Origin of the sequence: Pseudomonas rhizoryzae (genome assembly GCF_005250615.1) — a bacterium.
In the GTDB taxonomy this organism is placed as follows: domain Bacteria; phylum Pseudomonadota; class Gammaproteobacteria; order Pseudomonadales; family Pseudomonadaceae; genus Chryseomonas; species Chryseomonas rhizoryzae.
Window position 1 is genome coordinate 171375 of sequence record NZ_SULM01000006.1, and the last position, 114608, is coordinate 285982.

General features: G+C 65.5%; 95 protein-coding genes and 5 pseudogenes (2 of these 100 cut by a window edge). 51 read left to right on the plus strand and 49 right to left on the minus strand.

Annotated features, from left to right (window positions below; all coding sequences use genetic code 11):
• The 4 genes from pstB to pstS all read right to left on the minus strand — a co-directional run.
• A protein-coding gene (gene pstB, locus FAZ11_RS11425; protein WP_058764843.1) for a phosphate ABC transporter ATP-binding protein PstB crosses the window boundary here: on the minus strand, nt 1-35 show its start. 730 nt of this gene lie to the left of the window's left edge; the window shows 35 of its 765 coding nt (coding positions 1-35); its start codon is at nt 33-35; its stop codon lies beyond the left edge, outside the window.
• 5 nt (nt 36-40) lie between these two features.
• Nucleotides 41-916, minus strand: a complete 876-nt coding sequence (gene pstA / locus FAZ11_RS11430) for a phosphate ABC transporter permease PstA (RefSeq protein WP_058764841.1) — start codon at nt 914-916, stop codon at nt 41-43.
• On the minus strand, nt 916-1890 hold the full coding sequence (gene pstC / locus FAZ11_RS11435; protein ID WP_058764839.1) for a phosphate ABC transporter permease subunit PstC: 975 nt from the start codon (nt 1888-1890) through the stop codon (nt 916-918). Before pstC ends, pstA begins: the two co-directional genes overlap by 1 nt.
• Nucleotides 1891-1969: 79 nt before the next feature.
• The gene (gene pstS, locus FAZ11_RS11440; protein ID WP_074528555.1) at nt 1970-2995 is read right to left on the minus strand and encodes a phosphate ABC transporter substrate-binding protein PstS; all 1026 of its coding nucleotides are present in this window, start codon (nt 2993-2995) and stop codon (nt 1970-1972) included.
• 563 nt (nt 2996-3558) lie between these two features.
• Between pstS and mntP the strand changes: the two genes are divergently transcribed.
• Entirely contained in the window at nt 3559-4131 is a 573-nt protein-coding gene (gene mntP / locus FAZ11_RS11445) for a manganese efflux pump MntP (RefSeq protein WP_058764835.1), read from the plus strand.
• Between the two features lie 185 nt (nt 4132-4316).
• Here the strand turns inward: mntP and FAZ11_RS11450 are convergent, their stop codons facing one another.
• Both FAZ11_RS11450 and FAZ11_RS11455 read right to left on the minus strand, forming a co-directional pair.
• Nucleotides 4317-4859 carry a cytochrome b gene (locus FAZ11_RS11450; protein WP_058772382.1) on the minus strand — a complete coding sequence of 181 codons (543 nt, stop codon included), beginning with the start codon at nt 4857-4859 and terminating at the stop codon, nt 4317-4319.
• 80 nt (nt 4860-4939) lie between these two features.
• Nucleotides 4940-6613, minus strand: coding sequence for a phosphoethanolamine transferase (locus FAZ11_RS11455; RefSeq protein WP_058779463.1), 1674 nt, complete (start codon nt 6611-6613; stop codon nt 4940-4942).
• A 248-nt stretch (nt 6614-6861) separates the two neighbouring features.
• Here FAZ11_RS11455 and FAZ11_RS11460 point away from each other — a divergent pair, with 248 nt between their 5' ends.
• Nucleotides 6862-7830 carry a cation diffusion facilitator family transporter gene (locus FAZ11_RS11460; protein WP_058789146.1) on the plus strand — a complete coding sequence of 323 codons (969 nt, stop codon included), beginning with the start codon at nt 6862-6864 and terminating at the stop codon, nt 7828-7830.
• Here FAZ11_RS11460 and FAZ11_RS11465 read toward each other — a convergent pair.
• A complete protein-coding gene (locus FAZ11_RS11465; RefSeq protein ID WP_058767352.1) occupies nt 7827-8375 on the minus strand; it encodes a cytochrome b/b6 domain-containing protein in 549 nt (182 codons plus the stop codon). The genes FAZ11_RS11460 and FAZ11_RS11465 overlap by 4 nt on opposite strands.
• Complete coding sequence (locus tag FAZ11_RS11470; protein WP_058764827.1) at nt 8375-8641, minus strand: PepSY domain-containing protein; 267 nt, start codon at nt 8639-8641, stop codon at nt 8375-8377. Before FAZ11_RS11470 ends, FAZ11_RS11465 begins: the two co-directional genes overlap by 1 nt.
• Nucleotides 8642-8794: 153 nt before the next feature.
• On the opposite strand from FAZ11_RS11470, the gene FAZ11_RS11475 reads away from it, so the two are divergent.
• Nucleotides 8795-9460, plus strand: a complete 666-nt coding sequence (locus FAZ11_RS11475) for a response regulator (protein ID WP_058767351.1) — start codon at nt 8795-8797, stop codon at nt 9458-9460.
• Nucleotides 9457-10818, plus strand: a complete 1362-nt coding sequence (locus FAZ11_RS11480) for an ATP-binding protein (protein WP_058779465.1) — start codon at nt 9457-9459, stop codon at nt 10816-10818. Before FAZ11_RS11475 ends, FAZ11_RS11480 begins: the two co-directional genes overlap by 4 nt.
• Here the strand turns inward: FAZ11_RS11480 and FAZ11_RS11485 are convergent.
• Nucleotides 10815-12029, minus strand: coding sequence for an MFS transporter (locus FAZ11_RS11485; RefSeq protein WP_240043550.1), 1215 nt, complete (start codon nt 12027-12029; stop codon nt 10815-10817). The two genes, FAZ11_RS11480 and FAZ11_RS11485, sit on opposite strands and share 4 nt — an antisense overlap.
• A gap of 78 nt (nt 12030-12107) precedes the next feature.
• Between FAZ11_RS11485 and FAZ11_RS11490 the strand changes: the two genes are divergently transcribed.
• On the plus strand, nt 12108-12599 hold the full coding sequence (locus FAZ11_RS11490) for a MarR family winged helix-turn-helix transcriptional regulator (protein WP_193557130.1): 492 nt from the start codon (nt 12108-12110) through the stop codon (nt 12597-12599).
• Between the two features lie 49 nt (nt 12600-12648).
• On the opposite strand, the gene FAZ11_RS11495 is transcribed toward FAZ11_RS11490, so the two are convergent.
• Nucleotides 12649-14010: an MFS transporter gene (locus FAZ11_RS11495; RefSeq protein WP_058767348.1), complete on the minus strand. Its 1362-nt coding sequence runs from the start codon at nt 14008-14010 to the stop codon at nt 12649-12651.
• Nucleotides 14011-14295: 285 nt separating this feature from the next.
• Here FAZ11_RS11495 and FAZ11_RS11500 point away from each other — a divergent pair, with 285 nt between their 5' ends.
• On the plus strand, nt 14296-16398 hold the full coding sequence (locus tag FAZ11_RS11500) for a PAS domain-containing protein (protein ID WP_058785984.1): 2103 nt from the start codon (nt 14296-14298) through the stop codon (nt 16396-16398).
• A 353-nt stretch (nt 16399-16751) separates the two neighbouring features.
• Nucleotides 16752-17048, plus strand: a complete 297-nt coding sequence (locus FAZ11_RS11505) for a hypothetical protein (protein ID WP_058779469.1) — start codon at nt 16752-16754, stop codon at nt 17046-17048.
• A 12-nt stretch (nt 17049-17060) separates the two neighbouring features.
• Here the strand turns inward: FAZ11_RS11505 and FAZ11_RS11510 are convergent, their stop codons facing one another.
• Nucleotides 17061-17846, minus strand: coding sequence for an aldolase (locus tag FAZ11_RS11510; protein WP_058779470.1), 786 nt, complete (start codon nt 17844-17846; stop codon nt 17061-17063).
• A gap of 133 nt (nt 17847-17979) precedes the next feature.
• Here FAZ11_RS11510 and FAZ11_RS11515 point away from each other — a divergent pair, with 133 nt between their 5' ends.
• Entirely contained in the window at nt 17980-19797 is a 1818-nt protein-coding gene (locus FAZ11_RS11515; protein ID WP_137279092.1) for an alkaline phosphatase family protein, read from the plus strand.
• A gap of 33 nt (nt 19798-19830) precedes the next feature.
• Here the strand turns inward: FAZ11_RS11515 and FAZ11_RS11520 are convergent, their stop codons facing one another.
• The 3 genes from FAZ11_RS11520 to FAZ11_RS11525 all read right to left on the minus strand — a co-directional run bounded on the left by FAZ11_RS11520 (nt 19831) and on the right by FAZ11_RS11525 (nt 22180).
• Entirely contained in the window at nt 19831-20661 is an 831-nt protein-coding gene (locus FAZ11_RS11520; RefSeq protein ID WP_058789139.1) for a PhzF family phenazine biosynthesis protein, read from the minus strand.
• 757 nt (nt 20662-21418) lie between these two features.
• Nucleotides 21419-21556, minus strand: a complete 138-nt coding sequence (locus FAZ11_RS24765; protein WP_167497012.1) for a hypothetical protein — start codon at nt 21554-21556, stop codon at nt 21419-21421.
• A gap of 60 nt (nt 21557-21616) precedes the next feature.
• Entirely contained in the window at nt 21617-22180 is a 564-nt protein-coding gene (locus FAZ11_RS11525; RefSeq protein WP_137279093.1) for a TetR/AcrR family transcriptional regulator, read from the minus strand.
• Nucleotides 22181-22253: 73 nt separating this feature from the next.
• Between FAZ11_RS11525 and FAZ11_RS11530 the strand changes: the two genes are divergently transcribed.
• From FAZ11_RS11530 to FAZ11_RS11560, 7 genes are all read left to right on the plus strand, one after another.
• Nucleotides 22254-23126 (plus strand): alpha/beta hydrolase family protein, encoded by an 873-nt coding sequence (locus FAZ11_RS11530; RefSeq protein WP_137279094.1) that lies wholly within the window; start codon nt 22254-22256, stop codon nt 23124-23126.
• A 496-nt stretch (nt 23127-23622) separates the two neighbouring features.
• Nucleotides 23623-24144, plus strand: coding sequence for a hypothetical protein (locus tag FAZ11_RS11535; RefSeq protein ID WP_137279095.1), 522 nt, complete (start codon nt 23623-23625; stop codon nt 24142-24144).
• Between the two features lie 135 nt (nt 24145-24279).
• Entirely contained in the window at nt 24280-25800 is a 1521-nt protein-coding gene (locus FAZ11_RS11540) for an SIR2 family protein (RefSeq protein ID WP_137279096.1), read from the plus strand.
• 153 nt (nt 25801-25953) lie between these two features.
• The gene (locus FAZ11_RS11545; RefSeq protein WP_137279097.1) at nt 25954-27276 is read left to right on the plus strand and encodes a hypothetical protein; all 1323 of its coding nucleotides are present in this window, start codon (nt 25954-25956) and stop codon (nt 27274-27276) included.
• A 541-nt stretch (nt 27277-27817) separates the two neighbouring features.
• Nucleotides 27818-28597, plus strand: coding sequence for a hypothetical protein (locus FAZ11_RS11550; RefSeq protein WP_137279098.1), 780 nt, complete (start codon nt 27818-27820; stop codon nt 28595-28597).
• A 199-nt stretch (nt 28598-28796) separates the two neighbouring features.
• Nucleotides 28797-29276, plus strand: coding sequence for a hypothetical protein (locus FAZ11_RS11555; protein WP_137279099.1), 480 nt, complete (start codon nt 28797-28799; stop codon nt 29274-29276).
• A gap of 60 nt (nt 29277-29336) precedes the next feature.
• Nucleotides 29337-30152: an SDR family oxidoreductase gene (locus FAZ11_RS11560; RefSeq protein WP_137279100.1), complete on the plus strand. Its 816-nt coding sequence runs from the start codon at nt 29337-29339 to the stop codon at nt 30150-30152.
• A 4-nt stretch (nt 30153-30156) separates the two neighbouring features.
• Here the strand turns inward: FAZ11_RS11560 and FAZ11_RS11565 are convergent, their stop codons facing one another.
• From FAZ11_RS11565 to FAZ11_RS11590, 6 genes are all read right to left on the minus strand, one after another.
• A complete protein-coding gene (locus FAZ11_RS11565) occupies nt 30157-31317 on the minus strand; it encodes a sensor histidine kinase (RefSeq protein ID WP_058772366.1) in 1161 nt (386 codons plus the stop codon).
• A 109-nt stretch (nt 31318-31426) separates the two neighbouring features.
• On the minus strand, nt 31427-31717 hold the full coding sequence (locus FAZ11_RS11570; RefSeq protein ID WP_058760735.1) for a hypothetical protein: 291 nt from the start codon (nt 31715-31717) through the stop codon (nt 31427-31429).
• A gap of 340 nt (nt 31718-32057) precedes the next feature.
• On the minus strand, nt 32058-33641 hold the full coding sequence (locus FAZ11_RS11575; RefSeq protein WP_137279101.1) for an FAD-dependent oxidoreductase: 1584 nt from the start codon (nt 33639-33641) through the stop codon (nt 32058-32060).
• 333 nt (nt 33642-33974) lie between these two features.
• Nucleotides 33975-34964 carry an SDR family oxidoreductase gene (locus FAZ11_RS11580; protein ID WP_204957078.1) on the minus strand — a complete coding sequence of 330 codons (990 nt, stop codon included), beginning with the start codon at nt 34962-34964 and terminating at the stop codon, nt 33975-33977.
• Nucleotides 34965-35411: 447 nt separating this feature from the next.
• Entirely contained in the window at nt 35412-35912 is a 501-nt protein-coding gene (locus FAZ11_RS11585) for a GNAT family N-acetyltransferase (RefSeq protein WP_058772364.1), read from the minus strand.
• A gap of 111 nt (nt 35913-36023) precedes the next feature.
• A complete protein-coding gene (locus tag FAZ11_RS11590; RefSeq protein ID WP_058772363.1) occupies nt 36024-37193 on the minus strand; it encodes an MFS transporter in 1170 nt (389 codons plus the stop codon).
• 96 nt (nt 37194-37289) lie between these two features.
• On the opposite strand from FAZ11_RS11590, the gene FAZ11_RS11595 reads away from it, so the two are divergent.
• The 4 genes and pseudogenes from FAZ11_RS11595 (at nt 37290) to FAZ11_RS25465 (ending at nt 44365) form a co-directional block, all read left to right on the plus strand.
• Nucleotides 37290-38183: a LysR family transcriptional regulator gene (locus tag FAZ11_RS11595; RefSeq protein ID WP_058772362.1), complete on the plus strand. Its 894-nt coding sequence runs from the start codon at nt 37290-37292 to the stop codon at nt 38181-38183.
• A gap of 132 nt (nt 38184-38315) precedes the next feature.
• Entirely contained in the window at nt 38316-42146 is a 3831-nt protein-coding gene (locus FAZ11_RS11600) for an ATP-binding response regulator (protein ID WP_058772361.1), read from the plus strand.
• Between the two features lie 356 nt (nt 42147-42502).
• Nucleotides 42503-43510: pseudogene (locus FAZ11_RS25460) on the plus strand (cache domain-containing protein); the annotation flags it as partial.
• A gap of 126 nt (nt 43511-43636) precedes the next feature.
• Nucleotides 43637-44365, plus strand: a complete 729-nt coding sequence (locus tag FAZ11_RS25465) for a methyl-accepting chemotaxis protein (protein ID WP_420849623.1) — start codon at nt 43637-43639, stop codon at nt 44363-44365.
• 305 nt (nt 44366-44670) lie between these two features.
• Here the strand turns inward: FAZ11_RS25465 and FAZ11_RS11610 are convergent, their stop codons facing one another.
• Nucleotides 44671-46107 carry a dihydrolipoyl dehydrogenase gene (locus FAZ11_RS11610; RefSeq protein WP_058772360.1) on the minus strand — a complete coding sequence of 479 codons (1437 nt, stop codon included), beginning with the start codon at nt 46105-46107 and terminating at the stop codon, nt 44671-44673.
• A 233-nt stretch (nt 46108-46340) separates the two neighbouring features.
• On the opposite strand from FAZ11_RS11610, the gene FAZ11_RS11615 reads away from it, so the two are divergent.
• Both FAZ11_RS11615 and FAZ11_RS11620 read left to right on the plus strand, forming a co-directional pair.
• Nucleotides 46341-46856, plus strand: a complete 516-nt coding sequence (locus FAZ11_RS11615; protein WP_058760726.1) for a hypothetical protein — start codon at nt 46341-46343, stop codon at nt 46854-46856.
• Between the two features lie 350 nt (nt 46857-47206).
• Complete coding sequence (locus tag FAZ11_RS11620; RefSeq protein ID WP_058766321.1) at nt 47207-48259, plus strand: acyltransferase family protein; 1053 nt, start codon at nt 47207-47209, stop codon at nt 48257-48259.
• Between the two features lie 19 nt (nt 48260-48278).
• On the opposite strand, the gene crcB is transcribed toward FAZ11_RS11620, so the two are convergent.
• Nucleotides 48279-48656 (minus strand): fluoride efflux transporter CrcB, encoded by a 378-nt coding sequence (gene crcB, locus FAZ11_RS11625; RefSeq protein ID WP_058760724.1) that lies wholly within the window; start codon nt 48654-48656, stop codon nt 48279-48281.
• A gap of 1 nt (nt 48657) precedes the next feature.
• Entirely contained in the window at nt 48658-49836 is a 1179-nt protein-coding gene (gene nhaA, locus FAZ11_RS11630; RefSeq protein ID WP_058766320.1) for a Na+/H+ antiporter NhaA, read from the minus strand.
• A gap of 235 nt (nt 49837-50071) precedes the next feature.
• Between nhaA and FAZ11_RS11635 the strand changes: the two genes are divergently transcribed.
• The 5 genes and pseudogenes from FAZ11_RS11635 (at nt 50072) to FAZ11_RS11655 (ending at nt 53749) form a co-directional block, all read left to right on the plus strand.
• The gene (locus FAZ11_RS11635; RefSeq protein ID WP_193557131.1) at nt 50072-51235 is read left to right on the plus strand and encodes an HPP family protein; all 1164 of its coding nucleotides are present in this window, start codon (nt 50072-50074) and stop codon (nt 51233-51235) included.
• A 73-nt stretch (nt 51236-51308) separates the two neighbouring features.
• On the plus strand, nt 51309-51740 hold the full coding sequence (locus FAZ11_RS11640) for a DUF4398 domain-containing protein (protein ID WP_058760722.1): 432 nt from the start codon (nt 51309-51311) through the stop codon (nt 51738-51740).
• Between the two features lie 29 nt (nt 51741-51769).
• Nucleotides 51770-52153 (plus strand): annotated as a pseudogene (locus FAZ11_RS11645) (DUF4398 domain-containing protein); the annotation flags it as partial.
• Between the two features lie 110 nt (nt 52154-52263).
• A complete protein-coding gene (locus FAZ11_RS11650) occupies nt 52264-53271 on the plus strand; it encodes a zinc-dependent alcohol dehydrogenase family protein (protein ID WP_137279102.1) in 1008 nt (335 codons plus the stop codon).
• An 85-nt stretch (nt 53272-53356) separates the two neighbouring features.
• Complete coding sequence (locus tag FAZ11_RS11655; protein WP_058760719.1) at nt 53357-53749, plus strand: response regulator; 393 nt, start codon at nt 53357-53359, stop codon at nt 53747-53749.
• A gap of 139 nt (nt 53750-53888) precedes the next feature.
• Here FAZ11_RS11655 and FAZ11_RS11665 read toward each other — a convergent pair whose 3' ends face one another.
• Nucleotides 53889-54272 (minus strand): response regulator, encoded by a 384-nt coding sequence (locus FAZ11_RS11665; protein WP_058760718.1) that lies wholly within the window; start codon nt 54270-54272, stop codon nt 53889-53891.
• A 243-nt stretch (nt 54273-54515) separates the two neighbouring features.
• Between FAZ11_RS11665 and FAZ11_RS25470 the strand changes: the two are divergent.
• Both FAZ11_RS25470 and FAZ11_RS25475 read left to right on the plus strand, forming a co-directional pair.
• Nucleotides 54516-56261 (plus strand): annotated as a pseudogene (locus FAZ11_RS25470) (PAS domain-containing protein); the annotation flags it as partial.
• 6 nt (nt 56262-56267) lie between these two features.
• Nucleotides 56268-57857 (plus strand): annotated as a pseudogene (locus tag FAZ11_RS25475) (ATP-binding protein); the annotation flags it as partial.
• 290 nt (nt 57858-58147) lie between these two features.
• On the opposite strand, the gene prpF reads toward FAZ11_RS25475, so the two are convergent.
• The 4 genes from prpF to FAZ11_RS11690 all read right to left on the minus strand — a co-directional run bounded on the left by prpF (nt 58148) and on the right by FAZ11_RS11690 (nt 67291).
• Nucleotides 58148-59296 carry a 2-methylaconitate cis-trans isomerase PrpF gene (gene prpF / locus FAZ11_RS11675; RefSeq protein ID WP_058772748.1) on the minus strand — a complete coding sequence of 383 codons (1149 nt, stop codon included), beginning with the start codon at nt 59294-59296 and terminating at the stop codon, nt 58148-58150.
• A gap of 94 nt (nt 59297-59390) precedes the next feature.
• Nucleotides 59391-60281: a YghX family hydrolase gene (yghX, locus tag FAZ11_RS11680; protein WP_058772749.1), complete on the minus strand. Its 891-nt coding sequence runs from the start codon at nt 60279-60281 to the stop codon at nt 59391-59393.
• A gap of 116 nt (nt 60282-60397) precedes the next feature.
• Entirely contained in the window at nt 60398-64516 is a 4119-nt protein-coding gene (locus FAZ11_RS11685; RefSeq protein ID WP_137279104.1) for a CheR family methyltransferase, read from the minus strand.
• Nucleotides 64517-64942: 426 nt separating this feature from the next.
• Nucleotides 64943-67291: a DNA polymerase II gene (locus FAZ11_RS11690; RefSeq protein WP_240043551.1), complete on the minus strand. Its 2349-nt coding sequence runs from the start codon at nt 67289-67291 to the stop codon at nt 64943-64945.
• A gap of 202 nt (nt 67292-67493) precedes the next feature.
• Between FAZ11_RS11690 and FAZ11_RS11695 the strand changes: the two genes are divergently transcribed.
• Nucleotides 67494-68186 carry a 3'-5' exonuclease gene (locus FAZ11_RS11695; protein ID WP_237141944.1) on the plus strand — a complete coding sequence of 231 codons (693 nt, stop codon included), beginning with the start codon at nt 67494-67496 and terminating at the stop codon, nt 68184-68186.
• Between the two features lie 102 nt (nt 68187-68288).
• A complete protein-coding gene (locus tag FAZ11_RS11700; protein ID WP_137279105.1) occupies nt 68289-69332 on the plus strand; it encodes a zinc-dependent alcohol dehydrogenase family protein in 1044 nt (347 codons plus the stop codon).
• A 6-nt stretch (nt 69333-69338) separates the two neighbouring features.
• On the opposite strand, the gene FAZ11_RS11705 is transcribed toward FAZ11_RS11700, so the two are convergent.
• A complete protein-coding gene (locus FAZ11_RS11705) occupies nt 69339-69830 on the minus strand; it encodes a hypothetical protein (RefSeq protein WP_193557132.1) in 492 nt (163 codons plus the stop codon).
• A 245-nt stretch (nt 69831-70075) separates the two neighbouring features.
• Between FAZ11_RS11705 and FAZ11_RS11710 the strand changes: the two genes are divergently transcribed.
• A complete protein-coding gene (locus tag FAZ11_RS11710; protein ID WP_058760711.1) occupies nt 70076-71095 on the plus strand; it encodes a branched-chain amino acid aminotransferase in 1020 nt (339 codons plus the stop codon).
• 933 nt (nt 71096-72028) lie between these two features.
• On the opposite strand, the gene FAZ11_RS11715 is transcribed toward FAZ11_RS11710, so the two are convergent.
• The 3 genes from FAZ11_RS11715 to FAZ11_RS25180 all read right to left on the minus strand — a co-directional run bounded on the left by FAZ11_RS11715 (nt 72029) and on the right by FAZ11_RS25180 (nt 74604).
• A complete protein-coding gene (locus FAZ11_RS11715) occupies nt 72029-72592 on the minus strand; it encodes a DedA family protein (protein ID WP_137279106.1) in 564 nt (187 codons plus the stop codon).
• A gap of 8 nt (nt 72593-72600) precedes the next feature.
• Complete coding sequence (locus FAZ11_RS11720) at nt 72601-73707, minus strand: calcium:cation antiporter (protein WP_058783267.1); 1107 nt, start codon at nt 73705-73707, stop codon at nt 72601-72603.
• Nucleotides 73708-73797: 90 nt separating this feature from the next.
• Nucleotides 73798-74604 carry a helix-turn-helix transcriptional regulator gene (locus FAZ11_RS25180; protein WP_058783266.1) on the minus strand — a complete coding sequence of 269 codons (807 nt, stop codon included), beginning with the start codon at nt 74602-74604 and terminating at the stop codon, nt 73798-73800.
• A 210-nt stretch (nt 74605-74814) separates the two neighbouring features.
• Here FAZ11_RS25180 and FAZ11_RS11730 point away from each other — a divergent pair, with 210 nt between their 5' ends.
• Nucleotides 74815-76203: an MFS transporter gene (locus FAZ11_RS11730; protein WP_058768990.1), complete on the plus strand. Its 1389-nt coding sequence runs from the start codon at nt 74815-74817 to the stop codon at nt 76201-76203.
• 19 nt (nt 76204-76222) lie between these two features.
• Nucleotides 76223-78187, plus strand: a complete 1965-nt coding sequence (locus tag FAZ11_RS11735) for a glycoside hydrolase family 127 protein (RefSeq protein ID WP_058773370.1) — start codon at nt 76223-76225, stop codon at nt 78185-78187.
• Nucleotides 78188-78194: 7 nt separating this feature from the next.
• On the opposite strand, the gene FAZ11_RS11740 is transcribed toward FAZ11_RS11735, so the two are convergent.
• Nucleotides 78195-79298 (minus strand): acyltransferase family protein, encoded by a 1104-nt coding sequence (locus tag FAZ11_RS11740; RefSeq protein ID WP_237141945.1) that lies wholly within the window; start codon nt 79296-79298, stop codon nt 78195-78197.
• 228 nt (nt 79299-79526) lie between these two features.
• Here FAZ11_RS11740 and FAZ11_RS11745 point away from each other — a divergent pair, with 228 nt between their 5' ends.
• Both FAZ11_RS11745 and hisN read left to right on the plus strand, forming a co-directional pair.
• Nucleotides 79527-80477, plus strand: coding sequence for an adenosine deaminase (locus tag FAZ11_RS11745; RefSeq protein ID WP_058760696.1), 951 nt, complete (start codon nt 79527-79529; stop codon nt 80475-80477).
• 2 nt (nt 80478-80479) lie between these two features.
• Nucleotides 80480-81286 carry a histidinol-phosphatase gene (hisN, locus tag FAZ11_RS11750; protein ID WP_137279107.1) on the plus strand — a complete coding sequence of 269 codons (807 nt, stop codon included), beginning with the start codon at nt 80480-80482 and terminating at the stop codon, nt 81284-81286.
• A gap of 824 nt (nt 81287-82110) precedes the next feature.
• On the opposite strand, the gene FAZ11_RS25185 is transcribed toward hisN, so the two are convergent.
• Nucleotides 82111-82239 (minus strand): hypothetical protein, encoded by a 129-nt coding sequence (locus FAZ11_RS25185; protein ID WP_275044760.1) that lies wholly within the window; start codon nt 82237-82239, stop codon nt 82111-82113.
• 149 nt (nt 82240-82388) lie between these two features.
• Between FAZ11_RS25185 and FAZ11_RS11755 the strand changes: the two genes are divergently transcribed.
• Nucleotides 82389-84068, plus strand: a complete 1680-nt coding sequence (locus tag FAZ11_RS11755; protein ID WP_193557133.1) for an ArnT family glycosyltransferase — start codon at nt 82389-82391, stop codon at nt 84066-84068.
• A 91-nt stretch (nt 84069-84159) separates the two neighbouring features.
• Here the strand turns inward: FAZ11_RS11755 and FAZ11_RS11760 are convergent, their stop codons facing one another.
• The 5 genes from FAZ11_RS11760 to rutA all read right to left on the minus strand — a co-directional run bounded on the left by FAZ11_RS11760 (nt 84160) and on the right by rutA (nt 87762).
• A complete protein-coding gene (locus tag FAZ11_RS11760; RefSeq protein ID WP_137279108.1) occupies nt 84160-84684 on the minus strand; it encodes a flavin reductase in 525 nt (174 codons plus the stop codon).
• 3 nt (nt 84685-84687) lie between these two features.
• The gene (gene rutD, locus FAZ11_RS11765) at nt 84688-85473 is read right to left on the minus strand and encodes a pyrimidine utilization protein D (protein ID WP_058783263.1); all 786 of its coding nucleotides are present in this window, start codon (nt 85471-85473) and stop codon (nt 84688-84690) included.
• 83 nt (nt 85474-85556) lie between these two features.
• Nucleotides 85557-85940, minus strand: coding sequence for a pyrimidine utilization protein C (gene rutC, locus FAZ11_RS11770; RefSeq protein WP_058768984.1), 384 nt, complete (start codon nt 85938-85940; stop codon nt 85557-85559).
• Nucleotides 85941-85945: 5 nt separating this feature from the next.
• Nucleotides 85946-86674 carry a pyrimidine utilization protein B gene (gene rutB / locus FAZ11_RS11775; RefSeq protein ID WP_058768983.1) on the minus strand — a complete coding sequence of 243 codons (729 nt, stop codon included), beginning with the start codon at nt 86672-86674 and terminating at the stop codon, nt 85946-85948.
• On the minus strand, nt 86674-87762 hold the full coding sequence (gene rutA / locus FAZ11_RS11780) for a pyrimidine utilization protein A (protein WP_058768982.1): 1089 nt from the start codon (nt 87760-87762) through the stop codon (nt 86674-86676). The genes rutB and rutA overlap by 1 nt, the downstream gene beginning before the upstream one ends.
• A gap of 352 nt (nt 87763-88114) precedes the next feature.
• Here rutA and rutR point away from each other — a divergent pair, with 352 nt between their 5' ends.
• Nucleotides 88115-88798 carry an HTH-type transcriptional regulator RutR gene (gene rutR / locus FAZ11_RS11785; protein ID WP_058768981.1) on the plus strand — a complete coding sequence of 228 codons (684 nt, stop codon included), beginning with the start codon at nt 88115-88117 and terminating at the stop codon, nt 88796-88798.
• Nucleotides 88799-88806: 8 nt separating this feature from the next.
• Here rutR and FAZ11_RS11790 read toward each other — a convergent pair whose 3' ends face one another.
• A complete protein-coding gene (locus FAZ11_RS11790; protein WP_137279109.1) occupies nt 88807-89712 on the minus strand; it encodes an alpha/beta fold hydrolase in 906 nt (301 codons plus the stop codon).
• Between the two features lie 123 nt (nt 89713-89835).
• Between FAZ11_RS11790 and FAZ11_RS11795 the strand changes: the two genes are divergently transcribed.
• Nucleotides 89836-90294: a GNAT family N-acetyltransferase gene (locus FAZ11_RS11795; RefSeq protein WP_058768979.1), complete on the plus strand. Its 459-nt coding sequence runs from the start codon at nt 89836-89838 to the stop codon at nt 90292-90294.
• Here the strand turns inward: FAZ11_RS11795 and FAZ11_RS25480 are convergent.
• From FAZ11_RS25480 to eat, 5 genes and pseudogenes are all read right to left on the minus strand, one after another.
• On the minus strand, nt 90275-91408 hold the full coding sequence (locus tag FAZ11_RS25480) for a methyl-accepting chemotaxis protein (RefSeq protein WP_420849624.1): 1134 nt from the start codon (nt 91406-91408) through the stop codon (nt 90275-90277). The two genes, FAZ11_RS11795 and FAZ11_RS25480, sit on opposite strands and share 20 nt — an antisense overlap.
• Nucleotides 91394-92269: pseudogene (locus FAZ11_RS25485) on the minus strand (cache domain-containing protein); the annotation flags it as partial. The gene FAZ11_RS25480 and the pseudogene FAZ11_RS25485, both read right to left, overlap by 15 nt.
• A gap of 100 nt (nt 92270-92369) precedes the next feature.
• Nucleotides 92370-93185, minus strand: a complete 816-nt coding sequence (eutC, locus tag FAZ11_RS11805) for an ethanolamine ammonia-lyase subunit EutC (protein ID WP_058783261.1) — start codon at nt 93183-93185, stop codon at nt 92370-92372.
• Nucleotides 93186-93297: 112 nt separating this feature from the next.
• Entirely contained in the window at nt 93298-94689 is a 1392-nt protein-coding gene (locus FAZ11_RS11810; protein WP_137279110.1) for an ethanolamine ammonia-lyase subunit EutB, read from the minus strand.
• 67 nt (nt 94690-94756) lie between these two features.
• Nucleotides 94757-96121 (minus strand): ethanolamine permease, encoded by a 1365-nt coding sequence (gene eat, locus FAZ11_RS11815; protein ID WP_137279111.1) that lies wholly within the window; start codon nt 96119-96121, stop codon nt 94757-94759.
• 338 nt (nt 96122-96459) lie between these two features.
• Between eat and qhpR the strand changes: the two genes are divergently transcribed.
• The 6 genes from qhpR (at nt 96460) to ureC (ending at nt 102518) form a co-directional block, all read left to right on the plus strand.
• Nucleotides 96460-97503 carry an AraC-like transcriptional regulator QhpR gene (gene qhpR, locus FAZ11_RS11820; RefSeq protein ID WP_058760710.1) on the plus strand — a complete coding sequence of 348 codons (1044 nt, stop codon included), beginning with the start codon at nt 96460-96462 and terminating at the stop codon, nt 97501-97503.
• 1044 nt (nt 97504-98547) lie between these two features.
• A complete protein-coding gene (locus FAZ11_RS11825) occupies nt 98548-99387 on the plus strand; it encodes an urease accessory protein UreD (RefSeq protein WP_137279112.1) in 840 nt (279 codons plus the stop codon).
• An 82-nt stretch (nt 99388-99469) separates the two neighbouring features.
• Nucleotides 99470-99772, plus strand: a complete 303-nt coding sequence (gene ureA / locus FAZ11_RS11830) for an urease subunit gamma (RefSeq protein WP_007162996.1) — start codon at nt 99470-99472, stop codon at nt 99770-99772.
• Between the two features lie 10 nt (nt 99773-99782).
• The gene (locus tag FAZ11_RS11835) at nt 99783-100292 is read left to right on the plus strand and encodes a GNAT family N-acetyltransferase (protein WP_058768061.1); all 510 of its coding nucleotides are present in this window, start codon (nt 99783-99785) and stop codon (nt 100290-100292) included.
• Entirely contained in the window at nt 100289-100594 is a 306-nt protein-coding gene (locus FAZ11_RS11840) for an urease subunit beta (protein WP_137279113.1), read from the plus strand. Before FAZ11_RS11835 ends, FAZ11_RS11840 begins: the two co-directional genes overlap by 4 nt.
• Nucleotides 100595-100817: 223 nt before the next feature.
• Entirely contained in the window at nt 100818-102518 is a 1701-nt protein-coding gene (ureC, locus tag FAZ11_RS11845; protein WP_137279114.1) for an urease subunit alpha, read from the plus strand.
• A gap of 72 nt (nt 102519-102590) precedes the next feature.
• On the opposite strand, the gene FAZ11_RS11850 is transcribed toward ureC, so the two are convergent.
• Nucleotides 102591-103997 carry an L-cystine transporter gene (locus tag FAZ11_RS11850; RefSeq protein WP_137279115.1) on the minus strand — a complete coding sequence of 469 codons (1407 nt, stop codon included), beginning with the start codon at nt 103995-103997 and terminating at the stop codon, nt 102591-102593.
• Between the two features lie 221 nt (nt 103998-104218).
• Between FAZ11_RS11850 and FAZ11_RS11855 the strand changes: the two genes are divergently transcribed.
• Both FAZ11_RS11855 and FAZ11_RS11860 read left to right on the plus strand, forming a co-directional pair.
• Nucleotides 104219-104548, plus strand: coding sequence for a hypothetical protein (locus FAZ11_RS11855; RefSeq protein WP_058760472.1), 330 nt, complete (start codon nt 104219-104221; stop codon nt 104546-104548).
• An 82-nt stretch (nt 104549-104630) separates the two neighbouring features.
• A complete protein-coding gene (locus FAZ11_RS11860; protein ID WP_058760473.1) occupies nt 104631-105179 on the plus strand; it encodes a glutathione peroxidase in 549 nt (182 codons plus the stop codon).
• A 905-nt stretch (nt 105180-106084) separates the two neighbouring features.
• On the opposite strand, the gene azu is transcribed toward FAZ11_RS11860, so the two are convergent.
• Nucleotides 106085-106534 carry an azurin gene (gene azu, locus FAZ11_RS11865; protein WP_058760474.1) on the minus strand — a complete coding sequence of 150 codons (450 nt, stop codon included), beginning with the start codon at nt 106532-106534 and terminating at the stop codon, nt 106085-106087.
• Nucleotides 106535-106867: 333 nt separating this feature from the next.
• On the opposite strand from azu, the gene FAZ11_RS11870 reads away from it, so the two are divergent.
• The 3 genes from FAZ11_RS11870 (at nt 106868) to FAZ11_RS11880 (ending at nt 109307) form a co-directional block, all read left to right on the plus strand.
• Nucleotides 106868-107455, plus strand: a complete 588-nt coding sequence (locus FAZ11_RS11870) for an LOG family protein (RefSeq protein WP_058779589.1) — start codon at nt 106868-106870, stop codon at nt 107453-107455.
• 88 nt (nt 107456-107543) lie between these two features.
• Nucleotides 107544-108401: an SDR family oxidoreductase gene (locus FAZ11_RS11875; protein WP_137279116.1), complete on the plus strand. Its 858-nt coding sequence runs from the start codon at nt 107544-107546 to the stop codon at nt 108399-108401.
• Nucleotides 108402-108449: 48 nt separating this feature from the next.
• On the plus strand, nt 108450-109307 hold the full coding sequence (locus FAZ11_RS11880; RefSeq protein ID WP_058779591.1) for a glucose 1-dehydrogenase: 858 nt from the start codon (nt 108450-108452) through the stop codon (nt 109305-109307).
• A gap of 359 nt (nt 109308-109666) precedes the next feature.
• Here FAZ11_RS11880 and FAZ11_RS11885 read toward each other — a convergent pair whose 3' ends face one another.
• A complete protein-coding gene (locus tag FAZ11_RS11885) occupies nt 109667-110323 on the minus strand; it encodes a TetR/AcrR family transcriptional regulator (protein WP_058760479.1) in 657 nt (218 codons plus the stop codon).
• A gap of 70 nt (nt 110324-110393) precedes the next feature.
• The gene (quiC, locus tag FAZ11_RS11890; RefSeq protein WP_058787792.1) at nt 110394-112295 is read right to left on the minus strand and encodes a 3-dehydroshikimate dehydratase QuiC; all 1902 of its coding nucleotides are present in this window, start codon (nt 112293-112295) and stop codon (nt 110394-110396) included.
• Between the two features lie 454 nt (nt 112296-112749).
• On the opposite strand from quiC, the gene FAZ11_RS11895 reads away from it, so the two are divergent.
• Both FAZ11_RS11895 and FAZ11_RS11900 read left to right on the plus strand, forming a co-directional pair.
• Nucleotides 112750-114147, plus strand: a complete 1398-nt coding sequence (locus FAZ11_RS11895) for an MFS transporter (RefSeq protein WP_058760481.1) — start codon at nt 112750-112752, stop codon at nt 114145-114147.
• A gap of 255 nt (nt 114148-114402) precedes the next feature.
• Nucleotides 114403-114608, plus strand: the 5' portion of a protein-coding gene (locus tag FAZ11_RS11900; RefSeq protein ID WP_058787791.1) for an OprD family porin. The gene runs 1063 nt beyond the window's last position; the window shows 206 of its 1269 coding nt (coding positions 1-206); it begins with the start codon at nt 114403-114405; its stop codon lies beyond the right edge, outside the window.

Genomic DNA, 114608 nt, shown 5'->3' on the forward strand with positions numbered 1-114608 from the left:
TCGCGCGCCTGCAGTTCCGGTATCTGCGTCTGCATGGTAGTCACTTGGAATCCCGGTTGCGAAAGTAGAAGCGAGAGGAGAGGTTCAGGAACAGCACGAACAACGTCAACAGCAGGGCGCCGGCCCAGGCCAGTTGCTGCCAGTTCTCGAACGGACTCATGGCGAACTGGAAGATGGTCACGGGGACGGTAGCCATGGGCTGCAGCAGGTCGGCGTTCCAGTATTGGTTGCCAAACGCGGTGAACAGCAGCGGCGCGGTCTCGCCGGTGATCCGCGCGATGGCCAGCAGTACCCCGGTGACCACGCCCGCGCGGGAGGCGCGCAGCAGGATCTGCAGGGTCACTTTCCACTGCGGGATGCCCAACGCCAGCGCCGCCTCGCGCATGGCCGAGGGCTGGAGCTGCATCATCTCGTCGGTGGTGCGGGTCACCACCGGCACCACCAGCATGGCCAGCGCCAGGGACCCGGCCAGGCCGGAGAAACCCACGCTGCCGCCGGTGAGCTGGCTCAGCTGCATCACCACCACGGTGTAGATGAACAGGCCGATGACGATGGAGGGCGCCGACAGCAGGATGTCGTTGACGAAGCGCACCACCAGGCCGAGCTTGGAATGGCGGGCATATTCCGCCAGCCAGAGACCGGCCAGGATGCCGATGGGCGCGCCGATGGCAGTGCCCAGCAGGGTGATCAGCACGCTACCGAACAGGGCATTGGCCAGGCCACCACCAGTGGCACCGGGCGGCGGCGTCATTTCCACGAAGATGCTCGGGCTGAGGGCGGTCATGCCCTTGAGCAGGGTGGTGCCGAGGATCCAGGCCAGAAAGCTCAGGCCCAGCACGGCGGCGGCGCTACCGAAGATCAGCGCGATGCCGTTCTTGATCCGGCGCTTGCGGTAGAGATAGGCGTCGATTTGCATCAGTTACCTGCCTTGCGCGACAGCTGGGTCAACATCAGACGGGCCGCCAGCAGCACGATGAAAGTCACCACGAAGAGCAGGAAGCCCAGGGCCAGCAGCGCGGAGCGGTGCAGGTCGGTGTAGGCCTCGTTGAATTCGTTGGCGATCACCGAGGCGATGGAGCTGCTCGGCATCATCAGCGATACCGAGAACTGATGGGCGTTGCCCAACACGAAGGTCACCGCCATGGTCTCGCCGAGGGCGCGGCCCAGGCCGAGGAAGGCACCACCGACCACCGCCGAGCGGGTGTAGGGCAGCACGATGTCCCAGCAGACTTCCCAGGTGGTGGAGCCCAGCGCATAGGCCGATTCCTTGAGCTGGGGCGGCACGCTGCGGAACACCTCGTACATCACCGAGGTGATGAAGGGCAGGATCATGATCGCCAGGATGATACCGGCGGTGAGCATGCCGATCCCCAGTGGCGGTCCCTGGAACAGGGCGCCGATGATCGGGATGGCACCCAGGTAGTCGTTGATGAAGGGCGAGATGTGCGCGGCCATGAAAGGACCGAAGACGAACAGGCCCCACATGCCGTAGATGATCGAGGGGATACCGGCCAGCAGTTCGACTGCGGTGGCCACCGGGCCGCGCAGCCACAGCGGCGCGATCTCAGACAGGAACAGGGCGATGCCGAAGCTGGTGGGCACGGCCAGCACCAGGGCGATCAGCGAGGTCATCAGGGTGCCGTAGATGGGCACCAGGGCGCCGAATTTCTCGGCCCCGACGTCCCACTCGGTGGAGGTCAGGAAACTCAGGCCAAAGGTCATGAAGGCCTGGCGACCGCCCCAGAGGGTGGACAGGGCTGCCCCGACCAGCACCAACAGAACCAGCAGTGCGGCGGAGAACAGCAGGCGCCGGAACCAGGTGTCCGCGCGAGTATCCCGGCGGATACGCTCTTCCTGAGCGGCCGAAAGGGGAAGGGTTTGATCGGTCATGGTGATTTCCGGTCAGCAGATCGGGATGCGCGAAGCCGCCCAGGGCCCCTGAGGGATCCCGGACGGCAGGCGGTCTTGCTTACTTCTTGAAATCGCTAGCCCAGTAGCCTTCGATCTGCTTGACCAGGGTCTCGGGAACCGGCACGTAGTCCAGCGCCTCGGCTTCTTTCTGGCCATGATCCAGCGCCCACTTGAAGAACTCGAAGGCGACCTTGCTGCGCTCTTCGTTCTTCGGATCCTTGTACATCACGATCCAGGTGGTGGCGGTGATCGGCCAGGCATCGGCGCCCGGAGCGTTGGTCATCAGCAGGTTGAAGTCCTTGGCGTTCTTCCAATCGGCGGTGGCGGCAGCGGCCTGGAAGCTCTTCGAGTCGGGCTCGACGAACTTGCCGGCAGCGTTCTTCAGCTCCACGTGGGCCATCTTGTTGGTCAGCGCATAGGCGTACTCGACGTAGCCGATGGAGCCCTTGATCTGCTTCACGTAGGCGGCGATACCCTCGTTACCCTTGCCACCCACACCGACCGGCCAGTTGACGGTGGTGCCGAAGTTGAACTTCTCCTTCCACTCCGGGCTGACCTTGGACAGGTAGTTGGTGAAGTTGTAGGAGGTGCCCGAGCCGTCCGAACGACGGACCACGGTGATGGCAGTGTCGGGCAGCTTCATGCCGGGGTTCAGCGCGGCGATGGCCGGGTCGTTCCAGGTCTTGACCTCACCCATGAAGATCTTGGCCAGCAGCGGGCCGTCCAGCTTCAGCTTGCCGGGTTCGACGCCATCCACGTTCACCACCGGCACGATACCGCCGATGATGGTCGGGAACTGGCCGAGGCCGCCCTTCTGCAGGTCTTCGGTGCTCATGGGGGCGTCGGTGGCGCCGAAGTCCACGGTGGCCGCCTTGATCTGGGCGATGCCGCCGCCGGAACCGATGGACTGGTAGTTGACGCGGTTACCGGTCTTCTCGCTGAAGGTCTGCGACCACTTCGACAGGACCGGGTACACGAAGCTCGACCCTGCGCCCGTGATATCCACGGCGTGAGCGGCGGTGCTCAGGCAAAAGGCCGACAACAACAGGGAGAGGCTGAACGTGCGTTTCATTGGTTGCTCCATTACCTTAGTGAGGGCTGGCGCTAGGCTATTGCCGAAATGTGACAATTAAATGTCAGGCCCATGGCGAAACGAGGACGGCACAGCGCCATCATCGTGACCTGCTCATCACGACCAGGCTCCTGCCCGTCGGCCCTGCCCGTTATTGCCCTCTCCGACGACCGCTCTACGGGCGACTTCCACCGACTCAAGCGCGACATCCCATCCGCCGCCTGCCCGCCCCAGAATGACCGCCGCGACCTCCTTGCCAGCCAGTAAAACGAGGCGCCATGCGGTATGCGCGGCTGGTGTCACTGCCGAGCCGAAGCGTACCGCCGGCAGATTTAGCCAAGGCTATATATATTAGAACTATCTACAAGATAGACTTTCTCTATCCGGCTAGGTAAGGTGGCGGCCTCTTTGGGGAGTAGCCTGCTTCCGCCGCGGCGGAAAGCGTCCTGGTCAACATACTCGGCAACCGCCGTGGTCAGGACAGCCAGTCAGGGTTGGCGAGACCAGAGGCATCACCGTGCCATACCGGGCGTGCGGGGATGTCTTATGGATCGAGCCCGGTTGGCGCTGTCACGATGAATCCCGCTTCCCTGATGTTCCTGGCCTTCGCCATGTCCACCGATGCCTTCGCCGCCGCCGTCGGCAAGGGCGCCAGCCTGCACAAGCCCTGCCTGCGCGAAGCCCTGCGCACCGGCGCCATCTTTGGTGTAATCGAAGCCATCACCCCGGTGATCGGCTGGGCCGTGGGCCTCACCGCTGCCCAGTACGTGCAACCCTGGGATCACTGGATCGCCTTCACCCTGCTCACCGTTCTAGGCCTGCGCATGATCTGGGCCGGCTTCGGCGCGCCCGATGCCGAAGAAGAAAAACCTCGCCAGCACTCCTTCCTGCTGCTCGCCCTCACCGCCGTGGCCACCAGCATCGACGCCCTCGCCGTGGGCGTGGGCCTGGCCTTCATCGACGTCAACATCGTCACCGCCGCCCTAGCCATCGGTCTCGCCACCATGGTCATGGTGACCACCGGCGTGATGCTGGGGCGGGTGATGGGCAATCTGGTCGGCAAGCGCGCGGAAATGCTCGGCGGCGTGGTGCTGATCGTGATCGGCATCGCCATCCTCCACGAGCACCTGGCGGCCGTCGCCTCCTGACGGCGCCGTGGTTGTAGCGGGGCTCACTCGCCCCTCTGCACGCTAGGTTCTGTACGAAAAATGCCTGCGCTCGGTGATGCTTCGTTGAAAAGCGCTTCGGAATGCTCATTTACCGCTCGTAAACTCCGCTTCCTCAGCGCTTTTCGCCTCGCCTGACCGTCGCTCGGCGACTTTTAGTACAGAACCTAGAGCATGCGTTTGAGGGTGTCGTCGCGCCGGATCAGGTGGTGCCACAGCGCGGCCAGCACATGCAGGCCGATCACCCAATAGAAGGCCTGGCCCAGCCAGACGTGCACGCCCTTGAGCGACTTGGCCAGTTCCGGGTTCACGGCGAAGGGCGACGGTAGCGCCCAGGTGCTGGACGGAATCTTCACCGCACCGATGGTCAGCCAGACGGTGAACAGCCCGAGCAGCGGCTGGGCCAGCAGGAAGCCGTAGAGGGCGTAGTGGGTCAGCCGGCCGACCGCCTCCAGGCTCGCGGCCAGCGGCGGGGTGATCGGCGGCACCGGATGCCGGTGGCGCACCCAGAGGCGCGGCAGTACCAGCAGCAGAACCAGCAAGCCCACCCAGAAATGACTGAGCACCACCCACTGGCGTTCCAACGAGCCGCGCTCGAACTGGCCCCGATTGGTGATCAGCACATAGGCCAGGATCACCAGCAGGGCCATGAGCCAATGCAGCAGCCGTGCGCTGCGCGCATAGCGGGAAACGGAAAAAGCGGTGGGCATGGCAAAGTCCTTGCGCGATGAAAGGAAAAGGCGCCGGCAGTGTAGCGGCGCCTGCACTCTAGAAGTATGCCCCGCCGGCGCTAGCCACAGGGGTTCTCCGGGGTATCCAGCAGTAAGGTGCTCAGTTGCTGCGGCGGCTGATGCACCAGGCCGGTGGGCGACTCGCAGACCCGTTGCACGAAGTTGTCGCTGAACAGCAGCTTGCCGTGGACGAAATGCTCGTCCGGACGGCGATTGGGATTGTCGATGCGGGTACCCAGGCGCTCCGCCAGCCAACTACCGGCTTCGTAATGGCTGATCCAGCGCTCGCCCTGCAGACTGGCCAGGGCAGTGGCCGGGGCGTCCCGCGCCACCACGATCACTGGCACGTCGCTGACCTCGGGCACCAGATCGTTGTGGCCCCAGTGGCCGCCCTCCCCCAGCCGCTGGCCATGATCGCCGGTGATGATCAGGTAGCGCTCGCCCTCCAGACGGTCGAAATCGGCGAGGATCTCGGCGAGCAGGCCATCCAGGTAATGCAGCGAATTGTCATAGGCGTTGGCTTGACCTTCCACTCCCTCGTCCGACCAGGGCGGCGGGGTGGTTTCGTGGCGGTAGTTCTGCGCATAGGGCAGGTGCGCGGTGCGCAGGTTGAGCACCACGAAGTTGCGCGCCGCCCAGCGCTGCTCGTCGAGGATCTCCAGCAGGGCGCGATCCTGGCGTTGCAGGAAGCGCAGCGGATGGTCCTCGCGGGTGATGGAGACGTCCAGGTGGCGACTGCCCAGGTGCGCCAGCAGCTTGGACTCCTGGGCCGACAGCCAATGGGTACGAAAACCCGCGGCCTGGGCGAAGCGGAACAGGTTGATGTCACCGGTACGCAGGCGCTGGTCCTGGCCCGGCTCGCGGATCGGATTGAGCAGATAGGGCAGGCTCACGTCGGTGGCCACCCCCGCCGCCACGCCGGGACGGATCAGCGTCTGCGGATTTCCTTGCAGGTAGGCCGATAGCTTAGGGGTGGTATTACGCTCATAGCCAAAGGCCCCCAGGCGGTCGCTGCGTAGCGAATCGGCCACCACCAGCCAGACGTGCCGCGCCGTACTGGGCACCGGGACCAGTCCATAAGGCGCATAGGCCGTCGGCGGCAGGCTGACGTCGTCGCGTCCGGCCAGGCGTACCGCCCAGGCGGAAAAGGCATTCAGGCTGTTGTGCAGGCCACTGCGACTCGGGCTGGGCACGAAGGCATCGAGATTGCGGTAGGTGGCGCGATAGGGCTTGGACAGTAGCACGGCAGCGATCAGCAACAGCGCCCACCGGCTGGCCGGCAAGGGTACCCGTCCCGGCAAGCGGAGATGCAGGGCGATCAGCAGGCCATAGGGCAGCCCGACGCAGAGCAGCACGGGCCAGTGCTGCGGCAGGCTGACAGCCAGCGTCTGGCGGACCTCGGCGGTATCGCCCAGCAAGGCCTGGATGTCGATGGCGCTGAGTGGCTCGCCGAAAAAGCTCAGGTTGCCCAGCTGCAGGAGCTGCATCATGGCGAACAGCAGCAGAATCGACGCAGCCAGCCGCGGCAGGTTGCATAGCCAGAGCGCCAGGCTGAACACCCAGAGCGCCGCGACGTAGCCCACCTCTAGCTCGGCGCGGTTGTTCGGGGTGAAGAGTTGCTGCAGGAAGTCGTCGGTCAGCAGGAGCAGACAGCTCAGGCTGGCCAGCGCCAGCAGGTTGCGCCAGGGTCGCCAGCCCGTGGCGCGCGGACGGGAAAGCTGCGCCAGCAGCATCAGTGGGCTCCGCGCGAAGGGGTGCGGGGGCAAAGGTGAGCGGACATGACCGGACTCCAGCGACGGGAAGCCGCCACCCTGAGCGGTGAACCTTAATGCAGTCTTAGTGGCTAATCTGCAGTTACAGATGACCGTTTGGTCTACGGAGGAAGACAGCCCCTTGACCCTGAAGTAACTACAGACTTCACCCTAATCAGAAGAGCGGCTTACCGCCTGTTTCATTCTTTTCGTCCAGAGAGGCCCTATCGATGAGTGGCTCCGCCCATCACCACGATCACGATCACGATCACGATCACGATCACGATCATCAGCATGGCCACGGACACGACCATGGCCACTCCCATGCCCCACGGGTGACGGCGGCCAACGAACGCAAGCTCAAGCTGGTGTTCGGGCTGACCTTGGTTTACGCCATCGTCCAGGCCCTGGGTGGCTGGTGGGCCGGCTCGCTGGCGCTGATCGCCGATTCCGGCCACATGGTCTCGGATGCGGCGGCGCTGCTGCTGGCGCTGGTGGCCTACCGTGTCGCGGCCAAGGCGGCCAACGCGCGCTTCACCTATGGCTTCCACCGGGTGCGGATTCTGGCGGCGCTGACCAACGGCGTCGCCCTGCTCCTGCTGGTGCTGTGGATCGGCTGGGAGGCGATCACGCGGCTGCGCGAACCGACCGAGGTACTGTCGGGGCCCATGCTGGTAGTGGCGGTGCTCGGCCTGTTGGTCAATATCGTCGGCTTCCTGGTACTCAATGGCGGGCACAAGGACGACAGCAACCTGCGCGGCGCCCTGCTGCACGTGGCCGGCGATCTGCTGGGCTCGGTGGGTGCCATCCTCGCCGCCCTGGGCATCCTCTGGACCGGCTGGAACTGGCTCGATCCGGCGCTATCGCTGCTGGTCGCCTTGCTGATCGTCAAATCGGCCTGGGGCCTGGTACGCGATGCTGCCGCGGTGCTGCTGCAGGCCGCGCCCCGGGAATTCGACACGGCCGGCGCCACGGCGGCGGTCCGCGCCCTGCCCGAGGTAGCCGAGGTCGGCCATCTGCACGTCTGGACGCTGACCGACGAAACCCGCATCGCCACCCTGCACATCACCCCGGCACCGGGCAGCGATCCGCTGCGGCTGCCGACGCTGGTAGGCGATTTGCTGCGCAGCCAGCATGGCCTGCAACACGTGACGGTGCAGGTGGATCCGCCGGGTACCCTCGACGCGCACTGCGCCTAGTCGGGCGTGGACTGGTCGTCGAGCGGGCGGCGGCGACCGGTCAGCATCGACAGGGGCAGGTTGTCGCGCACCCTCAGGCTTTCCACCACGGCCGCCACGGCATGCAGGCAGACCAGCGCCAGCAGGGTGTTGGCGAACAGGGCGTGCAGATCCTCCGGCCAGTCGGCGCCCCAGAGGGCGTCCACTTCACGCATGAGGAATCCGGTCACGCCGAGCGCACCGATGGCGGCCATCATCAACAGCATCACCAGCGCGCCGAGCGGCGAATGACCGAGGCGGTGATAGGGCCGCCGCTGCCAGAGCGCGCTCAGATGGGCCTCGAGCCGAGCGCGGGTCGGCCAGAAATCGCTCCAGCGCGCGCTGCGTGGACCGATGAAGCCCCACAGCAGCCGCACCAGGAGCCAGGCGCTGGCGTAGTAGCCGATCCAGCGGTGCCAGAAGGCGCCCTTCTCGTTGAAGAAGTAGTTGGCGAAGAAGGCAGCGGCGACCGACAGATGGAACAGCCGCACCAGGGGGTCCCAGAGCCGTACGGTCGCCGCGCTCATCAGCCCTCGACCTCGGTCTTGACCGCCTTGCCGCTCACCGGGTCGTGATAGATCTCGACCTTGCGCTTGTCCTTGTCGAAGCCGTAGATCTCGTAGCAGTTGCCCTTGGTGATCTTGAATTTCTTGATCTCGTAACCCTGCTCGCGCAGCTTGGCCTGGAATTGATCGGCGTTCTGCCACGTCGACTTGTCCGCCTTGGTGCATTGGGGTTCGGCCGCGAGGACCAGCGGGCTCACGAACAACAGGGGAATCAGCAGACGGCGCATGTTGGAGCTCCTTGTGTGGGGGAAGCCCAGACTCGGCGCCGAACCTTAATGCAATCTTAGGACGCAACGCCCGGTAACAGTTGTCCCAGAGCACGTCGCTCCCTCTGCGGCGATGATGAGCGGCTAACGCTGTAGCCTGTGGAGGAGCACGCCGTGCGGGTACTGCTGGTGGAAGACGATACCGCCCTCGCCCAGGGCATCCGCATGGCCTTGCGTGGCGAGGGCTACACCCTGGACTGGGTGGCCGACGGCCTGGCCGCCGAGCACGCCCTGGGCTGTGAACGCTTCGACCTGGTGCTGCTGGACCTGGGCCTGCCGCGCCTGGATGGCCTCGCGCTGCTGCAGCAGCTGCGCAGCCAGCCCGAAGGCCAGGTGCCGGTGCTGGTGCTCACCTCCCGCGATGCCAAGGCCGACCGCATCCAGGGCCTGGATGCCGGCGCCGACGACTACCTGGTCAAACCCTGCGACCTGGACGAACTCAAGGCGCGCATCCGCGCCCTGATCCGCCGCAGTTGCGGCCGCGCCCAGCCGCTGCTGGAGCATGCCGGCGTCAGCCTCGACCCGGCCAGCCAGGCGGTGCGCTACCGGGGCGCCGAGGTGGTCATGACCCCCATGGAATATCAGTTGCTGCATCTGTTGCTGTTGCGCCCCGGCGCCGTCATCACCCGCGAACGGTTGAGCAATGCCCTCTACGGCTGGCAGGAAGCGGCCTCGGGCAACACCCTGGAAGTGCTCATCCACAACCTGCGCAAGAAACTCGACAGCAGTCTCATCCGCACCGTACGCGGCGTGGGCTACCTCCTGGAGCGTCAGCCATGATCGCCATACGCACCCGCATCCTCGCCCCTACCCTGGCGCTGGTGATGGCCGGCAGTCTGGCCCTCGCCCTGCTGGCCCTGCGCGACAGTCATCGCGAGATCGAAGACATCTACGATGCCCAACTGGTCCAGGGCGCGCGGCTGCTGGAAAGCCTGCTGCAAGCCGGCAGCCCGGCGGCGGATCGCTGGCCGGAACTGGCCCAGGTGTTCGACCGCGCCATGCAACCCGCCCCCGGCGGCGTGGCGGCGCATCCCTATGAAAACCAGCTGACCTTCCAGATCTGGAGCGCCGACGGTCAGTTACTGGTGCGCTCCGGCAGCGCGCCCCGGCTCAACGAGGTGCCGCCCGAGGGCTTGCACGAGGTGTTCGAGAATGGCCGCGAATGGTGCGGGATGCTGGTCCGCACCGCTGACAGCGGCCTGCGCATCTGGGTCGGCGAACGCGAGGACCTGCGCCAGGACCTGATCCAGCGCATCGTCAGCCACACCCTCTGGCCGACCCTGGTGGGCTTGCCGGTGCTGGTCGGGGTGCTCTGGTTGCTGCTCGGCTGGGGCCTGCGCCCGTTGCGGGACTTCGCCCGTGGCCTGCGCGAGCGCGATCCGCACAGCCTGGCGCCGCTACCGAGCGGCCCCTTGCCACCGGAGCTGCAACCCATGCATGGCGCCCTCGACCATCTGCTCGCCCAGTTACGCGCCCTGCTCGACCGCGAGCGCCGCTTCATCGCCGACGCCGCCCACGAATTGCGCACGCCCCTGGCGATCCTCGACCTACATGCGCAGAACGCCCAGCGCGCCGAGACCGCCGCCGAGCGCGACGAAGCCCTCGGCTACCTGCGCCAGGGCGTGAGTCGGGCGACCCGGCTGGCCAGCCAATTGCTCACCCTGGCGCGCCTGGAGCCGGGCGCCACCCCGCTCCGGCCCCTGGAACTGGAGCCGCTGGTCCGCGAGGAACTGGCGGAATTGACGCCGCTGGCGCTGGATCGTCAGGTGGAATTGGTGCTGGCGGCCCAGCCGGGGCAACCGGTACTGGGCGATGCGGACGCCATCGCCATCGCCCTGCAGAACCTGGTCGCCAACGCCCTGGCGTTCGCGCCGGCGGGCAGCGCGGTGGAGGTGGGCATCGAAGCCGGTCTCGACGACGGAGTGCTGCTGCGGGTGGAAGATCGCGGCCCCGGGGTGGACGAAGCCGAGCTGGCCCGCCTGTGCGACCGTTTCTACAGCGCCGGCAATCCCCAGGGCGCCGGACTGGGTCTGGCCATCGTCGAGACCATCACCCGCCGTCTGGGCGGCGCCCTGAGCTTCAGCAACAGAGCGCGGGGTGGTTTCCGGGTGGAGTTGCGCCTGCCGCGCGCGGTCTAGGCCTGCTGGTAGCCGCTCGCCACCAGCGGTCGAGCGGGCCGGGTCAGGCGCAGCCCCAGGCCCATCAGCAGCACCAAGCCCAGGGCCATCAACAGCCAGGCGTTGGCCAGGCTATCGAGCTGGTCGCGCAGGATACCGGCGGCCAGCGGCGCCAGGCTGGCGATCAGATAGCCGCCGCCCTGGACGAAACCCAGTAACGCGCCGGCCTCGCGCGGATCACGGACCTGATCCATCGCCAGGATCAGCGACAGGGGAAACAGTGCGCCGATGCCCAGGCCGAGCAGGAGGGCGATGGGTAGCGCCAACTGTAGCGGTACCAGCGCCAGGCCCAGCAGCCCCACCAGCACCACGCCGAGCACGCCCAACACCAAAGGACGACGATTGTGCAGTCGGGCGATGGTCGCCGAGAGCAAGAGGCCGGCGCTGACCTCGGCAAGACTCAGGCCGCCCAGCAGCAGGCCGCTGTCGACTGGTGGCCAACCGAGGCCGGTGTAGTACGGCGGCAGCCAGGCCAGCACCAGGGTGTAGGCGGAGGTGCCGATGCCGAAGAAGGCCAGCAGCACCCAGGCCTGCCGTGAACGCCAGGGCTGGGCGCGGGGAACAGCGATGGATACCGGCGCATCGGGTCGAGCCAGGACCAGCCAGGTCACCAGGGCCAGCAACACCGGCAGCGTCCAGAGCGCCAGGCCCTGGGCCCAGCCCAGCTGTTCGGCCAGGGGCGCCGCGGTAGCGGCGGCCACGGCGGCGCCGCCCATGATGCCGGTGGTATAGAGCCCCATCAGGGTGCTGGTGCGCTGTGGATAGCAGCGGCGGATATAGGCCGGGATCAACGCCTGCACCAGGGCGATGCCGACGCCACCGAGGCCGGCGGTGAGGATCAGCCCCAGCCCGCTCGGCTCGTCCCAACGCACGGCATTGGCCAACGCCAGCAGCAGCAGGCCAAGGGCGATGCCACGGCGCTCGCCGAGCCAGGCCTGCAACCGGGCCCCGCCCAGCGCACAGAGGCCCATGGCGGCGATGGGCAGGGTGGTGAGCGCGCCAGCGGCGCTGCCATCCAGTCCGGTCGCTACCTGGATGCCATCCAGCAGTGGGCCAATGGCGGCGAGGATCGGCCTTAGGTTGAGACCGACCAGCAGCACCAGCAACACGCCCAGGAGGGCATCCTGCCGGGGCGAAAGGGTGGTCGGGGATGATGGTGACGCGGAAAGCATGGACAATCTCCGGAATGACGCGATATTTCTCTTGATGAGAAGTATCTTAACATCAAGATATATTACCGAGGTAATCCGATGCCCGATCGCGCCGAATTCGCCGTGGACCAATGGCGCCGTGAGCGCCCCGATCTGGACGCCCTACCCATGCGCCTGGTCGGTCGCCTCGGCGAGATGGCCCAGATCCTCAGCCGCGACGTGCTGCAGCCGTTCTTCGACGAGCACCGGCTGCACTATGGCGAATTCGATGTGCTGGCCACCCTCCGCCGGGCCGGCGAGCCCTATGCGCTGAGTCCGACGGTACTCTACGAATCGGCCATGATTTCCTCGGGCGGCATGACCAATCGCCTCGACCGCCTGGAGCGCGCCGGCCTGATCGAACGCCAGAAGAACCCCGACGACCGCCGCAGCACCCTGGTCGCCCTCACCGCGGCGGGCTTCGCGCTCATCGATGGCCTGATGAGCGCCCACGTCGACAACGAGCGCCGCGCCCTGGCCACCCTCAGCGCGGACGAGCAGCAACAGCTGGATGCCCTGCTGGGCAAGTGGCTGGCCGCGCGTACGGAATGAAAAAAGCCGCGTGGCAGCACCCCGCGGCTTTGTGGTCAGCGGCGGCGACTCAACCCGCCGAGATCCGCTCCAGCGGTACCGGCTTGAGGCGCGGCGTGAGGAAATGGATCACCAGGATGGCCACCAGGTAGGCGCTGCCGGCCACGATGAAGATCGGCTGGTAGGACTTGAAGATCTCCAGGATGTAGCCGTTGTAGGTGGTCATCAGCATGCCGCCGATGGCGCCGGCGGTACCGCCGATGCCGATCACCGAGGCCACGGCTTCCTTGGGGAAGAGATCCGACGGCAGGGTCATCAGGTTGGCCGACCACGCCTGGTGGGCGGCGGCGGCGAGACCGATGATGCCCACCACCAGCCAGAGGCTGGAGACGAACTGGGCGGTGACGATGGGAACGACCGCCAGGGCGCAAAGCAGCATGGTGGTCTTGCGCGCCAGGTTGGCGTTGCGGCCGAGCTTCATCTGCTTGGAGGAACCCCAGCCGCCCAGTACCGAGCCGATGTCGGCGAGGATATAGATGGCGATCAGCGGCGGGCCGAAGGACTTCAGGTTCAGGCCGTAGGTCTTGCCGAGGAAGTCCGGCAGCCAGAACAGGTACAGCCACCAGATCGGATCGGTGAGGAACTTGCCGGCGGCATAGGCCCAGGTCTCGCGGAAGGTGAGCAGCTTGAACCAGGAGATCTTCACCGCGGTAGCCGGCGTGGCCGAGACCGGCGAGCCATCGTCGGACTGGATATAGGCCAGTTCTTCACGGCTGACCTTGGGGTGCTCGTGGGGGCGGCGATAGAGCAGCAGCCAGGCGATCAGCCACAGCGCGGTGACGATGCCGATGGAGATGAAGGCCGCCCGCCAGCCCCAGGCCAGGGTGATGGCCGGCACCAGCAAAGGTGTGATGATAGGCCCCATGGCGGTACCGGCATTGAAGATCCCGGTGGCCTGGGCACGCTCCTTCTGTGGAAACCATTCCGATACCGCCTTGAGGCTGGCCGGAAAGCTGCCGGACTCGCCGAAGCCGAGGGTGAAGCGCACCAGCACGAAATGGGTGACGGTATGGGCGATGCCGTGGCCGATGCTGGCGATGGTCCAGATGGTGAAGGCCAGGGCATAGCCAATGCGCACCCCCACCTTGTCGATGATGCGACCGAAGGTGAGGAAGCCGATGGCATAGGCGCACTGGAACCAGAACACGATCTTGGCGTAATCGGTTTCCGACCAGCCCAGATCCGCCTGCAGCGTGGGCTTCAAGATACCGATCATCTGGCGGTCGATGTAGTTGATGCCGATGGCGATGAACAGCAGCGCGCAAATCAACCAGCGATAGCGAGTGAAGCGTGAGGCCTGTTGGGTGGCGGTGACGGGCGGGACCTGCGACCGCGGGGCGGATTCCGCCCCGGGAGTGACCTGGATAGTCATCGAATAGGCTTCCTGACTTGTTGTTATGGCCGGTGTGAACCGGGGTCGTTGGAAAGCTGTTACCGGATATTCATATGACATCGTATGAGTGGTCTGGATAGCTGTCAATCCACCACAGGCGAAGAGGTTTGACATCTTGCAGCAGCGCGATCAGCTCGCCGGTTTTCAGATGTAAAGCAGTGCAAGGCCGCTTCCGTGACCTGCCTGGCACTTTTTCGTTGCAAGACGTCTAATGCGGTTCCTGAAGCGAAGCCGTCGCCTCACCTTGTCCATCCCGAGCCCCCTGTGTCCTCAGCAGACATCCCCGCCCTGATGGCGCGTATCGCGCAGCTGGAACAGAGCGACAGCCAGCTTCGTCAGCAGCTCGACGCCCGTAATGCGCCGGTGGAAGGCACGGCCATCCTGGCCAGCGAGCGCTACCAGTTCCTGTTCAACGCCATGGACGAGGGCTTTTGCATCATCGAATTCCTCGACGGCCCCCATGGACCGTTGAGCGACTACATTCATGTCGAGGCCAATCCGGCCTATACCGCCCATGCCGGTATTCCCAACATCGTGGGCAAGAAGCTACGCGACGTGGTCGGCGACGAGGCCCAGGCCTGGCTCGACCGCTACGGCCAGGTGCTGCGCACCGGCGAATCCATTCGCTTCGAGCAGGAATTGGTGGCCACCGGGCGCTACCTGGAGCTGACCGCCTTTCGCATCGAGCCGGCCAGCCGACGCCAGGTTGCCGTGTTGTTCCAGGACATCACCGCGCGCAAGCGCGCCGAGGCAGCCCTGCGCCAGCTCAACGAGACCCTTGAGGAGCGGGTGCAGTCCGCGTTGGCCGCCAACCGGATCCTGGCCAACGTGGTGAACGGTGCCACGGCCCTGGTCCAGGTAGTGGACTTCGATTTCCGCTGGCTGGCGATCAACGAGTCCGGGGCCGATATCCTCGAACGCGCGCTGGAGGTCCGCCCCTCTATCGGCGGCTCCCTGCTGGAGAACCTCAAGCGACGACCCGATCTGTACGAGGTCATCGTGCCGTTATGGCGCCGCGCCTTCGCCGGTGAGACCTTGCGCGAGATCATCTCGGTAAGCGAGGCGCCGACGCGACGCCATTACGAGCTGCAACTCACCCCGTTGTACGATGCTGAGGGCCGCTGCATCGGCGCCTATGAGTTCGCCTACGACGTGACCGAGCGCTTCAACGAGCAGGAACGCGTCCGGCTCATGGAAGAGGCCCTGCGGCAATCGCAGAAGATGGAAGCCGTCGGCCAGCTCACCGGTGGCATCGCCCACGACTTCAACAACCTGCTGACCGGCATCCTCGGCTCCCTGGAGATGCTCGAACTGCGTTTGCGCCAGGGCCGCCTGCAGGACCTGGATCGCTATACCGGCACCGCCCGCAGCGCCGCTCAGCGCGCCGCCGCCCTGACCCACCGGCTGCTGGCCTTCTCGCGTCGGCAGACCCTCGATCCGCAACCGGTGGCGCTGGAACAACTGGTGGTCGGGCTCGAAGATCTCATCCAGCGCAGCATAGGTCCGCAGATCGTCCTGGAGCACGAGGCCAATCCGCAGCTCTGGCTGACCCACATCGACGCCTCGCAGCTGGAAAACGCCCTGCTCAACCTCTGCCTCAACGCCCGCGACGCCATGCCCGAGGGCGGGCGTATCCGCATCGTCCTGGCCAACGAGACCCTCGACGAAGCCCGCGCCCGGCAGTACGCCCTGGTCGCAGGCGACTACGTCCGCCTGAGCGTGGGGGATACCGGCAGCGGCATGAGCGAAGAGGTGCTCGCGCGGGTGTTCGATCCCTTCTTCACCACCAAGCCCCTGGGCCAGGGTACCGGCCTGGGCCTGTCCATGGTGCACGGCTTCGTGCTGCAATCCGGCGGCGGGATCCGCATCGAATCGGCGCCCGACCAGGGCACCTGGGTCCACCTCTATCTGCCGCGCCATTACCTCCTGAGCTTGGCCCATCCGCCGGTCCATCCCGAGCTGGAACCCAATCTACCGGGCCAGGGCGAGACCATCCTCGTGGTCGACGACGAACCCACCATCCGCGCCCTGGTGGTCGAGGTCATGACCGCCCAAGGCTATCGGGTGCTGGAGGCGGCCGATGGCACCACGGCCCTGAGCCTGCTGCAGGCCGATACCCCGCTGGACCTGCTGGTCACCGACGTCGGCCTGCCCGGCGCCCTCAACGGTCGCCAACTGGCCGATGCCTTGCGCAGCGGGCGACCGACGCTGCCGGTGCTGTTCATCACCGGTTATGCCGAAAGCAACGTCATCGGTGACGGCGACCTCGACGCGGGCATGGGCGTGCTCATCAAACCCTTCGCCCTGGATACCCTCGAACGTCGCATTCACCTGATGCTCGGAGAGCGCCAGGGCGCGCCCTCCTGAGGCAATCCGAATGATGTCTTTTTGCTATCATCAGGCTCTAACTCTTTCGTCCTGACCGAGCAGCCCATGGACAAGCGTTCCCGGACTCACCTCCTGCTGATCTTCACCGTGATCGCCGGCATGGCCCTGTTGGCGGCCCAGATCCGTTAAGGCGGTCGTAAGCAAAGAGGTGGCACTCTGAGATCCGTGCCGCAAGGCATCGTAGAAGCTGACTCTGCGTTTGAGCCTGGGTAGGACCCGGGCTTTTTTTTGCCGAAATAAAATGCGCAGCAGTCCACGGCTCGCCGTTTTGCCAGTGCGGCCTGGCCGGCAGGCTTTGGCATCATGGTCTTCTCGTCCAGGAGGGACATCCCATGATCACCAGGCTGCCGTCCGCCACCGCCTTGCCGCTCGCCTACGACGTCTGCCCGCTGGGCGCGGATACCCCCTCTCTCTCCATCGACATCCTGCTCCAGGGCTTTCTGGCGCTGGACAATCACGCGCAGCTCACCGTGGGACGCGAGATCAAGCATCAACTGCGCGAGCGCCTGATCGCCGACCTCAACGCCCAGCCGGTCGATACCACGGCCCTGCTCGCCGATGCTGGCGAGACGCCCCGCGCGGCAGCCACACCACGCCGCGAACGTCAGATGCGCCTGAGTGGCGGCTGACGCTTACCGCCCTTAGTCCAGATAATCCGGCTCCAGCCGCAGCAACTGACGCTTCACGCTTTCCAGGTGCAAGCGGGCGCTCTCGGCGTTGCCCTGCAGCATCTGCTGGCAGGCGGCCTGGGCGATGGCCGGCGCCACCGGCTTGAGCGGCCGCCCGCTGGCCATGGCCTTGAGCTGCACCTCGGCGGCGCGCTCCAGGTAGTAGAGATCGTCCCAGGCCTCGGCGATGCTCGGGCCGAGCACCAGCGGACCATGATTCTTCAGCAGCACCACAGCAGCGTCTCCGGCGGCCCGGGCGATGCGCTCGCCTTCGGCGTAGTCCAGCGCCAAGCCGTTGTAGTCCTCGTCCACGCTCAGGCGGTCATGGAACTTCAGCGCGGTCTGCCCGGCCCAGACGAAGGGCTCGCCCTCCAGCAGGCACAGCGCCGTGGCATTGGGCATATGGGTATGAAAGGCCGCCCGCGCCTGGGGATTGAGCCGGTGCAACTGGGCATGGATGTAGAAGGCGGTGGCCTCGGGCGCGCCCGCACCGGCCACCACGCCGCCGGTGAAATCGCAGATCAGCAGTGACGAGGCCGTCACCTCGGCGAAGGCCAGGCCGTAGGGATTGACCAGAAAGAGATCGTCATGCCCCGGCACCACGAAGGAAAAGTGATTGCAGATCCCCTCGCCCAGGCCGAGCCGGGCGGCCATGCGAAAGCAGGCGGCGAGATCGATGCGCGCCTGGCGGATGGCGGGGGTGTCCAGGTCGCGCGGGGTGGCGACGGTGCGGGCAGTGCTGTCGAAGGCGTGGGCCATGGGATGCTCCTTGGAAAGAGGCGCAGGTGCTGCACAAAGGATGCCGGGGCCCTGCAGCCTCCCGTGCATCACAAAAATGCAGCAATCTCTTGTTACATCTCCCCGCTCATCTTTCACTTCCAGGGATCTTTCCATGGCGTTCCGCCTCACACTCCTCGCCCGCGCCTGCTGCCTCTCCCTCCTCGCCAGCTCCGCCGCCATGGCCGCCGCCCCGGCGCGCAACGTCATCCTGTTCATCCCCGACGGCCTACGTGCCGGCATCGTCGATGAGCAGACCGCGCCGAACCTGGCCCAATTGCGCCGCGACGGGGTGAACTTCCAGAACAGCCATTCGCTCTTCCCCACCTTCACCACCCCCAACGCCTCGGCCATGGCCACCGGGCATTACCTGGGCGATACCGGGGATTTCGGTAACACCCTCTACACCGGTTTCCCGGTGCCGGGCGCCAACAACAGCGTCACGCCCTTCCTGGAGAACGACGAGGTGCTGGGCGACGTCGACGAACACTTCGCCGGCAACTACCTGGACGAGGAAACCCTGCTGGCCGCCGCGCGCCAGGCCGGGCTCTCCACCGCCGCCGTGGGTAAGCTCGGCCCAGTCGCCATCCAGGACGTGACCGCCCGCGACGGCGAGAAGACCGTGATCGTCGACGACTCCACCGGCCACCCCACCGGCATTCCCCTGAGCGCCGCGATGCAGGACGCCCTGAAACAGGCCGGGCTGCCCTTGGAAGCCCCGAGCCGGGGCGCCAACGGCAAGGCCGGCAACGCCACCACACCGGGCACCCTGAGCGCCAACGTCGAACAGCAGCGCTACTTCCTCGACGTCACCAACCAGGTGCTGCTGCCGCGCTTCAAGGAGAGCGGCAAACCCTTCGTGCTGGTGTTCTGGTCGCGCGATCCGGACGGCACCCAGCACAACCAGGGCGACAGCCTGGGCAAGGTCACCCCCGGCATCAACGGCCCCACCAGCCTGGCCGCCATCCGCAACGTCGACGCCAACCTCGGCGCCCTGCGCGCGCGCCTCAAGGAACTGGGGCTGGACGGCAACACCGACATCTTCGTCAGCGCCGACCACGGCTTCTCCACCATCTCCAAGGAGAGCAAGACCAGTCCGGCGGCCCAGGCCAGCTACGCCGACGTGCCCAAGGGCCTGCTGCCTCCGGGCTTCCTCGCCCTGGACCTGGCCGACGCCCTGCACCTGCCGCTGCTCGACCCGGACGCCAAGGGCGCCGCGGTGGACAAGAGCCAGGGCCAGCACCCGAGCAAGGCCAATGGCCTGATCGGCCCCGATCCGGCCAAGCCCGAGGTGGTGGTGGCGGCCAATGGCGGCTCGGACCTGGTCTACCTGCCCCAGGCCGATGCCAAGGCGCTGGCGCCCAAGGTAGTCGCGGCGCTGCTCAAGCAGGACTACGTCAGCGGTCTGTTCGTCGACGACGACCTGGGCAAGATACCCGGCACCCTGCCCTTGTCGGCCATCAACCTCAAGGGCTCGGCGCTCACCCCCTACCCGGCCATCGTGGTCAACTTCCGCTCCTATGACACCGGTTGCGCCAAGCCCGACGTCTGCGCCGTGGAAGTGGCCGACACCGGTCTGCAACAGGGCCAGGGCATGCACGGCAGCTTCAGCCGCGGCGATACCCACAACTTCATGGCGGCCATCGGCCCGGACTTCCGCAAGGGCTTCGTCGACCTGAGCCCGGTCAGCAACGCCGACGTCGGCCAGACCCTGGCGCACCTGCTGCACCTGCAGATCCCGACCAAGGGCCAACTGGTCGGCCGGGTGATAGGCGAAAGCCTCGTAGGCGGCAAGCCGGTCAAGGCCAGCCACCAGGAGCAGAGCTCGGCACCCGCAGCCGACGGCCTGGTCACCGAGCTGAAGACCCAGACCGTGGGCGACACCCGCTACTTCGATGCCGCCGGCTTCAAGGGGCGTTCGGTCGGGCTGTGAGGGAGCGGCGGACGCTCAACGGAGCGTCCGCCTTTACAGCTCCAGCGTGCCGCGGATGCAGTCCTGCACCGCGCCACCCACCCAGATGCGGCCATCGATCCGGGCTACCCGCACCCGCCCGCGGCGGCCCAAGACCGTACCCTGGCTCGCCAGGTAGCGCTCGGGCGCCAGACCCGCCGGGATCAGCCACTGCGCCAGGCTGGCGTTGAGGCTGCCGGTGACCGGATCTTCGGCGAATTCTTCGCCCATCAACGCCCGCACCTCGAATTGCGCCTCGGCCTCCGGACCGGTCCAGGGTGCCACCAGGCCCACGTTGAGCCCCTCCAGCGCCTGGTAATCCGGGCGGATCGCCAGCAACTCCTCTCGACGCTCCAGCAGCACCGCCACCCAGCCGGGACCGTTGTCGGCCCACTGGCTAGCCTGGATGCGCTCAGGTGCCAGCCCCGTCCCGCGGGCGATGCGCGCCAGCACCTCGGGCTCCACCGGTCCGCCACGCAGCAAGGGCGGCGCGGCGAAGGCCAATTCCTCACCGGCCGCGCGGATCGGCACCAGCCCGGCGTCGCACTCCTGGATCACCTCGCCTCCGCGCGGCCGCCCGCCTTCGCGCAGCCAGACATGGCAACTGCCCAGGGTCGGATGGCCCGCGAAGGGCAGTTCGCGCTGCGGAGTGAAGATGCGCACCCGGTAATCCGCCGCCGGATCGGTCGGCTCGAGCAGGAAGGTGGTCTCCGACAGATTGGTCCAGCGCGCCAACGCCGCCATCTGCTCGGTGGAAAGATGATCGGCGCCACAGACCACCGCCAGGGCATTGCCCTCCAGGGGGCGCTGGGCGAAGACATCGACCTGATGGAAAGCGAGGGACATGGTTGGGACTCCTGGGGGCAAAGACCCGATTGTCCCCGCCGCCAGGCCTTTACGGCCAGCTACAGCCGATTCGCTATCCAGCCGTACAGAACGCCTGTGCCCGGCTCCTTGGCGCCCTCACCCCAGCCCTCTCCCCCTGGGAGAGGGAGCCGCTCGGCAGGGCGGACGACAGCGCAGCCTCATCCACGCGGCGCAGCCGTGTAGGTAGCACAACCACGAAGCGTTTTCCTCATGAGTACCGATCGAACGCCAAGCACTCATCCGGTACCGATCAACCCCCTCTCCCTCTGGGAGAGGGTTGGGGTGAGGGCTTCCTTCAGAGCCGTCTAGAGTGGAAAACCGCAAAGCGTTTTCTACCTGAATACCCATCAAACACCAGGAACTCCCTCCGGTACGGATCGACCCCCTCTCCCTCTGGGAGAGGATTGGGGTGAGGGCTTCCTTCAGAGCTGTGCAGAGTAGAAAACCGCAAAGCGTTTTCCACCTGAATACCCATCAAACACCAGGAGCCCCCTCCGGTACCGATCAACTCCCTCACCCTCTGGGAGAGGGTTGGGGTGAGGGCTTCCTTCAGAGCCGTCTAGAGTGGAAAACCGCAACGCGTTTTCCACCTGAATACCCATCAAACACCAGGAGCTCCCTCCGGTACGGATCGGCCCCCTCTCCCTTTGGGAGAGGGTTGGGGTGAGGGCTGCGCTCCATCGTCGAGAGGGCGGATGAAGGCGCCCGTATCCAGGCGCCAGGCCCCGGCGGGCCGCTAGCGCTTAGGGCTCAAGGGACTATCGTCCTGATCCTCGCGCTCTTCGGTGGTGGTGGTATCCGCCGAGTCGGGCACATCGCCGTATTCGTCGTAATCCTGAGGGGTCTGGCGGTCATCGGCGGGTTCGCGGCTCATGAAAGACTCCGGTGCAAGGGACGCCCTTGGTGGAGTCCAACGGCCCCGCCGGCGTTCCCCTCAGACCAGCGCCACCAGACGCTCGGCCACCCGGTCGAAGGGTTCGATGCTGCGCTGGGCGCGGCACAGCGGGATCACGCCCTGCACCGCCGCCACCAGCAAGGTCGCCAACCCCGTGGCCGCTTCCACCGAATGGCCGTGCTCCACCAGCGCCCTCTGCAAAAGCCCCTCCCAGCGGCGATAGATGGCCGCTGCCGTATCCAGCTCGCGCTGGGCGATCTCGTCCACCGGTTCTTCCACCGCCACCGCCATCACCGGGCAGCCGACGCGAAAATCCGAATCCAGCAGGATGTCGCGCCACAGCCGCAAAAAGCCCTGGATACCCGCCAGCGCCCCGGCCTGCAACTGCTGCTCCAGGTCACGGCTGACCCGCGCCCCGGCCAGCTCCACCGCCTCCACCACCAACTGGTGCCTGCCGCCGGGAAAGTGGTGATAAGTGGACCCCAGCGGCGCCTCGGCGCGCTTGATGGTCTCGCGGATGCTGGTGGCATTGAGGCCGTGTTGCGCCAGCATGGCCGAGGCCGCCACCACTACCCGTTCCCGCACCTTCGACTGCTCGGTCATCCATTCTCCTTGCTATGACAGCTGTCATAACCTACCGTCCAGGCATTATAACAACTGTCATAGGGACCACCCCATGCCCAGCGACGCGCTCGATCAAGAGCTGATCACCGCCGACGGCTATCGCCTGGGCACCCGGCGCTATCCCGCCCAGGGCCCACTCCAGGGCCGGCTGATCGTCGCCGGTGCCACCGCCGTACCCCAGGGCTTCTATCGCCGCTTCGCCCAGCACGCCGCGGCCCGCGGCTTCGAGACCCTGACCTTCGACTACCGCGGCATCGGCCGCTCGGCGCCGGCCTCGCTCAAGGGCTTTCGCATGGACCTGCTGGACTGGGCGCACCAGGACCTCGCCGCCGCCGTGGACGCCATGGCCCAGGGCGACGTCCCGCTCTACCTGGTCGGCCACTCCTATGGCGGCCATGCCTTCGGCCTCTTGCCCAACCACGCCAAGGTGGCCGGCTTCTATGTCTTTGGCACCAGCGCCGGCTGGTACGGCTACATGCCCCCGCTGGAGCGCCTCAAGGTGCTGGCCATGTGGAAACTGGTGCTGCCGGTGCTCACCTGGTGGAAAGGCTACTGCCCCTGGAGCGCCCTGGGCCTGGGCGAAGACCTGCCGCGCGACGTCTATCGCCAGTGGCGCCACTGGTGCAGCCTGCCCCACTACTTCTTCGACGACCCAGCCATGCGTGGCATCGAAATCGGCTTCGCCGCGGTGCGTACCCCCATCGTCGCGGTCAACGCCCTGGACGACCTCTGGGCCACCCCGCAATCGCGCGATGCCTTCATGCAGGCCTATCGCAACACCGAGCTGCAACGCGAAGACCTCGACCCCCGTCAGCACGGCGGCGCCATCGGCCATATGGGCTATTTCCGCGCCAGCGCGGAGCCGCTGTGGGATAGAGCGTTGGATTGGTTTGTTGGGCTGCCGCGGACGCCCATCCCGAGCTAAGTAGTGAATAAGCATGCTGCGTAGGGCTCATGAAAAGGGTTAGGCGGGACGATACCGCTAGCCCGCACCTCTTAAAGTCAGGGGATCAAGCCCCGCATAACGCGACCGCCTGGATGGTGGTGGTGACAGCTCGTCGACTCCAGCACGCGCCTGATTTGGTGCTATCACCTCTCTCGCCTTGAGCCGAAGCCCCGCCAATTCTGGGTTTCAGCCCTACCTCTCACAAAATTGTCGGACTTAACTGCAAAAACCGGCTCGACTCCGGCACTTCGCCAGCCTTGACGCTCTCCCGCCTGCCACCTAACGTGAAATCCATCACAAGGATGTGGCTGGAACGATCTTTCGCTCCGGCCCGGCCAGGAGGCCGTCATGCCCGCCAAAGACCACCACGGCAAGACCGCGCAAGATTACCGATCTGCGCTTATTGCCGAACTCGACGTAGTTCCCGACTACCGCCGCCGCAAGGCACTCTACCCTGCTGCTCAACTGGCCATGGGTGCAGCGCTGGCTGCATCCGTCCCCTGTTGCCGAGCAGCCGCTCGATGTTTCAGAAGCCCAAGCCCCAACACCGCCCCTAAGCACTGCCCTCCCCGCACCAGCACTCCGCCAAGCCCTAGCCGCCTCGCAATCCCTGGATGCCTGCCTCAAGAAGGGCAACGTGATGGGGGAAGAGGTACTGCGCTGCCGCTATGGCGCTCCGCCTCATGCGCAAGAGCCTGCTACCGCACGCCTGGGAATGGTTTCTGCGGCTTATCTCGCCCAATACAAGGCGGATCGGGAGCTAGCTCCCATGCGTACCTCATCCTCGCCGTCCTTCACCGAAAGCCATATGGTCTCTAAATGGGACGGTAATGGCTCGTACTTGGCTACTTTGGAGGTGCAAGATAACCGGATTGATTACGGCAGCGTCTGTGGGAATCATCGCAAGAGTTCGATTGAGTACCGGAAATATAGGAAGGGGGCGAAACAGCGATTTAACGATGAGTACGTAGAATGGAGAAATGCTGATGAAAAGTAATTATTGCGAGTAGCTTCGAATCACTTTAATACTTAAATTTTGATTAAAAAATTGTCTTGCAAAACCTAAACCTAAACCTAAACCTAAACCTAAACCTAAACCTAAACCTAAACCTAAACCTAAAACTGGACAAAAATGTTAGTAGAAAAGTACTTATCACTAATAGGCGATAACGGCCTTAAAAGCTATTACTCCTTTGAAACCCTGGTTCAGCACTTATTAAGAAACCATGTGGAAAACCAAGGGAAACAGTATGAATACCTTGACAGAAAAAACACAATAAAATTTGGGGATGCCATCGCCCCCCAAGGCTTTGACTGCTTCGATGGCCCAACGCTAATAGAGATAAAACTAAACCTCAACGATGTGCAATTCAAAAAATATATTGACCTCCTATTTAAATTCGCAGAAAAAACCGACGACAAATTTAAAGTAAAGCATCTAATCATAATTACAGCAAAACCTATCCCCCCTATATTTTTTGAAAGATATCGCAAAATATTAGACTCAGAAAGATGGCCATTCAGGGTGCACATTTGGGGACCAATAGAACTGAATGTGATAATAGAAAACAACGCTCAATTAGCTGAAGAAATATCAAGCAACTTGTTTTCGCTAAGACTAGATGATGCATTAAAGAACCAGCCTAACGACTGGAGGCTTGAGCGAGAGGAAATTTTAGAAAAAATATCAACCTTGTATAAGAGAGGTCATTTTTCGCTGATAATAGGCGCAGGGGTCTCCAGTAGCGCCGGGATGCCTAATTGGAATACTCTAATAAATTCTCTATTTGTTAGGTATATGACGCATGAATTTGACGGCGACACTGCAACTTCTGATGACGACATCAAAGCTTTAGTAGAAAGACTAAATAGAGTTAGTGAACCTTCCGCCCTTATGGCTGCAAGATACCTACGCAGGGGGCTTTCTGAGAATGGAAGAGATGCAAAAGGCTTTACTAGTGCAGTTACAGAAAGCCTATACAAACTCAGAAATAAGAACCTCCTCATTGACTCACCTCTAATACAATCATTAGCCAAAATGTGTTCACCTAGACGTACAGGTGCAAAGATAAGATCAATAATAACTTATAATTTCGACGACTTAATCGAAAGACAGCTCCTGAAGTCATCAATTCAGTTTAGATCCATTTACACTGAGGGCTCAAGCTACGACCCAGATGACCTTCCAATTTATCATGCACATGGATTCTTACCTGAAGACCAAGCTAGCTATCAAGACTTGGATGGCTCTACATTAGTTTTTTCAGAGGAAGGTTATCACTATCTTTATTCAGAGCCATATCACTGGTCTAACCTGGTCCAACTCAACACCTTTAGAGAAAATAATTGCCTGATGATTGGACTATCTATGACAGACCCCAATCTAAGAAGACTACTTGATATTTCTTCTAAAAACCTAGAAAACAGTAAACACTTCGCCTTCATGAAACGCCTATCATCGGATGACTTTTGCTTCAGTGAAAAAGACGAAGACCGAGTCCAAGTGGTACAGAATCTAAGGTCAGCTGAAAAATTTTTATACCAGCACCACACACTAAATGAAGAGCTAATGAAAGAACTAGGCGTTACGATTATTTGGTATGAAAGCCATCAGGAAATACCCTCATTAATCCAAAAAATCGCACAAAACTAAAGGCAGCCACTTACGTAGATTCGTGTCTTACCAAGGCCTACCAAACAAGAAAAATCACAAGTGCGCAAAATATACAACTCACGAACCGTTTAAACCTGAACACGTGCCTATTGGTCTTGACCAAAATTACAGTAGCCTTTTTGGAGAACACTAATGACAGACATAGACAATGTTTTTTATGAAGAGGATACTGAAAACACAACTCCTCCTGAAGAGTTTGCTATTGCAAAGAAACTTCTTGCAGAGCGTTGTGCGGCAGCAGGAATCGCACTCGAAGATATCCCCGTCCTTGATGAAGAGCCAAAGCTCAAGATCGGGATGAAATGTGGTAGAAATACTCGTTGGCTAGCTCTTTGGTCAGGCGAAAGCATTTATCAATTACTTGATATTCCATTCGAAAAATTTACATATTTATCAGATTTCGAAGCCATTTGCTCATACACCGAAGGAACTATAGAGGCAGCAATCAGACCAATATCCGCCACCAGCGCACCAATGAGTTACGTATATCGGCGATTGTTTGGTCATTACAATCAAAATAATCAGCTAGATATAGAGTCAGCCAAAATAATTATACCAGCCGAACAAGAAGGACTACCTCATATTGAAATAAGTCGCGCATCATCGACTTTCAATATATTATCAAAAGCGCCGAATCGCTTTCGGCTGACATTAAAACTTAAAAATTGCCATATTTCCACATATGACTCCGCACTCTCGCTACTCAAAAAAATAGCAGGCGCGATCCTTTTTCAAATTGACCTCACTACCGACATCCCAATGGGTATCGAAAAAGAGCGACGCCGCCTACTCAATGCGCGAAGACAAAGAACAAGAAAAAATCAAATAATCGAGTTGCAATACCCAAAAACACAATTCGAAAACGCACCACTTTCTCTATACTGGTATGGAAGAAGCGCTACGGGCATGCCTCTGCTCCAGTTTTTAGCATTCTATCAAGTTATTGAGTTTTATTTTCCAATTTATTCTCAATCCGAAGCTCAACGAAAGTTAAAAACCATATTAAAAGACCCTACATTTCGCGGCGATCGTGACACGGATATTGCACGCCTTTTGGCAGCCATACACGTCAGTCGCAGCGGAGCTTTCGGAGATGAGAGGTCGCAACTAAGGGCAACCCTTATGGAATGTTCAGACTCTGATGGTTTACGATTTTTCATGGAAAGCGATCCTGATAGAAAGGAGTTCTTTTTTAGCAAAGCCAAGTCATCCACCTATCATAAAATCCCCCTTGCAAACCCAAATCTTGATATTAGGAATGACGTAGCCGATAGAATATATGATATCCGCTGCAAAATCGTTCATATGAAATCAGACTCACGAGATGGCAATGTTGAACTGCTATTACCCTTTACGCCTGAAGCTGAGCAGCTTGCTTTTGATATAGATATTGTACAACATCTTGCCCAGCTGGTTTTAATAGCAGGCAGCACATCTTTTAACATTCACGGATAAATGCAACCTATCGAACCTAATAAAACTTATCACAAACCATCCATTGAACACCGGATCGGCTATTAGAAACCATTAACTCAAAAATTAAACCAGCGAAATGATCATCCTTTAGTTGACAGATAATCCCTAATGACGACAGACCAAACCTTCATTCGCGTCAGGGTGAAAACCTTGGAGTGACGGTCTATGTCACAGGTGATGCCTCCCGCATCAGCGTGGCCCAGAGCGGCAGCCAGCACACCGCCGCCCCAACCCAGGACACGGCGGGCAATGTCATCAACTGAGCCAGAGCGGCCTTTTCAACCACGCCGCTATTACCCAATAGGCCGTTCGCGGCGCCTGGTTTCAATCGAAGCGCCGACAATCCCCCGCCACTGCTCGCACGAGTTTCGGGAACAGGCACTAGCCCTTTTGAGCTATTGCGCCGGCCGCTTCAGGCATTAGCTTACTGACGACGAGCTTCTCAACTTCCGCGCACCGCTCGTCACAGCAACGCTGCTGCCCTTACCCCAGTCGTAACCCGCTACCAGGACAGGCCCCCATGCATACCTCCCGCGCCGCCATGATGATGTTGCTGCTGACCAACATCGGGATGGCCTGGGCGGACGCTCAGGCCGACAGCACGGAAGACACCCGCAGTTCGATGCCGCCGATCCATGTTCGCCAGAGCGTGGAACTGACCTACCAGGGCGTCAACGAGGCGCGGGCGAACTATCTGGCGGCCCTGCGCGACTGCCAGGCGGGGGGATTGCAAAGCCGCGCGCTGGCCGACCAGGACGTCGCCTTGCTCGGCACTACCCGCTATGAGCTGTGGTTCGCGCGGGATATCGAGGTGGTTCGCGAGACGAGTTGGAGGGTCGCCAACGACGGCCCTGGCGGTACCTGCCTGTTCCGCCTGGAGACCACCGGCACCCAGGAAACCACCACCGACAGCTCTTACCAGCGGGTGGATCTGGCGACGGGTGAAAAGACCGAAGAGGCCGCAGCGCCGGACGCCTTGAGCCGTATACCGGTGGAAAAGAGTGAGCCGGCCGCACTGGGCGATTTCCAGGGACCGACCCCACGGACGGTGGCCGGGCAGCCATGTGATGAATGGGTCAAGCCGAATGGCCTGCACCAGTGCGTCTGGTCGGCGGGAACGAAATGGGGCTTCACGGCCGAGCCGCTGAACGACCATCGGCCCAATCGGGGTTTCATCGTGCTGGAGCAGCTCCCCGGCGCCGACTCGGAGTACAGGGTCACCACCCAGGCGATGAGTGTGGGCGAGCCGTTCGACCCGGCCGCGCTGGTTGCACCAAGGGTATCGGGGAAGCGCGACTAGGGGCTGGATGAACGGAGCTTGGGCGGCATCGGGACAGCGCTGGCGCGCGAGCCCGGCCTGAGGGTTCCGCTTCATGGCTGGCCTGTGTGCAACGAGGGACAGGGCGGTCGACATCACGCCTGGCAGCCCGAGATGGCAGCCTCAATCTTTCCCCCAAGCCGCCGCTAACCTTGCCTACCCTTTGAAGATGGAGTTCGCCATGTCCGGCCTAGGATCGGTGAAAGGTATCGGCAGCGGCATCCTGCATCCCGTCACCCTCAAGCTGAGTGGCGCGACCAAGCCCAAGGACGAGGACCTAGCGGCTGCCCAGGCCGCGCAAGCCAAGCAGCCCAAGGGCATCGGCAAGCCCAATCCGCTCGATGGGATCAAGGCCAAGGCCGATGCTGCAGCCAGCGGCAACGAGAAAGGCAGCACCGGGAACAGCACCCTGGATACGCTGCAGAAGGCCATCGACATGGCCAAGCGGCAACTGGAGTTGGCGCAGAAGCAGTTGCGTGCCGTGGAAGCCCAGAGCAAGGGCACGAGCAAGGAGGCCCAGGAAGCCAGCCAGGCCGCGCGGGAAGCGGCCCAGGCCAATGTGGCGGCCGCCAGTGAGGCCTTGATGAGTGCCTATGCCGCCTACACCGAGGCGCTGAAAAAGGCCGGCGACAGTAGCAGCGGAGTCAGCGCCAAGGCGTGATCGGCGCCCAGCGGGCGTGGGTTACCCTTGGGGTCCCATCCCCCGCTGGAGGACTCCACCATGGCCAATCGGTTGCTCGGCAAGACCGCGCTCGTCACCGGCGCGGCCCAGGGCTTAGGCGCCGCCATCGCCCAGGCCTTCGTGGCGGAAGGCGCCTTCGTCTATGTCACCGACCTGAACGACGCCTTGGGCCACGCCGTCGCGGCCGACCTGGGCGACAGGGCGCGCTATCTACACCTGGATGTGCGTGACGAAGACCAGTGGCAGCAGGTGACGCAGCAGATCCTCGCCGAGCGGAGTCGGCTGGATGTGCTGGTGAACAATGCCGGGATCACCGGCTTCGAGCAGGGCGTGGTGGCTCACGACCCGGAACACGCCCGCCTGGCCGACTGGCAGGCGGTGCATCACACCAATCTCGATGGCGTCTTCCTTGGCTGCAAGTACGGCATCCGTGCTATGCGTCCCGCGGGGGCCGGGTCCATCATCAATATTTCGTCGCGCTCGGGACTGGTGGGTATCCCCGGCGCGGCAGCCTATGCCGCGTCCAAGGCCGCGGTACGCAACCACAGCAAGACGGTGGCGCTCTATTGCGCGGAGCAGGGCCTGGCCATTCGCTGCAATTCGATCCACCCCGCCGCCGTCCTCACGCCGATGTGGGAGCCCATGCTGGGCGACGGCCCGGATCGCGAGGCACGCATGGCGGCCCTGGTGCGGGATACACCGCTGCGGCGCTTCGGCCGGCCCGAAGAGGTGGCCGCCCTGGCGCTGCTGCTGGCATCCGACGAGGCGACCTACATGACCGGTAGCGAGTTGAATCTGGATGGCGGGCTGCTGGCGGGTTCGGCGGTGACGCCGGCCGTGGCGGAAGAGTCCTAGCCCGCTACTGCTTGACCTTGAAGCTCAGCCGCAACTCGGTGCCGTGCTGGCCGGCGCGTGACCACTGCGCCTGACCACGGATCTGCGCGGCCAGGCCCTCGATCAGCTTCATGCCGGTGCCCGAGCCCGGTCGAGTCGCGGGTGCCTGTAAGGGCAAGCCCTTGCCGTCGTCCCTGATGCGCACGGTCCAGGCGCCCTCGCTAGCGGTTTCGATATCCACCGCCAGCGATCCGCCCTGGCCGTCGAAGGCGTACTTGAGGCTATTGGAGGCGAATTCGGTGAGGATCATGCCCAGGGGCACGGCGGTATCCGGGTCCAGGTCGACGTCGGCGATGGCGATCTGCAGCCGTACCGGGCCGGAGTGCTCCTGATGCAGGTGGCAGAGGTTCTCCAGCAGTTGCATGACGAAGGGTCGCAGGCGCAGTTGCCTGGCGGTATCGGCGACATAAAGCTGCTCATGGACCAGGCGCAGGGCATCGATGCGCGCGCCTATGCCCTGGAGTTCCTGGCGCGCTTCATCTGACTGGGCCGCCCGGGATCTCAGCCAGACCAGGCCGGCGATGATGGCGATATGGTTCTTGATGCGGTGCTGCATTTCCTGCATCAGCCGGTTATTGGCCTGCAAGGCGTCATTGAGATCACTGGTCTTGAGCAGCCGGTCGATGACCGGGCCGAGGATGGTGGCGTAGGTCCGCAGGAATTCCACGTCCTCCTCGCCGAAGTCCCGTGGCTCGCGGGCATCGACCTGCAGCAGGCCGTAGGCCTGGCCGCCGGGCAGGAAGATGGGCACGTTGACCAGGGCGACGACGCCATGCTCGCGGAGAAACTCGGGCAGGTCGAAGCGCTCCTCCTGGCGGATGTCCGGGGTGATGACGGGCCGGCTGACCTTGATCGAATAGGCCTCGGAGGAGCGCTCACCGAGAGAGATCTTGGCCTCGCCGACCACGCCGGGCCTCCAGCCGACGCCGGCGCGCACCAGCGCCTGATGCGCGCCGCGCTCGATCTCCAGCACCTTGGACAGATCGGTACCGAGGGCATCGCCCACCAGTTGGCAGGCGCGGGTGAGGATCTCGTCCAGGTCTTCGCAGCGCAGGGCGAAGTCGCCGAAGTCGGCCAGCAGTTTCTGTCGGTGAATCAGGGTTTGGATTTGCTGATGAGCGTTCATCGCGCTGTGGCTCTTGTTCGTTGAGACTCGGAATGATCCGTGGCCGCCAAGCGGTGGGGAGCTGAGCATTGCTGGAGCGTCCTCCCGTCCATGCGGACCGCTGCGCCCTTCAGGTTTTGCCAGGGTCCGCACCACCGCTCGGCCGCGGGCGATCATCCGGATAGATGTCCTGATCGGTAACGGCGGGATGGCAGCCCAGAGCACGCAATTGGTTGATGGCATCGCGGATCACCTCGTAGAGCAGCGAGGTGTTGCGCACCAGGCTCTGGCTGAGGGTGCGGGTGACCCGGGCCGGGCGCGCTGGATCGATCAAGGTGATCACCAGGTTGTCACCCTGGGATTCGAGTTCGTGCTTGATGGGCGGGTCCAGGGCCGCCAGCTGGCTTCGAAGGGCTTGCATACGGCTGGAGGCTCCCCAATGGCTATTTTTCAGTCGGACTCGATGACTGACCGAAGCGTTCCGACGCTGCGCTGATCCGCCGCCATGCCGCGGTGGGCGCGGGATTGGGGCTGGCGACGGGCCTACGCGGGGCCGAGCGCTCTAACGCCTGGGTCACCCCGCGCTCACCTGTGGGATTCGTCCTGAGCGATCTGGCCGTAGGTTTTTTAACGTTTCCTGGCCGCCGCTGGGGCTGATCGCCCAGGACGGCTGGAACCACTCGGCCGGGCCTTGGCCGCGAAGGGTACGGCTGCGGAAACGCCGAAGCGGCGCTCTTCACCCCGGCTGACGCCTGAGCCCGCTAGCCCAGGCGCGCGATGATCGCATCGGCCACCCGCAGTGAGTTGGCGATGATGGTCAGGGTGGGGTTCACCGCGCCTACCGAGGGAAAGAAGCTGGCGTCCGTCACGTACAGGTTGTCGACCTCATGGGTGCGGCAATCGAGATCGAGCACCGTGGCCCTGGGGTCTTCGCCGAATTTCAGGGTTCCCGCCTGGTGCGCCGTGCCGCTGATCGGCGTGTCCTTGCCCAGATAGAGCCGCCGATCCATGAGATGCGGATGGATATCGGCCTTGTCGCAAATCTGGCGCAGCATGTCACGCAGCGCCAGATGGGCATCTGTATGGGCCGTCTGCACATCCAGATGGACCTGGCCATCGCGATAGAAAATCCGGTTCTCCGGGCGTGGCAGGTCTTCCGAGGTCAGCCAGAAATCGATGGAGTGCCGGGCGATCCATTCGAACGGCTGATCCGGCAGCCAGTGCAGAAAACTGGGCAGGCCCTCGGTCTGGATTTGTCGGCCATCGGACTTGCCGACCATCTGGATGTGCCCCAGCGGAAAGTCATGGGGATTGCGCGGGGACTTCGCGTGCCCATGGTAGAAATCGTTGAGCCCTAGGGTCTTTTGGAATTCGGTCGGGTTGGGGCTGCGCGAGATGGCCAGCACCGTCGAATTATGGTGGCGCATGTAGTTGCGCCCCACCTGCCCGGACCCATTGGCCAGCCCGTTGGGATGCCGCTCATTGGCTGAGCGCAGGAACAGCAGGGCCGACGACAGCGCGCCACAGGCGACCACGACGAGGTCGCCGCGGATGATATGGGTGCGCCCTTCGATCAGGGTCTCGACACCGGCGATTGAGTTGCCGGCGGCGTTGGTCAGCAACCGGCTGACATAGGCGTTTCTCAGCAGTTGGAGATTGGGCCACTGCTGCAGCGCGGGATCGAGGCAGATGATCTGGGCGTCGGCCTTGCCATTGGTGAGGCTGGGGTAGCCGTCGAAGGGATCGCAGCGCAAGAGCCTGGAGTGCGGGGTCGCCGCGCCGGCTTCGTCCTGATCGATCAGCCCGCCGATGGGCAGATGGAACGGCTGGAGCCCTTCGCGCGCCCAATCGTCCGCCAGTTGCTGAATGCGCGGCTCGTGCTTAATCGGCCGGTGCTTGTAGGGACCGGACGCGGTGGGTTCGGTGGGGTCTTCGCCGCGCTGGCCCCTGACCTCGTACAGCTCCTCGGCGGCCTGGTAGTAGGGCTCGAAGACGTCGTACTTGAGCGGCCATTCCGGCGAGAGGCCGTCGGCATGCTGCACCGCGAAGAAGTCTTCTTCGCGCAGCCGAAACAAGGCGGCGCCATAGACCTTGGAATTGCCACCGACGAAATAATGCAGGCCGGGCCGGAAGGTGTCGCCCGCCGAAGAGGTCCAGGTTTCCTCCGCCTGATAGCGGCCCTTGGCGAACACCTCGTCGGTGTCCCAGTTTTCCCGTTCGCGCTTGAGGTAATCGCCACGCTCGATCACCAGCACGCTTTTTCCGGTTTGCGCCAGCTTCCAGGCCAGGCTGCTACCGCCGGGGCCGGAGCCGATCACGACGACGTCGTAGTGTTCTTTGATCATCGGGGCCACCTGCATGACTAAAGTCGAGGATCGCATCGCTACCTGCTCGCCGGCCGGTAGCACCACCTGAATACGAGATCAGAGCCTGTTCATAATCTGCTGCGCGTCGGCCAAACTGCGTTGAAAACGCCCTGGAAGGCCAGCCCCGTCGGAATGCTCATTTACCACTCGTAAACTCGAGCGCGAGTCCGATCCGCTTCCTCAGGCGTTTTCGCCTTGTTTGGCTCTAGCTCGCGAGATTTTGAACAGGCTCTCAGCTAACCCCTATCTCTACGCCCCTATCCTTTTCATCTCCTTATGCCCCGTCTCGATAGCCATCTATCCGACTGGACGTTAGCGCCGCTTCAGCAGCTGACGCACACCGAGCAGCGCCACCGCACCCGCAAGGGCCCAGCAGGTGGAGCGGTGGCGATCGGTGAAGAGTTGCAGACTCCTGGGCTTGGCCTCCTGGTCGAAACGGCCATGGGCGGTAAACTCACCGGGAACGGGCTCGAACAGGTTGCCGGAGGCTTCCGTGGTGAGGGGCTCAGCGGTCAGTTGCCCCGAATAGCCCGTGCGCGCCAGATAACGGTCGATGAGACCCGGCACGAGGCGATTTCCCAGAATCGCCTTGATGGTCGGAAAGCCGAGCCAGACATTGCGTCTTCTATGCTCGGCGGCGAAGCGTATCGCCCGGGCCGCCACTTCCGGCTGAAACACCGGGGCGACGGGGCGGGCCTTGTGCCCCATCTTGTTCCGTGCCCAATCGAATTGCGGCGTATTGACCGCCGGCAAGTCGATCATGGTGAGGTGGACGTTCAACTTGTCATGCAGGATTTCCGAACGCAAGGAGTCGGTGAATCCCCGGATGGCGGCCTTCGCCCCACAATAGACGGCTTGCAAGGGGACCGATCTATAGGCCAGGGCCGAGCCCACGTTGACGATCACCCCGCGATTACGGCTCCGCATGCGCTTGAGCGCCGTCATCATGCCGTTGACCTGGCCCAGATAGGTCACCTGCGTCCCCCGCTCGACCTCTTGCGCGGTCAGGGCGGATACCGGCGCGAAGACCGTCGCCATGGCGACGTTCACCCAGACGTCGATAGGGCCGAGCTGAGTTTCGATCAGCTCGGCGGCCGCCTCTACCGCTTCGGCGTCCGCCACGTCGGTCGGTACCGGCAGCGCGGCAACGCCCAGGGCCCGGGCAGCTTGCGCAGCCTGCTCGAGGCGCTGCGGATCCCGGGACAGCAGCCCCACGTCGTAGCCCGCCCTGGCGAACTCCTCCACCGTGGCCCGTCCCACGCCCGCGCCCGCTCCGGTAATCACGACTAAAGGCATACTCAACACCTCGCAAGACGATGGATGCCTGCTTTCAATGCCAGGCAGGCTAGTGAAGTCTTATCGAGATCGAGTGGCGACCAGAAGTTCCCAGGCCAAGTGTCTGCCTTGCTTAGGGATTAATTAATATTATCTTGGCAACCAAAAACTCAAGCGCCCGCTCTGGCGTGCCGCATCCGCAGATCAGGAACTCATCCAGGGCATTTTGAATAATTCGACGGGCCTATATAAAGAGGCTTATCGAAGTTGTCATTAGATATTCAAAAGCCATCCCAAAGCCCATCAACTAAAGACTAGATGACTTGATGGAGTGGTCATCAACGAACAGCCAAAAGATGAATCATCCAAACCGCGTGAAAGATTGGCAGCGCTTGAACCTACTCGACCAGCGACCCATGAAGTGAACGCCGGTGGCTCCTGGGGTTGGTCACGGCTGAGCACGCTGGGATCGGCTCAGAGCGTGCTTTCTTCCTGCTGGTACACCCGCAACCCGCGCGCGTGGTAGTTGGCCAGGGCAGCCGGGTGGTCGAGGGTGCAGGTGTGCACCCAGACGCGCTCGGTGCCCGGCCAGTCCCAGGCGGAGCGGAGGGCGTGGCTCAGCAGCGGGCCGCCGAAGCCAAGGCCCATGAAGGCGCCGGCCAGGCCGAAGTAGCGAATCTCGACGTTGCGGCCATCCGGGCGGTACAGCTCGTAATAGCCGGCAATGGCGCCGCGATGATAGGCGACCCAGGTGCGGTGGCCCTCCTGTTCCACCAGCGCGCGCCATTCATCGTCGCTCCAGCGGTTCAGGTCGGTCCAGTCCCAGGCCTTACCGACCAGGCCATAGAGGAAGCGATTGAGTTCGGGCTGCGGCACCTCGCACTCGATGATCTGCAGGTCGGACCGCTGCGGCTTTTCCCGCAAGGCACTCGGCGAAGTCATCTCGAGGTAGAAGGTGGTGTAGCGCTGCGCCATCGTCGGAATCCTGGGAAAGACCAGGCCTGATTGTGGCTAAAGCGGCGGTGCCGATGCCAGCCCGACGTGCACCAGACTCGGGGCCCGCGGCAGACGTCCGCGGGCCTCGCCCTAGCCTGCCACCGCCGCACCGGTCGCCCGGCCACGCCGGGCCAAGGCCAGCACCATCAGCAGGCCGAGGGTGGCCATGCCGGCGCCGGCCAGGGAGATGGCGGGATAGCCCAGGCCGGCCTTGATCACCGCACCGCCGAGGGCCGCGCCTATGGCATTGCCCAGGTTGAAGGCGCCGATGTTGACCGCCGAGGCCAGGTTGGGGGCGTCCTGGGCGGCCTCCATCACGCGCATCTGCAGCGGCGGCACCAGGGCGAAGCTGGCGATGCCCCAGACGAGGATGGCCACGGCGGCCGGCAGCGGCCAGCGCATCAGCACGCTGAAGGCCAGCAGCACGACGATCAGCACACCCAGGGAAGCGATCAGGGTACGGTCGATGGACTTGTCCGCCGCCTTGCCACCCCAGAGATTGCCCAGGGTCAGGCCGACGCCGAACAGCACCAGCATGGCGGTGATGAAGGCGGTGGAGCCATGGGTCTCGCGGGCGAGGATCGGCGCGATGTAGGTGAAGACGGTGAACATGGCGCCGGAGCCGACCACGGTCAGCGCCAGGGCGGCCAGCACCGGTGGCCGCCCAAGCACGCGGATCTCGGCCAGCACCCCGTCACTCGGCGGCAGGGCGACGTTGGGCAGGGCGAACCAGAGCGCAGCCATGGTCAGCAGGCCGAGGCCGGCAATGCCCCAGAAGGCCTGGCGCCAGCCGAGCACCTCACCGAACCAGGTGGCCAGGGGCACCCCGCCGATGGTGGCCAGGGTCAGGCCCATGAACATGGCCGCCACCGCCCCGGCGCGCTTGTCCGGGGCGACCACGCTGGCCGCCACCAGGGCACCGACGCCAAAGAAGGCGCCATGGTTGAGCGACGTCACCACCCGGGCGATCAGCAGGCTGGTGTAATCGGTGGCCAGGGCCGACAGCAGGTTGCCGAGGGTGAAGATGGCCATCAGGCCGATCAGCAGGTGCCGACGCGGGATGCGGCCGGTGGTGAGGGTCATCAGCGGCGCACCGATCAGCACGCCGAGGGCGTAGGCGCTAACCAGCAGGCCGGCCGCCGGGATGGACACACCAAGGTCGGCGGCGATACCCGGCAGCATGCCCATGGGCGCGAATTCGGTGACGCCGATGCCGAAGGCACCGGTGGCCAGGGCCAGCAAGGGGGGATTGATACGCATGGGGAAGACTCCTTATCTATGCGGCGAATGCTAAGCTCCCGCTCCAGAGGCCGGTAGACGCCGGCTGCGACATGCACCTTTGCTTGGGAGTCACAGATGGACTTGGCCGGCCGCTCCGGGGAGATGCAGGTATTCATGCAGGCGGTGGAAGCCGGTAGCCTCTCGGCCGCCGCCAGAGCCCTGGGCCTGACGCCTTCGGCGGTGAGTCGCTCCCTCGCCCGCACCGAGCAGCGCCTCGGTGCGCGGCTGCTGCTGCGTACCACCCGGGCCATCACCCTGACGGCCGAGGGCGAGGCCTATCTGCGCGCGGCGCGGCGCATCCTGGCGGACCTGGCCGAGGTGGAAGAGGCCATCGCCGACCAGGGCGTGCCCCGTGGGCGCCTTAGGGTCAGCGCCGCCCTCGGCCATGGCCGCATGACGATGGTGCCGCTGGTGACCGCCTTCAGTGCCCGCTATCCCGATATCGTGGTGGACCTGGCGCTGGGCGACGAGGTGGTGGACATCCTCGCCGGCCAGGCCGATGTGGCGATCCGCTTCGGCCAATTGGCCGACAGCCCGCTGACCGCCCGCCCCCTCGGCGTCACCGGGCAGGTGGTGGTCGCCTCGCCCGCCTATCTCGCCCGCCACGGCACGCCCCAGGTGCCGGAAGACCTGCTCGGCCACAACTGCCTGAGATTCAACTTTCGCCGCGCCCTGCCCGACTGGCCCTTCGTCCGCGATGGCCGGGAATTCGCCCTGAAGATCGCCGGCAACATCGAGTGCAACAGCGGCGAGGCCCTGGCGCAACTGGCCCGGGAAGGCGCCGGCATCGCCCGCATCGGTGAATTCAGCGTGGCCGACGACCTGCGTAGCGGCGCCCTGGTGCCCCTGCTGGAGGCCTGGAATCCGCGCGACCAAGAGCCCATCCACGCGGTATTCGTCGGCGGCGCCACCATGCCGGCGCGGGTGCGGCTGTTCGTGGATTTCCTGGTGGAGCGGCTGGGACGCTAGACGCGCCCGAACCGCGCCTCGATCCACTTGAACGACTGCTCGTATCGCTTTTCGTAAAAAGTATGGTTAATGCCACCTGCATTGAGTGGCACCTCTGCTTCCTCAGCTCTTCTCCAGCCGATAGGTAACGCCTTGCCCAATACTCCGTCTCATCTGGCCTTTCTCGACGTACCCGGTGAAATGGCCGCCCTGATGCGGCAGAAGGACTGGTCGCAAACGCCTTTCGGGCCGCTGGAGACCTGGTCCACCGCCCTGCGTTCGGCGGTCAGCATCTGCCTGGGTTCGCGCTTTCCCATCGTGCTCTACTGGGGTGAGACCCGTGCGTTGATCTACAACGACGCCTGGAGTCCGGTACCCGGACGCAAGCACCCCTGGGCCCTGGGCAGACCCGGCTGGGAGGTCTGGGCGGAAATCTGGGACATCATCGGACCGATGTTCGACCACGTGATGCAGACCGGCGAAGCCACCTGGTCGGAGGACCAGTTGCTGCCGCTCAATCGATTCGGTTACGTGGAGGAATGCTACTTCTACTACAGCTACAGCCCGGTACGGGGTGACCGTGGCGAGGTCGAGGGCATCTTCACCGCCGTCACCGAGACCACCTACCGAGTGCTGGCGGAACGCCGCGAGCGGCTGCTGCGCAGTGTGTCCGAGGCCACCTCGGCCACCCGCGCGGCGGCGGACGCCTGTCGTGAAGGGGTGCAGCGCCTGCACGGAGTGCCGGAGGAATCGCCCTTCTGCCTCGCCTACCTGCGCGACCCGGCGACCGGCACCCTGCAGCGGGTAGCCGTCGCCGGCCTGGCGGCGGACGATGAACTCGCGCCAGCCGAGATTTCCGCCGCGCAGGCGTCGCCCTGGGATTTCGCCGCGGCGCGCACCTCGCCGGCCCTCGTCAGCGGCCTCAACGAACGCCACGCCGGGCGCCTGGCCGGCCTTCCCTGGCCCGAGCCGGTGGAAGAGGCCCTGGTGGTGCCCATCCCCGGGCCGCTGGGCGAGGAGCCCTATGGCTATCTGATCTCCGGGCTCAGTCCACGGCGGCGGGTGGACGCCGACTACGAGAATCTCTTCATCCGGGCGGCGGGGCACCTGAGCACGGCCATCGCCAACGCCAAGCGTTACGAAGAAGAGCGCCGGCGCGCCGAGCAGTTGGCCGAACTGGATCGCGCCAAGACGGCCTTCTTCTCCAACGCCAGCCACGAATTCCGCACGCCCCTGACGCTGATGCTGGGCCCCCTGGAAGACCTGCTGGCGCGACCCGACGATCGCTCGGGCCGGCCCGCGGTAAGTCGCCACGAACTCGAACTCATCCAGCGCAACGGCCAGCGCCTGTTGCGCCTGGTGAACTCCCTGCTGGATTTCTCGCGCATGGAAGCCGGCCGGATGCGTGCCCGCTTCGCGCCCCTGGATCTGGCGGTCTATACCGCCGAGTTGGCCAGCAGCTTCCGCTCGGCCATGGCGCGCGCGGGCCTGGCCTTCGAGATCAGCTGTGCGAGCCTGGACGAGCCGGTGTGGGTGGACCGGGAGCTGTGGGAAAAAATCGTGCTGAATCTGATCTCCAACGCCTTCAAGTACACCCTCGAAGGCCAGGTGAAGGTAACGCTGCAGCGCCAGGACGGGCGTGCGGTCCTGAGTGTGATCGATAGCGGCGTCGGCATTCCCGAGAGCGAACTGGGCAAGGTGTTCGAGCGCTTTCATCGCATCGAGGGGCAGATCGGCCGTACCCATGAAGGCACCGGGATCGGCCTGGCCCTGGTCAAGGACCTCACCGAATTGCATGGCGGCGAGGTACGGGTCTCCAGCCAGATCGGCGTGGGCACCACCTTCGCGGTCCTCTTGCCCTTCGGCCACGCCCATCTGCCGGAAGCCAATCGGGCGCCCTCGCACCCCCAGGTCTCGACCGCCACCCGCGCCGACACCTTCGTCGCCGAAGCGCTGCGCTGGCTTCCCGAGGAGCAGAGCGACGCCCCGCCTGCCCCCTTGCTCGGCGACGTACCGGGCAGCGGCCAGGGGCACGGCGAGCGTATCGTGCTGGCGGACGACAACGCCGACATGCGCGCCTACGTGGAACGCCTGCTGCGCGAAGCCGGCTACGAGGTCGCAGCGGTGGCCGACGGCAGCGCGGCGGTGGCCGCGGTGCAGGCGCAGGTGCCCGAGCTGGTGCTGTCCGACGTGATGATGCCGGTGCTCGACGGCTTCGGCGTGATTCGCGCCCTGCGCAACGACGAGCGGACCAGCGAGGTGCCGATCATCCTGCTATCGGCGCGGGCCGGTGAAGAGGCCTCCATCGAGGGGATCGCCGCCGGTGCCGACGACTACCTGGTCAAGCCGTTCAGCGCCCGGGAATTGATCGCCCGGGTGGAAGGCGCCATGCGCCTGGCGCGGCTGCGGCGGGAAACCGCCAAGGCGCTGCGCCAGGCCAACGAGGTGCTGGAGATCCGGGTACGTGAACGCACCCGCGAGCGCGACCAGCTCTGGGCCTACAGTCACGACCTCATTGGCATCGCCGACGACCAGGGGGTCTGGATCAGCATCAACCCGGCCTGGACGCGCACCCTGGGCTGGAGGGTGGACGAGATCATCGGCAGGAGCTCGCAATGGCTGGAGCATCCCGAGGACCAGCAGCGCACCCGCGCCGAGATCGCCCGCTTGGCCACCGGCGCGCCCACCTTCAACTTCGAGAACCGCTTTCGCACCCGGGCCGGTGGCTATCGCACCCTATCCTGGACGGCAGCGCCCGAGGGTGGCCTGCTCTATTGCGTGGCCCGGGATGTCACCGTCGAGCGAGAGCGGGCGCTGGAACTCGAACAGGCCAAGGACGCCTTGCGCCAGAGTCAGAAGATGGAGGCGATCGGCCAACTCACCGGCGGCATCGCGCACGACTTCAACAACCTGCTCACCGGTATCACCGGCTCGCTGGAGCTGCTGCAGCGCCATCTGGCGGGCGAACGTCCCCGGGCGGACCGCTACATCGGCATCGCCATCGCCTCGGCACAACGGGCGGCCGCCCTCACCCAGCGGTTGTTGAGCTTCGGCCGGCGCCAGGCGCTGGACCTGCAGCCGCTGGACGTGAATCGGCTGGTCACCGGCATGGAATACCTGATCCAGCGCACCCTCAACGAGAACATCCAGTTGCAGCTCCAGTTGCAGGCCGACGTCTGGCCTACCTGCAGCGATGCCAACCAGCTGGAGAATGCCCTGCTCAATCTCTGCATCAATGCCCGCGATGCCATGGTCCAGGCGGGTCAGCTGGAGGTCACCACCCGCAACCGGCGCGATCCCCCGTTGCTGATGCTGGCCGAGCAACTGAGCGGCGACTTCGTCGAACTGGCCGTCACCGATACCGGCAGCGGCATTCCCGCCGACGTGCTGGACAAGGTCTTCGAGCCCTTCTTCACCACCAAGCCGCAGGGCAAGGGCACGGGGCTGGGCCTGTCGATGGTCTATGGCTTCGTCAAGCAGAGTGGCGGCTATATCGATATCCACAGCGCGGAAGGCCGCGGGACCCGGGTCAGCCTGCTGCTGCCGCGCCACCTGGGCCTGGCGAGCGAGGCGGTGGCCGAGAGCGTCCAGCTCCAGCAGGGACGCGGCGAGCGGGTACTGGTGGTGGAAGACGAACCCGGCGTGCGCCTGCTGATCGTCGAGGTGCTCAGGGACCTGGGCTACACCGCGCTGGAAGCCGAGGACGCACCCACGGCCCTGGCGCTGCTGGAACGCGAGCCCCAATTGGACCTGGTGGTATCCGACGTGGGCCTGCCGGGCGTCACGGGACGCGAACTGGTGGAGGAGATCCGCCGCCAACGGCCTGGCATCGCCGTCCTGCTGGTCACCGGTTACGCCGAAGAAGCCATGGACGTGCAGCGCTTCCTGGGGCGGGACATGCAACTCCTGCAGAAGCCCTTTACCATCGAGGTGCTCAGCGAGCGGATCGAGCAACTGTTGCTCGCCCGGCGCACGCAGCCGTGAGTGCGGGTCCGGCGCCGAGACTCACCGCCGCGCCGGGGACGTCGGCCAATGCCGCCGCGCTGCGTCCGCCGCAGAAACGCGGCGAGAGCACTCGGTGGCAAACCGGAGAACCTGCCTCGATAGGTCGTTTTCAGCCTCATTTGACGACCATTCGAATCAATTCGGACCAAATGGAATAATTTCTCGCGACGTATCAAGTCGGACCTATCTGGGCCGATGCAGAGTGAAGGCATATCGCTGTCACTCTTCGCGCCAGTGCGCGGCCAGGGCTTTCGATGAATATCAAGGAGAAACTCACTTCGCTCTTCGCGGTAACCGCCTGCCTCCCAGTCATCCTGGTGGCGGGCGTGGTCATCATGAACATTCGCAGCCAGGCCACCGATGATTTCCTCGACGGTAGCGGGCGTGAGATCCGCCAGATCGATCGCAACATTCAGCAGTTCTTCGCGGGCATCCAGCAGAACGTCGACTATCTGGCCAAGGAGCCCAACATCGTCGGCCTCGACGGCTTGAAGCACTACATGGGCGCCGATGCCGCTCAGCTGCCACAGCCGGAGGCCGGCAAGCAAACCCTGGAGTTCTTCACCCGCTTCGCCAAGACCCATCCCACCACCGCCTACCTGTCGGTCGGCCTGACCGATGGCGGCTACGTGAGCTGGCCGGACGACCCCAAGCTGGCCAATTACGATCCGCGCGCACGCCCCTGGTATCAGGCGGCCATCGCCAATCCGGGCAAGGTGGTGCGCACCCCGGCCTATTATTGGGCGACCGACGACGTGTCCCTGATGGGCGTGGTGCGCACCATCGAAGACGCCAACGGCAAGGTACGCGGCGTGTTCGGCCTGGACATCTCCCTCAAGCAGCTCACCGATCTGGTGAAGAGCATCACCCTCGGCCAAAGCGGCTACCTGATGCTGGTGGAAGACAGCGGCAACGTGCTGGTCGACCCCCGCGAGCCCAAGCACAACTTCAAGCAACTCAAGGACCTGGGCGAGGCTTACCAGAAGCTGAGTGGCATCCAGAGTGGCCTGGGTGAAGTGACCCTCAATGGCACCGACTACATGGTCAACGTCTATCAGGCCAAGGACCTGGGCTGGAAATTCATCGGTCTGATCGAACGCAGCGAGGTGATGGGCAAGGCCACCCAACTGACCTGGCAGATCGCGGGTATCACCGCGGTCTTGGCGCTGGTGTTCGCCCTGCTCGGCGCGGCCTTCGCCGGCATGATCGTGCGGCCGATCCGTAGCGTGTCCGCGGGTCTGGAATCCATCGCCGAGGGCGAGGGCGACCTGACCAAGAGCCTGACCGTGCAGGGCAAGGACGAAACCGCCACCCTCGCGGGCTGGTTCAACCAATTCCTCGCCAGCATCCGCCAACTGGTCCAGCGTATCGGCCAGGCTTCGAACGATCTGCAGCAGGCCTCGCAGACCACCACCGCCGCGGCGACCAGCATGAACGAGGTGGCCGGTCGCCAACGCGAAGCCGTGGAGATGGTGTCCACCGCCTTCAACGAGATGGTCGCCACCTCCAACGAGGTCGCCCGCTCCTGCAGCCAGGCCGCGGCCTCCGCCGACGTCGGCCACCACAAGGTGCAGGAAGGCTACGGCCAGATCGAAAAGGCCACCGGCAACGTCAACCAGCTCAGCGGCAGTCTCACCCAATCGGCCCAGGCCATGGCGGTGCTGGAGCAGGACAGCCAGAACATCAACACCATCCTCGACACCATTCGTGGCATCGCCGAGCAGACCAACTTGCTGGCGCTCAACGCCGCCATCGAAGCCGCCCGGGCCGGTGAACAGGGCCGCGGCTTCGCCGTGGTAGCCGACGAAGTACGGGCCCTGGCCAAGCGCACCGCCGACTCCACCGGCGAGATCGACGGCCTGCTCGGCAGCCTGGCGAAACGCACCCAGGAGGTCACCCGCCAGATCGAGACCAGCCTGGAGCTGTCGCAGACCAGCGTGGCCTCCATCAGCGAAGCGCGGGGCAGTTTCGAAGGCATCCGCAAGTCGGTGGACGAGATCCGCGACCAGGCGCTGCAGATCGCCGCCGCGGCTGAGGAGCAGCACCAGGTGGCCGAGGACATCAATCGCCACATATCCCAGATCCACAACGACGCCCAACAGGTGGAAGGCCTGGCCCAGTCCACCACGCGGGACTCCGCGCGCCTGGCGCAACTCTCCGGCGAACTGGACGGCCTGGTCCGGCGCTTCAAGACCTGATCGTCGACCGCGCTGAACGAAGCCTCGCCGGTGCTCCCGGCGGGGCTTTTTGTTGGGCGGCTTTTTTTGGGGGGTGGATGAGGCTACGCCGTCATCCACCCTACGGTTAACTCCGCCTGAACCCGCCCCCGCTAGGGACAAGCCCCTCTCCCGCTGGCGGGAGAGGGCTGGGGTGAGGGCACAACAGGCCCAGCGCAAACGTAGCGTGGAAAACGGCGCAGCCTTTTCCACTCCTCACACCAGGCACCGGGCGAACCTACCCCGCTGGGCTGCGCGGCGCCGAGCGCCAACCTACCAACAGCACGTCAGGCACCGGACGGCGAACCCTGGTCGCGATCATCGCGCAGACTGCTGTGGGCTGCCTTGCAGATCTCGCGCAGACCGCTCTTGAGGCCCTCTTCCAGGGTGGGGTGGTAGAAGGGCATATCCAGCAGGGAGCTGGCGGTCTCGCCATGGATCAGCGCCAGCACCAACAAATGCCCGAGGTGATCCATGCCCGGACCGACCATGGCGGCGCCGGTGAGCTTGCCGGTGCCCGGTTCGGCATAGAAGCGGGCGATACCCTCGTTGCGGGCTTCCACCCGGGCGCGGCCCTGGTCGTGGTAGGAGGAGGTGCCGATCAGACTCCCCGCGTCCGGCGGGCTGCCCAGCACGGCCACCGGCGGATCGGTGAAGATCAGCGAAAACCGCGGCGACCGCCGGGTGGCCCGCACCTCGGGATAGCAGGCCGCATTGTGTCCGGCGATGGCGCCCTCGTCGGACGCCTCGTGGAGGATGGGTCGATCGTGATCGGCATCGCCCGCGATGAAGATCGACGAGGAACCGCATTGCATCGTCTGGGGATCGTAGACCGGGGTGCCATGGTCATCCAGCTCGATGCCGGTGGTTTCCAGCCCCAACCCTTTCAGCCGTGGCGGGCGGCCAGCCGCGACCAGTACGTAGTCGAAATCGCCCGCGCCGCTGGCGGCGCCGGACCAGGACAACCGCACCCCGTCGCCCTGGCGTCGGGCATCCACCTCGACATTCAGGTACAGGGTGAGATCGCGCTCCAGGATCTGCCGCAACTCGGCTTTCACCTCGGCATCCTCGAGCGCGCCCAGGCTGTCATCCTGGCCAAATAATGTGACTAATACACCCAGCCGTGCCATCGCCTGAGCCAATTCCAGCCCGACTGGACCGGTACCTATCACCGCCAGCGAGCGCGGCAGGTCGTCCAACTCGAAGATCGTCTCGTTGGTCAGGGCGCGCTCGCCCAGGGCATCGAAGGGCGCGGGGACCAGCGGATAGGAGCCGGTGGCAATGACCACGGTGCGAGCCCGTACCGTCCGACCATCGCTCAATTGCAGGCGATCCGGCGCCACGAAGCGCGCGGTGGCCTGCTGGGCAACGCCCTCGGGCAGCTTCTCGAAACCCTGCTGGGTAGCCGCGACGAAGTGATCACGCTCACGCCGAACCCGCGCCATGACGGCCGCGCCATCGACCCGCACGTTGCCCACTTCGATACCGAAGGTGCCGGCACGCTGGACCTCGTGATGGGCTTCCCCGGCGACAATCAATAACTTGGAGGGCATGCAGCCCACGGAGGCGCAGGTGGTACCGGCCCAGCGGTCATCGATCAGCAAGGTCCGGGCGCCGTGCCGGCGAGCCGCGCGCTCGGCGGCGAGTCCCGCGGTTCCGGCACCGATCACGGCCACGTCACACTCGAGCTCTACTGCGGTGGAACGTTCATCTGCGGTACTCATGGGGTCACCTGACGTTGCAAAGAAGTCATCCGGCTCACGCGGAGCCTCTAGCGTGGGACCCAGAGCGCAGCGTTGAGGTTGCATTGTCAGCTTGTGACCCACTTCGACAAAAATCCGACACTTTTTGTCAGCACCGTCAAATTACATGCCATTCATCATCTTATACTGGCGCTATGGAACCATTGAGGCGCCATATTCTCAATTAGCCACACTTAATGAACGCAGGCCTTCACATGGAACGTGACCTTAGCAAGATCCCGCTCATCACCGATTGGTCCTACTTGATCGCCCTGGAGACCGGCCTGTTCACCCGTGGTGAACTCAGCGGCGCGGTGCTCAAGGCGCTGAAGGACCAGGCTCGCCTGCTTTCCCGTCGCTATCTGGTGCAGAAGTCCAAGCTGGACGTGCGCAAACTGTCGCCTGCCGAGACCGAGATCCTCGATACGCTCAGCGACACCGCCGCCAACCTGCGCCGGCGCCAGCGCCTGCCGCATAACATCGTCAAGAGCCTGCGGGCCGGTGGCCTGATCGCCGCCGTCGAACGCAGTGTCTGCGCCGCGGGCATCCTGCAGTGCCACAATGGCTTCCATGAAGACGGCCTGGAGCCGGGCGCCTTCGAACGCATCGTCGCGCGTTATCCACAGGAGTTCGGCGATCACGCCCGGCAGAGCGCCGCGCTCTACCTGGCCCAGGAAACCTCGCCCGCCCTAGCCACCGCAGCCGATCAAAACCTGCAGGCCAGCGCCTGATGCGCAGGATGCTCGCAACCGACGTGGCGGCCGGGAGGCCCCAGCCCACGTCAGCGCGCGAGCGTCCTGCGTTTCCGGTCGCCACCGCAGTACCCTTGCTCCAGAGTTCCCAGCGCATGACGCTCGCTCGCGCGCCGCTCAGCCCCCCATAGCGCCCCGCCCTCGCCCGGCCGCGTGGTCAGCCTGATCGCGCCGGCTGCCGCCCAGCCGTTGTCGGTACCGCCGACAGCGACCTTTGCCGGTGCCCGTCCAGCCGACGGGCGCCCCCGCCGCTGCCCTAGGCGGCGCCGTACGCCGGGTTTTCCTGGCGGGCGGTGCCGATGGCAGCGGCCACGCTGCGAGGAGCAGACATGACTACCGCCAACGCCCCCCACGGGCGCAACAACTTCGATTTCCTCCGATTCGCCGCGGCCTCCACCGTGGTCATCGGCCACGGCTTCTGGCTCTCGGGCCATATCTCTGCCGAGCCGATTCTCAACTTCACCGGGTTCACCGACGCGGCCAACATCGCCGTCTACGTGTTCTTCGTGATCAGCGGCTTCTTGATCACGGCGTCCTACCAGCGCAGCCGCAACCCCTTGGATTTCCTCGCCAAGCGCGCCCTGCGCATCTTTCCGGCGTTGATCGTCTCGGTGCTCTTCTCGGTACTGGTGGTGGGTTGGCTGGCCACCAGCCGCGAGACCAGCGCCTATTTCAGCGATCGCCAGACCCTGGGGTTCTTCAAGAACATCCTCTTGCTGACGCGCTTCGAGCTGCCCGGTGTCTTTACCGACAATCCGTTCCCCGACACGGTGAACGGCAGCTACTGGACCCTGCCCTACGAGGTGTTCATGTACCTGTCGGTGCTGATCATCGGGGTGCTGGGCCTGTTGACCCGCTCGGTGGTCATGGCCACCCTGGTGGTGCTGGTGCTGGGCAACTTCCTGCTGCTGCCGCAACTGGGCATCGCCAGCTTCATGCTGCACAAGGTCTTCAGCCTGGGGATGTTCTTCTTCGCCGGCGCCCTGCTGCACTTGGCGGGACCGCGCCTCCCCTGGCGCCTGGACATCGCCCTGGCGCTCTGCCTGCTGTCGCTGGCGGCCATCGTCTGGCAGACGCTGCCGGTGATCCACCTGGTATCGCTGTCCTACGTCATCATCTACCTGGCGCAGGTCCGCATACCGCTGGTGCATGGCTTCGGCCGCTTCGGCGACTATTCCTACGGCCTCTACCTGTTCAACTTTCCGGTGCAGCAACTGCTCATGCACGGGTTTCCCGAGCGTTTCTCGTTGCCTGGTTTCCTGGCGGTGAGCTATGCCCTCACCCTGGGCTGCGCCGTGCTCTCCTGGCACCTGATCGAGGCGCCGGCCTTGCGCCTCAAGCCGCGGCGCAAGGCTCCGGCCGTGCCCACCGCACCGGCCTGAACCCAGGTGGCCGGTCGGCTCAGCCGAGGCGACCGGCCAGGGCGAAGCCAGCCAGGGTCAGCAGCAGCGACCCCAGCACATGCACGGTGACGGTGAGCGCCGCCCAGCCCAGGCGGCCACTCTGCAACAGCGTGACCACCTCGGCGGAAAAGGTCGAGAAGGTGGTGAAGCCGCCGCAGAAACCGGTCACCAGCAGCAGCTTCCAGTAGGGATCCAGCCCCGGATAGCGGGTGAACAGTCCCAGGGCCAGACCGATCACGAAACCGCCGACCAGATTCACCAGCAGCGTGCCCATGGGCAACAGGGGGAACAGCGCATTCAGGCGCAGCCCGACCCACCAGCGGCAGGCGCTCCCCAAGGCACCGCCAAACATCACCGCGAACAGGGCATAGGGCATCTCAAACTCCTTTTCGGCGACGGTCGGCGACCAGCAGCACGGCGACTCCCGCCAGGGCCGACAACAGCGACCCCAGCAGCACCCCGATCTTCACTTCGTCGACCAGCAGGGGCGCTCCGGGGAAGGCCAGGGCGCCAATGAATAGACTCATGGTGAAACCTATCCCACAGAGCAGCGCCACACCATAGAGCTGCAGCCAGTTGGCGCCTTCCGGCAGGCGTGCCAGACCGCTGCGGATGGCCAGCACCGCCAGCAGCGAGATGCCGATCTGCTTACCGAGGAACAACCCCAGGGCCACGCCCAGCGGTACCGGGTCCAGCAGGTTGGCCAGGGAGATATTGCCCAGGGCCACCCCGGCATTGGCGAAGCCGAATACGGGCACGATGAGAAAGGCCACCCAGGGGTGCAGCGCGGATTCCAACTTGAGCAGCGGCGAGGCCGCCTCGGTCTCGGTATCGCCCAAGGGAATGAACAGCGCCAGGATCACCCCGGCCAGGGTCGCATGGATCCCCGAGCGCAGCATGCAGAACCACAGCAGCGCGCCGAGCAGCAGGTAGGGCAGCAGCGCCCTGACCTTGAGGCGATTGAGCGCGAAGAGCACGGCCACCAGCCCCACCGCGGCGAGCAGCATGGTGGTGGACAAGTCGCTGGTATAGAACAGCGCGATGATCAGCACGGCGCCGAGGTCGTCGAGAATCGCCAGGGCCGAGAGGAAGACCTTGAGCGACGCCGGCACCCGCGAGCCCAGCAGCGACAGCACCCCGAGGGCGAAGGCGATGTCGGTGGCAGCGGGAATCGCCCAGCCGGACAGCGTCTGGGGATCGTGGCGATTGACCAGTGCATAGAGCAGCGCCGGCACCGCCATGCCGCCCAGGGCTGCCAGCCCCGGCAGGGCACGATCGCCCCAATTGGCGAGTTGGCCGACCGCCATCTCGCGCTTGATTTCCAGGCCCACCAGCAGGAAGAAGAGCGCCATCAGGCCGTCGTTGATCCAGTGGCTGACGGACAGGCCGCCGACATACAGGTGCAAGGTGGCGAAATAGCCAGTGGCCAAGGGCGAGTTGGCGACGATGAGGGCGAGGGCCGCGGCGACCATCAGCACGATGCCGCCCGCCGCCTCGGCGGCGCAGAATCGATTGAGAAAGGCCAGGGCCTTGGCAGGGGAAACCGGGGATGACATGGGCAGCCGAACTCCGCGCGGCGGCCCGACCTGCGCTGACGTTAAACCTGTCCTACCGCACGATTGCGGCGACACCCAGCGGCCAAGGGTACAACGGCCAGGGGGTTGAACGCAGCAGCAAATCCCGCATCCGCTCTGGCCCGCCTCCCGCCGGGCAGGACGGCTTAGGTGGTCTTGCCAGAGGTCATCTGACAAGGGACCATCAGCGCCCGTTTTGCCTGCCAGTCCTTGTCCCATGTCCCAGGAACCGGTCACGCCGCCCCCCTCCCTCATCAACCGCTTCGGCCAAGGCCTGCGCGCCTTCTGGCCGGCGCCACTGCCCATCGACGCCCGCGAAAGGCTGCGCGCCAGCCTTGGCGCCGGGCTCGGCATCCTGCTCGCCGCGCTGCTGGCGGCCTGGTGGCTGGAAGGCCAACCGGTGCATCAGCACGGCGCCCTGGCCATGGCGCTGGTGGCGCCCCTGGGCGCCAGCGCCGTGCTGGTGTTCGCCCTGCCCTCCAGCCCACTGGCGCAGCCCTGGTCGGTGGTGGGGGGCAATACCCTGTCGGCGCTGATCGGCATCGCCTGCGCCCGGTGGCTGCCCGAGGCCAACCTGGCCGCCGCCATGGCGGTCGCCCTGGCCATCGCCGCCATGTTCGCCCTGCGCTGCCTGCATCCACCGGGCGGTGCCTCGGCGCTGTTGATGGTGCTCATCGGCGCTCATGACTTCAGCTATGCCTGGAGCCCGGTGGCGCTGGATTCGCTGCTGCTGGTGATCGCCGGCCTGGTCTACAACAACCTCACCCGGCGCCCCTGGCCCCATGTCCCGCGCCCGGCCGAACCGAGCGCCGAGACGCGCCTGCAACGCGCCGACCTGGACGCGGTGCTGGCGCGCTACAACCAGGTACTGGACATCAGTCGCGACGATCTCGCCGAGCTGCTGGAACAGGTGGAAGCCCGCGCCTACCAGCGCAAGATGGGCGAATTGCGCTGCGCCGAGGTGATGAGTCGCGAGCCGGTGGTGGCCCGCGCCGAGATGCCCCTGCAGGAAGCCTGGGCGCTGATGCGCGCCCGCCGCATCAAGGCGCTGCCGGTCACCGATCGCCAGGGCCATCTGCTGGGCATCGTCACCGTCGCCGACTTCATGCGGCAGATCGACCTGGACGTGCACGAGGGCCTCGGCTGGCGACTGCGCTCCCTGGTCCGCCCGCGGGCGCGCCAGGGCGAGCGCACGGTCGGCCGGATCATGACCCGCACCGTGCGCGTGGCCAGCGCCGACCGCCTGTTGATCGACCTGGTACCGGTATTCTCCGAGAACGGCCATCGGCACATTCCCATCATCGACGGCTCGCGCCGCCTGGTGGGCATCATCACCCAGTCGGACCTGATCCGCGCGCTGTACCAGGCGGTACGCGCCTGAGCGAACCTCGCCGCGTTTTCGCCGTCTCAAAGGCACTGTCGCCCATTCCGGGCGACCTGACAGGAATGTTCGGATGAAAACCGGTCCCTCTCGCGCCTTTCCGTTCTCCGCGCCGCGCGCGCTGCTCGCCAGCCTGGTCCTGGGCGGCGGCCTGCTGCTGGCGGGCTGCGCCGGCAACCCGCCGACCGCGCAGATGGCCGTGACCCAAGCGGCGGTCAACGAAGCCGTCAGCTCCGGTGGCAACCAGTACGCCCCCATCGAGACCAAGTCGGCCCAGGACAAGTGGACCCAGGCCCAGACCGCCCTTTCCAACGAGAAGTACGCCGACGCCAAGCAACTGGCCGAGCAGGCCGAGTGGGATGCCCGCCTGGCCACCCGCAAGACCCAGGCGGCCAAGGCCGAGGCGGCGCTCAAGGATGCGCAGAACAGCATCCAGCAGATTCGCGAGGAAGGTCAGATCAACCTCCAGCTGCAACAGAACCTCCAGAAAAAAGTGCAGCAGTAAGCTGCCCGCTCTCTTGAAGGACGAATCCCATGCGTAAACGTTTTCTGCTTCCGCTGCTGTCGGCACTGACCCTCACCCTCGCCGCCTGCGCCACGCCGCCCAACCCCAATCTGGAAAAGGCGCGCAACGACTACGCCGCCCTGGAATCCCAGCCCCAGGCCAACCAGTTGGCGGCCCTGGAGACCAAGGATGCCGGCACCTGGCTGGCCAAGGCCGACAAGGCCTATAAGGACGGCGAGAGCGAACAGACCGTCGACCAGTTGGCCTACCTGACCCAGCAGCGCATCCAGACCGCCATGCAGACCATCAAGCTGCGCCTGGCCGAGGCCGAGCTGAAGAAGACCGACGCCGAGCGCGGCGAAGCCCGCCTCAACACCCGCACCCAGCAGCTGCAGCAACTGCAGAAGGCCATCAAGTAAGGCCGACGGGCGCGGGTTCCGTCAGGGAATCCTGCGCCCTTCACCGTGGTCCTCTACAGACTCGCGCGTCCCAGCGCTCAGCCCTGTCTTGGAGGATTTCACCCATGAATGCCATCCGCCTGCGCAAACCCGGTGGTCTCGATCACCTGGAGTGGACCGACCTGCCCGATCCCGGCGAGCCGGGGCCCGGGGAGATCCGTGTTCGTATCCATGCCAGCTCGCTGAACTTCCATGACCTCGGCGTGGTGCTCGGCAAGATGCCGGCCGCCGATGGCCGCATTCCCATGTCCGATGGTGCCGGGGTGGTCGAGGCCGTCGGGGCGGGCGTCAGTGAATTCGCCGTGGGTGACGCCGTGGTCTCCACCTTCTTCCCGCACTGGCTGGACGGCGAGCCGCCCATCGATGACTTCTCCACCACCCCCGGCGATGGCGTCGACGGCTTCGCCTGTGAGCTGGTGGTGCGACCGGCCACGGCCTTCACCCGGGCGCCCAAGGACTACAGCCACGCCGAGGCGGCCACCCTCACCACCGCCGGTCTCACCGCCTGGCGGGCCCTGGTGGTGGATGGCGGCCTCAAGGCTGGGGACACGGTGCTGGTGCTGGGGACCGGTGGCGTTTCCATCTTTGCCCTGCAGATCGCCAAGGCCATGGGCGCCACGGTGATCGCCACCTCCTCTTCGGACGAGAAGCTGCAACGCGCCTACGCCCTGGGCGCCGACCACCTGATCAACTACCGCAGCGAGCCGGAATGGGGTGCCAAGGTCCAGGCCATCACCGGCGGGCGCGGGGCGGACATCGTGGTGGAGGTCGGTGGACCGGCGACCCTGGCGCAATCGATCCAGGCTGCGCGCATCCATGGCCATCTGGCACTGATCGGCGTCCTCACCGGTATCGAAGGCCAGATTCCCACCGCGAACCTGATGCGCCGTCATCAGCGTTTGCAGGGTCTGATCGTCGGCAGCCGGCGCCACCAGCAGGACATGGTCCGGGCGCTGGAGAGCACGGGAATTAAGCCTATCATCGACCGCCGCTACCCCCTGCGCGAGATCGCCCAGGCCTTCGCCTTCCAGAAGGACGGCAGCCACTTCGGCAAGATCGTGCTGGATATCTGAAAATCATCAGACTAAACAAGAGTTACACGAAAGACAGCTCTGCTAGACTTTCCGGATAGTCCTTACAGGCGTTCCGGAAAGTCTGATGACCTCGCCCACCGCTCCACCCTATGCCGTCGTCATCGAGGACAACGCCCTGCTGGCCGAGCTGCTCGGCCAGCATCTCGAAGAGCGGCTGGGCTGGACCTGCGTCCGTTTCGACAATGCCGACGATGCCCTGGTAGAGCTGCTGCAAAAAAAGGAAGCGCCTGCCCTGGTGATCACCGATCACCTGATGCCCGGGCAACTACGCGGCGGTGAATTGGCGCAGATGCTGCTCCAGCGCTGGCCCCAGCTGCCCATGGTGATCACCTCGGGCTACGGCTACGAGATCACCACGGCATTGCCGCCCCAGGTGATCTACCTGCAGAAACCCTGGTCGCTGGACGAAGTGGATGCCGCGGTGCGCCTGGCCCAGGCGCGGCAAGGGCAGGGCTAGGTTCTGTACGAAAAGTCGCCGAGCGAAGGTCAGGCAAGGCAAAAATCCGTGAGGAAGCGGAGTTTACGAGTGGTAAATGAGCATTCCGAACGGATTTTTAACGCAGCATGACCGAGCGCAGGCATTTTTCGTACAGAACCTAGAGGCCGAGCTTGCTGCAGGCCGCTAGTAACTGATCGATGCTCCAGGGCTTGGGCAGGAACAGCGCCCGTTCCTCGCGCTCGGCGTACTGTTGCCCGGTATAGCCGGACGACACCAGGATGGGCAATTGCGCGAAACGCTGGCGTACCTGTTTGGCCAGGGCCAGACCATCCAGTCGACCGGGCATGCGCACGTCGGTGAAGAGCAGATCGGGCGGGGGTGGACCCTGCTCGAGCCAGGCCCAGGCGGCGTCGGCGGAGTCGAAGGAATGGACGGCATAACCTTCCATCTCGAATACCTCCGTCGCCAAGGAACGCAGCACGGCATCGTCCTCGACGACCAGCACGGTAGTAACGGTGGCGGGAGAAACTACATCGGTCATGGCAACGCTGCTTAATTAGTACGACTATTAGGACCGAATTTACTCGACTTGGATCATAGAACTCGGACGAACGGCTGATCATAGGTTTCCTGCACCTGTCTGATGCTTCAATGGCTACTTAATTCCCGCTCTGTCGGAAAATCTTGCCGATGGCGCCTTGATGTCACCTAGCCTCTTTCCACTCAAGGTCCTTTGCCGACATCCTGGCAAGGTACTCCGCTGCCAATTCCCTCGAACGACCTCATGGCCGACTCCGATCTTTCCTATGCTGAACTCCAGGCGGAAGTGCTTCGCCTCCGTGCTGCCCTCGACCAGTGCGCCGACCTGCCTCCCCAGGATGCCCAGCGGCGCCTGGCGATCTTTGACGGTGCCATCGATTTCGCCATGGTCGTCCTCGACCCGGCGGGCGTGATAACCGACTGGAACAGCGGCGCCGAGCGCTTGCTGGGCTGGACTGCCGATGAAGTACGGGGCGAATCCGCCGAGTGCTTCTTCACCCCCGAAGACAATCTCAGCGGCCGAGCGGCGCTGGAAATGGAACTGGCCCTGCGCGATGGCCGCGCCGAGGACGAGCGCTGGCACCTGCACCGCGACGGCTCGCGCTTCTGGGCCAGTGGCGAGATGCACCCGCTGCACGACGAGGCCGGTCGCCATACCGGCTATGTGAAGATCCTGCGCGACCGTACCGCCCAGCACCTGGCCGGCGAAGCCCTGCGCGACAGCGAACGGCATCTCAACGAGGTCCAGCAGCGCCTGGTGGAAAGCGAGCGCTACTGGCGTGGCCTGTTCGAACAGCTCGAAGAGGGCTTCATCCTCGGCACCATCCTGCGTGACGACCAGGGTCGCGGGCGGGACTGGCGCTACGAGCAGGTCAATCGCGCCTGGCTGCAGAACTTCGGCTTCACGGCGGAACAAACGATAGGCCGTACCGCCCGCGAACTCTTTCCCGCACTCGAAGACAGCTGGGTCGAGGACTTCACCCGGGTGGTCGATACCGGCCAGTCGTTCAGCTACGTACGGCAATTCCAGCACGATGGCTGCTGGTACGAAGGCCACGCCCACAAGGCCGGGCCGGACAGTTTCCTGGTGCTGTTCCTGGAGGTCACCGAACGGGAGCTGGCCGCCCAGGCCAAGCGCAGCGAAGAACTCTATCGCCTGGCCCTGCTCGAACTCAGCGAGCGCTTCAGCCACCTGAACGACATCGATGCCGTCATCGAGGTCGCCTGCGCCACCCTGGGTACCACCCTGGATGCCCATCTGGTGGGCTACGGCCTGGTGGACGCCGAGGCCGAGACCATCAGCGTGGCGCGCGACTGGACGGTCCCCGGCGCCCGCAGCCTGGTCGGCACCCTGAACTTCCGCGACTACGGCAGCTACATCGAAGACTTCAAGCGCGGCGAGACGGTGGTGAGCGCCGAGGTACGCGAAGATCCGCGCACCCGGGACAATCTCCCCGCGCTGGAGACGCTGGATACCCGCGCCTTCGTCAACACCCCACTGTTCGAGCACGGTCGCTTCATCGCCCTGCTCTATGTCAGCTCCCGTACGCCCCGCCAGTGGACGCCGCGGGAGTTGCAGTTCATCCGCGAGGTCGCCAACCGTACCCGTTCGGCTACCGCGCGGCTGGCCGCCGAGCAGGCCCTGCGCGATAGCGAGATGAATCTGCGGCTGGTCGCCGATACCCTGCCCTGCCTGATCGCCTTCGTCGATCGCGAGCTGGTCTATCGATTCGCCAATGCCGAGGCGCCGAAGTGGTTCAGGGACGCCCCTGCCAGCATCCTCGGCCGCCGCATGGACGAGGTCTTCTCGACCTCCCTGTTCGCCGCCCGCCGCCACGCCATCGAAGCCGCCTTGGAGGGCGTCCCGGCACGCCTCGACCTGCCCTGGGCCTGGCCGGACGGCCGGCGGCGCATCGCCGATATCCACTACCGTCCACGCCGGGACGCCCGCGGCCTGGTGGACGGCTTCTACGTCTTCGCCCAGGACGTCACGGCCCAGCGCGACGCCCAGGCGCTGATCCAGGCGCAGAACTTCAGCCTCAGCCAGGAGGTGCAGGCCCGCACCGCCGAGCGCGACCGCCTCTGGGCGCTCAGCGAGGACCTGCTGATGATCGCCGACTTCGAAGGGCAACTGGTGCGGGTGAGTCCGTCCTGGTCCCGTCATCTCGGATATTCCGAAGCCGAGTTGCTCAGCCGGCCCTACCGTGAACTCATCCATCCCGACGACCTGCCCAAGGTCATGGTGGCGCTGGACGAACTGCGCCGCAGCGGCCTGCCGACACGGCTGGAGAATCGTGCGCTGGCGGCGAACGGTAGCTGTCGCTGGCTCTCCTGGACACTATCGCTGGACAACGATCAGGAGCGGCTCACCGGCGCCGGTCGCGACGTGACCCGCGAGAAGGAAGCCATGGAAACCCAGGCGCTGCTGGAAGAGCAGCTCCGCCAGTCGCAGAAGATGGAGGCGGTCGGCCAGCTCACCGGTGGCCTCGCCCACGACTTCAACAACCTGCTCGCCGGCATCGTCGGCAGCCTCGACCTGCTCACCGTGCGCATCGGCCAGGGCCGCTTGAACAACCTGGAGCGCTATACCACCGCCGCCCAGGGCGCCGCCATCCGCGCCGCCGCCCTCACCCACCGGCTGCTGGCCTTCTCCCGGCGGCAGACGCTGGACCCCAAGCCCACCGACGTCAATCGCCTGGTGGCCGGCATGGAAGACCTGATCCGCCGCACCGTGGGGCCGGCGATCCAGATCGAGGTGGTGGCCGCCAGCGATCTCTGGTCGACCCTGGTGGACCCGCCCCAGCTGGAAAATGCCCTGCTCAACCTCTGCATCAACGCCCGCGACGCCATGCCCGAGGGCGGACGCATCTTCATCGAAACCGCCAATCGTGTCCTGGACACCCGCATGGCGCGGGTGCGCGACCTGGAGCCGGGCGAATACATCTCCCTCTCCGTGACCGACAACGGCTGTGGCATGCCGCCCGAGGTGATCGCCAAGGCCTTCGATCCCTTCTTCACCACCAAGCCCATCGGCGTTGGCACCGGCCTAGGCCTGTCGATGATCTACGGCTTCGTCCGCCAGTCCGGCGGCCAGGCGCGCATCCACTCGCAGCTCGACGAGGGCACCAGCGTGACCCTGTTCCTGCCCCGCCATAGCGAGGCAGCGACCAGCCTCGAGGCCACCATCACCCAGGCGGCGCTGCCCCGCGTCGGCCACGGCGAGACCGTGCTGGTGGTGGACGACGAGCCGACCGTGCGCATGCTGGTCGTCGAGGTGCTGGAAGAACTGGGCTATGCGGCCCTGGAAGCGGCCGACGCCAGCTCCGGACTGCGCCTGCTAGAATCCGACGTGCGCATCGACCTGCTGGTCAGCGACGTCGGCCTACCCGGCGGCATGAACGGCCGGCAGATGGCCGACGCCGCCCGCCAGCGCCGCCCAGGCCTCAAGGTGCTGTTCATCACCGGCTATGCCGAGAACGCCGTGATCGGCAACGGCCACCTGGAGCCGGGCATGCACGTGATGACCAAGCCCTTCGCCATGGACGCCCTGGCGATCCGCATCCGCGACCTGATCGAAGGGACCTAGAACCGTAGGTTGGCGCTGAGCGCAGCGAAGCCCAACGAGGCAGATCGCCCTCTCCCCAACCCTTTCCCCGAGGGAGAGGGGGCGGTTATGTCTCGTAGCGTGGATAACGGCGCAGCCTTATCCACCGTTTGCAACGGGGCCTACCCAGTGGAAAACGCTGCGCGGTTTTCCACGCTACGAGGATCGCGGCCTGGTAAAGGCATCGGACTCGACCACCCCCTCTCCCCTTGGGAGAGGGCTGGGGTGAGGGGACTCAGTATTGCGGGGCTACGCTTAATCCAACCTAGGTACTAACCCTCCGCCGGCACCCGCACCCAGCCTTCCATCAGCCGGCGCGCGCTGCGGCTCATGATGGCCTTTTCCACCTGCCAGCTACCGTCGACCTCCCGCGCCTGGGCGCCGACCGTCACGGTGCCGGCGGTATGGCCCAGGCGTACCTGGCGACCGGCCAGCTCGCCAGTCAGTTGATTGACCAGGGTGCCAGGCAGCGTGGCGGCCACCGCCACGGCGACCGCGCCGGTGCCGGGAATGGCGTGGTGCAGCTTGCCCATGGAGATCATCCGAGCGATGAGGTCGAGTTCCGCGGCCTGCACCTGTTTGCCGCCGGCCACCCGATAGGTCTGCGGCGGCGCGATCAGGCACAGCTTGGGCGTATGGGGGCGCTCCGCGGTGGCCTGGGCGGCGCTGGTCGCCAGGCCCATGGCCACGGCACCGGCGGCGCGCAGTTGCTCCAGGCGCTCCAGCAACGCCGCATCGCCGTTGACCTGCGCCTGGGTCTCGGTACCGCAGAGGCCAAGCGCCTCGGCGCGCACGAAGATGGTCGGATTACCCGCATTGAGCAGGGTCACCGGCAGCCGGCCCAAACCGGGCACCTCCAACTCATCGACAGGCCGGCCGGTGGGCAGCACGCTGCCATCGGTCCCGGTGGGATCGAGGAATTCGAGCACGACTTCAGCGGCGGGAAAGGCCACGCCGTCGAAACGGAAATCGCCCTCCTCCTGCACCTCGCCGGCCACCATGGGTACCTGGGCGTGGATGCGCTTGCCGAGATTGGCCTGCCAGATACGCACCGTGGCCAGGCCGTCGCGGGGCGCCTCCACCAGGCCCTCGCTGATGGCGAAGGGGCCGACGGCGGCGCTGAGATTGCCGCAATTGCCCGACCAGTCGATCACCGGCAGTTCGATGGCCGGCGCGCCGAATAGGTAGTCGATGTCGCAGTCCGGGCGACAGGACGGGGCGATCACCACCACCTTGCTGGTGCTGGAGGTAGCGCCGCCCAGGCCGTCGATCTGCTTGCCATAGGGGTCGGGGCTGCCGATCACCCGCAGCAGCAGGGCATCGCGCGCGGGACCGGCGGGTGGCAGGTCGCGGGCATGGAAGAACACGCCCTTGCTGGAGCCACCGCGCATATAGACGGCGGGGATACGGTGTTGCGGCATGACGGGTCTCCTCGGCCCAGGGATGAAAGCAGACGTTCGGACGGCCCCGCTGCACGGCGCCCGCCACCGGGGCGACAGGACGGCGCCGGTCCCCTCAGCTCAGATAGCGCCCGAACCAGCCCAGGGTGCGCTCCCAGGCCAGGCGGGCGGCGGCTTCGTCGTAGCGCGGGGTGGAATCGTTATGGAAGCCATGGGTGGTGCCCGGATAGCGGTGCACCGCGAAGGTCTTGCCCTGGGCCGTGAGCGCCGCCTCGTAGGCGGCGGCGCCCTCGTTGATACGCGGATCGTTCTCGGCGTAGTGGATCAGCAGCGGCGCCTTGATCCGCGCCACCTCCTCCACCCGCGGCTGGCGACCGTAGAAAGGCACGGCCGCCGCCAGCTCGGGATAAGCCACGGCCGCCGCATTGGCCACCCCGCCGCCATAGCAGAAGCCGGTGATGCCGACCTTGCCGGTACTGAATTCGTGGCTCATCAGGGTTTCCACGGCGGCGAAGAAGTCGTTCATCAACTTCTGCGGATCGACCTGCTGCTGCAGCTCGCGGCCCTTGTCGTCGTTGCCGGGATAGCCGCCCACCGAGGTCAGGCCATCCGGCGCCAGGGCCAGGTAACCGGCCTTGGCCAGGCGCCGGGCCACGTCTTCGATATAGGGATTGAGGCCGCGATTCTCGTGCACCACCACCACCGCCGGCACCTTGCCGCTGGCCTTGGCCGGACGCACCAGGTAGCCGCGCACCCGACCATGGCCCTGGGGCGAGAGGTAGTAGACGTATTCGGCGACGATGTCCGGATCAGTGAATTCCACCTGGGTGGCCAGGGCGTAATTGGGACTCAGGGCCGCCAGTACCCCGGTGGCGGAGAGCCCCAGCACCGCGGCGCAGGCACCGGCGCGGTCGAGGAAATCGCGCCGGCTGATGCGACCATGGACGTAGAAGTCATAGAGTTCGAGCAGTTCGGGCGAGAAATCCTTGGCGGTGAGACGGGTCATCGCGGCGCTCCTCTGGCAGGAAACGAGGCGCCCCGCCCGGATGGGCGGGCGCCCCGGCTGGTCCCGAGTGTGCCGCGAATCGTCTGACTATGCCACCGCCCCGGACGGCCCCGGACTCAGACCGAGGGACGTAACTCACGCAGCACGGCGAGCAAGGCCTCGAAGCTGACGGGTTTGTTCAGGTGCTGGACGAAACCGGCGGCCCGCGCCTTGTCGACGTCCAGCCGCGTGCCATAACCGGACAACGCCACGGCCGGGGTGCCGACATTGCGATCCCCTGCCCGCACCCGGTGCAGGAATTCATGGCCGTCCATCTCCGGCATGCCGATGTCGGAGAGGATGACGTCGAAATCCTGCGCCTGGGCCAGGGCCAGGCCGGTAAGAGGTTCAGTCGCCGCGGTGACCACCACGCCCTCTTCTTCGAGCAGCAGCTGCAGGGTCTCGACGATGTCGGCAGAGTCGTCCACCAGCAGCGCTCGCAACCCGGCGAGGGATTGCTCATCCGCCTGCACCGTGGGAGCGAGTTGCTGCTCGGCGTGGCACAGCGGCAGCCAGACACTGAAGCGTGCGCCCTGGCCGAGCCCGGTGGAGTGAGCCTCGATCCGCCCGCCGTGGGCTTCCACCAGTTGCTTGACCAGCGCCAGGCCGATGCCGAGGCCATGCTGGGCGCGGGCGGTGTACTTCATTTCCGCCTGGCCGAACATCTCGAATACGCGCGGCAGAAAGTCGGGGGCGATCCCCTGCCCGGTATCGCTGACATCCAGGCGTGCCTCTTCGCCCTCCACTCCCAACGTGATCTCCACCTGGCCACCGGCCGGGGTGAACTTGATGGCGTTGTTGAGCAGATTCCAGACGATCTGACCGATACGGGTGGCATCCGCCTGGACATACAGGGGCGTCTCCGGCAGTCGGGTGCAGTGGACCTGGACCTCGCCCGCCAGGGGCCGGACCACCGCGGCGATTTCGTGCAACTGCTGCGCCAGATCCAGACTCTGCCGCTCCAGCTTGAGCTTGCCGGTACGGATGCGCGACAGGTCGAGCAGGTCATCGATGATCTGCGCCTGGCTGCGCACCGCACGCTGGATGGCTTCGGTCGCCCGGCGCGCCAGGGCCACATCGCGCAGCACAGGCGAACGCGCCAGCAACTCGCTGTTGAGCTGGATGAGATTGAGCGGATGCTTGAGTTCGTGGGACATCACCGCGAAGAACTCGTCCTTGAGTTGGACCAGGGCGCGCTGCTGCGCCTGCTGGTTGGCCGCCTCGCTGGTCCGCATATGGTCGGCGGTGGCGTCGCGGGCGATCTTGGCGTAGCCCTGGCCACCGGAGGCATTGTTCATCCGGCTGAGCACGCCAGCGCAGTAGAGCCGGCTGCCGTCCTTGCGTCTGAGCCAACGCTCGTTGTGGGACACCCCCTGGGCGTCGGCGGTGCGCAGCTCCGTTTCCGGCACCTGCGAGGCGATGTCTTCCGGGGTGAAGATCAGGTCCAGCGGCTGGCCCAGGGCTTCGCGCTCGCTGTAGCCGAACAACTTGGTAGCACCACCGTTCCAGCTGTTGATGACGCCGCTGGCATCCAGGGTGACGATGGCGTAGTCCTGGATGTTCTGCGCCACCAGGCGCATGTTCTCCTCGCCGGCGCGGGCGCGATCCTGCGCCAGGCGCCGCTCGGTGATGTCGATGAAGGTCAGCACCGCGCCCTCGATGCGATCCTCCGCGGTACGGTAGGGCAACAGCCGCGCCAGATACCAACGGTCATCGTGACTGCGCACCTCGCGCTCGATCAGCCCGAGGGACTCGAACACCTGGTTGGCATCGGAGGCCAACTCCGGGTAGTCCAGCCGATGGGTGATGTCGAGCAGCGAGCGTCCGGTATCGCTGACGATGATATTGAAGATGCTGGCGGCGCGCGGGGTGAATCTCTTGATGCGCATGCCGCGGTCAACGAACACCGTGGCGATGTCGGTGGAGGTGATGAGGTTCTGCAGATCGTCGTTGATCTTGCCGGTTTCCTCGATCTTGGCCTTGAGTTCGTAGTTGACGGTGATCAGTTCTTCGTTGATCGACTGCAACTCCTCCTTGCTGGTCTCCAGCTCCTCGGTGGCCGAGCGCAGCTCCTCGTTGATCGCCTGCAATTCCTCGTTGGAAGCCTTGAGTTCCTCGGTCGAGGTCTCGGATTGCTCGATGGTCAGCTGCAGCTGTTCCTTGGTGCGCTGCAGCTCGGCTTCCAGCTGGGTGAGGACGCTGTCCTTGGCCTCGGTATGGTCGTTGGTAGAATCGGTACTCATGATGTCTTCGACTTCGTCGAAGAGCACCAGCATGTAGTCGGTGCTGGTATCGCTGTCGCGGAAGGGCCGCACCACCATGTTGATGTAGTAGCTGCGATCGTCGCGCTGGATGTGCACGCGCCGCGCTTCGACACTCTTGTTGCTCTGCAGCGCCTGGAACAGCGCGGTGCGCAGCTCCAGGCGCAATTCCTCGAGCACCAGCGCCGGCAGGTTGTAGCTGGGCTCGCCGCCGACGTAGCGGAGGAAACGCCCGGCCCGTTCGGACAGGTGCACGATGTTGGATTCGCGGTCGACGATGATGCTCGGCGGCGCGTACTGCTCCAGCACCCGCTGGTGCACCTCGGCGAAGGACACCTTCTTGCGCCGCCCGACCTGGTGCGGCGGCAGGCGCACGCTGTGGATGCCCGGGTTGAGATTGAGCAGCGGCGTGGGACGTATCACGCTGGTGGTGTGCTTGGCGCGATAGATGCGGTTCTTCTTGTCGACCGTGGCGAACAGATTGCTCTGCACATCGGCCGACTCGGAACTGCCGAGGAACAGATAGCCACCCGGCTTGAGCGCGAAATGGAAGGTGTGCAGGATCTCCGCCTGCACCTCGCGATCCAGGTAGATCAACAGGTTGCGGCAGCTGATCAGATCGAGCCGGGAGAACGGCGGATCGCTGAGCAGGTTGTGCTGGGCGAACAGCACCTTCTCGCGCAACTCCTTCTTCACCCGGTACTGGTTCTGTTCCTTGAGCAGGTGTTGGCGCAGGCGGCTGGGCGGGACGTCGGTGACGATGGAGCCGGGATAGACGCCATGCCGGGCTACCGCCAGGGCGTGCTCGTCGAGATCGGTGGCGAAGATCTGCAAGCGCGCCGCGGACTGGCGCAACTCGGCCTGTTCGGTGAGCAGCATAGCCAGCGAATAGGCCTCTTCGCCGCTGGAACAGGCCGCGCTCCAGACCCGCAATTCCTGGTCTTCCTCCAGGCCCTGCACCTGTTCGAACAACTCGGGGATGATGTCGCGCTCCAGGGCCTCGAAGGCCTCGCGATCGCGGAAGAAATTGGTCACGCCGATCAGCATGTCCTTGAGCAGCGCCGGCGTCTCCTCGGGATGCTCGTGCAGGAAGCAGGCATAGGCCGGCATGTCGGGGATGGTGTTCACCTGCATGCGCCGTTCCACGCGGCGCAGCACCGTGGCGGTCTTGTACTGCTTGAAGTTGTGCCCGGTACGGGTGCGCAGCAAGGTGAGGATGTCGCGCAGGGCCAGTTGCATGGCCTTGTTCGAAGCCCCCGGAATACGCGCCTCGAAGTCGATCTGGCGTAGCTCTCCCTGGCTCAGGGAATGGATGGTGGTGGCCAGCTCCAGGAGCTTCTGTGGCATGTCCACCACTGGCATGACGAAATCCACCGCGCCGGCGGCGATGGCGCTGCTGGGCATGGAATCGAACTCGGCATCCTCCGGTGCCTGGGCCAGGGTCACCCCGCCCTGCTCCTTGATCCGCCCGAGCCCGACGGAGCCGTCCGCACCGTTGCCCGACAGGACGATGGCGATGGCCCGGGTCTTGTGCACATCGGCCAGGGCGCGAAAGAACAGGTCGACGGCTACATGGTCGCCCGACAGCCGCTCCGCCGGATTGAGGCGCAGGTAGCCATCGTTCATGGTCAGATCGAAGCCGGGGGGTATCACATAGACGTGATCGGCCTCGATGGGCACCGGCTGGGTGACCTGCTGCACCGGTAGCCGGGTGGCGCGCTGCAGGATCTGGTCGAGACTGCTCTGGTGCTCCCGCGATAGGTGCATCACCACCACGAAGGCCATGCCGCAATCCGTCGGCAGGGCGTCGAAAAAGCGCAGCAGGGCCTGGATCCCGCCCGCCGAAGCCCCGATGCCCACCACCGGGAACGGCAGGTCACTGGGGGTCAGGTGTTTGGAATTGTTGGGTCGGGCCACATCCGCCTGTTTGCTCATCTATCCGCCGTCTGAAAATCCATGAAAAATCGTGGTTGCCGCTGGTACAGCGGTCAGGTCGTCCATCCCTTTCGCGCGGAAACGACGCCAAGCCCCTCAGTATAACGAGGGCTCGCCGAGAGGGCGGCCATCATCCTGCAGAGAGGCGACCTGGCCGACGTTTGCCCCTTGTGAATCGGACTGATGGAGCGGAAGCGAGTGCGAGCGAAGCCGCGTGTTGGGGGGCTGGGTCCTCATTCTGTATGGGTCGCTCCTACGGGCCGCCGTAGGTTGGGTTGAGCGCAGCGAAGCCCAACAGTGGCTCGGGACGTAGGCAATGTTGGGCTTCGACGATAGAGCTGTCTCAACCCAACCTACGATCTATCGCGGCCATGGCTGCGATAGATCCTACGCGAGACCCTCCACCCGCACCGGACCGCCCGCCCATCAAAACAGCCCCAGCTGCCGATCCAGCAGCCGCTCGAAGCGGTCGCCGACGAAGGGCAGGATGGCATCGGCCACCGGCGCCAGCTGGCGCTGCACATAGTGGTCGTAGTCCGGCGCTGCATGGGGCAGCTCGACCGGTTCGGGGCCGGCGGTGGTGATGAGGTAGCTGATCCAGCCGCCGCGGCGGAATTGGCTGCGCCGCCCGCGGCGGGCGTTTTCCGCCTCGACCAGCCGGGCGGCGCGCACCTGGGGCGGGACATTGCTCTGATACTCGTCCAGCGGCCGGCGCAGGCGCTTGCGATAGACCAGCAGGTCGTCGAATTCGCCGGCGCGGGTGCGGGCGACGAAGTCGCGCAGGTACTCCACATGGGGCTCGCCGGTGAAGATGCGCAGGTACAGCTCGCGCTGGAAGCGCTGGGCCAGCGGTGACCAGTCGCTACGTACCGTTTCCAGTCCCTTGAACACCAGTTCGGGCGCGCCGTCCACACCGGGCCTGAGCCCGGCGTATCTCTTCTTGCTGCCCTCCTCCGCGCCACGGATGGTGGGCATGAGAAAGCGGGCGAAGTGGGTTTCGTATTGCAGCTCCAGATGGCTTTCCAGCCCCAGCTCGGCCTGTAGCTGCTCGCGCCAGTGGGCATTGACCGCCGCCACCAGCTCGCGACCGATGCGCTCGGCGTCGACTTCTTCATGGGCGCGGCCCAGCCAGACGAAGGTGGAATCGGTGTCGCCATAGATCACCCGATGGCCGCGCGCCTCGATCAATTCGCGGGTCCGGTGCATCACCGCATGGCCGCGCAGGGTGATGGACGAGGCCAGCCGATGATCGAAGAAGCGGCAGTGCGGCGTGCCCAACACGCCATAGAAGCTGTTCATGATGATCTTCAGCGCCTGGGCCAGGGGTGCGTTGCCGGCACGCTTGGCCGAATCGCGCCCTTCCCAGACCCGCGCCACCATCGCCGGCAGGCAGTGCCGGGTGCGATGGAAGCGCGCGCCGCGAAAGCCCGGCACCGTCTCCTGCTCGGGCAGCGCCAGGCCCTCCACCAGCCCCACCGGGTCGATGAGAAAGGTACGGATCAGCGAGGGATAGAGGCTCTTGTAGTCCAGCACCAGCACCGAGTCGTAGAGCCCGGGCTGTGAATCCATGACGAAGCCGCCTGGGCTGGCCTCGGGCGGCTGAGCCCCCAGATTGGGCGCAACGAAACCCTGACGGTGCATCAACGGCAGATAGAGGTGGTAGAAGGCGGCGATGGAGGCGCCATGGCGCTCCAGCGGCAAGCCGGTGACGCTGGCCCGCTCCAGCAGGAAGCGCAGCAGCTCGGTCTTGTCGAAGATGCGGGTGACCAGCTCGCAGTCCACCAGGTTGTAGCGCGCCAGGGCGCTCTTCTCGCTGGCGAACATGCGATTGATGGAGGCCATGCGGTCGTGAGGATTGTCGATGGCCTTGCCTTCGCCCAGCAGGGTGCGCGAGACGTTCTCCAGGCTGTAGGAAGGGAACACCCAGGTGGCCGACTTGAGCGCTTCCACCCCATCGATGATCGGCCGCCCGGCCAACAGGGCGGAGAATGGGCGCCCCTGGCCGCCCGGTTCGTAGCGATCATCCTCGGGCGCCCCGCGCCCCAGGTGCAGGGGCACGCCCAGTTTGCGCGCGTGTTCGTGGAGCACGCGGATGTCGAACTGCAGTACGCTCCAGCCGATGATGACGTCGGGATCGTGGCGCGCCAGCCAAGCGTTGAGGCGTTCGAGCAGGGTGGCGCGATCGGCGACGTATTCCAGGTCGAAGTCCACCGCCCCCTCTTCACCGGTGGGCGGACCGAGCATGTACACCTGGCGCTGGCCGCAGCCGTGCAGGCCGATGCTGTAGAGCTCGCCACGCTCGCTGGTCTCGATGTCCAGCGACAGGGTGCGTAGATTCGGGCGGTAGTCGGGCGCGGGTCGCAACGGGGTCGCTGCGCTCGCTCCTGCCTGTGGCAGACACACCGGCGCGGTGATGAAGCGCTCCATGAGAAAGCGATCCGCCGGGGCGATATCCGCCTCGTAGACGTCGATACCGAGCGCGGTGAGGCGCTGCTCCAGGTCACGCAGGGTGCGATAGCGCGGCGCATAGAGCCCCAGGACGGGGCGCCGTTGGAAGTCCTGCAACGCCAGTTCGCGTAGCTCCACCTCTGGCGGCAACAGCCGTTCGATGTCCGCTCGTCGCTCGGCGAGCACGAAGGCTACCGCCTGTTGTGCCGCTATCCGCAGCTCTCGCGGACCGGCATCGGTGGCGAACCAGAACACCAGCTCCAGCCCGTCGGCCGTCTCGCGCCACCGGCGTGTCAGCAGAAAACCCTGGGCGGCAGCCACAGCCATCGCGCTCCTTTCATCACTCAGGGGGCCATTCTCGCAAGGCCGCTCGCCCGCGGCGACCCCAGGGCGCCCAATACCCCACTCGTCGGCCCGACCGAAAGGTCTGTGTCCTGTGGCGATGATCTTGCATCGAATGGCCACACCCGTCGTAGAGCCGACCCCTCGGCTACTGGGCGCCTCCTTGGTTACCGTTTCAGGCAGTGTCATGAATTCGTTGTCGTCGTCCTTCCCGCTCGCGGCCACCCCCCGCTACAACGCCCAGCAAGCCCTCGTGCGCGAGCAGGCCCGGCGCTGGGTGGAGCAGGATGTCCTGGTGCTCGATACCGAGGCCACCGGTCTTGGCGAAGATGCCCAACTGATCGAGGTGGCGGTGATGACCCTGGGCGGCCGGGTGCTGCTCGACACCCTGGTGCGACCCGCCATCGCCGTCCCACGCGAAGCCACCCTCATCCACGGCCTGACCGATGCCCACCTGGTCCAGGCGCCGACCTTCCCCGAGGTCTTCGCCCGGCTCTGGCCCTTGCTGCAAGGCCGTACCGTGCTGGCCTACGGCATGGCCTTCGACTACCGCCTGCTGGCGCACAACGCCCATCTGCACGGCCTGGCGCTGCCGCCGGAACTGGAACGGGAGACGCCACCGGTGCAACTGGTGGACGGCACCCGCCTGCACTGCCTGATGCAGCTCTATGCCCAGTTCTGGCAGGAACCGAGCCTGGACAGCCGCAGCCAGGACGGCTGGCGGCGCAAATCCCTGGCCATGGCCGCCCGCAACCAGGGCATCCCGGTGCAGGACACCCACCGCGCCCTGCCCGACTGCCGCCTCAAGGCTGCGCTGGTCCAGGCCGTGGCGGGCGAGGCGCCCGCCACCTGGAATGGGCTGCAGGCGCTGGCCGGCTAGTCCAACCGGTAGCCGCTTTCCAGCCCGCAGAACACTATTCAGGCAGCCTCGGGCAAGGCGCTTTGCCATACTGGCGGTAGTCACCCCTACCGAGGCCAGCCCATGAAAGCCGTCGTCTACGAAGCCTTTTCCGCACCGCCACGCCTGATCACGGTGCCGGACCCCACGCCCGTCGCCCATGGCGTGGTGCTCAAGGTCATGGCGACCGGCGTCTGCCGCAGCGACTGGCACGGCTGGGTCGGCCACGACCCCGACATCGAACTGCCCCACGTGCCCGGTCACGAACTGGCGGGGATCGTCGAGGCGGTGGGCAAGGACGTGACCCGCTGGCAGGTCGGCGACCGGGTGACGGTGCCCTTCGTCGGCGGTTGCGGCGCCTGCCCCCAGTGCCACGCCGGCCACCAGCAGGTCTGCGATCACCAGTTCCAGCCGGGCTTCACCCACTGGGGCTCCTTCGCCCAGTACGTCGGCATCCACCAGGCCGACCTCAACCTGGTCGCCCTGCCCGAGACGCTGGGCTTCGCCACCGCGGCGAGCCTGGGCTGTCGCTTCGTCACCTCCTTTCGCGCCGTGGTCGACCAGGGCAAGGTCAGCGCCGGCCAGTGGGTGGCGGTGCACGGCTGCGGCGGGGTTGGGCTGTCGGCCATCATGATCGCCAGTAGCCTGGGCGCCCAGGTAGTGGCCATCGACATCGCCGCGGACAAGCTGGAGCTGGCCCGCCGCCTCGGCGCCGTGGCGACGCTCGACGCCACCCAGGTGGCCAGCGTGCCCGAGGCGGTACGGGAGATCACCGGCGGCGGCGCCCATGTCTCCCTCGACGCCCTCGGCCATCCCACCACCTGCTTTAATTCCATCGCCAGCCTGCGCAAGCGCGGCAAGCACGTCCAGGTCGGCCTGTTGCTGGGCGACCAGGCGACACCGGCGCTGCCGATGGATCGGGTGATCGCCCACGAATTGGAGATCCTCGGCAGCCACGGCATGCAGGCCCATCGCTACGATGTCCTGATGGCCATGCTGCGCAACGGCACCCTGGCCCCGGAAAAACTGATCGGCCGGGAGATCAGCCTGGCCGAGTCCATCGCGGCGCTGATGCAGATGGATAGCTTCCAGGGGACCGGGGTGACCGTCATCACCCGCTTCGATTAGCGCGCTTCAATCGGGCTCCGCGGCCTGCAGCACCCAGCGCAGGCCCTGCAGGTCCTCGGCACTCAGGGACTCGCGCAGGCGGCAGAGGCGATAGGCGACCCGGGTGTTCATCGCCACCCATTCCAGGTCCTGGCGGGTGGGCTGGGCGACGAAGTACTCGCCGTAGCGCTCGTCCAGTCCGGCCATGCGGTATTGCCCCTTGAGCGGCAGATAGAGCTGACCGTTCATTTCCCAGCGACTGGCGCTGCAGCCATGGAAGCGCACCTTGTCGCCGAAGGTGGACAATTGGGTACGGAAATCGGTGGTGGCGTGGCCAGCGCTGGTCTTGAACTGGCTGGCGATCACGCTGAAGACGATGCCCTGGGGCGAGGGCGCGCCGCGCCACTCGATGACCCGGCGATTGAGCGCCGTATCGAAGGCATCGGTGAAGATTCCGGCGGCCTGCACCGGGAGCGTTGGCAGGGTGAGCGCACCCAGCAACGCCATCGTTGTTTTCAAAACGGGCTCCTGATGGCGACCCCATCTCCCCAGCCTGACGCAACGGCCAGAGGCGGCAAAGGGCCAGCGTCACGCTTTGGAGACCCGATTGGCTGAAAGGTGCCCCCGCCGGTCCGGATAAGCGGTATCTTTCACAGTCTGCGGACGAGTTCACCTTCGTCCACCCCTTGAACCGTCGCCGGCGAGGCGCACGGCCACTCCCCTGAAACGACCGGCCGAGGCGCCGGAGAGCACTGCGAGGATCTATGAGCGCTGCGGATATCGATTGGAAGACCCTCGGTTTCGACTACATCAAGACCGACTTCCGCTTCATCGCCACCTATCGCAACGGCAGCTGGCAACCCGGCGAGCTGACTCGCGACAACCAACTGCACATCAGCGAAGGCTCCACGGCCATCCACTACGGCCAGCAGTGCTTCGAAGGCCTCAAGGCCTACCGCTGCCAGGACGGCTCCATCAACCTGTTCCGCCCCGATCGCAACGCCGCGCGCATGCACAAGAGCTGCGCCCGCCTGCTGATGCCGCCGGTCCCCACCGAGCTGTTCATCGACGCCTGCCAGCAGGTGGTCAAGGCCAACGAAGCCTGGATTCCGCCCTATGGCACCGGCGGCGCCTTCTATCTGCGTCCCTTCGTCATCGGCGTGGGTGACAACATCGGCGTGCGCACCGCCCCCGAGTTCCACTTCGTGGTGTTCGGCATCCCGGTCGGCGCCTACTTCAAGGGCGGCATGACCCCGCACAACTTCGTCATCTCCAGCTACGACCGCGCCGCGCCCCAGGGCACCGGCGCCGCCAAGGTCGGCGGCAACTACGCCGCGAGCCTGATGCCCGGCGCCCAGGCCAAGGCCGAAGGCTTCGCCGACTGCATCTACCTGGACCCCCTGACCCATCGCAAGATCGAGGAAGTCGGCTCGGCCAACTTCTTCGCCATCACCGGCGACGGCAAATTCGTCACCCCACGCTCGGAATCGGTACTGCCGGGCGTGACCCGCATGTCGCTGATGGACCTGGCCCGTGAGCGGCTGAACCTGGAAGTGGTCGAGGGCGACGTCTTCATCGACCAGCTCGACCAATTCGTCGAAGCCGGCGCCTGCGGCACCGCGGCAGTGATCACCCCTATCGGCGGCATCCAGTACGGCGAGAAGCTGCACGTCTTCCACAGCCTGACCGAGGTCGGCCCGGTGACGCGCAAGCTGTACGAGGAATTGACCGGTATCCAGACCGGCGACAAGCCGGCTCCGGAAGGTTGGATCGTCAAGGTCTGAGTCGGGATTGGGTTTGATTTGGAGAAGGCGCCTTGGGGCGCCTTTTTCATTTGGCGGCAGGGTTGGTAGGTTGGGTTGAGCGCCAGCGAAGCCCAACATTGCGGATCTAGTGCCAGTGCCAGTGCCAGTGCCAGTGCCAGTGCCAGTGCTTGTTGGTGCCTTGGCTGTTTATCGAGTGCATTGATGGTTTTGGTTTCGCCCACCCGGGCGACTCACTTTTTTCAGTCGCGAAAAAAGTAAGCAAAAACGCTCGCCCCGACCATCCGGCCCTCCGCTGCGCTCCGGGTCCGCTCACGCCAGCGCCGTTCCGGGGTCGGCCTACACGGGCCGTCCATGGCCCGTTAGGCCTCTCGCCGCATCCATGCGGCTCGACCCACTCCACGACACTGGCGTTCGCCCTCCTGAACGGGGCGATTCACAAGCCTGAAAGTTTCGATTAAAGAGCCGAACGGCCCGTAGCGTGGACAACGGCGCAGCCTTGTCCACCGGGAATCGCGACACTCATCAATGGAAAACGCTGCGCGGTTTTCCATGCTACGAATCACTATGAATCTCTCATTTAGACAACCGAAGCATCAGGCTGGCGCCCCGCCCCCGTCAGTGAGGCCGAGTGCAGGTGTCGCGGAGGGGGATGCGAGGCAGGACGCCGAGCAAGGCGCGAGGGGCAGGAGGCCCCTTCGTGCCGTGCCCCCGAAGCGGCGCCGGAGCGAGGGGACCCGGAGCGCAGCGGAGGGCCGAAACGTGGGGTGTGCTTTCTTTTGCTTACTTTTCTTTGCACAAGCAAAGAAAAGTGAGTCGCCGGCCAGGCGAAATAAGGAGCATCAGCAGAGCGCGATAAACAGCTTGGGCAACAGTAAACCAAGGTATCTCGGCCAGCTTCTGAGTCGTTGGGCTTCGCTTGCGGTCAACCCAACCTACGCTACCACCCTCCCCCTACACCCCCTCCCGCCGCCGCAAAACGGCGCGAACCCCCACGAACAACACCACCACACAAATCGCCGCCGCAAAGAACCACCGCTTCGATACATGATGCTCGGCGAAGAAATCGCGCAGGATCTCGCCCACCAGGTAGCCGACGCCGGTCATGAGAAACCCCCAGAGCAGCGCCCCTATCACGTTGTAGAACAGAAAACGTCGTGGCCTCACCCCACTGGCGCCGATCAGCAGCGGGCCGATCAGGCGAAAGCCATAGGCGAAGCGGATGCCGATGATCCACAGTGCCTCGTGGCGATGGATGCGGCGGCGCAGCCAGTCGATGCGCTGCTGCTGATGCTTGAAGCGGCGCAGGATGCCATCGCCATAGCGGCGCCCCAGAAAGAACAGCGTCTGGTCACCGATGAAGCCGCCCAGGGCCACGCACAGCGCCGTGAGCGGAAACAGCAGATAGCCATGGCGCGCCGCGATACCGGCCAGGATGGCGACGCCGTCGCCTTCCACCAACGCACCGAGCACGGCGGCGCCATAGCCGTAATTGCTGATCATCTCGCTGTCGATCATGGAGCGTCCTAGAGGCCGAGAATGGTCAGCATGATGAAGGTACCGAACAGCACGAAGTGGGTCATGCCCTCGATGGCATTGGTCTCGCCGTCGTTGAGGTTGATGGCGGCGACGATCAGGGTCACGGCCATCATCACCGTCTGCACCGGGGTCATGGCCATCTGGATCTGTTGGCCGTTGTACAGGGCGATGGCCTCCACCACCGGCACGGTGAGGATCACGGTGGACAGGCTGGCGCCCAGGGCGATGTTGATCACCGACTGCATGCGATTGGCCATGGCCGCGCGCAGGGCGGTGAGGATCTCCGGGCTGGCGGAGATCACCGCCACCACCAGGGCCGGCACCAGGGCCGGCACGGCCAGGCCTTCCAGGCCGGTATCCAGGGACTTGGACATCACCTCGGCCAGGGCACCGGTGGCGACGATGCCGACGATCAACAGCCCGATGGACAGCGCCGCGCTGCTCTCGCCATGACCGTTCGCCTCGCCCTGCCCCTCGGCCGCCGGGCGCTTGCGCTTCTTCTCCGGGTAGTTGTAGCTGAAGAAGTAGCTGTGCGGACCGGTCTGCATGCGCAGGAACAGCGCATAGAGCAGCGCCATGGCGCCGATGGTGAAGAAGGAATAGACGTGCCACTGGGCCGAGGGAATGAACTCCGGCACCAGCATGGAGATGCTCACCGCGGTCATGATCATCACGCCGTAGCTGCGGCTGGAATCGTCGTTATAGGGCTGCTCGCCGTGCTTGATACCACCGAGCAAGGCGGCCAGGCCGATGATGCCGTTCATGTCCAGCATCACCGCGGCGTAGATGGTATCGCGGGCCAGGGTCGGCGAATGGTCGTGGCTCATCATGATCGCCAGGATGATCACCTCCACCAGCACGGCGGAGAGGGTCAGGATCATGGTGCCGTAGGGATCGCCGACCTTTTCCGCCAGCAATTCGGCGTGGTGGGCCACGCGCATGGCGGCGCAGATGATGGCGGCGATCAGGCCCCCGGCGGCGATCAGCGCCAGGGTCTGGCCACCGCCGAGCAGGGCGTGCTCGAACACATAGGCCAGCACCGTGGCACCAATGGCGACCAGCAGCAGGGTTTCGTCTTTGAGGGCGGCGAGCATGGAAAAAGCGTCCTTGAATGAGCAATGCCTTGTTACGACCGCCGACGATAGCAAAACGCTCGCAGCCCCAGGCCAGGCAGTCGTGATCGCTCACGCCGAGTTGATGTGTTCCTTGCAGTACAGCCGGCGGTAGGCGGCCGGGGTCATGCCGCGCTGGCGGCGGAACAGCCGGCGGAAATAGGCGCTGTCGCCAAAGCCGCAACGCTCGGCGATGCGCGCCAGCGGCAATTCGGCATTGAGCAGCAGGCGCTCGGCCGCGGTGATGCGCTGGCGATGAATGGCCTCGGTCAGGGTGATGCCGAAGGTCTGGCGGAACACCCGGCCGAGGTAGTCAGGATTGCAGCGCAGGGCGCTGGCCAAGGTCGCGGCGCCGAGGGCCTCGCCGAAACGGGTGCCGATCAATTGACGGGCACGATAGGCCAGGGCCACCCCGGCGCCCTGGGCGGCGCTGGCCAGGGGGCTACGCGCCAGGCGTTCCAGCAACGCCAGCAACAGCAGCTCCAGGGCCACCGCCGGGGCGCCGTCCTCCTGTTCGGCGAGAAACAGCCGCAGCAGGGCGACGAAACGCTCCGGCGCCTGCACCTGGGAACGCTGCGGCACCGCCAGGGGCTCTCCCGTAGTAGGCGCAGCGGCCAACTCGAAATGCAGCCAGTAGAAACTCAGCTCGGGATCGAAATCGCCCAGGCCCTCGTGCAAGTGTCCCGGCTGTAGCAGCAGCGCCTCGCCGGCGCCCAGGACGAATTCCGTGTCCTCCTCGCGCAAGCCGAGCATCCCCCGATCGACGTAGATCAGCTCGTAGGACTCGAGGATGCGCCGCGGATGGCGCCCGACCCCACGGGAGATGAAGTGGCCGCCGTTCTGCACCCGCAACGGACTGGTGAAATTCAATTGCAGCATGGTCGCGCCCCTCGGCATTCGTCGCTTCGCCTAGTCCAGCAGGATAAGTCGGAATCGTCCCGTTTTTATACGTCCCGGCTCCCTTGTCGGCCTTCGACCGGCGATGCCAACCTACTGTCCAGGCCAACCGCCCTCGCGGCGGCAGGAACCGGCCCTGACCGTCAGCCTCGACGGCCACCTCCAATAATGACAAGAAAGGGAGAAGCCACCATGACCACCTCGGTCCTCAGCCCCGCCCTGCTCGCGCCTGCCGCGTCGGCGGCGGAATTGTCTCGCGCGGAAAAGTTCGGCTATGGCCTCGGCGATGCCGGGGGCACCATCATCACCTGCCTCATCGCCAATTTCCTCACCTTCTTCTATACCGACATCTTCGGCCTCACCCCGGCCGTGGTCGGCACCCTGTTCCTGGTGCTGCGGGTGGTGGATGCCCTCGCCGATCCCCTGATGGGCACCCTCGCCGACCGCACCAATAGCCGCTTCGGGCGCTTCCGTCCCTGGCAGCTCTGGGCCGCCCTGCCCATCGGCCTGGCCGGTATCCTGACCTTCAGCACCCCGGACCTGGGCCCGGACGCCAAGCTGGTCTACGCCTTTCTCACCTACCTGGCGCTATCGCTGAGCTACAGCGCCATCAACGTGCCCTACTGCGCGCTGATCAACGCCATGACCACCCGCCAGCAGGAAGTGGTGTCCTGCCAGACCTGGCGCTTCATGCTCTGCGGCCTCGCCGGGCTGCTGGTGTCGGTGGGCCTGCCCTGGATGGTCGCCGTGTTCGGCCATGGCGACCAGGCACAGGGCTATCGCTGGGGCGTCACCCTGCTCTGCGGGGTGGCGGTGGCCATGTTCCTCTGGTGCTTCTTCAGCGTGCGCGAGCGAGTGCCGTTGGCCACCCTGGGTCACTTCGGGCTGCGCCAGCACCTGGCGGCGATGAAACGCAACGACCAGTTGCTGCTGATGCTGGCGCTGTCCTTCCTGCTGATCAACGTGTTCAACGTACGCGGCGGCGGCTACCTCTACTTCATCACCTACGTGCTGCACGGCGACACGGCCTATACCTCGCTGTTCTTCGCCATGGTGGCCCTGGCCACCACAGGCGGCGCCCTGCTGGTACCGCCACTGTCGCGCCGCATCGATCCGCTCCGGCTGTACCTGGGCGTCAACCTGCTGCTGGCAGTCTGGAGCCTGGGGCTGTACCTGGTGCCCACCGGCGCCGAACACGCCCGGCTCTGGCTCGGCCTGATCTTCGCCACCTGCCTGGTCCAGGGCATGACGCTGCCGCTGCACTTCTCCTTCATGGCCTTCGCCGACGACTACGGCCGCTGGAAGACCGGGGTGCGCTCCTCGGGACTGAACTTCGCCGCCAACCTGTTCTGCATCAAGCTGGCCTGGGCTTCCAGCGCCCTGATCATCAGCGTCCTCTTCACCCTGGTGGCCTACCATCCCGGTCAGGCCGCCCAGACCTCGGCCTCGCTGTCCGCCATCACCCTGCTGCAGACCCTGATCCCCGCCCTGCTGCACCTGGCGCTGGCCGGCGTCCTGATGTTCTGCAAGCTGAATCGACCCTTCATGCAACGCCTGGCCGACGACCTGCAGGCCGCCTGACTTCCCTCTGGAGGATTCCATGTCAACGCCCCCTCTCGAAACGCCCCGCGTCCGGCTCGACGACCCCTTCTGGAACGCCTATCGGCAACTGGTCCGTGAGGTGGTCATCCCCTACCAATGGGAGGCGCTCAACGACCGCGTCGACGCCGCCGAGCCCAGCCATGCCCTCGACAACTTCCGCATCGCCGCCGGCCAGCGTCAGGGCGAGCATCACGGCATGGTGTTCCAGGACAGCGACGTGACCAAATGGCTGGAGGCAGTGGCCTACCAACTCGCCCAGGCACCCGACCCGGCCCTGGAGGCCACCGCCGACGAGGTGATCGCCCTCATCGGCGCCGCCCAGCAGCCGGACGGCTACCTCAACACCTACTTCACCGTGAAGGCCCCCGCGGCCCGCTGGACCAACCTCGCCGAGTGCCACGAGCTGTACTGCGCCGGCCACCTGATCGAAGCCGCCGTGGCCTACTACCAGGCCACCGGCAAGACCGCGCTGCTGAACATCGCGCGACGCCTGACCGACCACATCGACCAGGTGTTCGGTCCGCGCCCCGGGCAGTTGCCCGGCTATCCGGGCCACCCGGAGATCGAACTGGCGCTGATGCGTCTCTATGAGGTCACCGACGAGCCGCGCTACCTGGCCCTGGGGCGCTACTTCGTCGAGCAGCGCGGCCAGCAGCCGCACTACTACGACGCCGAGTACGAGCGCCGCGGCCGCACCTTCCACTGGCCCAGCCACGGTCCGGCCTGGATGATCAAGGACAAGGCCTACAGCCAGGCCCACGCCCCCATCCTCCAGCAGGACAAGGCGGTCGGCCATGCGGTGCGCCTGCTCTATCTCTACACCGGGGTCGCCCACCTCGCCCGGCTCACCGGTGACGCCGAGCAGGCCGCCGCCTGCCGGCGCATCTGGGACAACCTGACCCAGCGCCAGCTCTATGTCACCGGCGGGGTGGGTGCCCAGAGCCATGGCGAATCCTTGACCTGCGACTTCGACCTGCCCAGCGACACCGCCTACGCCGAGACCTGCGCCTCGGTGGCCCTGGTGATGTTCGCCCGGCGCCTGCTCGAACTCAGCCCGGAAGGCCGCTACGCCGACGTCCTGGAGCGGGCGCTGTACAACACCGTGCTGGCCGGCATGGCGCTGGATGGCCGGCACTTCTTCTACGTCAATCCGCTGGAGGTGCATCCCGCGACCCTGGCCGGCAGCCACCGCTACGACCACGTCCATGCCGTGCGCCAGCGCTGGTTCGGCTGCGCCTGCTGTCCGCCGAACATCGCCCGCCTGCTGGGCTCGCTGGAGGACTATGTCTATCTGCAGCGCGAGGACAGCCTCTATGTGCACCTCTACGTGGGCAGCGATCTCGACTTCCGCCTCGCCGGCCAGCACTGGCAACTGCGCCAGCGCAGCGACTATCCCTGGCAGGGCCGCATCGGCTTCGAGCTGGCCGGGGCGGCCCAGGGCGGCACCTTCACCCTGGCCCTGCGCCTGCCCGACTGGTGCCCGGCGCCGGCGCTACGGATCAACGACGAGCCGGTCGACCTGGCGCCCCTGACCCGCGACGGCTATTGCCACCTGCGCCGCGAGTGGCGGACCGGCGACCGGGTGGAGCTGGACCTGCCCATGCCGCCGCAACGCCTGCGCGCCCATCCCCAGGTCCGCCAACTGGCCGGCAAGGTGGCGCTGCAGCGCGGGCCGCTGGTCTATTGCCTGGAACAGGCGGACAACGGCGCCGACCTGCACAACCTGTCGCTGCCGCCAACGGCGGAGTTCCATGAGATCCACGGCCGTGCGCCGTTGCAGCAGGTCGTGCAGCTGGACGCCGAGGGACTGCGCTGGAATGCGGCGGCCAGCGCCGCCCAGCCGCTCTATCGCCAGGCGTCGGCGCCGCCCCAGGCCCGTCCGCAGCGACTCACCTTCATCCCCTACTACGCCTGGGCCAATCGCGGCGAAGGCGAGATGCGGGTCTGGGTCGACGAGCGCTGACCGCGCCTCAGTTCGTCTCTGACCCACGCGGCACCAGGCGGCTCCACACCGCCCTGGTGCCCAGGGCGCAGGCCTGGCGATAGCCCAGCGCATGGCGTTCCACCAGGTACCAGGACACCACCGCCAGCGGCAGGGTGATGCCGATGGAGAGGATCACCATGGTCCAGGCCTCGATGCCGGGGATCACCGCGGCCAGGGTCTGCTGCACCGGGAAGGAATAGATGTAGAGTCCGTAGGAATAGTCGCCCACCTCGTTGAAGGCACGGATGCGCCCGGCCGGGATGAAGGCGAGGTAGAGCAGCACGTAGCCCAGGACGAGGTTGTACACCAGGAAGAAGCTATCGCGGTCGGGCATGGCCACCGCCAGCAAGGCCACGGCGGCGACAAAGGCGGCGCGTGACAGCGGGATGTAGGCGCGCAACACATAGAAGGCGCCCCCCAGGAAGAACATCTGGAACAGCCGCAGCAGGTGCGATTCGCTGGCGAAGAAGTAGTGGGCGAACAGCTTGAACAGCGCGGCGCCCGCGGCGAACAGCAGGATGGCGCGCTGAAAGTGACGGCTGTCCAGGCGCAGCCAGAGTACCGCCAGCCACAGCAGCGCCAGGGCGCCGTACATGCCCACCTCGAAGGGCAGCGTCCACAAGGAGCCATTGACGACGGCCTGCAACGGATTGCCCTCGAACAGCCCGGGCAGGTCGAATTCGGCGCCGGCGATCAGGCCGGTGTTCTTCAGCAGGTAGACCCAGGTCTGGCCGTCGCTCAGGTAGTCCTGCAGCGGCGCCCGGGTCAGCCAGGCGCCCAGGCCGAGCACCGTCAGCATGAGCATCACCAAGAGGCCCGGCACCACTCGCAGGGCGCGGCCCCAGACGAAATCGATGATGTCGGCGCGACTCAGCAGGCTCTTGGTGACCAGGAAACCGCTGGTGATGAAGAAGATGTCGACCGCGATGTCGCCCAGCGTCATGCCCAGGCTCTCGCGTCCCGGTTCCGCCGTGGCGGTGCCGCTGGAGATGGCGAAGCTGTGGCTGAAGACCACGGCGAGGGCCGCGATCATACGAATCAGATTGAGATTGTTGTTCTTGCCGCCAACATGATCCTGAACGGTCTGCACGGATACCTCACGCCTGGTGTTTGGAGCCATGCGTCCCGATTGTAGTCAGATCCAGACCCATTGCAGGGGTTGTGGCCATTTGCTGGCCCAAAGCGTGGAATGCTGGGAAATTCTGACGCTCAGGGCCACCGTACATCGGTCAACGGGAACCCGCAGACCTGCAGGTGACCGGGCAAAGCGTGCGACAATCCTTAACTGATTCAGCTTGACGACGAATAGGACACCTCCATGTACGACTGGCTCAATGCCCTACCCAAGGCCGAACTCCACCTGCACCTGGAAGGCACCCTGGAGCCCGAGCTGCTGTTCACGCTGGCCGAGCGTCATGGCGTCGCCCTGCCCTGGCCGGATGTGGAGGCCCTGCGCGCCGCCTACAACTTCGGCAACCTGCAGGAATTCCTCGATCTCTACTATGCCGGCGCCGACGTCCTGCGCACCGAGCAGGACTTCTACGACCTGACCTGGGCCTACCTGCAGAAGTGCAAGGCGCAGAACGTCATCCACACCGAGCCCTTCTTCGATCCCCAGACCCACACCGACCGTGGCATTCCCTTCGAGGTGGTGGTGCGCGGCATCACCCAGGCGCTGGCCGACGGGGAAAAACAGCTGGGCGTGACCAGCGGGCTGATCTTGAGCTTCCTGCGCCATCTCTCCGAAGACGCCGCCCAGGCCACCCTGGATCAGGCCCTGCCATTCCGTGACCACTTCATCGCCGTCGGCCTGGACAGCTCCGAGCAGGGCCATCCGCCGAGCAAGTTCAAGCGCGTCTTCGCCCGCGCTCGCGCCGAAGGCTTTCCGGCCGTGGCCCACGCCGGCGAGGAAGGTCCGCCGGAGTACATCTGGGAAGCCCTCGATCAACTCGGCGTGGTGCGCATCGACCACGGCGTGCGCGCCTTCGAGGACGAGCGCCTGATGGCCCGGCTGATCGACCAGCAAATCCCATTGACCGTCTGCCCGCTGTCCAACACCAAGCTCTGCGTGTTCGACGACATGAGCCAGCACACCATCCTCAAGATGCTCGACCGGGGCCTCAAGGTCACGGTCAATTCCGACGATCCGGCCTATTTCGGCGGCTACGTCACCGAGAACTTCATGGCCCTGTACGAAGGCCTGAACATGACCCGCGACCAGGCCCAGCGCCTGGCGCAGAACAGCCTAGACGCCCGCCTGGTAAAATAAGCATGAGCCTGACCGCTGCCGAAATCTCCTACTACGAACGCTTCGCCGAACGCCTGACCGATGCCGCCGCCGTGGCCATCCAGCCCTACTTCCGAGCCCAGCTGGCGGTAGACGACAAAGGCGACGCGGCCAGCGCCGGGCGGCGCTACGACCCGGTGACCATCGCCGACAAGGCCGCCGAACGGGCCATGCGCGAACTCATCCAGGCCGAACACCCGGACCATGGCATCCTCGGCGAGGAAGAGGAAAACGTCGCCGGTGAAAGCCCCCTGACCTGGGTGCTGGACCCCATCGACGGCACCCGCGCCTTCATCACCGGCCTGCCGCTGTGGGGCACCCTGGTGGCCCTCAACGACGGCACCCGCCCGGTGGTGGGGGTGATGAACCAGCCCTTCACCGGCGAACGCTACCTGGGCACCCCGGCCGGCGCCTGGCGCAACGGCGTGCCGCTGCACACCCGCCCCTGCGCCAGCCTGGCCCAGGCGCGGCTGATGTGCACCAGTCGCGACATCTTCGATACCCCCGAGCGCCTGGCGGCCTTCGACGCCGTGGCGGCCGAGGTGCAACTGGCCCGCTTCGGCGGTGACTGCTACGCCTACTGCATGCTGGCCTCGGGCTTCGTCGACGTCATCATCGAAGCCAGCCTGCAGCCCTACGACGTCCAGGCGTTGATCCCCATCATCGAAGGCGCCGGTGGCCGCATGACCGCCTGGGACGGCAGTGACGCCCAGCAGGGTGGGGCCATCCTCGCCTGTGGGGATCCGGCGCTACACGCGCAGTTGGTGGAGCGGTTGAAGCATCTGGCGTAAGGATGGCTGCTTTCGTAGGTTGGGTTGAGCGGAGCGAAGCCCAACACTACTCCGGCTCAAACCAGGCACGTTGGGCTTCAACGACGTAGCCGTCTCGATCCAAGCTAGGCGATTGCAACGTCTTAGGTTGGGCTAAGCACAGCGTCAGGTCTGGCTTATCGATGTTCTGGCTGCCTATCGAGTGCGTTGATGGTTTTTGTTTCGCCCACCCGGGCGAGTCACTTTTGCCAGTCGCGGCTACGCGCCCCGGACAAAAGTAACCAAAAACGCTTGCCCCACCATCCGGCCTTCCGCTTCGCTCCAGGTGACTCGCATTGCTCGCCCTTCGGGCCAGCCTGCGGCTGTTACTTCGCTTCGCTACGTTTCGCTCACGCCAGCGCCGTTCCGGGGTCGGTCCAGATGGGCCGTCCATGGCCCACTGGACCTCTCGCCGCATCCCTGCGGCTCGACCCACTCCACGACACTGGCGTGCGCCCTCCTGAACGGGGCAATTCGCCAGATTGAAAGTTTTGGTTGAAGAACCGTAAGCGGTCGTAGCGTGGACAACGGCGCAGCCTTGTCCACTGATGGCTTAGGTGCCCAACAGTGGAAAACGCTGCGCGGTTTTCCACGCTACGCACTCCACTGAACACCGAATTCCCAGGCTGGCGCCCCGTCCCCGTCAGTGAGGCCGAGTGCAGGTGTTGCGTAGGGGGATGCGAGGCAGGACGCCGAGCAAGGCGCGAGGGGCAGGAGGCCCCTTCGTGCCGTGCCCCGGAGCAGCACCGGAGCGAGGGGACCCGGAGCGTAGCGGAGGGCCGAAACGTGGGGACAAGCGTTTTTGGTTACTTTTTTGGCGACTGCAAAAAGTAACTCGCCCGGGTGGGCGAAACAGGAACCCCCAACAGACCTCGATAAGCAGCCAAGGCACCAATAGCCAAACCAAAGGCCAAACCCTCAGCAATCGCGGCCATGGGCCGCTCCTACAAGCCCAATCCAACCTCCGTAGGAGCGGCCGGGCCACGACCGGCCCTGCCCCCTGCCAGTCATCACCCAGTAACATCTTAAGCCCCCTCTAAGCCAACTCCCGTATACCGGCAGGATTCCGCCACGAGTCGCTGCCTTGTCCACCTCCTCCTCCCCTGCCTCGCCAGGCACTGTACGCCTGGAGCGAGGGCTATTGCTCTGCTGCCTGGCCGCCTACCTGCTCGCCGGGCTGTTCGGCCGTGGGCTGTGGAAGGCCGATGAGCCCTACTCCTTCGGCATGGTGTGGAATTTCCTCACCACCCCGGACTGGCTGATCCCCCGGGTGGGCGATGCGCCCTTCATGGAAAAGCCGCCGCTGATGTACTGGAGCGCTGCCCTCACCGCCTGGCTGTTCTCGCCCTGGCTCAGCGCACCGGACGGTGCGCGGCTGGCGGTGCTGGGCTGGATGCTGGTGACCCTCGCCGCCCTGGCCTGGCTCACCCAACTGCTGCTGCCCGGTCGAGCGCGGCTGGCGTTGCTCGCCCTGCTGGGCATGCTCGGCGTAGTGCAGCACAGCCACCTGCTGATCGCCGACGTGCCGCAACTCGCCGGCGCCACCCTGGGCCTGACGGGGCTCGCCGCCTATCTGCACGATGGCGAACAATCCTGGCAGCGCGGGCTGCTGTTCGGTAGCGGCCTGGGCATCGCCTTCATGAGCAAGGGTCTGCTGGTGCCGGGGGTGCTGGGGCTCTGCGGGGGGCTCTGCGCCGTCTGCTGGCCACAGCGCCTGGCCGAGCCGGCCACGCGTCGCTGGCTGCTCGCCGCCCTCACCGCCGCCCTGCCCTGGCTGGTGGTCTGGCCGACGCTGCTCTGGCACCAGGCGCCCGAGCTCTTCCATACCTGGCTGTGGACCAACAACATCGGCCGCTTCTTCGGCCTGGAAGCACGCAACAGCGATACCGATGGCCTGGTCTCCAGCTTGGAAGACCTGCTGGCGCTGTCCTTTCCCACCGGGCTGATCCTGCTCGGCGCCACGCTCTGGCAGCTGTATCGCCGCGGCGGCAGCCCGCTGAAGCGGCTGGGTCGGCATCCGGGGCTGGCCACGGTGGTGCTTTACGCCCTCGTCTGCCTGGGGGTGCTGCTCAAGTCGGCGGTCTTCCGCAGCCTCTATCTGCTGCCGCTGTTTCCCGCCCTGGCGCTGCTGGCGGCGCGGTTGGAGCCACCGCCGGCCATCGCCCGCCTCGGCCGCGATGCCAGCCTGGCGCTCTGGACACCGGTCATCGCCCTGCTGGCTCTGGGCGGTATCGGCCTGGCCATGGGCTGGCCGCTGCCCTGGCCGCGCCTCGTCACCGACCACCTGCCGATCACGGAACGCCTGCCACTGAGCCCCCTCGCCTGGGCGGTCGCCCTGCTGGCCTTGCTCGGCTGGGGCGTAGCGCTTGGGCTGCGCGCACAGTTGGGCGCCGCCAGCACCTGGTTCGTCGGCCTGACCGTCAGTTGGACCCTGGCCAATACCCTGTGGCTCCCCTGGGTCGACCTCGGCAACAGCTACGCGCGGCCTTTCACCGAACTGCAGCGGGTACTCCCGGCGGCGGATTGCCTGGCCAGCTACGGCCTGGGCGAATCGGAGCGCTCCATGCTGCACGTCTACAGCGGTTATCCACCGCAGGAACAGGCCAGCCTGCGGCAGGTGCCCTGCCAACTGCTGGTGGTGCAGGACGAATGGCACGAACCGGTGGCGGTGCCTGCGACCTGGCATGAAATCTGGCGAGGCGCACGCCCCGGAAACCTCAAGGAGCGCTTCCGTGCCTTCAGCTTCATGCAACCGGGACCTTGAGGCGTTGGGCTTCGCTACGCTCAACCCAACCTACCGGAGCCCGCGTCGCCTGGTTGAGACAGCTCCACCGTCGAGACCCAACAGGCCCAGGCTAAGGCAGCTCGTGATAGGCGCGGCTGAAATACAGTAGCCCTCCGCGACCGCCCGGCTCGGCCACACCCAGCACCTCGCACAGCAGCAGATCGTGGCTGCCTACCGACTTCACCTCGGCGATGTGGCAATCACAGGCCACCAGGGCACCATCCAGCACCGGTGCGCCACTGGCCAGCCGCGTCCAGCTCGCCGCGGCGAAGCGCTCGGCCATGGCGGTCTTGCCGCCGAACAGATTCGCCAGCGCCTGCTGGCCGGCGGCCAGGACGTTGACGCAGAGCACCCCATTGGCGCTGAACGCCGGATGCACCGAGGCACCGCGATTGAGGCAGACCAGCAGGGTCGGTGGGGTATCGCTGACGCTGCACACGGCGGTGGCGGTGAAGCCGGCTGGCCCGGCCGGGCCGTCGGTGGTGACGATGTTGACCGCGGCCCCCAGGCGCGCCATGGCACCGCGGAAGAGGTCGCGCTCGACCGGGACGGCGGGCGTCGCGGTGGGCAGCGGCAAGGCATGGGCAACGGACATGGGCTACTCCTCGGAAGCTTGGCAGAGATAGTCGAGGACCACCCGGTCGAAGGTGGCAGGATCGGTGACGCTGGAGGCATGGCCGCCCCACTCCAGTAAGTGAAAGGTGGCCTGGGGCAGGCCCGCGGCCAGGCGCTGGGAAGAGGTCCAGGGCACCAGGACATCGTCACGATTGGCCAGCACCAGGGTCGGCACCTGGATCCGCGCCAGCTCGGCGTCCACGTCGAAGGCCAGCAGGGCGCCGATGCGCCGCAGGACATTAGCCTCACCGGGGAAGTGCGCCAGGGCATGGGCTTCGTCGGCGGCCAGGCGTTCGCTGTGTTCGGCGATCCAGGTGGCCGGATAGAGAAAGATCGCCTGGGCCTGGACATAGGCCGCGGCGCCGCTGTCGCGCAGCAAGCGCTGACGCAGGGCGAAGCAGCGCCCGGTGTGGGGATTGGGTCGGCTCCAGGCGTTGACCAGCACCTGGCGGCGGATCAGGCCTGGGCGCAACAGATTGGCCTGCAGCCCCACCAGGCCACCGAGAGCATGGCCCATGAACAGGCTGTCGCGCAGTTCCAGGCGGTCGGCCAGGGCCAGCAGATCCTCGGCCATATGCTGGATGCGATAGTCCGCCGGCAACTCGGCCGGGCTCTTGCCGGTACCACTCTGGTCGTAGACCACCACCCGGAAGCGTTCGCCCAGGGCTGCCAACTGCGGCGTCCAGAAGGCGCCGGCGCCACCCAGGCCGGAGCTGAGCAACAGGGTCGCGGCCGCCGGGTCCTGGCGGCCATGGAGTTCGAAGTGCATGGGCGGTCCTCGGTGGGTTGGTGGTTGGGGCGGCCCTCACCCCAGCCCTCTCCCAAGGGGAGAGGGGGCAAGACGGAGTAGCCCTAGCCGATATGGGCGATGCTGGCGATCTCGATCAGGGCGTCGGGTTTCACCAGGCCGCACTGGATGCAGTAGCGCGCCGGCTTCTCGCCGGGAAAGAACTCGGCGTACACCGCATTGATGGCGGCGTAGTTCGCCCAGTCGGTGAGCATGATCATGTTGAAGGTGACGTCGGCCATGCTGCCGCCCGCCGCCTCCACCACGCCCTGGATGGTGGTGAGCACGTGGCGCGCCTGGGCGGCGGCGTCGCCGACGTGGACCACGTTGTTCTGCGCATCGAACGGCAGGGTGCCGGAGACGTAGAGCACCCCGTCGGCCAGGCTGCCGGGCACGAAGGGGGCGATGGGGGTACCGGTACCGGCGGGAATCACGGCTTGCTTGGGCATGGCTACTAGTCCTTAGCGAAGGTAGTGTGGAAATCGGCGCAGCTGGCGACCCAGCCGAAGAAGGTCTCGATGTTGAACAGCGCGGCGTCGTGGGCCGAACGGGGCCCGGCCTGATGACAGGCGTCGTGCAGGCAGACGCCGAAGTATTCGAGGAAGAAGCCATCCCTCAGGGTCGACTCCACGCAGACGTTGGTGGCCACGCCGACGAACACCAGGTTGCGGATGCCACGGGCGCGCAACAGGCTGTCCAGGTTGGTGTTGTAGAAGCCGCTGTAGCGGGTCTTGGGCACCACCAGGTCTGCCGCCGCCGGTTGCAACTGGTCCACCAGGGCGTAGTCCCAGCCGCCCTTGGCCAGCAGTTGGCCCTGCAGCTCGGGTCGCTTGCGCATGGTCTTGAGCGCGTTGGACTTGTGCCAGTTGGGCGAACCGGGGCCGCCGGCCTCGCGGTATTCCTGGTCCCAGCCGTTCTGGAACCAGACCACCTGCATACCCGCGCCTCGGGCGGTCTCCACCACCCCGGCGATGTTCTCGATCACCGGTCCGGTGGCCGAGACGTCGAAGCCGGCCAGGTCCAGGTAGCCGCCCGGACTGGCATAGGCGTTCTGCATGTCCACCACGATCAGCGCCGTTTCGCTGGCCTTGAGCCGCAGCGGTTCGGGTCGTGCCGGCAGGGTCAGGGCCTCGGCGTCGCTCGCGGGCAGGGCATAGCCCGCCAAGGTTTCCACAGCGTTCATCAGGCACTCTCCTTGAACAGGTCGACATGGCGGCGGCTGTGCATCAGCGGCTGGATGCGCTCGCCGAAATCGGTGACGCCCTGGACGAAGTCGTCGAAGGTCAGCAGCACCCCACTGGTACCGGGCACCTCGGCAATCTCGTCGAGCAGCCGCGCCACGGTGGCGAAGGAACCCACCAGGGTGCCCATGTTGATGTTCACCGCCGAGGTCGGATCGGCCATCTGGCGCACGTTGGTATCGCTGCCGGACTTGGTATCGGCGGCGGCCTGGGCGCCCAGCCAGGCGATGGCCTCCTCGTCGGCGCCGGCCTTGTAGTGTTCCCACTTGGCACGGGCCGCCTCGTCGGACTCGGCGGCGATGATCATGAACAGGGCGATGGAGCTGACGTCACGACCGGTCTTGGCGGTGGCCGCCTGCAGCCGCTCCACCGCCGGGGCGAAGGCCTTGGGCGTGTTCACCCCCTTGCCGAAGACGAAGCTGTAGTCGGCGTGCTCGGCGGCGAAGGCCAGGCCGGCGTCGCTGGAACCAGCGCAGACGATTTCCATGGGCGCCTGGGGCTGGGGGCTCACCCGGCAGTCCTCCATGCGGAAATGCGCGCCCTGGAAATTCGAATGGCCGGTGCCCCAGAGATCGCGCAGCACCTGGGCATATTCGCCGAGATATTGGTAACGGTTGGCGAAGAATTCATCGCCCGGCCAGAGGCCCATCTGGCTGTACTCGGGCTTTTGCCAGCCGGTGACCAGGTTGACGCCGAAGCGCCCCCCGGAGATGGAGTCGATGGTCGAGGCCATGCGCGCGACGATGGCCGGCGGCAAGGTCAGGGTCGCGGCGGTGGCGAACAGCTTGATGCGCGAGGTCACTGCCGCGAGGCCCGCCATGAGGGTGAAGGATTCCAGGTTGTGGTCCCAGAACTCGGTTTTCCCGCCGAAGCCGCGCAGCTTGATCATCGACAGGGCGAAGTCGAAACCGTAGTGCTCGGCGCGCTGCACGATCTCGCGATTCAGCTCGAAGGTGGGATGGTACTGGGGCGCGTTTTCCGAGAGCAGCCAGCCGTTGTTGCCGATGGGAATGAAGACACCGATGTTCATCGTTCAAGCTCTCCCGCAGTCAAGAATCGGAACGCACCCTGAGGCGCTGTTACTGCAGGATCGGAGCAGAAAGCTTGCCAAGTCTTGAAAGTTAAGCCCAATCAATCACTTGGGCTTAGTCATGAAGATAAAATGGACCACTTGGTCTGAATTAGAGCACCTAGCTTGTGCAAGCCGCCCGAATCTGGGGCATGGACAGCCCCTGTGACATGCTAAAGTTCGATAACTGACGGTGCCTTCGGGCCCGCCAATGGTTCGTCGCCAGGATGGTGCGAATCCGCACGGCCGTGCCTGAACCCGCGCACCAGCGGTCAGCACGAGTCAGACGTTGATAAGGCCCAAGGAGCAATTCGTGAGTCAGGCCAGTGACCCTTCCGCGCCACGCAAACCCCGTACGCCCAGCCCCGCCGCCCAGCAGCGGCGGCTACGCCAGATCGAAGCCAAGCGGGCACAGATCCTCGGTGCAGCGCTCGACATCTTTTCCCGCCTCGGTTTGCACGGCGCCAGCCTGGATCAGGTCGCCGTGCAGGCGGACGTGTCCAAGACCAACCTGCTCTACTACTTCAGCAACAAGGAAGAGTTGTACCTGGCCGTCTTGCGCCAGTTGCTCGCCACCTGGCTGAGTCCCTTGCGCACCTTCAGCGAAGACCAGGAACCGCTCGACGCCCTGCGTGGCTACCTGCGCCAGAAGCTGGAGATGTCTCGCGATCGCCCGGCCGAGTCGCGGCTGTTCTGCCTGGAGATGATCCAGGGCGCACCGCTGTTGCTGCCGGAGTTGCAGGGCACCCTGCACGAGCTGATGGACGAGAAGACCCGGGTGATCCGCGCCTGGATCGCCGCCGGCAAGCTGGCACCGGTAGATCCGCACCACCTGATCTTCAGCATCTGGGCCACTACCCAGCATTACGCCGACTTCCGGGTACAGGTGCAGGCCCTCTGCGGGCGCAACCTGACCGATCCGGACTTCTTCGACGAGGTGTTGCAAGGCCTCGAGACCCTGCTCATCGAAGGCCTGAGACCGCGTCCTGGCGTCTGAGACGTCAATCAGGGGAAAAGGAAGAAGTCGGCGAACAACTCACTCAGGTGCGGCCACAGCGGCGCCGGCAGGTCGTGCGCCATCTCGGGGATGAGTTCGAAGCGCGCCCCGGGAATAGCGCGCGCCACGGCGCGACCGCAGGCCGGCTTGAGCAGCGGATCGCAGGCCCCGTGCACCACCAGGGTCGGCGCCTGGATGCGACGGGCGAAGGGGCGCAGGTCGCCACTGCCGAGCAGGGCGAACAGTTGGCGCTGCACCCCCTCCACATCCACACCCCGCGCCAGGATGCGCTGCACCAGGCGTTCGAGATCGGCCTCGCTCTGCCGGTAGCGGGGGCTCTCGATGCCACGCAACAGTGCCTTTTGCCGAGCGATGGCGGCGTCCAGCGGTAGATCGGCCGGCGGACGTAACAGCAGGCTGCCGAGCAACTTGAGCGAAGGCGGTGGCAACAGCGGCTGATTGGTGGACGAGAACAGGATACCGAGCCGCTTGACTCGCTGCGGCCAGTCGGCGGCGAGGATCTGGGCGATCATGCCGCCCATGGAGCCACCCAGGACGAAGGCACGTTCGAGGCCCAGGTGGTCGAGCAGGCCCACGGCATCCGCGGCCATGGCGTCCAGGCGATAGGGCACCGCGCTGGTCTTGCCCAGTTGCGCTCGCCCCAGTACCGGCCATAGCGCCGGCGATCGTCCACCCGGCCAACTCAGCCGGGAAGACTGGCCGATATCGCGGTTGTCGAAGCGGATCACCCGCAGCCCCCGGCTTACCAGGGCTTCGCAGAATCCCTCCGGCCATAGCAGCAACTGGGCACCGAAGCCCATGATGAGTAGCAGCGGCGGATGGGCGGGATCGCCCCAGTCCTCGTAGGCCAGCTCCAGCGCGCCGACCCGGGCACGACCTTCACGTCTATCCATGCGTCACCACGACCGGGCAAAAGCTCATGCTACTCCAAGCACGCGTCGGTGAAAGAAGCAGAACCCGGCGGTCACACACCGATAGGTTAGGCTGTCGTCGACAGCCTCGCGGAGAACAGTGGCATGCCCCTAGCGCCTTTGGAATTCCATCTCACCGACGAGGCGCGGGAAGACCTACGCCAGGTCATCGCCGCACCCCTGAAGCTCTACAATGAAGCCCAGGTCGGTCCTAGCGGCTATCGCGCCCTGGTCGTCACCCTGACCCGCGCCGGCACGCCTTTGGGTGGCCTCTGGGGCTATACCAGCTATGGCTGGCTCTATGTGCAGTTGCTGGCGCTGGACGAGGCCGTGCGTGGCCAGGGCGCCGGCCGGGAGTTGCTGCTGCGTGCCGAGGCCGAAGCGATCAGCCGCGGCTGCCACGGTGCCTGGCTCGATACCCACGAATTCCAGGCTCGCGGCTTCTACGAACGCCTGGGCTATGAGCTATTCGGCGAGCTGGCGGACTATCCGCCGGGTTTCGCGCGGTATTTCCTGCGCAAGGCGCTCACCACCGGGCCTGCGTCTAACGCCCGCCCTGGCTGAGGGCATTCAGGCGGGTCGACAACCCCTGCATCTCCTGGCCCAGTTGCCGCAGGGTACCGGCATCGCGGGCGCTCTCCTCGCTCGCGGCGTGGATGCGTACCGCGAGTTCGTTGATTTCCTGGGTCACATGGCTCTGCTCCTGGGCGGCCACGGCGATCTGCTGGGCGCGCTGGACGATGCCGTCGAAGCTGCCCTCGGTGCCCTTGAGGGTCTCGGCCACGGTCGCGGCCTCGTGCACGACGACCTCGGTGCGCCGCACGCCGGCCTGCATGGTCGCCACCGCCGCAGCGGAAGCCTGACGCAGACCGGCGATCATCTCCTGGATCTCGTTGGCGGACGCCTGGGTGCGGCCGGCCAGGGTACGTACCTCGTCGGCGACCACCGCGAAGCCACGCCCCTGCTCACCGGCGCGGGCGGCCTCGATGGCGGCATTGAGCGCCAACAGGTTGGTCTGTTGGGAGATCGACTTGATCACGTCCAGCACGCCCCCCACGCGCTCGATGTCCTCGCCCAACCGAGTGATGGCCAGGGCAGCACTGCCAATCTCGTCCGCCAGGCCCTGCATGGAATGGGTATTGCGCTCCATCTGGCGCTGCCCGCTCTGTACCGTGGCGAGGGAATCCCGGGCCACGTCGGAGCAGTCGGTGGTGTTGTGCGCGACCTCGCCGGCGCTGGCCGACATCTCGGTGATGGCGGTGGCCAGCAGGGTATTGTCTTCGCGCTGCTTCTCCGCGCGATCGGCCAGGCCATGGGACAGCTGCGCCAACTCGGTCGCCTGCCCCTGCAACAGCGAGGCATCGGCAGCGATCCGGCGCAACATCTCGCGCAGCGAACCGGCATAGCGATTGACCGCTACGCGTAACTGGCCGATCTCATCGGCGCGGCTGATCTCCAGCTCGGCGGCATTGGCACCGTCCTGGCCCAGGCGTTCGATCTGCAGCGTGGTCTCCCCCAGTTGCGCCAGCAGCCGGCGACCTGCGAGCCAGGCCACGCCGAGCAAGACCGCCAGCAGCGGGAGCAGCAACAGCAGCATCTGGCTGGTCAGGCGCGTCGCGAGCCCGGTGACCTGGGCCGCGGGAGTGACCAGGCCGACCTGCCAGCCGGTAGCCTCCATCGGTACCAGGGTAACGTAGACGGCGCCGTCCAGGCGGCGGTCGTGAGCGAGATACAGGGTGTGCTTGCCGGGCTGGTCGAGCGCCTGGGCCACCGCCTTGAAGGGTGCATCGCTGGCGACCACGTCGGCAAGGGTCGGCAGGCCCTTGGCTCCCTTGGCGTCGGGGAAATACAGCAGGTTGCCAGCCCGGTCGACGGCGAAGGCGTAGCCACCGGTCACGCCGCCCTGTTTCTGGAGAAAGGCGGCCAGGCCGTCGAGCTTGAGGTCGATGGTCGCCACGCCGGCGAAGGCGCCCTGCTGGCGATAGGGCACACTGCAGGTGGTCATGGCGACCTTGCTGACAGGGTCCTGGTAGGCATCGGACCAGACGCAACGCCCCGCGGGCGCCGCCCGCGCGTCGCGATACCAGGATTCATCACGATAGGCCGAGGTCTGGGGAGTGTTGTAGTCGTCGGAATAGTCGAGGGCGTTGCTGGCGTTGCGCGCCCAGAAGAAGCTGCGCCGCTCCACTCCAGGCGTGAAGGCATTGGGCTCGGGCCAGATGCCGCCGCCGGCGATAGCCGGTTCGCCATGGCTGTCGATCAGTCGCGGCAGGGTGGCCTTCACCAGGGCTTCATCGTGCGGCAGGGTTTCGGCCAGGTCGGCCAGCGCCACGCCGGTGCCCTCGATACGCGCCAGCTGCAGCGCGAGCTGCCGGGCGATGGCCGTCGCCGACTGTTCGGCAGACGCCGTACCAGCGGCCACCAGCTGCGGCTTGCCGCCAAGCGCCATCACGGCGTAGACGGCCAGGGCGGTCAGGCCCAATAGGCACAGCACGCCAAGGGTCATGCGCCCGGCGACACGGGTAGGTAACAGCGTCATACTACGGCTCCAGAACGGCGGGGACGAGGCTAGTATCAGGGCGGGATCGATCGCCGATCAAGCCGAGATAGACGTATCGCCAGGTCGCGGCAGCGAGCGGTCAACTGGGCGTCAGGAAGTTACCGATCCTGGCATTTTCTTGCGCGCCTTCCAGCAGCGGCACCTCGGCCTCGTCCTTGAGTTGCACGCCGGAGAGCTTGCGGCGATCCGCCTCGCGCATCAGGTAGAGCAGCTTGTGCGCTGCCAGGCCATAGGCGAGGCCTTCCAGGCGCACGTTGGAGATGCAGTTGCGATAGGCGTCGTTGAGGCCGGGCCGCGGGCCGTAGGTGAAGTAGAGGCCGAGGCTGTCGGGCGAACTCAGGCCCGGGCGTTCACCGATCAGCATCACCAGCAGGCGCGCCTTGAGCAGGCCGCCGATCTCGTCGCCCACCGCTACCCGGCCCTGCTCCACCAGGGTCACCGGCGCCCAGCGCCATCCCTCCGCCTGGGCCTGGTCGGCCAGGCGCTCGAGGAACGGCAGCGCATGGCGATGGACCGCCAGGGCGGAAAGACCATCGGCGATGACCACGGCGACGTCGAAGCCCTCGGGGTGTTCGGCGGCGTAGGCCTGCAGCTCGCGGGCGGATTCCTCGGACAGCTTGCGGCCCAGGTCCGGTCGTTGCAGATAGGTATGGCGATCCGGCGCAGCGCTCTTGAGTACCAGGGTCTCGCGACCCTGGGCGGTCAGGCCTTCACGCAATGCCTCATCGTCGAAGGCCAGGTGCACGGCATCGCGGGCCTGGGCGTGGGCGGCCTGGAAGTCCAGCTGAGCCGCAGTGGGCAGGCTGGTACCGGCGCGACCGAGGGCGATGCGCGCCGGGGTCAGGCGCCGCAGTTCGGCCCAGGGATCGGGGCGGGCGGTGTCATTGGGGTTCATGGGGAGACTCCTGAGCTATTAGGTTCATCGCGGCCATGGCGGTCCGCCGATGCGGTCGCTCCTACGCGGTACGAAGTAGGCCTGTAGGAGCGGCCCATGGCCGCGATCCTTCCTACAACTGCGCCAACACCCGCTGGAACGGTCCCGGCAGGCCTTCGCCGAGACGGAAGCGACCGTCCTCCAGGCGCAGGATGCCGAGGCGGTCGAGCCAGGCGGCGAATTCCGGTGCCGGTTGCAGGCCCAGCACCTGGCGGGCGTAGAGGGCGTCGTGGAAGGAGGTGGTCTGATAGTTGAGCATCACGTCGTCCGACCCCGGGATGCCCATGATGAAGTTGATGCCCGCCGCGCCCAGTAGGGTCAGCAGCATGTCCATGTCGTCCTGGTCGGCTTCGGCATGGTTGGTGTAGCAGATGTCGCAACCCATGGGTACGCCGAGCAGCTTGCCGCAGAAGTGATCCTCGATGCCCGCGCGGATGATCTGCTTGCCGTTGTAGAGGTACTCCGGGCCGATGAAGCCGACCACGGTGTTCACCAGCAGCGGCTTGAATTTACGCGCCACCGCGTAGGCGCGCACTTCGCAGGTCTGCTGGTCGACGCCATGGTGCGCCCCGGCGGAAAGCGCACTGCCCTGCCCCGTCTCGAAATACATGAGGTTGTCGCCCAGGGTGCCACGCCGCTGCGACAGTCCGGCCTCGTAGCCTTCCTGCAACAGCGCCAGGCTGATGCCGAAGCTTTCGTTGGCGCCCTGGGTACCGGCGATGGACTGGAACACCAGGTCCACCGGCGCGCCGCGTTCGATGGCAGCGATGCTAGTGGTGACATGGGTCAGCACGCAGGACTGAGTAGGGATCTCGTAGCGCTGGATCACGGCGTCGAGCATCTTCAGCAATTCGCAGATGCCGCTGGTGCTGTCGGTAGCCGGATTGATGCCAATCACCGCATCACCATTGCCATAGAGCAGTCCGTCGAGGACGCTGGCAGCGATGCCGGCCGGATCGTCGGTGGGGTGATTGGGTTGCAAGCGGGTCGACAGCCGCCCGCGCAGGCCGATGGTGTTGCGGAAGCGGGTCACCACCCGGACCTTTTGCGCCACCAGGATCAGGTCCTGGATACGCATGATCTTGGACACCGCGGCGACCATCTCCGGGGTCAGCCCCGGCGCCAGGGCGGCGAGGCTGACCTCGTCCGCCGCCGCGCCCAGCAGCCAGTCGCGAAAGCCACCCACGGTGAGATGGGCGACCGGGGCGAAGGCCTGGGCGTCATGGCTATCCAGGATCAGCCGGGTGACCTCGTCGGTCTCGTAGGGAATCACCGCCTCGCTGAGGAAGTGCTTGAGCGGCACCTCGGCCAGCGCCATCTGCGCCGCCACCCGCTCCACGTCGCTGCCGGCGGCGACCCCGGCCAGGACGTCCCCGGACCGTGCCGGGGTCGCCTTGGCCAACAGCTCCTTGAGATCGGCGAAGCGCCAGGTCTGACCGCCCACGCTGTGCTGGAAACCGCTCATGCTACCTCCTCGGGTTACGCTGCTCAGAGCCTGTTCAAAGGCTCACGAGCAGACTTTGAACAGGCTCTCACGCCTCGCCGAAGGCGGCGTCTGGGGCGATGTTGCCCTGTCTACGGCTGAGACCGCAGACCAGCGCGCCTATCACCATCAGCACCACGAAGACGCTGGCGATCACCGTGTTGTACCAGACCATGGCGATCAGGCAGACCACCGCCAGTACCAGGGCGATGGCCGGCACCAGCGGATAGCCAGGGGCGCGGAAGGTGCGCTCCAGATGCGGCTCGCTGCGACGCAGCTTGAACAGGCTGAGCATGCTCATGATGTACATGACGATGGCGCCGAAGACGCTCATGGTGATCATGGCGGCGGTCAGGGTCATGCCCTGCAGGCTGATCACGCCGTCGCTGAAGATGGCGGCGATACCCACCACGCCCCCGGCCAGCACCGCGCGGTGCGGCGTCTGGAAGCGCGACAGCTTGGCCAGCCCATGGGGCAGGAAGCCGGCACGGGCCAGGGCGAAGAACTGCCGCGAGTAGCCGAGGATGATGCCGTGGAAGCTGGCCACCAGACCGAACAGGCCGATGCCCACCAGCAGGTGCAGCCATATCGAGCTGTTGCCCACCACGCCCTTCATGGCCTGGGGCAGCGGATCGTTAATGTTGGACAGGGCGCGCCAGTCACCCACGCCGCCAGCGAAGATCATCACGCCGATGGCCAGGGTCACCAGGGTGAGGATGCCGGCGATATAGGCCTTGGGAATGGTGCGCTTGGGGTCCTTGGCTTCCTCGGCGGCCATGGCCGCGCCCTCGATGGCGAGGAAGAACCAGATGGCAAAGGGGATGGCGGCGAACATGCCACTCACCGCGGCCAGGGAGAACTGGTCCTGTCCGGCCCAGCCACCGCTGGTGAAGTTGACCAGGCTGAAGCCCGGCGCCACCACCCCCATGAAGATCAGCAGCTCGATCACCGCCAGCACCGTGACCACCAGCTCGAAGGTGGCGGCGATGCTCACCCCGACGATGTTCAGGGTCATGAAGATGAAGTAGGCCGCCACCGCGCACAGCTTGGGATCCAGGGTGGGGAATTGCACGTTGAGGTAGGCGCCGATGGCCATGGCGATGGCTGGCGGGGCGAAGACGAATTCGATCAGCGTGGCGATACCGGCAATGGTGCCCCCAACGGGGCCGAAGGCGCGCCGGCTATAGGCGAAGGGTCCACCGGCGTGGGGGATGGCGGTGGTCAACTCGGTGAAGCTGAAGATGAAGCAGGTGTACATCACCGCCACTAGCAGGGTGGTGATCAGAAAGCCCAGGGTACCCGCGACGCCCCAGCCGTAGCTCCAGCCGAAGTATTCCCCGGAGATCACCAGACCCACGGCAATGCCCCAGAGGTGCAGGGTGCCGAGGGTCGGTTTGAGTTTCTCGTTGCTCATGACAGGCCACTCCCCTTGTAGCGACAAGATCCGAATGGGCGACCGCGATCCCGCGATGCCCGGCTTTTTCGAGCTTAAAGGGCACTAGGCCATGCCGACTTGACCGGTCAGGGCGCCCGGTGCGCCTTCGGGTCAAGTCGGCGTTACCGCACTTCCCAGGGTGCTACCCGAGACCGCACCACCAAGGTGCAGCCACGAGCGCCACGCCCCAGATCGAGGCAGCCGAACGACCGCAATACCGTGAAACCTCTGGCGTCTCGCCCTTCGCTGGCCGTTGTTACGCCCCCGGGGCACAGCCTTTGCTTCATCCGTGCCTAACCTCTATTCGGACCTCTACCATGTCCCTGGCCGCCTCCGGCTTCGCCGCCCTGACCTCGCCGTCGCGCAACCTCGGCGTACTCTCCGCCGCCGCCAGCGGACTGGATGCCGTCATCGCCAGCCACGGCGGCGACGTGGATCGCATCTTCGGCACCGCCGGCATCGATCCCGAGCAGTTGCAGCACCCCACCCTCAGCCTGGGGCTGGGTAATTACTGCCGGGTGCTGGAAGAGGCCGCCGCCCAGTCCGGCTGCGACAATTTCGGCCTGCATTACGGCCAGCAATTCAAACCGCAGATGCTCGGCCTGCTGGGCTACGTGGGGCTGTGCTCGCCCACTGCCGAGGCGGCGCTGCAGAACTTCGCCGCCGCCTTTCCCTTCCACCAGCACAGCACCCTGATCCAGCTGGTGGACGCCGGGGACTGCTGGCGCTTCGACTACCAGGTACGCCACGGCGCCATCGTCGCCCGCCGCCAGGACGCCGAGCTGACCCTGGGCATGCTGCTCAACCTCCTGCGCCACGTACTCGGCCCGACCTGGGCGCCCCGCGCGGTGCAGTTCGAACACCCCCGCCCCGAAGGCTGGCACGAACACCGGCGGCTGTTCGACGCCCCGGTCAGCTTCGGCCACCCCTGCAACGCCATGCTGGTCCCCAAGGCCGATCTGCGCGGCCGCGCCATGCCCGACCACGATCCGCTGCTCCTGCTGGTGGTGCAGGACGCAATTCGCCAACTCGGCCAACGCCTGCCGCAGGTGGAACTGCTCGAAGAGGTCCGCGCCTCGGTGCGCCTGGCGCTACCCCTGGGCGAACCCAGCCTGGAGACCATCGCCCAGCGCCTGGACCTGTCCAGCAGCCAACTGCAACGCCGCCTGCGCGACCAGGGCGCGAGCTTCTCGGCCCTGGTCGAGGGCGTCCGCCGCGACCTGGCCCAGCACTACCTGCGGCAGCGGCTGCCGGTCACCGATCTGGCACCGCTGCTGGGGTACTCGGAGACGAGCGCCTTCTCGCGAGCGTTTCGGCGGTGGTTTCAGGTGAGTCCGAGGCAGTGGCGGCAGCTTTCTTAAAAGGGGGTGGGGAGACGAGCCACGAACGCCGGCTGACGTAGGTTGGCGCTGAGCGTAGCGAAGCCCAACGAGCAGAGGTTGGCCTATACGCCTTGATTTATAAGTGCTCCAGCTGCTTATCGAGGTCTGTTGATGGTTTTGTTTCGCCCACCCGGGCGAGTCACTTTTGCCAATCGCGGCTGCGCGCCCCGGACAAAAGTAACCAAAAACGCTGTCCCCACGTTTCGGCCCTCCGCTGCGCTTCGGGTCCCCTCGCTCCGGCGCCGCTCCAGGGGCGCGGCACGAAGGGGCATCCTGCCCCTCGCGCCTTGCTCGGCGTCCTGCCTCGCATCCCCCTCCGCAACACCTGCACTCGGCCTCACTGACGGGGACGGGACGCCAGCCTGAGACTACGGTGTTTACAGGCAAAGCCAGAGCGATTCGTAGCGTGGAAAACCGCGCAGCGTTTTCCACAGGCGGGCACCGAAGCCATCGGTGGACAAGGCTTCGCCGTTGTCCACGCTACAAGTCGCTTCCAGCTCTTCAACCAAAACTTTCAGGCTAGCGAATCGCCCCGTTCAGGAGGGCGAGCGCCAGTGTCGTGGAGGGGTCGAGCCGCAGGGATGCGGCGAGAGGCCTACACGGGCCATGGACGGCCCGTGTAGGCCGACCCCGGAACGGCACTGGTGTGAGCGGACCCGGAGCGCAGCGGAGGGCCGGATGGTGGGGCAAGCGTTTTTGGTTACTTTTTTGGCGACTGAAAAAAGTGACTCGCCCGGGTGGGCGAAACAAGGGGTATCAGCAAAGCTCGGTAAGCAGCTGAGGCACCAATAAAAGCAATCCTGTGCCATCGCAACGTTGGGCTTCACTCCGCTCGCTGCCAACCTACCGAAGCGGTAAAAACGATGCGCCCGGGTGTACAAAACAAAAACCATCAAAGCACTCGGTAATCAGCCAAACACCCCCACAATACCCAGCCGAACGGCAACCTCTGTCCAACCGGTCAGATTCTTGCAAGGCACTCCCCCAAACCGCCCCAACCAGAACAACGAACCCACCCAAACGATGACCTCCGCCCTGCCCCCTGCCCTCTTCACTCCGGCCTGGCCGGCGCGCCTGGAGCTGGCCTATGCCCGCCAGGGCGACTGGACCCGCCCCACCACCCGCCGCCACCTCGGCCCCTTGCGCGTGCAGAAGCACCTCCACGCCGAAGGCCCCGAGGTCTGCCAGCACATCCTGGTGCATCCCCCAGGCGGCATTGCCGGTGGTGATCGGCTGGATATCGAGGTCAGCGTCGGCGAAACCGCCTGGGCCCAACTCACCAGCCCCGGCGCGGCCAAGTGGTACCGCGCCGACAGCGCGGCGCACCAGCAGATCGACCTGCGCGTCGCCGCCGGCGCCACCCTGGAGTGGCTACCCCAGGAGACCATCGTCTTCTCCGGCGCCCAGGCCCATCTCGCCACCCGCATCGAGCTGGGGGGCGACGCCCGCCTCTGCTATTGGGACATCGTCGCCCTAGGTCGCCCGGCCAGTGCCGAGCGCTTCACCGACGGCCTGTTCCAAGCGCACCTGGACATCCGCCGCGACAGCATCCCGCTGTGGCACGAACGCCAGCGTCTGGTCGGCGCGGATCGCCTGCTGGACTCGCCCATCGGCCTCGCCGGCCAACCGGTGTTCGCCACCCTGCTGATCACCGGCACCCTGGACGCCGACACCCTGGAACGCTGCCGCGAGATCAACCTGCCGGTGCGGGGAGACCTCACCCAACTGCCCGGCCTGGTGGTCGCCCGCTGTCTGGCCGCCGAAACTCTGCAGGCCCGCGCCTGGCTGATCGAGGTCTGGCGCCTGCTACGCCCGGCCCTGCTCGGCCGCGCCGCCGTGCCACCCCGCATCTGGAGCACCTGAGGCCGCCGCGCTCTTGTAGGAGCGGCCCGCGGCCGCGATGATCGACCCATTCCTTTGACCGAACCTGCCAACCGGAACACCCATGGACCTGACACCCCGCGAAAAAGACAAGCTGCTCATCTTCACCGCCGGCCTGGTGGCCGAGCGCCGCCTGGCGCGCGGTGTGAAGCTCAACTACCCGGAAGCCATGGCGCTGATCTCCGCCGCCCTGCTCGAAGGCGCGCGCGACGGTCGCACCGTGGCCGAGTTGATGCACTACGGCACCACCCTGCTGACCCGCGACCAGGTCATGGAAGGCGTCCCGGAGATGATCCCGGAGATCCAGGTGGAAGCCACCTTCCCCGACGGCACCAAGCTGGTCACCGTCCACCAACCCATCGCCTAGGGAAGCCCGCATGAGCCTGATCGTCCGCGACGCCACCCCCGCCGACCTGCCGGCGGTGCTGGCCATCTACAACGATGCCGTGGCCAACACCACGGCGATCTGGAACGACAACCTCGTCGACCTGGCCAACCGCCAGGCCTGGTTCGACCTGCGCGCCGACCAGGGCTACCCCATCCTGGTGGCCGAGGACGCCAACGGCGAGGTGGTGGGCTACTCCTCCTTCGGCGACTGGCGGCCCTTCGACGGCTTCCGCCACACCGTCGAACACTCGGTCTATGTGCGCAACGACCAGCGCGGCCAGGGTATCGGCCCGCGCCTGATGACGATGCTCATCGAACGCGCCCGCGCCTGCGACAAGCACGTGATGGTGGCCGCCATCGAGAGCGGCAACCTGGCGTCCATCCGCCTGCACGAACGCCTGGGCTTCCTCACCACCGGGCAGATGCCCCAGGTCGGCACCAAGTTCGGTCGCTGGCTGGACCTCACCTTCATGCAACTCATGCTGGAGCAACGCCCATGATCCCCGGCGAATACCAGATCCAGGACGGCGAGATCGAACTCAACGCCGGCCGCCGTACCTTGAGCCTCACCGTCGCCAACAGCGGTGACCGACCGATCCAGGTGGGCTCCCACTACCACTTCCATGAGACCAACGACGCCCTGGTGTTCGACCGCGCCCTGGCCCGCGGCATGCGCCTGAACATCGCCGCCGGCACCGCCGTGCGCTTCGAGCCGGGCCAGAGCCGCGAGGTTGAGCTGGTCGAGCTGGCCGGGGCGCGCACCGTCTACGGCTTCGCCGGGCGGGTGATGGGCAAGTTGTAGGGTCGCTCGGGCTTCTCGCCTTTTACGCGCCCCCTCACCCCAACCCTTTCCCCAGGGGAGAGGGGGCTCAAAAACAGACACCGTGCCTTTCGCTCTTTCCTCTTTCGCTGCAAGAAAGGAGCGAAGCGAAAAGCCAAACCGGAACACCGCTCTTCCCCCTCTCCCTCCGGGAGAGGGCCGGGGTGAGGGCAAACCGGACCACCTTTATTCGGGATTCACGCCTATGAAAATCTCCCGCCAAGCCTATGCCGACATGTTCGGCCCCACCACCGGCGACCGGGTGCGCCTGGCCGATACCGATCTCTGGATCGAGGTCGAAGAAGACCACACTGTCTACGGCGAAGAAGTGAAGTTCGGCGGTGGCAAGGTCATCCGCGACGGCATGGGCCAGAGCCAGTTGCCCGCCGCCGAGGTGGTCGATACCGTCATCACCAACGCCCTGATCGTCGACCACTGGGGCATCGTCAAGGCCGACGTCGGCCTCAAGCATGGCCGCATCCATGCCATCGGCAAGGCCGGCAATCCGGACATCCAGCCCAACGTCACCGTCCCCATCGGTGCCGCCACCGAGGTCATCGCTGGCGAGGGCATGATCCTCACCGCGGGCGGTATCGACTCCCACATCCACTTCATCTGCCCGCAGCAGATCGAAGAGGCGCTCATGAGCGGCACCACCACCATGATCGGCGGCGGCACCGGCCCGGCCACCGGCACCTATGCCACCACCGTGACGCCCGGTCCCTGGCACATGGCGCAGATGCTCAAGGCGGCCGACGCCTTCCCGATGAACATCGGCTTCACCGGCAAGGGCAACGCCAGCCTGCCCGGGCCGCTGGAGGAGCAGGTGCGCGCCGGCGCCATCGGCCTCAAGCTGCACGAGGACTGGGGCACCACTCCCGCCGCCATCGACAACTGCCTGGCGGTGGCCGATCGCTTCGACATCCAGGTAGCCATCCACACCGATACCCTCAACGAATCCGGCTTCGTCGAGACCACCCTGGGCGCCTTCAAGGGTCGCACCATCCACACCTACCACACCGAGGGCGCGGGGGGCGGCCATGCGCCGGACATCATCAAGGCCTGCGGCTTTCCCAACGTGCTGCCCAGTTCCACCAACCCGACGCGGCCCTTCACCAAGAACACCATCGACGAGCACCTGGACATGCTCATGGTCTGCCACCACCTGGACCCAAGCATCGCCGAGGACGTGGCCTTCGCCGAGAGCCGCATCCGCCGCGAGACCATCGCCGCCGAGGATATCCTCCACGACCTCGGTGCCTTCGCCATGATCAGCTCCGACAGCCAGGCCATGGGCCGCGTCGGCGAGGTCATCACCCGCACCTGGCAGACCGCCGACAAGATGAAGAAGCAGCGCGGCCCGTTGCCCGAGGACAGCGCCGGCAACGACAACTTCCGGGTCAAGCGCTACATCGCCAAGTACACCATCAACCCGGCCATCACCCACGGCATCAGCCACGAGGTGGGCTCCATCGAAGTGGGCAAGTTCGCCGACCTGGTGCTTTGGCGCCCGGCGTTCTTCGGCGTCAAACCGACCCTGATCCTCAAGGGCGGTGCCATCGCCGCGAGCCTGATGGGCGACGCCAACGCCTCCATCCCCACCCCGCAACCGGTGCACTACCGCCCCATGTTCGGCAGCTACGCCGGCATGCTCCACGACACAAGCCTGACCTTCATCAGCCAGGCCGCCTTCGAGGCCGGGGTGCCCGAGCAACTGGGGCTGAAGAAGCGCATCGGCGTGGTCAAGGGCTGCCGCACCGCGCAGAAAAGCGACCTCATCCACAACGGCTACCTGCCGACCATCGAAGTCGATCCGCAGAACTACCAGGTCAAGGCCGACGGCCAGCTGCTCTGGTGCGAACCGGCCGAGGTGCTGCCGATGGCGCAGCGCTACTTTCTGTTCTAAAGGGGCCTGTCCTAGCGACGGCACCGGCAACGTTGGGCTTCGCTACGCTCAACCCAACCTACACAAAACCTCTCAACCGCGCCCCACCGGCGCGGCCGGCGCTTCCGCCCGGTCGTCGCGGTCGTAGGCGGCCTTGTCCAGCTGGCCCATCCAGCGGGCGGTCAGGGTGCCGGCGGTCATGGCACCGTTGACGTTGAGGGCGGTGCGGCCCATGTCGATCAGCGGCTCGATGGACACCAGCAGCGCCACCAGGGTCACCGGCAGGCCCAGGGCCGGCAGCACGATCAGGGCAGCGAAGGTGGCGCCGCCACCCACACCGGCCACGCCCGCCGAACTCAGGGTTACGATGCCCACCAGGGTGGCGATCCACAACGGATCGAAGGGGTTGATGCCCAGCGTCGGGGCGACCATCACCGCCAGCATGGCCGGATAAAGGCCGGCGCAGCCGTTCTGGCCGATGGTGGCGCCAAAGGAGGCGGCGAAGCTGGCGATGGCCGGCGGCACGCCCAGGCGTTCGGTCTGGGCCTCGATGTTCAGCGGGATGGTCGCAGCGCTGGAGCGGCTGGTGAAGGCGAAGCTCAGTACCGGCCAGACCTTGGGAAAGAAGCGCGCCGGCGACAGGCCGCTCAGGGTCAGCAGCAGCGCATGCACGCCGAAGAGGATCGCAAGGCCCAGGTAGGAGGCGATCAGGAAGGTGCCCAGCTTGAGCACGTCCTGGGGACTCGCCGTGGCGACCATCTTGGTCATCAGCGCCAGCACGCCATAGGGAGTGAGTTGCAGCAGCAGCCGCACCAGCTTCATCACCCAGGCCTGGAGCACGTCGATGCCGGCCAGTACCTTCTCGCCACGCACCGGATCGTCACGCTGCAGGCGCAGGGCGGCGACGCCGAGGAAGGCGGCGAAGATCACCACGCTGATGATGGAGGTGGGATTGGCGCCGGACAGATCAGCGAAGGGATTCTTCGGAATGAAGGACAGCAGCAGCTGCGGCACCGACAGGTCCGCCACCTTGCCGACATAGCTGTTCTGCAGCGCGGTCAGGCGCGCGGTCTCCTGGGCGCCCTGCACCAGCCCCTCGGCGCTCAGGCCGAACAGCCAGGTCACCAGCACCCCGACCAGGGCGGCGATGGCGGTGGTGAACAGCAGGGTGCCCAGGGTCAGCAGGCTGATGCGCCCCATGGAGGAGGCTTCGCGCAACCGCGCCACGGCGGCCAGGATGGAGGCGAACACCAGCGGCATGATGCTCATCTGCAGCAGTTGCACGTAGCCGTTACCGACCAGGTTGAACCAGCCGATGGAGGTCTTGAGCACGGGGGCATCGTGCCCGTAGAGAAGTTGCAGCACCAGGCCGAAGGCCACGCCCAGGACGAGGCCGATGAAGACGCGCACCGCCAGGCTCCAGCCGGTGTTACGGGTACGCGCCAACAGGCCGAGCAGCACGGCGAAGGCGACGAGGTTGAGGACGAGAGGCAGATTCACAGTGGTTCTCCAAAGCGGCGCCCGGCGCGGCCGCCGGACGAAAAGGCGGCGATGGTAGCAGCTCCGACCGCCCGGGCTTAGATCAAGGTGCTATCACCTGATAACGAGAGGAACGGCCCTATCGCCGGGGTGAACGGCAGTCCGGGGCGGTCCTGCGCTGTTAGAGTGCGGGCTATCGGGAAACGATGCCCGACGCTGCCAACTAGAAAAGGAGTGACTCCATGCAACGTTTCGCCAAGCTCGCCGCGTCCTTCGCCCTCGCCGCTGCCGTCGCCGGCTGCACCGGTACCGCGATGAAGACGCAGAACCTGGACCCGTCGCAGTACACCGTCGTCGGTCACGGCGAAGGCAAGGCCACCGGCCTCATGATCCTGGGCTTCATCCCCGTCCAGCAGAACGACCGCTTCGTGCGCGCCCAGAACGCGGCCATCAAGTCCCGCGGCGGCGATGCCCTGATCAACACCCAGGTGCAGGAAAACTGGTTCTGGGCCTATGTCCTGAGCGGTTTCACCACCACCGTTTCCGGCGACGTGGTCAAGCTCAAGCGCTGATCCCCCGCCCGAGCGACAGGCGCCGCCCACTTGGGCGGCGCTTTTGCGCTAGGCTGGTCGCTTCTCCCCGAGGAAGCCGACCATGACCGCGACCCTGATGAAACTGCCGCTGCAATCCATCGACGGCGAAACCCTGACCTTGGAACGCTACCTGGGCAAGGTGCTGCTGGTGGTGAACGTGGCCTCCAAGTGCGGCCTCACCAGCCAGTACGAAGGCCTGGAACGCCTCTACGAGGCCCAACGCGAACGCGGCCTGGAAGTGCTCGGCTTTCCCGCCAACGACTTCAAGCAACAGGAACCCGGCAGCGACGCCGAGATCAAGGAATTCTGCACCCTCACCTATGGCGTGCAATTCCCGCTATTCGCCAAGCTCAGCGTGGTGGGCGAAGACAAGCATCCGCTCTACGACGAACTGACCCGCGCCCAGCCCGACGCCACCGGCGACGGCCCGTTCCGCGAGCGCATGCTGAGCCGCGGCGGCAGCCCCAATCCCAAGCCCGAGGTGCTGTGGAATTTCGAGAAATTCTTGATTGGGCGCAATGGTGAGGTGGTGGGTCGGTTTGCACCTGATGTGACGGCGGATGATCCGCGGTTGGTGGAGGCGATTGAGGTGGAGTTGGCGAAGGGTTGAGGACTGGCTTGGGTAGGTTGGGTTGAGCGGGAGCGAAGCCCAACGATGCGGAGTTTACCGTGATGCCTGGATCATCAGGGTCCCTAGCTGCTTATCGAGTGCCTTGATGGTTTTTGTTTCGCCCACCCGGGCGACTCACTTTTGCCAGTCGCGGCAAAAGTAAGCAAAAACGCTTGCCCCACCATCCGGCCCTGCGCTTCGCTCCGGGTCCGCTCACGCCAGCGCCGTTCCGGGGTCGGTCCAGATGGGCCATCCATGGCCCACTGGACCTCTCGCCGCATCCCTGCGGCTCGACCCACTCCACGACACTGGCGTTCGCCCTCCTGAACGGGGCGGTTCGCCAGCCTGAAAGTATTGGTTGAAGAGCCCGTAGCGTGGACAACGGCGCAGCCTTGTCCACTGATGGCTTAGGTGCCCAACAGTGGAAAACGCTGCGCGGTTTTCCACGCTACGCACTCCACTGAACACCGAATTCCCAGGCTGGCGCCCCGTCCCCGTCAGTGAGGCCGAGTGTAGGTGTCGTGGAGGGGGATGCGAGGCAGGACGCCGAGCAAGGCGCGAGGGGCAGGAGGCCCCTTCGTGCCGTGCCTCCGGAGCGGCGCCGGAGCGAGGGGACCCGGAGCGCAGCGGAGGGCCGAAGCGTGGGGACAAGCGTTTTGGGTTACTTTTTTGGCGTTTGAAAAAAGTGACTCGCCCGGGTGGGCGAAACAAAAGCCATCAGCAAACCTCGCTAAGCAGCTATGGCACCAATATGAATCAACTCTAGCCTCGTTGGGCTTCGCTTGCGCTCAACCCAACCTACGGTAAGTCGCCAGATACGAACTAGGTGCACAAACCACTTGAATGCCGACAAGCCAGACGCCTTGAGGCCGTTGAGCTTCGAAGATAAACCGGCTCGTCTCCCCCTACCCCCTCTGCAACACCCCCCGCATGGACCCAAAGTGCCCCGGGAACGAGCAGAAGAAGGTGTACTCCTTACCCGCCTCCAAGGCGCTGGTATCGAAGGTCACCGAATCCTTCTCGCCACCACCCAACATCTTGGTATGGGCAATGATGCGTTCGTCGCCCTCGGGCAGGTAGCCCTTGGCCTCACCCGCGTTCATACCGGCGGCGTCCACCGCGGCGGCGTCGGTGGAACGGGTCAGCACCCAGTTATGGCCCATCACGTTCTTGGGCAGGCTGCCGGTGTGGATCAGCTCGACGGTAAAGGTCTTGCACGACGCCGGGACCTGGATGGAGGCGCGGCTGTAGGTCATCTGGTCGCCGGCTTCGATCTGCGTCGAGCAGACATCGGCGGCCCAGGCGCCGGTACTTCCCAGTGCGAACAGCGCCGCAGCGAACAACTTAGATTTCATGAACCCTCCGGATGCGTGAAAGTCGCCAGTCAGACCGATGCGAGGGTGGCGGGTTCCGGCAGACCTGGCAAGCGCGTGGCACGCTTCGCTCTATCGGCTCCATCGAAACCTTTGCCGGGCGTTCACACCAGGTGCCTGCGACCATGGCTGCACCTTTCGCCAGTCAAGGATGCCCGCCATGACCCTCACCGCCCTGCTGCACGAGCTGTTCGCCAGCTACGCCCAGGCCGCCAGCGGCAATGCGCCGGAAGAGGCTTTCCTCGCGCGATGACGGTGCTTTGATCCGGCGGATCGGGCGGCTAGGCTAGGCGTTTTGCCTGCCGAGGATTCCCCATGTCGCTGAAAGCCGTCTGTGTCTTCTGTGGTGCCAAGTCCGGTGCCTCTCCCGTCTTTCAGGAAGCCGCCGCGCAACTCGGTCGCACCCTGGCCGAGCGCGGCCTCACCCTGGTCTATGGCGGGGGCAAGGTCGGCCTGATGGGGGTGGTCGCCGATGCCGCCCTGGCCGCCGGTGGCGAGGTGATCGGCATCATTCCCCAAAGTCTCAAGACCGCCGAACTGGGCCACACCGGCTGCACCCGCCTGGAGGTGGTCGACGGCATGCACGCGCGCAAGGCGCGGATGGCGGAGCTGGCCGATGCCTTCATCGCCCTCCCCGGCGGCCTGGGCACCCTGGAAGAACTCTTCGAGGTCTGGACCTGGGGCCAGCTCGGCTACCACGCCAAGCCCATGGGCTTGCTGGAAGTCGACGGCTTCTATGCCCAGCTGGAAGGCTTCCTCGATCATCTGGTGGCCCAGGGCTTCGTCGCCGCGCCGCACCGCGCCATGCTGCAGGTAGAAGACTCGCCCAATGCCCTGCTAGACGCCCTCGTTGCCTGGCAGCCCACCGTGCCGCCGCGCTGGGCAGAACCGGCGCCGCGCTAGCGCCGCTGCACCGCCCGTCCCGGATCTCGAACCCTCGCCGCTTGTGGCCTGTCGGTACTGACAGGCACCTAGTTAAGAGGATTCTTTCATGACCGACTTCCCCAAAGCCCCCATGCCCGAACAGCAGCAGGAGGTTCCCGGCCTGCAGTCGCGCATGAATCCGCTGCCGGATTGCGGAGAGCAGAGTTACAAAGGCTCCGGCCGCCTGACCGGCAAGAAGGCGCTGATCACCGGTGGCGATAGCGGTATCGGCCGCGCCGTGGCCATCGCCTTCGCCCGTGAAGGCGCCGACGTGGCCATCAGCTACCTGGACGAACACGAAGACGCCGAGGACACCGCCCGCCTGGTGCGCGAGGCCGGGCGTCAAGCCCTGCTGCTTCCGGGCTGCCTGTCCAAGCGCGAGCAGTGCCTGGCGGTGGTGGACAAGACCGTGGCCGCCTTCGGCCGCCTCGATGTGCTGGTCAACAATGCCGCTTTCCAGATGACCCACGAGACCCTCGACGAGATTCCCGACGACGAGTGGCTCTACACCTTCGATGTGAACATCACCGCCATGTTTCGTATCACCCAGGCGGCGGTGAAGCACATGGGCAAGGGCGGCTCCATCATCAACACCACCTCGGTGAACTCGGACATGCCGCGGCCGACCCTGCTGGCCTATGCCACCACCAAGGGCGCCATCGCCAACTTCACCGCGGGTCTGGCCCAGTTGCTCGGCGAGAAGGGCATCCGTGCCAACAGCGTAGCCCCCGGCCCCATCTGGACCCCGCTGATCCCGTCCACCATGCCGCCCGAGCAGGTCAAGGAGTTCGGTGGCAACACCCCGCTTGGCCGCCCGGGCCAGCCGGTGGAACTGGCGCCGATCTACGTGATGCTCGCCTCGGATGAATCCAGCTACACCTCGGGCGCGCGCATCGCCGTCACCGGCGGCAAGCCGATTCTCTGATCGTCTACCCCGGTACGCACCGGGGTCTCTTCTTCTGCCGGAGTTGCCATGACCGACCATCCCAAGCCCCCGCTGAAACCCCAACCCCAGACGTTTCCCGGTTCGGAAGCTCATATGGACCCACGCCCCGACAGCGGCGCCGAGACCTATCGCGGTTCGGGTCGCCTCAAGGGCAAGGCGGCATTGATCACCGGCGCCGACAGCGGCATCGGTCGCGCCGTGGCCATCGCCTTCGCCCGTGAGGGCGCCGATGTCGCCATCGCCTACCTGGATGAGCACGAGGATGCCCAGGAGACCGCCCGCCTGGTCACCGAAGCTGGGCGCAAGGCGGTGCTGCTGCCCGGCGATCTGGCCCAGCGCCAGACCTGTCTGGACGTAGTGCAGAAGACCGTCGAGGCCTTCGGCCGTATCGATGTGCTGGTCAACAACGCCGCCTTCCAGCAGGTGCGCGACAGCCTCGACGAGATCTCCGACGAGGAATGGGTGCATACCTTCAACGTGAACATCCATGCCATGTTCCGCATCACCCAGGCAGCGGTGAAGCACATGCCGCGCGGCGGCTCCATCATCAATACCGCTTCGATCAACGCCGACATCGCCCCGCCGACCCTGCTGGCCTATTCGGCCACCAAGGGCGCCATCGCCAACTTCACCGCGGGCCTCGCGCAACTGCTCGGCGACCAGGGCATCCGCGCCAACAGCGTAGCCCCCGGGCCGATCTGGACGCCGCTGATCGTCAGCACCATGAAGCCCGATGAGCCTGAGCAATTCGGTGGCAGCACCCCACTGGGTCGCCCTGGCCAACCGGTGGAACTGGCTCCAGCCTACGTGCTGCTGGCCTCGGACGAGGCGAGCTACATCTCCGGCGCGATGCTGCCGGTGACGGGCGGGATGCCGGTGCTTTAAGGGTTTGGCTGGGGTGCCAGGGTTTGCCCTCAGGTTGGGTGCATACCGCCGTCTGTAGGTTGGGTTGAGCGTAGCGAAGCCCAACGTAGGATCAGCATCGTTGGGCTTCGACGATGAAGCCGTCTCAACCCAACCTACGGCGCTGCGCTCGATACGCCCCCAATCACAAAGGTTTAACCGGGCGTCCCCTCTCCCTATGGGAGAGGGCCGGGGTGAGGGCGGCTCAGAAGCCTGGAGGCTCTTTCCTTCGAGCTTTAGAATGGCTTTAAGGAAAGCCCCATACGGTATTGTCTGCGCAAGGTGACGACGTCCTGTTGGGCTTCGCTGCGCTCAACCCAACCTACACAGCGAGCCCCACCTCAGGGCTTCAAATACCCCACCACCGCATCGCCGATCATCGCCTTGTGTCGGCGTACCGAGTCCTCGTCATCCAGATCCACCCGATGGATGAGCCCGAAGGTGTGGCGGTTGGAAACGCGGAAGAAGCAGAAGGCGCTGATCAGCAGGTGGACGTCCACGGCATCCAGGCCGGCACGGACTTCGCCACTGGCCTCACCGCGCTCGAGGATGCGGCGGATGGATTCCAGCGCCGACAGATTCAGGCTGTTGATGGTCGCCGAACTGGCCAGATGATGGCCGCGGTGGATGTTTTCGATGCTCACCAGCCGGATGAAATCGTCGTGGCTGCGATGATGCTCGAAGGTGAATTCGGTCAGGCGGCGGATGGCTTCCAGCGGTGCCAGGCTGTCCAGTGGCAATTGCGCCTCGGTGGCGCGGACATCGCTGTAGAGCTTTTCCAGCACGGCGAGATACAGCCCCTCCTTGCTGCCGAAGTAGTAGTAGATCATCCGCTTGGAGGTGTGGGTACGCTCGGCGATGGCGTCCACGCGCGCGCCACTCAGGCCCTGGTCGGCGAACTCCGCCACGGCCGCGGCAAGGATGGTCTGGCGGGTTTTCTCGGGATTGTTCTTGCGCGGCGTACGGAGCGTGGGCGCAAGCGCCGGGGTGTCCTGCATCGGCTGTGACTCTTGTTATGGGAGCGGCGCCCAACCGACGTCGCTCCTGATGTGCGGGTACCCGCCTCGCTCAAAACTCCGCGGGGGCGGGCCGACCCTGGCGCGCCTGCAGCATGGCAGCCAGGCGTACCGGGCTGTTGGCCGCGCCATAACCACTGTAGTCCTTGCGCTGCAGGATTTCGAAGAAGAACCGATCGGCGAAGGATTCGGTGTAGACGTGGAACAGCTCGCCGCCCTGGGCGTCGCGGTCGTAGAGTACGTTGTAATAGGCCAGGCGACTGAGGAAGTCGTCATCGAAATCGAAACGCGCCCCCAGGTCGTCATAGTAGTTCATCGGGATCTCCAGCAAGGGCACCCCGGCGGCCTTGGCCTGCTCCACCGCCTGGAAGATGTCCTGGCAGGCGAAGGCGATGTGATGCACCCCGGAGCCGCGATAGCTGGACAGCGCCCGGGCGATGGCGGTGTTGCGGCTCTCGGAGATGTTCAGTGCCAGGCGCACGTTGCCCTCGCGATTCTTCAGGGCGCGGCTCTTGACCAGGCCATAGGGGTCCGGGACCACCACCTCGTCGTCGGCGCTGAAGTCGAAGAGACTCTTGTAGAACAGCACCCAGCTGTCCAGGGCATCGGCCGGCAGGGCGATGGCCACGTGATCGACATGGGTCAGCCCCAGGCCGCCGCTGGCGCCGGCGCTGACGTCGAAGTCGGTGTCGTAGAGACTGCGGCCGTCGGCGCCGCGATCGGCCAGATAGATCAGGCTGCCATCGGGCGCCCGTACCGCCGGGATTTCCCGCTCGTTGGGCCCCACCAGGCCACGATAGGGCTGCGCCCGGTACTGCTGGGCGCGCTCCAGGGCGGCGTGGCTATCCGGCACCCGCAACGCCATGGCGCACAGCGAGGGGCCGTGGGCTTCGAAGAAGTTGTGGCCGAAGGAATAGGGTTCGGCGTTGAGTACCAGGTTGATCTCGCCCTGGCGTAACAGCTTGACGTTCTTGGAGCGGTGGCGCCCGGCCTGGGCGAAACCCAGCTTGCCCAGCCAACGCGCCAATTCGGCGCCATGGGCGTCGTCCACGGCGAACTCAAGGAACTCGGTACCCTCCAGACGCGGCGCCTGGGGCGGGGCGAACAGCGGCGCGGCGGCCGGGGTATCCTCGCGTTGCAGGCGGGCGGCGGTCTGCTCTTCCAGATACAGCAGCGACCTCAGGCCGTCGGCGGCGGTGGCACGGGTCTGGGCGGCGCGGAAGCCGTCGTTGAAGATCTCCAGCGACAGCGGGCCCTGATAGCCGGTCTGCAGGATGGGCGCGAGGAAACCGCCCAGGTCGAATTCACCCTGGCCCGGGAAGCAGCGGAAATGCCGGCTCCACTCCAGCACGTCCATCTGCAACAGCGGCGCATCGGCCATCTGCACGAAGAAGATCTTGTCCCCGGGAATCTCGGCGATACCGGCCGGATCGCCGCCGATGGACAGGGTATGGAAGCTGTCGAGCAGCACGCCGAGATTGGGATGGTCGACTTCCTTCACCAGGCGCCAGACCTGCTGCCAGGTGTTGACGTGGCGGCCCCAGGCCAGGGCTTCGTAGCCGATGCGCAGGTCGCGCAGGGCGGCGCGTTCGGCCAGCAATTGCAGATCGTCGGCGATCAGGCGCTCGTCGCCGAGGCTATCGGCGGCGGTGTTACTGCACACCAGGATGAGGTCGGTACCCAGTTCCTGCATGAGGTCGAACTTGCGCTCGGCGCGGTCGAGGTTGCGCTGCAGGCGCTCACGGCGCCCGCCTTCGAAGTCGCGGAACGGCTGGAACAGGGTGATGGCCAGGCCCAGGTCCTGGGTACGCTGGCGAATCTCGCGCGGGCTGGCGCCGGAATACAGCAGATCGTTCTCGAAGATCTCCACGCCGTCGAAGCCCGCCGCGGCGATGGCTTCGAGCTTTTCGGTCAGGGTGCCACTGATGGATACGGTAGCGATGGAACGCAGCATGCCGAAGCTCCTGTAGTGAACGGTCGTCTCCGTCGGATGACCGCCGCGGAGAAGATCTGGTTCGTCGGGTCTGCGGGCGATTATTCTCGGCGCCATCCAGCCCAACAATGGATTATGTACGAACCGGTTAGTTTCTGTTCGCTGATCGAACAATTGGTCGTTCAGCGAATTGACCAGCCGCAGCGACGACTCGCACTATGGATTCCAGAGCCTCCTGCGCTCGTCGCTTCTACCGCGTCGACCATAACAAGACAAACAAGAGTGTGCGTCCATGCCCCAGCTATCCACGCTATCCTTCGCCCCCCGTCTCGTCTGTCGTCCATCCGTGACCAGTCGGCGACGGCCAGGCTAGTCCCTACGCCCCGTTCTACGTTGTTCGGACCTGCGCCGCTCGAGCGTGCTCGTGCGCGTCGCCGAATTCCATCCTGGCCTGACAATAATTCCGGAGACAACCATGGCCAATACCGCCTCCCCTACGACCGGCTCCCAAGCCAAGAAAGCCACTGCGAGTGGCTGGATCGGCTCGGCACTCGAATATTACGACTTCTTCATCTACGCCCAAGCGGCGGCGCTGATCTTTCCGCAGATCTTCTTCCCTTCCACCGATCCCAAGATCGCCATCGTCGCCTCCCTCGCCACCTATGGCGTGGGCTATCTGGCGCGTCCGGTAGGGGCCTTCGTCCTGGGCCACTGGGGCGACACTCGCGGGCGCAAGAACGTCCTGCTGCTGTGCATGTTCCTCATGGGCATCGCCACCATGGCCGTGGGCCTGCTGCCCACCTACCACCAGATCGGCATTCTCGCCCCCATCCTGCTGGTGGTGCTGCGTCTGATCCAGGGCTTCGCCGTGGCCGGTGAGATTTCCGGTGCCAGTTCGATGGTGCTCGAACACGCCCCCTTCGGCCGGCGTGGCTACTATGCGAGCTTCACCCTGCAGGGTGTGCAAGCCGGCCAGGTGATGGCCGCGGCGGTGTTCCTGCCGCTGGCTTACTTCCTGCCCGCCGATGCCTTCAACAGCTGGGGCTGGCGCATTCCCTTCCTGCTTAGCGCCTTGGTCCTGCTGGCCGGCTTCATCATCCGCCGCGAGGTCCACGAGACCCCTGCTTTCGTCAAGGAAGAAGCCAAGGCCGGAACGAACGCCGCACCCAAGCGCTCGCCCATCGGCGAAGCCCTGAGCACCAGTTGGAAATCCATGGTCCTGGTCGCCTTGATGGCACTGATGAACGTGATCCCGGTGGTGGCCACCATCTTCGGCGCGGCCTACGCGGTGCAGCCTGCCTATGGCATCGGCTTCGACAAGAGCGTCTACCTGTGGATACCCGTGGTGGGCAACATCGTCGCGGTCCTGGTGATTCCCTTCGTCGGTAACCTGTCCGACCGTATCGGCCGCCGGCCGACCATGATCGGCGGCGCCCTGGGTTCGGGCCTGTTGGCCTTCGGCTACCTCTATGCCATCAGCATCCACAACCTGCCAGTGGCCTTCGTCATGTCGCTGCTGATGTGGGGCGTGGTCTACCAGGGCTACAACGCGGTCTTCCCGAGCTTCTACCCGGAGCAATTCCAGACCCGCTACCGCGTCTCGGCCATGGCCATCTCCCAGAACATCGGCACCATGCTCACCGCCCTGCTGCCGGCGCTGTTCGCCCTGGTCGCCCCGCCCGGCACCGACAACATCTGGGTCGTGGTCGGCAGCCTGGCCTTCGGCGTGACCTGCCTGTCGGCCCTGGCCGCCTACCTGTCGCCGGAAACCTACCGCGTGCCCATGAGCGAACTGGGCAAGCCCGGCGCCCAGCAGATGGACAAGCACGCCTACGACACGGCGCGTCAGGACAGCCTGAAGGCTAGCGTCTGACACCCGTTGGAGCCCTTGCCTGGCGAGGGCTCCAACAGGCTATCCCGATCAGCTTGCCGCAAGAAGTATGTTGTCATATAACTATGCAGCCGAGCGCTTCGGTCTTTGCTTTCCAATAATTCAAATAAGAAAGGAATCCACCATGTTGCCTTCCCCCTCCTAGCACCACCCGCCACGCCTTCTTACCCCGCCCTCCTCAGATGCCGACTAAACGCCGGCAGGGCACCCCTTACCGACAAGAACAAGGAACACCCCATGAGCACTCGCCTCGCTTCCGGCCGGTTCGCCCGCGCCTGTGCCACTTTCGCCGCCCTGGCCAGCACCGGCTCGCTGTGGGCCGCGGATAGCGGTTTCATCGACGGCACCAAAGCCAACCTCAACCTGCGCAACTTCTACTTCAATCGTAACTTCGTCGATCCGGCCTATACCGCGCAAAACAAGGCCGAAGAATGGACCCAGAG

What these genes read in the sequence shown, in the direction of transcription:
- rutA (WP_058768982.1), bottom strand. Translation starts at nt 87,762, where the DNA reads ATGAACATCGGTGTCTTCATTCCCATCGGCAACAACGGCTGGCTGCTC.
- FAZ11_RS11560 (WP_137279100.1), top strand. Translation starts at nt 29,337, where the DNA reads ATGGCCAATCGGTTGCTCGGCAAGACCGCGCTCGTCACCGGCGCGGCC.
- rutB (WP_058768983.1), bottom strand. Translation starts at nt 86,674, where the DNA reads ATGAACGCTGTGGAAACCTTGGCGGGCTATGCCCTGCCCGCGAGCGAC.
- FAZ11_RS11470 (WP_058764827.1), bottom strand. Translation starts at nt 8,641, where the DNA reads ATGCGCCGTCTGCTGATTCCCCTGTTGTTCGTGAGCCCGCTGGTCCTC.
- FAZ11_RS11615 (WP_058760726.1), top strand. Translation starts at nt 46,341, where the DNA reads ATGGAACGTGACCTTAGCAAGATCCCGCTCATCACCGATTGGTCCTAC.
- FAZ11_RS11525 (WP_137279093.1), bottom strand. Translation starts at nt 22,180, where the DNA reads ATGACCGAGCAGTCGAAGGTGCGGGAACGGGTAGTGGTGGCGGCCTCG.
- FAZ11_RS11730 (WP_058768990.1), top strand. Translation starts at nt 74,815, where the DNA reads ATGACCACCTCGGTCCTCAGCCCCGCCCTGCTCGCGCCTGCCGCGTCG.
- pstA (WP_058764841.1), bottom strand. Translation starts at nt 916, where the DNA reads ATGCAAATCGACGCCTATCTCTACCGCAAGCGCCGGATCAAGAACGGC.
- FAZ11_RS11455 (WP_058779463.1), bottom strand. Translation starts at nt 6,613, where the DNA reads ATGCTGCTGGCGCAGCTTTCCCGTCCGCGCGCCACGGGCTGGCGACCC.
- FAZ11_RS11575 (WP_137279101.1), bottom strand. Translation starts at nt 33,641, where the DNA reads ATGATCAAAGAACACTACGACGTCGTCGTGATCGGCTCCGGCCCCGGC.
- FAZ11_RS11460 (WP_058789146.1), top strand. Translation starts at nt 6,862, where the DNA reads ATGAGTGGCTCCGCCCATCACCACGATCACGATCACGATCACGATCAC.
- FAZ11_RS24765 (WP_167497012.1), bottom strand. Translation starts at nt 21,556, where the DNA reads ATGAGCCGCGAACCCGCCGATGACCGCCAGACCCCTCAGGATTACGAC.
- FAZ11_RS11715 (WP_137279106.1), bottom strand. Translation starts at nt 72,592, where the DNA reads ATGATCGACAGCGAGATGATCAGCAATTACGGCTATGGCGCCGCCGTG.
- FAZ11_RS25180 (WP_058783266.1), bottom strand. Translation starts at nt 74,604, where the DNA reads ATGCTGCAATTGAATTTCACCAGTCCGTTGCGGGTGCAGAACGGCGGC.
- FAZ11_RS11520 (WP_058789139.1), bottom strand. Translation starts at nt 20,661, where the DNA reads ATGTCCCTCGCTTTCCATCAGGTCGATGTCTTCGCCCAGCGCCCCCTG.
- FAZ11_RS11685 (WP_137279104.1), bottom strand. Translation starts at nt 64,516, where the DNA reads ATGAGCAAACAGGCGGATGTGGCCCGACCCAACAATTCCAAACACCTG.
- FAZ11_RS11485 (WP_240043550.1), bottom strand. Translation starts at nt 12,029, where the DNA reads ATGCTTTCCGCGTCACCATCATCCCCGACCACCCTTTCGCCCCGGCAG.
- quiC (WP_058787792.1), bottom strand. Translation starts at nt 112,295, where the DNA reads ATGCTGCGTTCCATCGCTACCGTATCCATCAGTGGCACCCTGACCGAA.
- nhaA (WP_058766320.1), bottom strand. Translation starts at nt 49,836, where the DNA reads ATGTCATCCCCGGTTTCCCCTGCCAAGGCCCTGGCCTTTCTCAATCGA.
- FAZ11_RS11665 (WP_058760718.1), bottom strand. Translation starts at nt 54,272, where the DNA reads ATGACCGATGTAGTTTCTCCCGCCACCGTTACTACCGTGCTGGTCGTC.
- FAZ11_RS11595 (WP_058772362.1), top strand. Translation starts at nt 37,290, where the DNA reads ATGGACTTGGCCGGCCGCTCCGGGGAGATGCAGGTATTCATGCAGGCG.
- FAZ11_RS11550 (WP_137279098.1), top strand. Translation starts at nt 27,818, where the DNA reads ATGCATACCTCCCGCGCCGCCATGATGATGTTGCTGCTGACCAACATC.
- FAZ11_RS11835 (WP_058768061.1), top strand. Translation starts at nt 99,783, where the DNA reads ATGAGCCTGATCGTCCGCGACGCCACCCCCGCCGACCTGCCGGCGGTG.
- ureA (WP_007162996.1), top strand. Translation starts at nt 99,470, where the DNA reads ATGGACCTGACACCCCGCGAAAAAGACAAGCTGCTCATCTTCACCGCC.
- FAZ11_RS11490 (WP_193557130.1), top strand. Translation starts at nt 12,108, where the DNA reads ATGCCCGATCGCGCCGAATTCGCCGTGGACCAATGGCGCCGTGAGCGC.
- rutD (WP_058783263.1), bottom strand. Translation starts at nt 85,473, where the DNA reads ATGCACTTCGAACTCCATGGCCGCCAGGACCCGGCGGCCGCGACCCTG.
- FAZ11_RS11570 (WP_058760735.1), bottom strand. Translation starts at nt 31,717, where the DNA reads ATGCAAGCCCTTCGAAGCCAGCTGGCGGCCCTGGACCCGCCCATCAAG.
- qhpR (WP_058760710.1), top strand. Translation starts at nt 96,460, where the DNA reads ATGTCCCTGGCCGCCTCCGGCTTCGCCGCCCTGACCTCGCCGTCGCGC.
- crcB (WP_058760724.1), bottom strand. Translation starts at nt 48,656, where the DNA reads ATGCCCTATGCCCTGTTCGCGGTGATGTTTGGCGGTGCCTTGGGGAGC.
- FAZ11_RS11875 (WP_137279116.1), top strand. Translation starts at nt 107,544, where the DNA reads ATGACCGACTTCCCCAAAGCCCCCATGCCCGAACAGCAGCAGGAGGTT.
- FAZ11_RS25185 (WP_275044760.1), bottom strand. Translation starts at nt 82,239, where the DNA reads ATGGCCGCGATTGCTGAGGGTTTGGCCTTTGGTTTGGCTATTGGTGCC.
- FAZ11_RS11710 (WP_058760711.1), top strand. Translation starts at nt 70,076, where the DNA reads ATGAGCGCTGCGGATATCGATTGGAAGACCCTCGGTTTCGACTACATC.
- eat (WP_137279111.1), bottom strand. Translation starts at nt 96,121, where the DNA reads ATGAGCAACGAGAAACTCAAACCGACCCTCGGCACCCTGCACCTCTGG.
- azu (WP_058760474.1), bottom strand. Translation starts at nt 106,534, where the DNA reads ATGAAATCTAAGTTGTTCGCTGCGGCGCTGTTCGCACTGGGAAGTACC.
- FAZ11_RS11745 (WP_058760696.1), top strand. Translation starts at nt 79,527, where the DNA reads ATGTACGACTGGCTCAATGCCCTACCCAAGGCCGAACTCCACCTGCAC.
- FAZ11_RS11885 (WP_058760479.1), bottom strand. Translation starts at nt 110,323, where the DNA reads ATGCAGGACACCCCGGCGCTTGCGCCCACGCTCCGTACGCCGCGCAAG.
- FAZ11_RS11610 (WP_058772360.1), bottom strand. Translation starts at nt 46,107, where the DNA reads ATGAGTACCGCAGATGAACGTTCCACCGCAGTAGAGCTCGAGTGTGAC.
- FAZ11_RS11695 (WP_237141944.1), top strand. Translation starts at nt 67,494, where the DNA reads ATGAATTCGTTGTCGTCGTCCTTCCCGCTCGCGGCCACCCCCCGCTAC.
- FAZ11_RS11810 (WP_137279110.1), bottom strand. Translation starts at nt 94,689, where the DNA reads ATGAGCGGTTTCCAGCACAGCGTGGGCGGTCAGACCTGGCGCTTCGCC.
- FAZ11_RS11650 (WP_137279102.1), top strand. Translation starts at nt 52,264, where the DNA reads ATGAATGCCATCCGCCTGCGCAAACCCGGTGGTCTCGATCACCTGGAG.
- rutC (WP_058768984.1), bottom strand. Translation starts at nt 85,940, where the DNA reads ATGCCCAAGCAAGCCGTGATTCCCGCCGGTACCGGTACCCCCATCGCC.
- FAZ11_RS11880 (WP_058779591.1), top strand. Translation starts at nt 108,450, where the DNA reads ATGACCGACCATCCCAAGCCCCCGCTGAAACCCCAACCCCAGACGTTT.
- yghX (WP_058772749.1), bottom strand. Translation starts at nt 60,281, where the DNA reads ATGACCCGTCTCACCGCCAAGGATTTCTCGCCCGAACTGCTCGAACTC.
- FAZ11_RS11640 (WP_058760722.1), top strand. Translation starts at nt 51,309, where the DNA reads ATGAAAACCGGTCCCTCTCGCGCCTTTCCGTTCTCCGCGCCGCGCGCG.
- FAZ11_RS11495 (WP_058767348.1), bottom strand. Translation starts at nt 14,010, where the DNA reads ATGACTATCCAGGTCACTCCCGGGGCGGAATCCGCCCCGCGGTCGCAG.
- FAZ11_RS11540 (WP_137279096.1), top strand. Translation starts at nt 24,280, where the DNA reads ATGTTAGTAGAAAAGTACTTATCACTAATAGGCGATAACGGCCTTAAA.
- FAZ11_RS11840 (WP_137279113.1), top strand. Translation starts at nt 100,289, where the DNA reads ATGATCCCCGGCGAATACCAGATCCAGGACGGCGAGATCGAACTCAAC.
- mntP (WP_058764835.1), top strand. Translation starts at nt 3,559, where the DNA reads ATGAATCCCGCTTCCCTGATGTTCCTGGCCTTCGCCATGTCCACCGAT.
- FAZ11_RS11790 (WP_137279109.1), bottom strand. Translation starts at nt 89,712, where the DNA reads ATGGATAGACGTGAAGGTCGTGCCCGGGTCGGCGCGCTGGAGCTGGCC.
- FAZ11_RS11530 (WP_137279094.1), top strand. Translation starts at nt 22,254, where the DNA reads ATGCCCAGCGACGCGCTCGATCAAGAGCTGATCACCGCCGACGGCTAT.
- FAZ11_RS25480 (WP_420849624.1), bottom strand. Translation starts at nt 91,408, where the DNA reads ATGGAGGCTACCGGCTGGCAGGTCGGCCTGGTCACTCCCGCGGCCCAG.
- FAZ11_RS11505 (WP_058779469.1), top strand. Translation starts at nt 16,752, where the DNA reads ATGATCACCAGGCTGCCGTCCGCCACCGCCTTGCCGCTCGCCTACGAC.
- FAZ11_RS11895 (WP_058760481.1), top strand. Translation starts at nt 112,750, where the DNA reads ATGGCCAATACCGCCTCCCCTACGACCGGCTCCCAAGCCAAGAAAGCC.
- pstC (WP_058764839.1), bottom strand. Translation starts at nt 1,890, where the DNA reads ATGACCGATCAAACCCTTCCCCTTTCGGCCGCTCAGGAAGAGCGTATC.
- FAZ11_RS11480 (WP_058779465.1), top strand. Translation starts at nt 9,457, where the DNA reads ATGATCGCCATACGCACCCGCATCCTCGCCCCTACCCTGGCGCTGGTG.
- FAZ11_RS11690 (WP_240043551.1), bottom strand. Translation starts at nt 67,291, where the DNA reads ATGGCTGTGGCTGCCGCCCAGGGTTTTCTGCTGACACGCCGGTGGCGC.
- FAZ11_RS11870 (WP_058779589.1), top strand. Translation starts at nt 106,868, where the DNA reads ATGTCGCTGAAAGCCGTCTGTGTCTTCTGTGGTGCCAAGTCCGGTGCC.
- FAZ11_RS11700 (WP_137279105.1), top strand. Translation starts at nt 68,289, where the DNA reads ATGAAAGCCGTCGTCTACGAAGCCTTTTCCGCACCGCCACGCCTGATC.
- FAZ11_RS11545 (WP_137279097.1), top strand. Translation starts at nt 25,954, where the DNA reads ATGACAGACATAGACAATGTTTTTTATGAAGAGGATACTGAAAACACA.
- FAZ11_RS11465 (WP_058767352.1), bottom strand. Translation starts at nt 8,375, where the DNA reads ATGAGCGCGGCGACCGTACGGCTCTGGGACCCCCTGGTGCGGCTGTTC.
- FAZ11_RS11720 (WP_058783267.1), bottom strand. Translation starts at nt 73,707, where the DNA reads ATGCTCGCCGCCCTCAAAGACGAAACCCTGCTGCTGGTCGCCATTGGT.
- ureC (WP_137279114.1), top strand. Translation starts at nt 100,818, where the DNA reads ATGAAAATCTCCCGCCAAGCCTATGCCGACATGTTCGGCCCCACCACC.
- FAZ11_RS11635 (WP_193557131.1), top strand. Translation starts at nt 50,072, where the DNA reads ATGTCCCAGGAACCGGTCACGCCGCCCCCCTCCCTCATCAACCGCTTC.
- FAZ11_RS11795 (WP_058768979.1), top strand. Translation starts at nt 89,836, where the DNA reads ATGCCCCTAGCGCCTTTGGAATTCCATCTCACCGACGAGGCGCGGGAA.
- FAZ11_RS11555 (WP_137279099.1), top strand. Translation starts at nt 28,797, where the DNA reads ATGTCCGGCCTAGGATCGGTGAAAGGTATCGGCAGCGGCATCCTGCAT.
- FAZ11_RS11860 (WP_058760473.1), top strand. Translation starts at nt 104,631, where the DNA reads ATGACCGCGACCCTGATGAAACTGCCGCTGCAATCCATCGACGGCGAA.
- pstS (WP_074528555.1), bottom strand. Translation starts at nt 2,995, where the DNA reads ATGGAGCAACCAATGAAACGCACGTTCAGCCTCTCCCTGTTGTTGTCG.
- FAZ11_RS11585 (WP_058772364.1), bottom strand. Translation starts at nt 35,912, where the DNA reads ATGGCGCAGCGCTACACCACCTTCTACCTCGAGATGACTTCGCCGAGT.
- FAZ11_RS11620 (WP_058766321.1), top strand. Translation starts at nt 47,207, where the DNA reads ATGACTACCGCCAACGCCCCCCACGGGCGCAACAACTTCGATTTCCTC.
- FAZ11_RS11825 (WP_137279112.1), top strand. Translation starts at nt 98,548, where the DNA reads ATGACCTCCGCCCTGCCCCCTGCCCTCTTCACTCCGGCCTGGCCGGCG.
- hisN (WP_137279107.1), top strand. Translation starts at nt 80,480, where the DNA reads ATGAGCCTGACCGCTGCCGAAATCTCCTACTACGAACGCTTCGCCGAA.
- eutC (WP_058783261.1), bottom strand. Translation starts at nt 93,185, where the DNA reads ATGAACCCCAATGACACCGCCCGCCCCGATCCCTGGGCCGAACTGCGG.
- FAZ11_RS11655 (WP_058760719.1), top strand. Translation starts at nt 53,357, where the DNA reads ATGACCTCGCCCACCGCTCCACCCTATGCCGTCGTCATCGAGGACAAC.
- FAZ11_RS11590 (WP_058772363.1), bottom strand. Translation starts at nt 37,193, where the DNA reads ATGCGTATCAATCCCCCCTTGCTGGCCCTGGCCACCGGTGCCTTCGGC.
- FAZ11_RS25465 (WP_420849623.1), top strand. Translation starts at nt 43,637, where the DNA reads ATGGTGTCCACCGCCTTCAACGAGATGGTCGCCACCTCCAACGAGGTC.
- FAZ11_RS11510 (WP_058779470.1), bottom strand. Translation starts at nt 17,846, where the DNA reads ATGGCCCACGCCTTCGACAGCACTGCCCGCACCGTCGCCACCCCGCGC.
- FAZ11_RS11450 (WP_058772382.1), bottom strand. Translation starts at nt 4,859, where the DNA reads ATGCCCACCGCTTTTTCCGTTTCCCGCTATGCGCGCAGCGCACGGCTG.
- FAZ11_RS11565 (WP_058772366.1), bottom strand. Translation starts at nt 31,317, where the DNA reads ATGAACGCTCATCAGCAAATCCAAACCCTGATTCACCGACAGAAACTG.
- FAZ11_RS11515 (WP_137279092.1), top strand. Translation starts at nt 17,980, where the DNA reads ATGGCGTTCCGCCTCACACTCCTCGCCCGCGCCTGCTGCCTCTCCCTC.
- FAZ11_RS11735 (WP_058773370.1), top strand. Translation starts at nt 76,223, where the DNA reads ATGTCAACGCCCCCTCTCGAAACGCCCCGCGTCCGGCTCGACGACCCC.
- FAZ11_RS11855 (WP_058760472.1), top strand. Translation starts at nt 104,219, where the DNA reads ATGCAACGTTTCGCCAAGCTCGCCGCGTCCTTCGCCCTCGCCGCTGCC.
- prpF (WP_058772748.1), bottom strand. Translation starts at nt 59,296, where the DNA reads ATGCCGCAACACCGTATCCCCGCCGTCTATATGCGCGGTGGCTCCAGC.
- FAZ11_RS11760 (WP_137279108.1), bottom strand. Translation starts at nt 84,684, where the DNA reads ATGTCCGTTGCCCATGCCTTGCCGCTGCCCACCGCGACGCCCGCCGTC.